Raw genomic sequence first — 115,343 nt, 5'->3', positions numbered from 1 at the left:
TTTATAACGCACTCCACTTGTCATTTGCTCAACAAAATCATCTGCGAATGGCCTATCGAGGCGTACATGGTAGGTTTTGCTGTGGGCAAAACTGGGGTGCATCAGTTTATGGGTCAGCTCACCATCGTTAGTTAACACCAGTAGGCCGCGGGAGTCCTTATCGAGTCTGCCGACGGGGTAGAGTCTTGGTGCTTTGGGAAGTAGGTGTATGAGGCTCGTTTCATCTTGCTCAAGCAGACGGCAATCCGTGCCCACAGCTTTGTTAAATACCCAATAGGCGAGCGTTTCGGCTTTAGTGATGGGTTTGCCATCAAACTCAATACGGTCGAGGCAGTTTAATGACTCGTCTAAACAGATGGGATCTGTGTGGCGGGCGATACCGCCATTGAGTGTGATGCGCCCGGCCTCAATCAAACGGCAGGCTTCACGGCGTGAGCCTATGCCACACTGGGCGAGGTATTTTGCTAAGCGCATGGATTACCCTAAAGTATTTGGCGTTCTTGGGCGCGATGATACAGTATTTTTGATAGGCGCCGCATTGCAAAGGCTAGGCTTAAACACCAAATGATACTCAAGTTAGTTTGGAGCCACATATTGGCTGAAACAGTACAAAAGTGTGTTTGGGGCACACAGGGAGGGAAATCCAATATTGTCCAATCTAATTGCAGGGTTAAACTCACTGCACTACAAAAGCTGATCAGGCTCAAATAGAACAGTGGCTTTGGGCAAATAAACCGAGGCACTATCCCCGCTATAATCACAAGGCTGTGTAAGATAAGGGTGCTTAATAGATAACTCGTTGAAACTATTCTGTGTATGCTCAAAAAATTAATGGGGAATATTCCCATCAAAATCACAGAGACTCCTACCCAAGCACCTGTAAGTGCTATGCATTGGCTGAACGTATCCAGTTTTAGTAAGTAGAGCCCGGTCATTGAAATGAGTATGCAGAGTCCTGCAGCCAATAAGCTTAAATTAAACACATAAGCGAGGGGTGAGTTGATATAGTTACCTAAAAAATCAGCTCGTATTTGTAAGACTTGAACTCCAATGTTTTGATATTCAGCATAAATAGCAATTAAAACTCCAGAAGCACTAATAAAGGCTGCGCCTACAATCAACCATGTAATAAGACGATGTAGATCGTAATAACTTGGTTCTTGGTGATAAAGAGGATTCATGGAGACTAAAAATATACTGACGGGATATGACCACATTGAATGCGGTAACTTGCCTGAATTGTTTAATGAAGGCAAGCGAGTTAATGCTTTTTCGCCAAAAGAGGGCTTTAAAATGACAAGGAACGCCTAGTGCGTCCCTTGTCATAAACGTTAGATTCTACTCATGCGACTCAAATATCATTTAGTGTCGTTTGCGGAAAATTACAATCGCAACAGCCACTACGGCTAAAATCATACAGTACCAAGCGTGTGATACCGCTGCTAATGGCGTGATGCTAAAGGTCGAAGCAATCAAGAGTGCCTGTGCACCATACGGGATCAAACCTTGGATAATACAGGCGAAAATATCGAGTATGCTGGCGGCACGTTTTGGACTCACGCCATGTTTCTCTGCTAAGTCTTTTGCAATATCACCCGTCACCACGATAGAAACCGTGTTGTTAGCCACACAAGAGTTAGTCACTGCGACTATACCTGCCATGCCTAGCTCAGCAGCGCGGCATGAAGCTTCACCTTGCGCCTTGGAGAAACGAGTGATCAGCTTTTCAATCTGTTTACTCACAAAGGCAAGACCACCTTGCTGCTGCATGAGTGCGGCTAAACCACCCACTAGCATAGACAGAATGAAAATCTCCTGCATATTGCTAAAGCCAGCATAAATATCTTTACCGAATTGGATCATGCCGTAATCCATAGTAAACAGGCCGGTTGCGCCCGCTAATAAGATACCTAAGGTCAAGACCACAAATACGTTCAGACCCGCCACAGCTAAGATCAAAATGGTCAGATAAGGAATGACCTTAATAAGATCGATATTCTGCGTTGCTAATTCTGCTTGGCCTTGTCCGGCAAATACAAAGGCGATTAAAGTTAGCAGTGATGCGGGGATAGCGAAAATCAAATTTTCACGAAATTTATCTTTCATATCACAGCCTTGGGTGCGCGTAGCTGCAATCGTGGTATCGGAAATAATCGACAAGTTGTCACCAAATAGGGCGCCAGACATCACGGCTCCCGCCATCAGTGCATAGTCGATTTGCGCTTGGTCGGCTACGCCTAGGGCGATGGGAGCGACAGCAGCGATTGTCCCCATAGAGGTTCCCATGGCCGTTGCGATAAAAGCGGCAATCACGAAGAAACCAGGTAGTAACAGGTTCGATGGGATTAACGATAAACCAAGAGCAACAGTAGCATCGACGCCGCCAGTGGCTTTAGCGACTGCAGCGAAGGCGCCTGCAAGTAAGTAAATTAAACACATAGCAATAATATTGCTGTGACCAATACCGCCAATAAAGGTATCAATCGATTGATTTAATTTCTGTTTTGATAAAATCAACGCCAGAATGATTGCAGGTAAAATAGCGATAACGCTGGGTAATTGATAGAAGGCAAAGTCGACACCTTGGCTTTGGAAATACACACCCGCGCCAATGAAAAGACCAAGGAAAACAAATAATGGCAACAGGGCAATAAAAGATGCCGGGCTGTGCTGTGTTGCTGTTGGATTGCTCAAATGTTATCTCTCTTTCGCTTAGGGTTTTTCCGCAGGATCCTTGGCAGTCAAACTCGCTTAAATTCAGTGTTGCCTCGGCATCGTATCCTAGCAACTTGAGGCAAAGCATATTTGATCCCTGATAACCTGTCAATTTAGACGTCTAGATGTTTTTACTTCCGTTGTGATCGCTAGGTTATTAATAGGTTGTATAAGATGAAACTTAGTCTTTATTTTAATTACTAATCAATGCTTTACTATTTTTTGTTCAGGTTGAGTTAGAGGGTTATATCTGATTGAGAGTGTATTTCAACTGAACGGAATAGCGTAAAATTTAAGCGGATGACTGGTGTGATGGAGTAAGCTGGCTATTTATCGCTCCATTTAGTGTGAGTTGTTGGTGGGTAAGCCAGCATAAATAACGTAAATGATGAGTGGCATTAATCAATAGGGCTCATTTGGGGACGTATTGACTTAGTTCGCTTGTGCAGCGTTGTGATAGCAATGATAAGTCAAATAACTTTAATAAAACCTTAATAAGCAATCTATTGTTTTTAAATGTAAAACAGTTTCAAGCATCTAAAATCCCCATAAAAACTAATGGCAACAATTTGTATTGAAGTAGAGACTTTAATAGAATCCGCACAAATTATGTTAATTACTCTTAGTGCTTTGTTTAAATTTAACTGGATGAAGCGTTTATTGCTGATCCCTCAAATCTTCCTACCACAGTGGGTATTATCATGATACGTCGCGCTAAGCCATTACTCGGAACGCTGGTGGAAATCGCTGCCGAGTCACTGCCAAATCAAAGCGGTGAGGTACAACTTAAAGATAAAGCATTGGAAGCGGCTATTAGCGCGGCTTTTTCGCGTGTGACCCATATTGGGCGGTTGCTGAGCTTCCATCAACAGGACAGCGAGTTAAATCAGTTAAATCGGCAGCCAGGAATATGGGTAACGTTAAGCCAAGATAGTTTACGAGTGCTCAAGTTGGCTAAGGGGCTGGGTAAGGCGAGCAACAACTTATTCAATTGTACCGTTGGCGGCGAAATGATGTCTCGCGGCGCTTTGCCTGCTTACCTTGGTATGCCATTGTTATTGCAAGGTGACTGGCAAGATATTGAAATAAAAGGTAATCAAGCGCGATTAGCTAGACCGCTAATTTTAACCTTAGATGGTATAGCTAAAGGTTATGCGGTTGATATGGCAGTGAGTGAGCTGCGTCGCGCTGGCGTGAGCGGAGGTTGGGTCAATGCGGGTGGCGATTTAAAAGTTTTTGGCAGTGCATCTTTAAATGTAGTGTGCCGCGGTCCATTAGGAGCGAGCCAAAAGCTCTGCGTTAGCAATATGGCGCTCGCTAGCTCAAGGGTCTCACAAACCTTAAGTCATGATTACCCTGCACTATTACTGCCAACTGGCAATGTTGCCGATACGAACGTCGATGATGAAAGCGAGCGTATTGTTAGTGTGAGAGCCTCTTTTGCTTGGCGCGCCGATGCGTTAACGAAAGTCGCAGGCTATCTTAATCCCGACTTGGCCGCTGAAAAAATTGCTCACTTGGGTGGTCAATTAGTCAGTTTTGATTGATGTATCTTTTGGCTGTTTTACAGCTTTTGCAGATGATTGAATTAGAAATTCAATCATTACTGTGAGTTAACATTAAACAGTTAGTACTGTTATTCGCACTTTAACGGGTGAATCGATACAACTTGGGTTCAGTATCGTTACCGTTATTTGCAACTTGCATACGGTTGTTGGCTTTTATTGTCTTCAAGCTTTTCTTGGTATTATTTCCATTAAAAAGAGTGCCAATATTGGGCACTCTTTTCGTTTCAATAGCTAATCGCTCACCATGTGTCGTTAGTCATTTATCTTAAGCGACTTTAAATCGCGCAACTTCTTTTTGTAGGTTGCTGCAAATGGCTTTAGTGTTGACGACTATTTGCTGCGTTTCTTGGATCACTAAGTTGCAGTATCTTGTTTTATCGGATAATTCGGTCAAGTTACGATTAATTTCTTCGGTCACATGGGTTTGCTCTTCGGTCGCAGTCGCCGTTTGAGTGGACATCTCACTGACCTTAGAGGTGGAGTTTAGAATTTCATCTAATGCATCTTGGGTTTGGCTGGCGAGGGTCACGGTTGATGTGGTCAAGCTAGCTCCCGATTCTATGCTTTTAACCGCATCATTTACTCCGCGTTGCAACTCTTCAATCATGCGCTGAATATCTTGGGTTGAGGTTTCGGTACGACTCGCCAGTGTACGTACTTCATCGGCGACTACGGCAAAGCCACGGCCCTGTTCGCCAGCACGTGCCGCTTCAATGGCCGCGTTAAGGGCAAGGAGGTTAGTTTGCTCAGCGATTGAGCGGATCACATCAAGCACTGAGGCAATATTGGCAGAATTGACTGAAAGTTTTTCAATAACTGTCACTGCATTTTTAACTGATTCAGACAGTTGCTGAATATGATTAACGGACTGGGCGAGGATATTCTTACCCTCTACTGTTTGGTCATTCACCTTAGTGATTTCGGTGGCAGTATGAAGAGCGTTACTGGCGACTTCTCTTACGGCTGCACTCATTTCATTTACTGCTGTGACAATAGTATCGACAAACTGCTCTTGTTCATGGCTGATGTTGATTGTGGTAGCTGACTTAGTTGCAAGGCTTTCAACGGTTTGGCTCACATCTTTAGTTTGACCAATAATCGAGATGACCATTTGCTGTAGCTGCTCTACAAATAAGTTAAATGCATGGGCGAGCTCGCCGATTTCATCCTGACGTGTGATAGGGATCCTTTGGGTTAAGTTACCGTCACCATCGACAATGTCATTGATCCTGCTAGTGATATCTTCAATTGCATTGACTATGATTTTAGGGCCGAAGTAGGCAATCAACAGCGCCACAATGGCGACTAAGCTCGCTATCGTTAAGGATATTTGGGTTTGGGTGGTTGCCTGTTCCGTTGCTTGTAAATCTAGCTCTTTTACTCTGTTATCGGCGGCTTCGCCCGCGGCATTGTAGATATCTCTTAATGCCTTAAATTCTTGCTTGGATTTGGTTTCGTGGAGTTGTTTCGCGCGTTCAAAATCATTACTTTTGACTGCATTAATGACCTCTGATGAGGCTTGATACCAGAGCGAAAACTGCGCCTCAAAGCCATTGGTTGATTGCAGTACTTGCAGGTGATCTGTAAGGATTTTTTTAAATTCTCCCATTCTGTCACGGGCTTGATCGACATTCTCTTGCCAGTTATCAATCTCACTCTTGCGATTATCGGCAGATAATTCTTCCCTGAGTAACACTTCTTCACTTAGCTGCGCTTGATAAAGGTCGCGATCTGCATTGAGAATTGCCGAAATTGCGGGATTAAATAACTGACTAAATTCCTGCATCTGTTTCACAGTAGCACGGCTTTGCATAGCGTCGGTGACAGCCATAACAATGAGGGCTGTCGCCATAATGGCAAACATCAGTGAAAACTTAACGCGAATACTGTTAAACATAGGACGATCTCCATTAATAACTTAATAAATAGCTTAGCCGTTATTTATAGAATTGCCTTTGCATGCAGCAGATTGCGATGGGATTTTGTACACATTGAAATAAGCGAAACCGCCTTGGTCACTATTACCAAGGCGTTGACGCATTACTTTGGATTATTCAGGACAAGCTAGGGTAGGGATGACTTTAGGCTTAGGTTTTATCTGCACTAGCATGACGCCAATAATGACCATAGAACCGCCAATATAATGATAAATGGCTAAGGTTTCATCTAGGATGATGGCCGCCAGTATCGCCGCAATAATAGGCATTAAATTAAAGAATACGCTGGTGCGATCGGCGCCGAGTTTGCTTATGCCATTGATCCAAGCCCACGGCGCTAAAAGTGAGGCAGCGATAGCAGCGTAAAGTATCAGTGGTGCTGATTGGGCACTGATCGCTATGCTGGGACTTGTAAACAGCAGTGGTGTCAGCATGAATACGGCTATGAGTCCTTGAATATAAACCGATTCCCAAGTCGGTAGTGGTAGTTGCCAGCGTTTCAGTAATACGCCATAGAGCGCATACACAAAGGCGCTAAAGAGCAACAGTAAATCACCTTGGGTCACGCCGATGGCAAGGTTCATCATATCGCCGTGACTGAGCATAAAAATCAATCCAAATAGCGAGATTAAGGTGCCACCAAAGGCTAACGGTGATAATTTTTGCTTGAGTAATGGCACGGCTAAAAACAGACTGATCATAGGCACGAGAGAGGTGATTAATGCCATATTTGTTGCCGTGGTGGTTGCCGCCGCAAAATAGGCCAGACTTTGGTTTAGTACCATACCTAACAAAGCCAAAGTAGCGAACTTAGGTAACAAAGGTAGTATCACTTGGCGTTTTTGCCAGACGCGACTTGCGACAAAGGGGGTTAACAATAACATAGCGAAAAACCAACGGTAAAATGCTATGGCTTCAGGATCGATAATCCCAAATGAGAGCTTGTTGACTATCGAATTGCCTGCCCAAATTAATACGGCCAACAGGGGAAACAAATACAGCATGGTCTTGCCTTTAGGTACTGGCTAAAGTGACTGGCCTTAGCTTATGGCTTATCACTTAAGCATCCAGATAATAGATTAGCGGCTATTATCCATGGTCGGTTATGATATAAATATCGCTTATCAGACAAGGTCAGTTCCTCTACGGACAAGCGTAATCTGGGTTAGCGATTTCGTTTGAGTTTTTGGACCACCATAGCTTTGAGGGCATCAAAATGCGCACGGTTTACCATCCGCTCACGGCAGAGCAAGAGCCTGCTGCAGATATCTTCTTCAACTATGAAGCTTTCCTGCCAAATACGGTAACGCCAAAACATCAACATGTTTGGGGGCAACTGCAGTTAATCAGCGGTGGAATTATGGAGTTACATGCTGCAGGGCAACGGTTTTTATCGCCGTCACAATATGCGATTTGGGTTCCTGCGGGGATAGAACATGAAAGTTACACTCGGCGCAGTATTCATTATTGCTCGATGAATATAGTTGCCGACCGGGCTGCGGCTTTTCCCATAGAGACTTGTCTTTTAGCCGTAACATCCATTGCCCAATCGATCGTTAACGATCTGCGGGAGCGGCAAGTCACTGTGGCAGAAACTGCGGCGGATAAGCGACTGGTTGAGGTTTTGCTCGATCAGCTGACCTTGGGTAAAGCTCTACCGCAATTTCTGCCCACCGTTTCAGATAAACTGTTACAGCCGTTGTTGTTGGCACTTGAAGCCGACCCTGCGAGTTCGAAAACCTTTAAATCTTGGGCGAGTGAATTACATACCACAGAGCGTACTTTAGCTCGTCGTTGCCAAGAAGTTCTGGGGATGAGTTTTACTGAGCTAAGACAAAGGCATAAGTTTATCTATTCCTTACAACTATTACGTCAGGGACTTGCAATCAAAGAGGTGGCATTGACGCTCGGCTATAACCAAACTTCGCCTTATATCGTGATGTTTAAAAAATATGCTCAGTGCTCACCTGAGCAGTATCGCCGCCGATTGTGATTGAGTGACTGATGGAGTAAGGCTTAATAAAGGCGAGATAATGAGATCCTATGTGAAAGTCGCGCTAGATGATGCACTAAATATATTGGGGGAAGCTGTGAGATAAGATAGGGTGCTAAAGTATTAACACCCTATTTTCGGCCTATTTAAAGAGAGGATTTAAGGTTTTTACAGAGTTAGATAAGTTAGTCGGAAGCCTTTTGGCGGTTCCGTTTATCTTGACGCTTCTCTTTTAAGGTTTTCATTGGCGGTTTTTTGTTTTTTTCTTTACTCATAGATATAAACTCCAAAGTGAAGGTTACTATCCGAACCCGCGCCGCAAATCGGTTTCGATAGTTGGGCTCAATTTTTTATTTCAGGCTTTAATTGAGACGGTTTATTTATAAAGAGTATAAAAATAAATTTAACGATTGAGGCGTCGTGCTAAACCTCTTAACCCCTTTGCTTTTTTACTCTAAAGCGCTGCCATGACTTATACGTAAATAGTTGCAAAGAGTCGTTAATTGCAGTGTTAAACTTATCTAAAGTGTCTCTTTAATAAATATCGCGGCCAGTTAATGACTTCAAAATAACATTCCCTCTTATTATATTATGTTGAAAATTCCGCTATAAGCCGCCGCTAATAGCGAGTTCAAAGCATGTTGCCACTGAATTGAACATGCTTTATTTTAAAATGCTTACAGCCTAATAATCATATCTTTAAAATTTTATGAAATGTTGTCAAGTAGCAATACTCAATAGCCATTTACAAAAAAGTATGCCAAATGATTTTTCTTATACAGACTTTTTAGGTTTTTTTTTCGTTAAACTGACATCTTTAATCATAAACAGAACTGGTTTGCCTAAAATGCTCACCTCTGCCAGTTCGCCCTTTGATAACCCAAGTAAGCTGACGCCTAAATCTGATATGACAGAGAAATGTCCTGCACTGGGTTTATGCCTTGGTGGATACACGAGTTCAATTTGGTACTCTTGCTGATCCTGCAGATTAACTAAGTGAACTTCCCGTCCCACAGTCACTTTATCACTCGTCGTATCATGCTTTAGCTGCTCAAGCTTACTAATCACGCCTGCCAAAGCCGTTGGGCGTAGAGAGGCATTAAAACTGTTTTGTAAATAATAGGTTTCAGTTTTTAGAATAAAATTCTGGAAAAGACCACTAAAAAAAGAATATGCCATTGCCGCCTCTGAAATAACAAAGTTAAAATATAAGCATAGAAATTAAAATGAGTATTACTCTGTGCTTATTTCACAAGAAGTTATAATTCTGCCGAGCGCGAGTGACGCTCGGCTTAGACTGGGAATTTGAGCGAGAGGCGGATTGAGCTTACTGAACTAGATGTGTTAGCTAACACATAGGAAAATAGTGATGAAAATGCAGTGCTAAACATAGTGTTACATCTCCAGTCAAAAGTTGATATTCGATTGATTATTTATTTTTTGTATATCGATTTAGTATATCGGTCTTGCCATTAACTAAATAAGTAATTGCTTGGCTGATACCATAGGTCAAGTAAAAATATAAAGCAAGCCTAACTAAGCTAATCTTGCTGAATATACTGATAACAGCAAAGCTGGATTTAACATGGTTTTAACTTCGTTACATTGGGGCTAGTCTTCGTCAATTTAATGCTAGCACTCGTAAAGTAAACTGAGCACTTGTTAATTTGGCGGAACTGAAAGCCAAATTAATTCAACCATTGAATGTTCTAGTGCATTGTCGCATTGTCGCATTGTCGCTAGATGCTATGGGCACTAACTGAATTAAGCCTTAATATAAGCTTCTAAAGTCAATATTTACTTAGGTTGTTAAGCCCGCACCTTTTAAAAGTATTTTGATACACATAGAGACGAGGAACAGACAGCTTACGCTTGTACACCAAATCAGCACTAACCAGCCGAGTCGATAGGCGAGGGATTTCGTTTGGGTCGTCATGTTGATCTCCTGCATATGTAAAGTCATCTAAAGTGAATCAGCGACCTAAGCCAAATTAGCTTAGGTCGCGTTTTGGGAACTCTCATCTAAGTCATGGCTAGTGATAACCTGCATCCTTGGTTACTTTGCCGCGGAACACGTAGTAGCTCCAAAAGGTATAAACCAAAATCAGCGGGATGATCATCAGGGCGCCGACGAGCATAAAGCTTAGGCTGCTGTCGGGGGCTGCTGCCTGCCAAAGGCTGATGTTGGGTGGAATAATGTGCGGCCAGATACTGATCCCTAAGCCACTAAATCCTAAGAAAATCAGCCCTAGAGTGAGTAGGAATGGCTGATAGTTATCATCACGATTTAGGGATTTTATCAAGGCCCAACCGCAGGCTAATACCAGTATTGGCACTGGGGCGAAGTAGAATAAATTCGGCAAGCTAAACCAGCGCAGGGCAATATTGGGTTGCACGAAGGGGGTCCATAAACTGACTAAACCTATGGTCATCAACAGGCATAAGGTCAGTGCTTTGCCGAGTTGTTGCATGGTCGTTTTAAGCTCGCCTTGGCATTTTTTCACCAGCCAAGTCGCGCCGAGCTGAGCATAGGCCAGCATAAGACCAAAACCGCAGAAAAGTGAGAAGGGCGTTAACCAATCGAAACTACTGCCGCTAAATTGTTGGTTACTCACCGAAATGCCAGAGATAAACGCCCCCAGTACTACGCCCTGTGAAAAGGTGGCCGTGATAGAACCGAACATAAACGCTTTATCCCAGAATGGTTTAGCTTCTGCGCCCGACTTAAATCTAAACTCAAATGCCACGCCGCGAAAAATCAATGCCAGCAGCATGATGAGCAGCGGTATGGTTAGCGCTTCGAGCACTATGGCATAGGCGAGGGGAAAGGCACCGAGCAGGCTGGCGCCGCCGAGCACTAACCAAGTTTCGTTTCCATCCCAAACGGGGGCGACGGTATTGACCATAATATCCCTGTCGTCCTCGTCGTGAATGAAGGGAAACAGTATGCCGATGCCGAGATCGAAGCCATCCATCACGATATACATTAAGGTGGCAAAAATGATGATCCCGAACCAAATCAAGGGTAGATCGAATTCCATGGTGAGCCCTTAAATATGTTTAAGATTGAATAAGTAAAACTAGATTCATTTACTTTAAAATTAATGGCTTGTTGCCGCGCTATCTGGCCCTTTGCGGATGAGTCGCATCATATAGCGATAACCCACGCCAAAGATGCCACAGTAACTGACGATGAAAATCCCTAGGCTGATACTCAAGTGGGTAACGCTGTGGGAAGACACGGCATCCTGAGTGCGCATCAACCCTTGGATCACCCAAGGTTGACGGCCAAGTTCGGTAGTGAACCAGCCTGCCAGTGTGGCGAGCAATCCGGCGGGGCCGAGCACCAATACAAATCGCAGAAAGTGTTTGTTGCTGTAGAGGCTGCCTTTGCGCCTGAGATAAGCGCTCCACAGTCCAGCAAAAATCATCAATAAGCCTAAGCCGACCATGAGCCTAAAACTCCAAAACACTAACAGCACATTGGGTCTGTCCTCGGCGGGATACTCAGTTAAAGCTGGCACTTGTTTGCTTAAATCATGCTTTAAGATCAGGCTCGCGAGCCCTGGGATTTCGAGACTGAAGTGGTTTTTCTCTGCGTCCATATCCGGAATCGCAAACAAAATAAGCGGTGTGGGTTTATCGCCCTCATTACGCCAATGGCCTTCCATCGCCGCGACTTTTACAGGTTGATATTCAAGGGTATTTAAGCCGTGAAAATCGCCAATCACAGCTTGCAGCGGCGCGACAATTAACGCCATCCACATCGCCATAGACAACATCTTGCGGATCGCGGGCGTGTCGTTACCTTTGAGTAAATGCCAAGCCGCCGATGCGCCCACAAAGAAAGCCGATGAAATAAAGGCCGCCACTGTCATATGGGCTAAACGATAGGGGAATGAAGAGTTAAACACTATCTGAAACCAATCCACTGGAATAACGCGATTGTTCACGATTTCAAAACCTTGGGGCGTCTGCATCCAGCTGTTTGAAGCTAAGATCCAGAAGGTCGAGATAATAGTGCCCGTGGCGACCATACAAGTGGCGAAGAAATGCAGGTTTTTGCCTACCTTCTGCTGACCAAATAGCATGACCCCCAGAAAACCCGCTTCGAGGAAGAATGCGGTGAGGACTTCATAGGTGAGTAGCGGCCCAGTTATGCTGCCCGCGAAGGCGGAAAAAGCACTCCAATGGGTACCAAATTGATAGGCCATCACTATGCCTGAGACCACGCCCATGCCAAAGTTTATGGCAAAAATCTTCGACCAAAATTGATAGAGTTGTTGGTAAACTTCATTCGCTGTTTTTAGCCATAAACCTTCTAATACTGCTAGATAGGTGGCGAGGCCGATAGTGATGGCAGGGAAAATAATGTGAAAAGAGATGGTAAAAGCAAATTGGATCCTAGCGAGTACTGTGGCATCAAAATCAAACATAATTTCCTCGAGCGATAGGCATTTCTCGTTACAAAGGCATTGTTCTAGTCGCGTGCACTGAGCCCTATACTGGCTCGACGGTGAAAGCTTGTGTGCTATTAGACCATGGGATATGCTGGCTATAACAGACACAGAATATCTTGACTTGGCTATAACAGATGACGAAGTACGAGCAGTTAGCGCAGGAATTAAAGACCCGAATAGCCCAAGGTGTCTGGCAGGCGGGGGACAAGTTGCCGTCGCTGCGCCAAACTGTGGCCGATTCGGGCTTGAGTCTGATGACAGTGCTCAATGCCTATCAGTTATTGGAAAGCCAAGGCGTGATCTCGGCGCAGGCTAAGTCTGGCTATTTAGTGGCGCCAAAGCCGGAATTAATCGCGCGGCAGGGAGAAGCCTTTCGTTATCCCGAGCGGCAAAAGCCGATTTATCTTTCCGATAGTGTGGATATTAATGAGTTTGTATTCAATGTGCTGCAGGCTTCAAAGCAGGCGGACATAGTGCCCTTTGGCTCAGGATTTCCCGATCCTAGTTTATTCCCGCAACAAGCACTGGCGCGATCTTTAGTTAAGGTGACTCGGCACATGTCACCTTCTTTTGCCGCCGATAATTTACCGCCAGGAAATGCGGGACTGCGTAAGGCGATCTCCCAACGTTATGCCAAATTAGGCATGAGCATTTCGCCCGACGAAATCATCATTACCTCGGGTGCCATGGAGGCGCTCAACTTGAGTTTAGCGACGCTGACTCAAGCGGGGGATTGGGTTGTCATTGAATCACCGACCTTTTATGGTGCGATGCAAGCGATTGAGCGGCTTAAGCTTAAGGCCATTGCGGTCGCGACCGATCCACAACAGGGGATTGATCTCGAGGCGCTGGCAGAAGTATTAAAAACCTATCCAGTGAAAGCCTGCTGGTTGATGAGCCAACATCAAAATCCCTTAGGTTGCAGCTTATCGGATGCTAAAAAACAGGCGCTTTATCAGTTACTAAACGAGCATAAGGTCAGTCTGATTGAGGATGATGTTTATCAAGAACTCTATGTCGACTCGAGCGCGCCAAGGCCAGTAAAAGCCTTCGATACAGAAGGACGGGTGTTGCACTGCGGCTCATTTTCTAAGTCTTTGATTGCTGGTTATCGTGTCGGCTGGGTGGCGGCGGGATGCCATGCACCGCAGTTACAACGTTTACAAGTCATGTCGACATTATCGACCAGTGCGCCGATGCAGCTCGCCATCGCCGATTTTATTCAGTCGGCGCAATATGAACGGCATTTGAAACAGTTACGTAAAAAGTTAGCCAGCCGTAAATTGGCCATGTATCAATTATTGTGCGCGCATCTGCCCGAATCTGTGGGGGTCAACTTCGCGCAGGGCGGCTATTTTCTCTGGTTAGCGTTGCCATCACACATGGACGCTACACAAATTTATTATCAGGCGATTGAGCGTGGGCTCAGTATTGCACCCGGAAATCTCTTTAGTAATCAGGTCGAATTCCGCCATTTTATGCGTTTGAATGCCTCATACGAGTGCTCACCAGAGATAGTCTCTGCGGTCGTGGTGCTGGCCGAACTTATCCGTAACTATTCGCGCCGAAGTTAAAGGCTGTGGTCAAAAAGTTTTAGACTTCTAGATGTCTATCTGTTAGCTTGTTGAGCATGCACAAATCTTGTGCAATTCTCAATGTCGATTGAATACTGGGCTGCTACGGATAAGGAAGGGAAAATGAAATTAGAGTCACTGGCATTACACCATGGTTATGAGTCAGAAGCGACCACGAAGGCGGCCGCAGTACCTATCTATCAAACGACCTCTTATACCTTCGATGATACCCAGCATGGTGCTGATTTATTTGACTTAAAAGTCGCTGGTAATATTTATACTCGGATAATGAATCCTACTACTAGCGTGCTAGAGCAACGTCTGGCTGCCATTGAAGGCGGCATAGGTGCGCTGGCCGTGGCATCGGGTATGGCGGCGATTACCTATGCGATTCAAGCCTTGACTCAAGTTGGCGATAACATCGTCAGTACCAGTCAGCTCTATGGCGGCACCTATAATCTGTTTGCCCATACGCTGCCGCGCCAAGGCGTTGAAGTGCGCATGGCGGCCTTCGATGATTTTGAAGGCCTCGATGAGCTGATCGATTATAAAACCAAGGCCTTGTTCTGTGAATCGATTGGTAATCCCGCGGGCAATATTGTCGATTTACAACGTTTAGCCGAGATTGCCCATAAGCATGGCGTGCCTTTAATTGTCGATAATACGGTCGCGACTCCAGTGTTATGTCGCCCCTTTGAGCATGGCGCCGATATCGTTATTCATTCTTTAACTAAATACATTGGTGGCCATGGCACGACGATCGGTGGCGTGATTATCGATTCTGGCAAGTTCGATTGGGTGGCGAATAAGGAAAGATTTGCCTTACTTAATCAAGCTGATCCTTCCTACCACGGCGTGGTTTACACAGAAGCCTTTGGTCCTGCTGCATTTATTGGTCGTTGCCGTGTGGTACCGCTGCGTAATACCGGCGCCGCACTGTCTCCGCACAGTGCATTTTTACTGTTGCAAGGCCTTGAAACCTTAAGCCTTCGAATGGAGCGCCATTGCTCGAATGCCTTGGCATTAGCGGAATATCTGGTGCTGCATCCGGCGGTCAGTTGGGTGAACTACGGCGCCTTGCCAAGCAGCCCTTATCAGGATAATTGCCACAAGATCACTGGCGGAAAAGCTTCTGGGATCATCAGCTTTGGGATTAAAGCGGCCACGCCTGAAGAGGGGAAAATTGCCGGCGGACGTTTTATCGATGCACTGCAGATGATCCTGCGTTTAGTGAACATTGGGGATGCTAAATCCTTGGCCTGCCACCCTGCGAGCACTACGCACAGACAGCTCGATGCCGATGAACTGGCAAGGGCGGGCGTGTCTGAGGATCTTATCCGTATCTCGGTTGGGATTGAGCATATCGACGACATCATTAACGATGTGGCGCAGGCGCTCGATAAGGCACTGGCGAGCAAATAGCTCGTATCGAATAGTCCATATTAAATAGCCGATACCTCATCGCTTTATTAAATCGTTAACAGTAAAAAGCCGCCATCGATTCAATTCGATAGCGGCTTTTTTAGTGCTTTAAAAACGATGTTAATCTTGCTGCAGTCGATTTCTCGCCTTCTGGTAGAAGTAAGAAACGGTCAGCAAAATAACCCCGATCAGCATAAAGGCAATCACCTTTTGCACTAGCTCGAAGGACGCCATATCCAGTAATAGCACCTTGAGCGTCGATAAGGTAAATAGCCCAGCAGCGAGGCGGATCATATCGGCATTTTGTGGTTTTAAGCTGATAAACATCAACACACTGCCATGGATAACCAATAAAATCGCGCTGAGTGGGGCGGCAATAATGTTATCGAAGCTATAACTCCACATGAAGTAACTTAAGGCGAGTAACAGATGCCAACCCCACTTAAGTCCTTGTAAAGGTAAGATGCGTCTATGCAAGCGTATTGCTGCACCGTGCTGCAAGATAAGCCTTGCTATGAGTGCCAGTGATAAAAACTCGATTAACACAAACGAGGCATTATCACGATTAAGCCCGAGTGTTAGCTCAAAATGGAACATGATGGGCAACAGGGCTAAGCCTAACGTTAGGCCATAGGCGAGATGATAGCTTTCCTTTATTGCGGCTTGGATTTCGGCGGCGAGGGGGAATTTTGCGCTATATGAGGTTTGGCCTACAGATGCCTGACTTACACCTCTTAGGCTTAAACCTCTTTGGATTAGCAATGCAAAATAACCACTTAAGGCTAATGCTGTCATGGCTATTCCTACTAGCTCAGAATGATTAAAACCATAAACGATCACGGCCAATACCAGTGCAAAGTAATAAGGGCTCAATTGCCATTGTAGTTGCAGCAAGGGGCGCCATGTCTCTGGTAACTGGCGGTAGCGGAGCAGGGTGAAGCTCATAAACAGGGCGCCAACGGCTAGCGCCGCGAGTCCTTGCCAAGCGTGAATAAGGCATAGCGAGGCTGTCATCAGAACCGCTAGCCAAGTGAGGATTTTGGCTTCTATGTTCAAACTCTTATGTTTAACAAAGTAGGCTAAACCTAGGCTCATAAAGGTGCTCAGCCAGAGTGCAATAGCGGTATATTCCCAATGGTTGCGGATGACTTTGGGCAGCAGAATAAGCGGCAGCAGCAAATAGCAGAAGGTTTGCATCGTATAAGCGGCTTTGGCAAATAAGGCATCTTTATAGTGGCGACGATACCAATAATGGGCCAAGAGTAGGGCGATAAATAACTCAAACCGTGCCAGTTTTGCTATAAGCGGCTGGGCACTAAAGCTAAAACTGCCTGTGAGCGTTATGCCTTCAACAACCTTAAACAGCAGCGGCAATAGTAAGAGCCAAGCAGCAAACTCGCTGATAACGAGTCTGTCCTTTGCGCTCAAATACAGCAGTAATAGGCTGACCAGTGGCAAGATAGCGAGGTAGTAATCGCTGCTCAAAAGGTAAGCCGCGAGGATAATTGTCGCCACATAAAAACCGCTTAATAGCTCTTTTAACACTTTGTTTAGCTGACTTTCTAGGGTCGAAAGTAACGTATGATGGAGTATTAATAGCCGAATCACTAAGACTAAGGCGGCGCAACTTAAAGCCAGTGCCAACAGTGGAAAGCCAAAAGCTGACAAGGGAGAAATTGGCGCCCCATCGATAAAGCTTGATTCTAAAAGGCTCATGCCCGTCAGTACACTAGACGCATTGAGCCCTAATCCCATCAGCAGCAATACATAGGCTTCGGCGCGAACGGAAATTAGTTCTTCTTTGGTGCCAATCCACAAGAGTAATAAGGCTTCGAGCAGTAATACTAATCCAAGGAAATCGTGGCTGAGTAAATACAGTGCGGCAAATCCCGCAAAACTCCCAGCAAAGACTAACAATAAGCCGTTGCGGGCTTTTTCTAGGTTGCCTGTGCGCTTCCAATAGAGGGCTGCGCAAATCAGTGCGTTGGCCGCAAAGATTTCCCCTGCGAACTCAGTAAATTGCGTTAACTCTAATAACACAAAGGCGAGCAATGCTATCGGTAGGGCGAGTATGCGATGGCTCAGTGCATTATGTTTTTCATCATGATGGGTAAACGGCTTGGTAAATAGTAGGCTGGTGATGCCGTAGAGATAAAAGGTTGCATTAATACTGATAAGCGCCAGCAGACTGATGCCGCCAAAATCCCTGAGTGGCAATTCAATGAAATGGCTAAAAGTTTCGATGCAGCCTATGTGCAACAGGGCGGTGATTTCCAGTAGCAGCGGCCACTTAAGTTTGCGACTCTGGGCAAGGGCGCCTGCACCAATAAGCAGTAAATAAGGCAGATACAATAGCGGCGCATAGCTTTGGGATAACAGCATCATAGGCGCGGTCGAGCCACCGACTAAGGCGATCACGGCGATCACTTTGGCATCTAAGCGCATCGACAGGCCATAACCCGCCAAAGTGATCAATAACAGTAAGATAAAACTCGCGCTATTGGGAATTAACTCAAAATACGGCCCAATAAAGTACGCGCAGAGGTAATTAAGTATGAGTCCGAGTCCGACAATACCTGAGCCAAAATCCGCCATACCCGCGCGTTTTTGGCGAATAAAAATCCCGCCCACTATGATAGCGTTCGCGCTGGCAAACCCGAGTAGCGCTTTGCCAAGTTCAGAAAACCAATGGTTGATTGAATATTGCAGTAAATAACCAAAGCCTAAGGTCAGGGTGATGATCCCTGCGACAGTCATTAAAAAGACAGGTCCTAATCCCTTAGCCTGATAATGATGATAGAAAGATTTGACTTGCTCGTTGACTGCCGCAAAGGGTGCCATGACGGCCGCGAGTCCTTGGGATAACAACTCATCAAATTGACTCGCCGCTTGCACACTTGCCTGCAATTTGACTTCATCACTCAGCTGTTGATTTTGTGCTTGAATAAGGTGTTCGGTTTTAGCGACTTGTTCCGTCGAGGTATTTTTCGTTTTTCTTTGCCAAGGGTCTTCTTGCCAAGATTCTGTTGGTATAGGGCCTTGCTGCCATGGGTTGGGTTCTGCTGGGGCTGGCTCTACGGGAGTGGACTCAAGGGTTGATATTTGTGCCGCATAGGTTAATGTAGGCGCGTTATCGGCGGCGGTGAGCACAGATGCAATCGATGAAGCACTCGCTGCCATATTCAGAGTGGTTTCAGCGGCGTCTTCAGCCGCAATTTGCTGACTTAAGGTCTCGAGCTTAGTGGAGAATTCTGCTAATTGACGACCGAGCGAAGATTGCTGCGATAAATGCAGCGATTGTAACTGTGCCAGCTCAGCTTTTAGTTGGGCAACGTCATCCTTTAACGGCATATCTCATTCCTAAGTGTTTAAGTGCTTAACTCATAAACCTTTGTCGGCAAGAAGTGTACTTGTATGTGTATTTTTCGGCTAGTTGTTGTTGATTTTTAGGAAATCTCCGACTGCTACTTTTCCAACATGTCATTGCTCAGCATAAAAAGATCCCTGTATAAAAAAGAGCCAAACATTGCTGGCTCTCATTTAACGTGTCAATTTCGATGAGGTTATTTTTTCTGTGCCTGCAGGATCACAAATTTACCGTTGGAGGCGACTGTGGTGCAGTTCTTAAATAAGCGCTGTAATTTTACATGGTAAGCCAGATGACGGTTGCCGACGATATGTAAGATCCCCCCCTCTTTTAAGCGGCGGCGGGCATCTAAAAACATCTGCCAGGCGATATGATCGGTAATGGCTTCACCTTGATGGAACGGCGGATTACACAGTACCAGATCCGGTTGGACTTCTTCTGGCAGATGCGTCATGCAATCGTCCCAATAAAAGTGGCCTTTGTCTGCAGGCAATTGATTACGTGCCCAGTTTGCCTTGGCTGATGCGACCGCCATTTCGGAATCATCGATAAAGTGGATATCAGCTTCAGGGAATAACTGGGCGGTGCGTAACCCCAGCACGCCATTGCCACAGCCGAGATCGACAATCGACTTAAAATCCCCTTTGGGCAGATTCTCTAGCATGATGCGTGCGCCAATATCGAGTTTGTTGGCGGCAAAGACATTACTTAAATTGCTGATCTCAAGTTGATATTCGGGTATGGCCCAAGTTACTTCTTTGGCTAATGGTCTTGGTTTACCATCACTGACACAGGTGATCACTCGCGTGTTTTTCCACGCTAAACTGGCGCTTGCGAGGCCTAAATGCTTAGCAAAGATGTCGAGTAAGGCACCATTAATCGATTTGGATTTGGCGGCCACTAATACACGAGTGCCTGCGGGTAACACTTGCGACAAGCGTCTTAGCTGGTGGGCAAAGTAGCTTAAGTTCTTAGGCAACTTCATCAATACTAAGGCTAAGTTTTCTGGCAAGGTATCGCGGCTGGTAAACCATTGCAGATTATCCATAGGCAACTGATTGCGGCCATGGTTTTGTTCTGTGCCTAAAAAGCTGGTTCTGGCATCGGTTTCAACACGCAGTGGCCAACATGGATTCAATTTAGATAAACCGCAGCTTAAAGCGCCGAAACTGTCGTTGATAATGGCGGTTGGCACGGCGGCTTGCTCTGACTCAATAAGGCTTTTGAGTAAGTGTTCATCGGCGGCATCCCAAGCTTGAAGATTAGATTCCTGCTGAGCCGGATACCGTAAGAGTTCGAGTTCAACACCCGCTACTGAAAATTGTGTTGTCATGTGCCACACTGCGCCAATAAATTTAAGGCGCAGATTATCGCAGATTTCATGGCGCAGTGCGACGGCTCGCATGGAGGACGTCAATGCAGCAAGGTAAGTTAGGGTTTGATACAGAGGGTGAGGCTCAAATTAAACCGCCCATCACCTTAGTGCGGGGTTATCTTAATGCTGAGCAGCAAGCGGCGCTAATGAAAGAAGCGCTGACCTATCCCTTAAGCCGCCCAGAAATCCAAGTCTTTGGTCAGTTTCACGCGATTCCTCGCCAGCAAGTGTGGTTTGGCGATTTGGGCTGCGACTATTTATATTCTGGACTGTTTATCCGCGCCTTACCTTGGCCTAAATATGCTCACAAGTTGAGGGATAAGTTAGTGCGGGATTATGGTTTGGAGAGCAATGGGGTATTAGTGAATCGCTACGCCGATGGTAAAGATTGTATGGGCGCCCACAGTGATGATGAACCTGAAATTGCTCAGGGGAGTCATATTGCTTCTATTACCTTAGGCGCCACGCGGGATTTTGTGCTTAAGCATAAGCACAGTCAAACCAAGTACAGTATAAGTTTGCACAGTGGCGATCTACTGATCATGCACTGGCCTATGCAAAGTGACTGGTTACACAGCTTACCTAAACGTTTGAAAGTAAAAGAGCCGCGTTGGAACTATACCTTTAGACAACTCATCGTTAATTTCCATGGTTAATTGCCTCCCGCTAACTACCTATGGTGAAGCACTGCGAAATATGGCTGGATATAAAGTGGTAGGGCATCAACAAATTGAAAGCGTGAATTTGATCTTTTCAATTTGAAGCAGTACTCTGCGGCAACTGGATTTTCCCATTCTGAGACTCGAATATGTCCAATACTCATGTGCAGGGCACTGTGGCTAACACTATTTCGCAGAAATTAACCGAATGCTTCTCGCCGACCCATTTAGAAGTGATTAACGAAAGTAATCGTCACCATGTACCACCGAATTCAGAAACCCACTTTAAAGTTGTGCTGGTGAGCGAGCAGTTTGATGGTTTACGCCTCTTAGCCCGTCATCGATTGGTTAACACTCACTTAGCCCATGAGCTAGCTAATGGCGTACATGCCTTGTCAATTCACACTTTCACTCAAAGTGAGTGGGATGCTAATGCGCAAGTGCCTAATACGCCAAATTGTCGCGGTTAATCACAAGTTGTCGCAGTTAATCAATAGGCTAATTAATCCGCTCTACAAAGTTAATTAGCTAAGAACCTAAGGCCACTCCTCATCGAGTGGCTTTTTGTTTTAGGTCAAACTAAGGCCATTTTCTGGTTTCCTTGCCCGAGTTTCTGGTTTCCCTATAGGCGTTTCTGTGTTAACAATATGTTCTATTTTAAGGGTTTGGGTGATGCGACTGCGGAGCTCTGTCCTGAGAGCATGTTCACGTCTGTTAGAACCATGGGCTCGTTTGATATCAGGGAGAGTATTAAAAATGCGTAAGTTTGGGAGTGTACTCGTCTTAATGCTGCTGATGGGGCTGAGCGGTTGTAATCCCGCAGCCAGTGACGCGCAAAACGTAGCCGTTTCCCATGCAGCAACGGATGATCCCCAAGCTATCCCCGCAATTGAATGGCGCCTTGCAACCTCTTGGCCCAAAAACTTCCCCGGTTTAGGTATGGCACCTGAGCGTTTTGCGCATTTAGTCGATGACATGTCTAACGGTCGGTTAAAAATTCAGGTTTATGGCGCGGGAGAATTGATGCCAGCGTTTGCCATCTTTGATGGCGTGAGTCAGGGAAAAATTCAAATGGCCCATGCCGCTTCTTATTACTGGAAAGGTAAGGCGCCCGCTGCGCAGTTTTTTTCATCGATTCCCTTTGGTATGACAGCGCAAGAAATGAACGGCTGGCTTCACTACGGCGGTGGCATGGCATTGTGGGAAGAAGTGTATCGCCCCTTTGGCATCATTCCCCTCGCGGGTGGCAATACTGGGATGCAAATGGGCGGCTGGTTTAATAAACCCATCAATACCATTGCTGACTTTAAGGGATTGAAGATCCGCATGCCGGGCTTGGGCGGCGAAGTCTTAAAGCGTGTTGGCGCTATACCTGTGAATATGGCGGGGCGTGAACTCTATGGTGCCCTGCAAACGGGCTCGATTGATGCGGCAGAGTGGGTGGGGCCATTGAACGACCTTGCTTTTGGTCTACATAAAGTGGCGAAGTACTACTATTACCCAGGTTGGCATGAGCCGGGTTCCAATATGGAATTTTTGATTAATAAAGCTGCCTTCGAGAGTTTACCTCAAGATTTACAAGCCATAGTCAGAGTCGCGGTGAGAGCGATTAACCAAGATATGCTCGATGAATACACGACCCGCAATGTGACGGCCCTTGAAACCTTAGTGAATGATGAAGGGGTAGTGCTTAAAGCATTTCCACCGAAAGTGTTGTTGGAACTTGAGAAAATCTCTAAGCAAGTGATTGAAGAACAAGCCAATCAAGATCCTTTGATGCGCAAAGTGTACGCCGCCTATCACGCCTACGAGCAAGGTGTACGCCAGTATCATAAAATATCTGAGGATGCTTACAGCCAGCAGCGTCAACACTAAATGCGGGGTGTTTTTAGCACTGACTGTCACATTAATCGCTGATTTATATGAGATGATTTCATCTTAAATTATCTTGTTATCGGCGTAATTCATTTGGTGTTATGCTTGCAAGCCATAAATAGACAGTTACAGTGGCGTTGATGTCGCCCTGAGAATTTGGAGATCCCTATGCCATTACTTGATAGTTTTACCGTCGATCATACTCGAATGAATGCCCCAGCGGTTCGTGTTGCTAAGCATATGAGCACGCCAAAGGGCGATGCGATTACGGTATTCGATCTACGTTTTTGCGCACCGAATAAAGATATTCTCAGTGAGCGTGGTATTCACACTCTGGAGCATTTATTCGCTGGCTTTATGCGTGACCATTTAAATGGTAGCAATGTTGAGATCATCGATATTTCGCCAATGGGATGTCGTACCGGCTTTTATATGAGTTTGATTGGAGAGCCGACTGAACGCCAAGTGGCCGATGCGTGGTTAGCTGCGATGGAAGATGTGCTGAAAGTGGTTGAGCAGTCTGAAATCCCTGAGCTGAACGAATACCAATGCGGTACGTATGAGATGCATTCGTTAGAGCAGGCACAAGATATCGCCCGTAATATTATTGCGGCTGGCGTGAGTGTGAATCGCAATGATGATTTGAAATTAAGCGACGAAATTCTAGGTAATCTGTAACGGTTTGCACTCTTACTTGTATAAGAGTGCTTAGCCAGTAAATTCAGTTTCCTGAAGTTAATGAGAGAAAGCGACGAGAGTCGCTTTTTTTTTCAAACAAATTCAGCTATTTTACAAGTTAATAACAAAAACACCGTACGCTAACAAAATTTTTGGGAGCTTGGTATGCCTAGTCGTTACTTCACTGTATCACTTTGTGCAATTTCTGTATCTCTTGCCTGTTCTAGCACAACGTTCGCCGATGATCTTCACAGTCAAATGCTTGAATTGAACAAGCTCAATGACACATTTCATTCAACGTCTAATCGTTTAGCGTTAGGTCAATTGACGGCTTTGACGGTTTTGCCTGCGGATCTGAGTGGAAATCCCGCGAGCATCAGCATGCGCAGTGCGACTCAAGGTATTGCGGTATTACAAGATAGAGTGTATTTCTCACCTGCGCCTTATTCTGCACCGCAATTACAACTCTTACCTAATCTGCTGCAACAACAGAGTGTTACTGCCGCCCCGATGGCAAATATGGCTGTCGGTGGGCAAGGTGCGTTTGGGGTGGTGAGTTATCAAACCTTACCTGTTGCTGAGCAGACCGAGAATAGTAAGGCGACTCTCGAGGGCAATACCGATTCAGACTACAGTGTCGATATGAATTGGGGAGTGAAGCAAAAAGAGTATGGCATGATACTCGCGGTTAATTATGCAGATAATAGCGGCGCAGATCACTTGCTCAATGGTCAAGACACAGACCACCAAACGACAGACATCTTATTTAAAATTAACGCCGCGAGTTTACTCGGCGCCAGAAGTCCACAGGTGACTGAGTTTACTTACCAGTTTCTCGATGATGATAGTTATCGCTCTCAGCTTGGGTTAACACAGGCCGATTGGCAACAAGATCCTATGAGTTTGTATTCGGCCACTGCGGCGGATAAACATCAGGGGCGACATCATAAGTACCAACTGTCTCACCAAGTTACGCTCAATGGTGGGCATAAGGTCACCACAGACTTTTACTACCAGTCTTATTCGCAGCAATTAAACCAACTCAATCAATTTGATGGGCAAATGCTCGATGCCCAGAGTCTTGCTGCGTTGGCCGCATTTGAACGTCAGCCGACAGTCGATGGCGTCGAACTGGCTTCTTTACAGCAAGACAATGATTTCAGCTCCTTTGGGGCACAAACTGAATCGGTGAATCAGTATGGTGCCCATCAAATTATCTATAGCGCCCGTTATCATACGGATAAAGCCGAGATGCACCTTGGCGATCAGCAGAGTCTATGGCAGCAGGACTTGAGTGTAGTGAGTGAAGCTCCCAATGCGCTGTTGGCTTATACCGATGATGCGACGGCATTCACTTCGGCCATCGACTCCTTGTTTAATTGGGACGGATTGCAGCTAAAGCTCGCGCTTGCCTATGAAAAAGTGGATGTTAATCGCAAGGTCAATTTAGCTTATGCCGGACTCGAAGCGGCAGATTTTTCCGACAGCGATTGGATGCCACAACTTGGCGTTTTATATCATGCTGGAGATTGGCGCTTTAGTACGGATATTCGACGCTCATGGACCGCCGCGAGTGCGGGTAATATTGAGCAAGAGGCGCAAGTGTCACTGCAATATCAAGTCAGCGCCCAATATGCCAGCGAGCGTTTTAGTGCAGACATCAAAACCTATGTCCAAGATTTTGATAATCTGCATGTCAATTGCGATGCGTATACCCAATGTGCCGACAGTCGATTGTGGGTTCAAGGCAATGTCGTGGATGTGCTGACCAAAGGGGTTGAGCTGAATCTTGGCTATCAGTGGGAACTGGGCAGCGTGCAGTTACCTTTAGCCTTGAATTATCAGTATTCAAATGCCGAGTATCAAACAAATAGCTGCAATGAAATCCAAGGCTGCGTCGTGGCTGGCGATAGGGTGGCTTGGTTACCTGAGCAGCAATTGCATTTTAGTGCTGGAATGAAATATGCCGAATATGAATTGAATGCAAATGTCTTTTATCAATCCGAGCGGGAAATGGGCCAATTTGGTGCTGAATTACAACCTATCGCAGTACAATGGCGGGTAGATTTAGCGGCGAATTATCATTTTGATCGCCACCATGAGATTTATTTTAGGGTAGAAAATCTCTTAGATGAGTCATTAGTTACGACAGCATCAAATAGCGGAATTCGATCGGAAAATGGACGTATTAGCTATTTAGGTTATCAATGGCGCTTTTAAATTGAGTTTTATTTTGTTTGAATTTAAATCAATTGAAACAAATAAGATCGATTTCGGCTGCGTTTAGTGGACGTTTCGACTTTTTGCTAAATTAAATCTTTAATTATTAATGCTATAGTACCCAGTGGCCGTAATATTCTCTCTTTCTGATCAGTCACTAGGTCGGAAGGTGAACGCCGTAGCGCATGATTTTTTTCAATCCGTATTTTAGGTTTGAAATCACCTATAATTTTCGTGGCGATGCCAAGTCAATTGGGGTAAAATGCGCGCGACCAGCGTGATTGCGATCGCATTTCTGTGATAAATCTGCGCTAGCTCAATGCAGTAGGTTTTGTTTAAAACCTAAGTATTTAGCAGGAACGCGGCGCATTGTCTTTCCTTCAAACGTAGTGCTTGTGGATATGATTACAATTAAGAAAGGATTGGAACTGCCTATAGCAGGCGGACCAGAGCAAGTTATCCATAATGGCCCAGCCATTAAACATGTAGCTACTTTGGGTGAAGAGTATATTGGCTTACGTCCAACGATGAAGATCAAAGTGGGCGATAAAGTACAAAAAGGCCAAGTTCTTTTTGAAGATAAGAAGAATTTAGGCGTTAAATATACGGCTTTAGCCAGTGGTACTATATTAGACATTAACCGGGGCGCCCAGCGTGTTCTGCAGTCTGTTGTCATTGAAGTGGAAGGAAACGACAGCGTTGCCTTTGCTAAATATGATGCCACTGCACTCGATACGCTCGACTCGCAGTTAGTCCGTGACAATCTGATTGAATCAGGTTTATGGACTGCTTTGCGTACTCGTCCTTTTAGCAAAGTTCCTGCTGTAGACTCTTCTGCTGCTGGTATTTTTGTAACCGCAATAGATACTCAACCTCTTGCCGCTGATCCCGTTGTGGTGATCCGTGAGCATAAAGAAGATTTTGCTAATGGTCTTAAGGTCTTAGCAAGACTTACTGACGGTAAAGTTTACCTTTGTAAAGCGCCTGGCGCTGATATTCCTGCCGCAAACGCCCAAGTTGAAGAATTTGCCGGTGTGCACCCTGCAGGATTAGTCGGTACTCACATTCACTTCTTATTGTCTGCCTCTGCAAAACGTACCGTTTGGCATATTGGTTACCAAGATGTAATAGCAATTGGTCAGCTATTTACGACGGGTGAACTCAATACCGAACGTGTTATTGCGATCGCAGGCCCTAAAGCGGCTAAGCCAAGACTCGTACGCACTGTTGTGGGCGCGAGCATGACTGAATTAACCGCAGGTGAAGCCTTAGATGGCAATGTTCGTCTGATTTCAGGCTCTGTTCTGAATGGTCGTACAGCCGTTGGCCCACAAGGGTATTTAGGTCGTTACCATGTTCAAGTAAGTCTGTTAGAAGAAGGTACAGAGAAAGAATTTTTAGGCTGGGTATTACCAGGCTCAGACAAATATTCTATCACTCGTGCATTCTTAGGACATCTTGCTCCTTCTCGTCTGTTCAGCATGACGACCAGTACAGGTGGTTCAGACCGCGCTATGGTGCCAATTGGTAACTATGAGCGTGTAATGCCATTGGACATTCTTCCTACTATGTTGTTGCGTGACTTGATTTCAGGTGACTTTGACGGTGCAGCTACTTTAGGCGCGTTAGAGTTAGATGAAGAAGATCTCGCACTGTGTACGTTCGTATGTCCAGGCAAGTATGACTACGGTTCATATCTGCGTGACTGTCTAGATACGATCGAGAGGGAAGGCTAATGAGCTTGAAAGATTTTTTCGAACGTATTGAACCCGACTTTGAAAAAGGCGGTAAATACGAAAAGTTTTATGCCCTATTCGAAGCGGCATACACAATTTTTTATACCCCAGGTAAAGTGAACAAGGGCAAAACCCACGTTCGCGATAACCTCGACCTAAAACGTATGATGATTACGGTTTGGGCTTGTGCTTTCCCAGCGATGTTCGTGGGTATGTACAACGTAGGTTTACAAGCTCAATTAGCTTTAGTGGCTGGTTTTGCTACCCCTGACGTATGGCAAGTGAGCTTGTTCAGCATGTTCGGTACCGAACTGACGGCAAACTCTGGCTGGCCTGCGCTAATGTGGTATGGCGCCTGTTTCTTCCTACCTATCTACGCGGTGACCTTCGCCGTCGGTGGTATCTGGGAAGTGCTGTTTGCCTCTATCCGCGGTCATGAAGTCAACGAAGGTTTCTTCGTTACCTCTATCCTGTTCGCTTTAACGCTGCCAGCAACTATCCCATTATGGATGGTGGCGCTGGGTATCACCTTCGGTGTGGTCGTGGCGAAAGAAGTGTTCGGTGGTACAGGGCGTAACTTCTTAAACCCAGCACTAGCGGGTCGTGCCTTCTTGTTCTTCGCTTATCCGTTGAATATGTCAGGTGATACCTCATGGGTTGTGGCTGACGGTTACTCAGGTGCAACTGCACTGAGCCAAGCGGCGTCTGGCACTTTAGATTACGCAATTAACCAAAACTGGTGGGATGCATTCTTCGGTTTCATTCCAGGTTCAGTGGGTGAAGTGTCTACATTAGCGATTCTGTTAGGTGGTTTGGTCATCATCTACACGCGTATCGCTTCATGGCGCATCGTTGGCGGTGTAATGGTGGGCATGATTGCCATTTCTACGCTGCTTAACGTTGTCGGTAGCGACACTAATCTAATGTTTGCAATGCCTTGGTACTGGCACTTAGTGTTAGGTGGTTTTGCGTTTGGCATGATGTTTATGGCGACAGACCCAGTGTCAGCGTCATTCACTAACCAAGCTAAATGGGCATACGGTATCTTGATCGGTGCAATGGCTGTGTTTATCCGCGTGATTAACCCTGCATTCCCTGAAGGCATGATGTTGGCAATTTTGTTTGCTAACTTGTTCGCGCCATTGTTCGACCACTTCGTGGTTCAGGCAAATATCAAGCGGAGGATTGCCCGTGGCTAGTAATAAAGATTCGTTCGGCAGAACCTTATTTATCGTCGTTGGCCTGTGTCTAATTTGTGCGATATTTGTGTCTACTGCAGCAGTGTTACTGAGACCGACTCAAGCAGAAAATAAACTGCTTGATAAGCAAAAGTACATTCTGGAAGCCGCTGGTCTTATCGATACTAAAGCGGGCAAAGTGACCAAAGCGCAAATTCTGGATACATACGGCAAACACATCGAAGCTAAACTGGTCGATTTGAAAACGGGTGCTTGGGTTGAGGGTGTTGATGCTGACACTTATGATCAACGTAAAGCTTCTCGTGATGTGAAAACCTCATTTGTACCTGAGAATGACATCGCTTCAGTGAAACGTGTTGCTGATAAGGCTGTGGTTTATCTTGTTCGTGACGGCCAAGGTAAATTAACCAGTGTCATTCTGCCAATCCATGGTTATGGCCTATGGTCTACTATGTATGCCTTCCTTGCTATGGATGCTGACCTAAACACAGTGCAAAGCTTAGTCTACTACGAGCACGGCGAAACGCCGGGCTTAGGTGGTGAAGTGCAAAATGCTCAGTGGAAAGCGAAATGGCATGGCAAAAAGTTATTTGATGAGCAAGGTAAACTCGCTATCAGCGTAACGAAAAACCCAACTGTTGCGAGCACTGAGTACGGTGTAGATGCATTATCTGGCGCAACCTTAACGAGTAACGGTGTACAACATTCACTGACATTCTGGTTGGGTAAAGAAGGTTTTGCGAGTTTCATTGAAAAAGCACGCAATGGAGGTCTCAACTAATGTCTGACGCTAAAGAACTGAAACAGGTTCTGACCGGACCTATAGTCAACAACAACCCGATTGCTTTACAAGTACTTGGTGTATGTAGTGCATTAGCGGTAACGAGCAAGCTCGAAACTGCACTGGTAATGGCGTTGGCGTTAACTGCGGTAACTGCGTTTTCGAACCTGTTTATCTCAATGATCCGTAATCATATTCCAAGCAGTGTGCGTATTATCGTACAGATGACCATTATTGCCTCTTTGGTAATCGTGGTTGACCAATTGCTGCAGGCTTATGCTTATCAGATCTCTAAGCAGCTGTCGGTATTCGTCGGTCTGATTATTACGAACTGTATCGTAATGGGTCGTGCCGAAGCCTACGCGATGAAAACACCGCCAATGATGAGCTTTATGGATGGTATCGGTAACGGTTTAGGTTACGGTGCGATTCTGTTAGCTGTTGGCTTCGTACGTGAACTGTTTGGTAACGGTTCTCTGTTCGGTGTTGAAATCCTGCACAAGATCTCTGATGGCGGCTGGTACCAACCAAACGGTCTGCTACTACTGCCTCCGAGTGCGTTCTTCCTGATCGGTGTTTTGATTTGGATTATTCGTACCTATAAGCCAGAGCAAGTTGAAGCAAAAGGGTAAGTGCGATGGAACATTATATTAGCCTGTTAATTCGCTCTGTTTTCATTGAAAACATGGCACTGGCCTTCTTCCTAGGTATGTGTACTTTCTTGGCTGTGTCTAAGAAAGTCACTACAGCCATGGGCCTAGGGATTGCGGTAGTTGTAGTGTTAACTATCTCTGTCCCTGCAAACCAAGTTATCTATCAAGGGCTGCTAGCTCCTGGTGCACTTGCTTGGGCTGGCGCACCTGAAGCTGACTTAAGCTTCTTGAAATTCATTACCTTTATCGGTGTGATTGCGGCTTTGGTTCAAATTCTGGAAATGGCACTGGACAAGTACTTTCCACCTTTGTACAACGCATTAGGTATTTTCTTACCTTTGATCACAGTGAACTGCGCGATTTTCGGTGCGGTATCATTCATGGTTGAGCGTGACTACAAGCTAGGCGAGAGTGTGGTGTTTGGTTTCGGCTCAGGAGTGGGTTGGGCATTAGCTATCGTATTGATGGCCGGTATCCGTGAGAAGCTGAAGTATGCCGACGTGCCTAACGGCCTACGTGGTTTAGGGATTACCTTTATCACCGCTGGTTTGATGGCCTTAGGTTTCATGTCGTTTTCAGGTGTGTCTCTGTAAGAGACACATAACGGCTTCTTGAATTGGACCTTCTAAGGATAAGTTAATGGATATTCTTGGTATTTTTAAATCTACTCCGCTCGAGGTTTACCTCGGTGTGAGTATGTTTACTGCTATCGTCCTCATCTTGGTATTAGTGATTTTATTCGCTAAGTCTAAGTTAGTGGCTAGTGGTGACATCACGATCGGCATTAATGACGATCCTGAAAAAGCGATTACAACCGGTGCGGGCGGTAAGTTGTTAGGCGTTTTGGCTAACAGCGGTATCTTCGTATCGAGTGCGTGTGGTGGCGGTGGCTCATGTGGCCAATGTCGCGTGGTGATTAAGTCTGGCGGCGGCGATATTCTGCCAACGGAACTTGACCACATCAGCAAAGGTGATGCCCGTAAAGGTTGTCGTCTTTCTTGTCAGGTTAACGTTAAGAACGATATGGAAATCGAGCTTGACGAAGAAATCTTCGGTATCAAGAAATGGGAATGTGAAGTTATCTCTAACGATAACAAAGCCACTTTCATTAAAGAACTGAAGCTGCAAATTCCTGATGGCGAGTCTGTACCATTCCGTGCTGGCGGTTATATTCAAATCGAAGCACCTGCTCATCATATTAAATATGCAGATTTTGATGTACCTGCACAATACCGTGGCGACTGGGAACACTTCGGTTTCTTCAATCTTGAATCTAAGGTTGATGAAGAAACTATCCGTGCATACTCAATGGCTAACTACCCAGAAGAGTTCGGTATTATTATGCTGAACGTGCGTATTGCTACGCCTCCACCACGTAACTTGACTCTGCCTTGCGGTAAGATGTCATCTTACATTTGGAGCTTAAAAGCTGGCGATAAAGTGACAATTTCTGGCCCATTCGGTGAATTCTTCGCGAAAGATACCGATGCAGAAATGGTGTTTATCGGCGGTGGTGCGGGTATGGCGCCAATGCGTTCACATATCTTCGACCAACTGAAGCGTCTTCAGTCTAAACGTAAGATGAGCTTCTGGTACGGTGCACGTTCTAAGCGTGAAATGTTCTACGTAGAAGATTTCGACGGCCTAGCGGCTGAGAATGATAACTTCGTATGGCATGTGGCACTTTCAGATCCTCAACCAGAGGACAACTGGGATGGTTACACAGGTTTTATTCATAACGTATTGTATGAAAACTATCTGAAAAACCATGATGCTCCAGAAGATTGTGAGTTCTACATGTGTGGACCTCCAATGATGAACGCCGCCGTCATTGGTATGTTGAAAAATCTTGGTGTCGAAGACGAAAACATCCTGTTGGATGACTTCGGCGGCTAATGTTCATTAGTCCTAGATAGAAAAGTTGCAGATGTTGAGGTTAACCTTTCATCTGCAACTTTTGCATTTAAGGGCCCAAATAAGAGTAGTAGGTCACTATGTTTCAGACCTTAAAGATCAATACCTCAGCGTTAAAGTATTCATTTAACTGGCTAGTCCTCGTGGGACTGGCCTTTTTTGTTTCAGCCTGTTCTAAGCAAAACGAAGTCATTTCGTTGGCCGGCAGCACTATGGGCACGACTTATCACATTAAAGTCGTTCCGAATGAGCAGATGCCGACGGCGCAGTTACTTCAAGCGGAGATTGATTTAGCCCTTGAGCTAGTCAATGACCAGATGTCGACGTATCGGCCTAATTCAGAATTATCCCGTTTCAACCAATTGCCATTGGAGCAAAGTGTTGAAGTCTCACCGGATACCATAAAAGTGGTGCAAGAGGGAATACGTTTATATCAAGTGACGGATAAGGCACTTGATATTACCTTAGGTCCTTTAGTTAATCTGTGGGGTTTTGGACCTGATAAGCGTCCAACGAAAGTTCCGACACAGGCTGATATTGATGCGGCTAAAGCCAAAACAGGGATTAGTGAACTTTCCATTGAAGGCAACCGTCTAAGTAAGCACAACACCCATTTATATGTAGATTTATCATCAATCGCGAAGGGATTTGGGGTTGATAAGATCGCTTCCATTCTTGATAAATACCACGCGACAGGGTATTTAGTTGAAATCGGTGGCGAACTGAGTATCAAAGGTGCCAAAGGTGATGGAAGCTCTTGGCGTGTTGCTATAGAGCAACCGACCAATGATGGCTCTGAAGCCGTACAGCAGGTTATTGCACCTGGTACTATGGCGATGGCGACCTCTGGTGACTATCGTAATTATTATGAAGAAGACGGCCAACGTTTTACGCATATAATCGATCCGCGTACTGGTTTGCCGATAAATCATAAGTTAGCATCCGTGACTGTATTGCATCAAAATTGTATGACGGCCGACGGTTTTGCGACGGCCATGATGGTTTTGGGCACAGAAGCATCATTGGAGCTTGCCAAGAAGGAACACTTGGCGATAATGCTAATCGAAAAGCAAGGCGACGGATTTAAGGTCTATTACAGCGACGCCTTCAAGCCTTTCCTTATTTAGTTTTTGGAGTAAACCATGACCTCTTTTATTGCGGCATTTGTGATCTTGTTAGTCTTCTTTTTGCTCATGTCGATTGGTTATCTCATCAAGCGCAAAGCCGTTGAAGGAAGTTGTGGCGGTTTAGGTGTTCTAGGGATTGAGAAAGCGTGTGATTGTGATGACCCTTGTGACAAACGTAAACGTCGTATGGCCGCTGAAGAAGCGCGTCGTGAGAAGTTAACGAAAGACCGCATTATCTAAATAGTCTTGATTCGATCATAGCCTTCAATTTAGGGGGCTATTTTTTTGCCTCGTATTTTCTTACACGGGTTAATCATTTGAGATTTATCCTTGGGATTAGAGTGGGATAGCAAGTTAATCTAAGCAGGAATGAGAATGCTTTTCATCATTAAGTAGGTGAAATATAAAGATAATTTGAGTTGGTCGATAAATTGTACTAGGCTAGAAGCTTGATTTAGATCAATCTTTTCACGCTTACCAAGGATAGTAACTTATGAAAGGTCATCCTAAAGTGGTTGGGCAACTGAATCGGGTGCTTACCTGTGAGTTGACCGCCATCAATCAATATTTCCTCCATGCCCGCATGTTTAAACATTGGGGCTTAGAGAAGTTAAACCACGTCGAATACAAAAAATCCATCCAAGATATGAAGCACGCCGATAAGCTCATCGAGCGAGTGCTGTTTTTGGAAGGTCTGCCTAATCTGCAACAACTCGAAAAACTTCGCATTGGTGAACATAGCCAAGAGATGCTCGACTGCGATCTGGCCATGGTGCAAGAGCAGCTTACATTGCTGCGTGATGCGATCAGCTTGTGTGAAGCCGAACAGGACTATGTGAGCCGCGATCTGCTGGAAGATATTCTCGAAGACGAAGAAGAGCACTTAGATTGGCTCGAGTCGCAGCAAGAGCTCATTACGCTAACCGGTATTCAAAATTATCTACAATCGCAAATTAGCGACCAATAGGAGCAAGATATGAAAGGCGATAAAGACGTTATCGATGCGTTAAATCGACTCCTAACGGGAGAACTCTCGGCAATGGATCAGTATTTTGTCCATGCCCATATGTACGAAGATTGGGGCCTGAATGAACTCTATGAGCGTATCGCCCATGAGTCAGATGATGAGAAAGCCCATGCAGCCAAATTAGTGCAGCGCATTTTATTCCTCGAAGGTACACCCAATGTTGCCGCCCGTGAGGCATTGAACATAGGTAAAGATGTAGAAGAGATGCTACGTAATGATCTTGCCTATGAATACAAGGTCGCGGACGATTTGCGCAAAGTGATTGCACTGTGTGAGCAGAAGCAAGATTACCAGACCCGCGAAATCCTCGAAGTATTACTCGACGATACAGAGTCTGACCATATGTATTGGCTCGAAAAACAACTTGGGCTTATTGACCGTGTTGGATTGCAAAACTACCTGCAAACTAAGATGTGAGCCTTAGATTGTTAGGTTGAGTAAATACCTAGGCCACTGAGTGTAATGGCCTAGGAAACTCAGTTATTAAGCATGTCTGTTGTTCCTCACACTTGTCTTGTTCTCTTTTCCAGCGCTAGGCCACATCTTATTGGCCCCAAATCTATCAGGAACACTTGATTACTGTTTTTATATACAGTATTTTGGCGTTGGAGGAATTCAACGTGCGAAAAATTATTCATATTGATATGGACTGCTATTTTGCTGCTGTGGAAATGCGCGACTTTCCTGAGTACCGCGGCAAGCCTTTAGCCGTGGGGGGGAGTAGCGACCGTCGCGGTGTTATCAGTACTTGTAGTTACGAGGCACGTAAATTCGGTGTTCGTTCAGCAATGGCAACGGCTTATGCCTTTAAGTTGTGCCCTGAGCTGATTTTAGTACCAGGCCGGATGCAGGTTTACAAAGAAGTGTCGCTACAAATTCGTGAAATATTTTCTCGCTATACCCAATTAATTGAGCCGCTTTCCTTAGATGAAGCTTATTTGGATGTGAGTGAGTGCCAACAATATAAGGGCTCTGCGACCTTGATTGCCCAAGCGATTCGTCGCGATATCTTAGCCGAAACGGGTTTAACCGCATCGGCGGGTATCGCGCCAGTAAAATTTTTAGCTAAGGTCGCCTCGGATCTGAATAAGCCAAACGGCCAATATGTCATTACGCCAGAGACGCTTTCTGAGTTTGTTAAGACCTTATCGCTGCGTAAAATTCCCGGTGTTGGTAAAGTCACCGCCGAAAAGCTCTCTTCGCTCGGGCTCAATACCTGTGGTGATGTGCAAGCTTATTCTAAACCTGAGCTCTTAGCGCGATTCGGTAAGTTTGGTGGCGTGTTGATTGAGCGTTCCCAAGGCATAGATGAACGGGGTATTTCTGCCGACAGAGAGCGCAAATCAGTGGGGGTTGAAACCACGTTAGCAAAGGATATTTATAGCTTAGAGCAGTGCCAGCAGGTGATGCCGAGTTTGATCCAAGAACTGTCGTTGCGTTTAAGTCGCAGTGCTAAGGAACGCAAAATACATAAACAGGTGGTCAAACTTAAGTTTAACGATTTCAAGCAGACTACAATTGAGCACCGGAGCGATGAAGTCTCGATTGTAATGTTCTATGAGCTACTCGCACTGGCTATGGAAAGGCAAGAAGGCCGCGGCATTCGTCTATTGGGGATTTCAGTTGGCCTTACTGATTCTACTCTTGTCGTCGCCACAAGCTTAAACGGCCTGACCCAGCTGGATTTAGCACTCTAGTGGGTGGAGCACAATAGCCTATATTGGCTCAATAAGCCTCGGGTGGATTTGCCAGCATAAAATCAATTAACAGTCTGACCCGTAAGGGCAGGTTGTCCCGATCGCGATACATCAAGTAGGCGGTGCGCGGAATACCTTGCCACTCGGGCAGTATTTGAATGAGTTTGCCACTTCGTATCTGTTCACTCGCCATGCTGATGGGTATGAGTCCAATCCCAAGCCCCGCCACCACGGCCTGACAGGCAATCGCCATATCATCGACGGCTAGTTTGATATTCCCCCTTGGTTCAAACTCGACATTTTGCCCTGTGCTATTGTGCTGTAAACACCACGTTTTTGTGGGCTTGGCGATGATAACCGGATGCTGATCCAGCGCTTCAATCGATTGCAGCGCATGCCACTGCGTTGCCGATGTGCTGGCGCAAAGTACAAAGCTAATCGTGGTAAGTGGCCTTGCAATCCAATCGGGATCTTTAGGTTCGCCCACTCGAAAGGCGATATCGATGGCGTTTTCACTGACATCGATATTCATGTTCGACAGACTTAAATCGATATCAATATTGGGATAATGCCGTTGGAAGGCGTTGAGTGATTCACCTAGCCAGCGATAGGTTGTATTGATGGGCGCCGAGATCCGCAATTTACCAACCGCTTGATGTTTATCCGCATGCAACTCACCAGATACCTGGTTTAACTCGATAAACAGCGGGCCGCAGCGTTCGAGATACTGCTGACCTGTGGCGGTAAGGTTGACTCTATGGGCGTCTCTGTGCAGTAAACGCAGACCTAAGGATTGTTCTAACAGATTGATTCGACGGCTTAAGGTTGAAGGTGGAATGCCTAAGTGTTGCGCCGCGAGCTTAAAACTCCCTTGCTGTGCCACCACCCAAAATAAGCGCATATCGTCTAAGGAATAATTAAGTTTCATATTTGGAATTTAAGCTCTCAATCTTGTGCGTTTTAATAATATATGAAACTTATAAACTAAGCTCAATCCCAATTACCTCCCTAGAGGACGATATGAAATCCCATACACCTTACATGACATTCGTTTGTCTACTGATTTGCGTTTTTAGCTGGGGCAGTGTGTTTCCTATTGCTAAGCGAGTGCTGGAGGAGATGTCAGGAGAGTCCCTCGTCTTCTGGCGTTTTACCATTGCGGCTGTGACTCTAGCGTTATATATCGTTTTTACTCGTCAGGCTTGGCCTAAATTGAGTTTGGCGCAATACGCTGTCATAGCGCTAGTAGGCGTGATTGGTGTGGGCGGCTTAAATCTGGCGTTATTTAATGGCCTGCAGCACACCTCTGCCGCCAATGGCGCCTTGATTATGGCGCTCAGTCCGCTGGTGACTTCAATCGTCAACGCGCTATTACAGCGTGAATGGCTCAGCAGACAACAAGTGTTCAGCTTAGTGGGCGGTTTGGCGGGCGTACTGCTAGTGATCACAAACGGTAGTGTGCAGCAGTTGCTCAACTTTAGTTTTAACCAAGGTGATGTGATGATTGCCGCCGGCATGTTGGCGTGGAGTGGTTATACCATTTGTTCGCAACGGGTCGGCTATTGGTTGCCTGTGTTGCCATTTACCTTGCTGAGTATGATAGCTGCCAGTGTGTCCATGTCCGTGGTTGGGCTTGGCCGAGGTGAGTTTCACCCTTGGCTGGAGTTGATGGAACTGTCGGCAACGGCTTTTTCTAGCGTACTCTACATAGGTTTGTTCGCCACTGTGCTCGGTTATCTGTTTTGGATTAACGGTGTTAAGGCGCTTGGCCCCGCTAAGGCATCGATCTTTTTTAATCTCGTGCCCGTTTTTGCAGCATTAACGGCGTTAGCCATGGGGCAGGCGGTGACGGAAATTCAGTTGGTAGGGATGCTGATAGTGATCCTTGCGTTGATGTTACCTATGTTAGTCAACCTACGCGCGGCAAGAGGCTTAGTGGTTAAGCGCTGCTAATCTGTGCTAGCTTTGCTGTTTAAATATAAGGGAGCACCTGAATTCAGATAATCACTGCGACAGGTTTATGCTCCCTTATTCGTTTGAGGGGACCTTTCAAACATCACTGATTTACAAAAGGTAACTTATATAAAAGCTTTCACTCTCAACAAATTACAGTTTAAAGCGGCTGACCAGCGCAGTGAGATTACTCGCCATTGACGAGAGTTGTACGCTTGCTGCGTAGATTTCATCAGTGGTTCGTAGACTCTCCTCCGACTGTTCGGCAATGTGTTGAATATTTTGATGACTCTCGTTGGCCATAGTGGTTTGCGCTTTAGCTGCTAGGGCGATTTGATTATTCATCTCACTAATTTGGCTGACCATTTCTGCAATATGCGCTAAGGCTTCACCGGCATTACTGGCGGCTTCTACGCTTGAGATAGCCTTTTCATTACCGATATTAATCGCTGCCACAGCGCTTTGAGTGCCATTTTGCACATTGGCGATCATTAATTTAATTTCTTCGGTGGATTGGTGAGTCTTAGAGGCAAGGGATCGCACTTCATCGGCAACCACTGCAAAGCCGCGTCCTTGTTCGCCCGCGCGCGCCGCTTCAATTGCGGCGTTAAGGGCTAATAGATTCGTCTGTTCGGCAATGGCTTGAATCACCTCGAGCACGCGGCCGATATGTTGGCCTTCCTGTTCGAGTTTATTGATCTGCATTTCTGCCGTGCCCACATCTCCCGCAAGTTCACGAATCACATTGATGGTTTTTTTCACTCTTGCCTGACCGTCGGCGGTAAATACGTCGGCTTGTTTAGCGGCATCGGCGGCATGACTGGCACTGACTGATACTTCTTGCACTGATGCGGCAATATGATCGCTGGCATCGGCGATTCTGTGGGTTGCAGCTTGTTGATCCATCAAGGTATGTTTTGCTGATGCGCTGGTTTTGGCTAGACCTTCGGCAGCGGTGTTGAGCTCTGATGTAGATTGTTTAAATTGCGAGATAATGCCATGTAAGTTATCGAGAAAATGATTGAATGCCTTGGCAAGATCACCAAGCTCGTCCTTAGAGGTTAAGTGGACTCGTTCGGTCAAATCGCCATCACCATCGGTAATGTCGTGGATTTTTGCGAGTAAAACCGCCAGCGGTTTGCTGATGAGTTTAGGCAGTGCAACGATAAAGAGTATACAGATCAAGAGACTGATGGCTAAGGCAATTAACTGCATCTGTTGTCCATGATTGGCATCATCATCTACTTGGGCTATCGCTGCGGTAGTATTACTATTTAAATCATTGATTAAATGATTAATGTTCTGGTGTAGTTGCTCGAATTGCGTTGCTGCTTGACCGAAACTAAGATCAATCGCCGTCGTTCTACCGTTACGGCCATTTTGGGTGCGTTGATTACTGATTTCTGTGGTTGTCGCTCGCCAAGTATCGAAACTGTGATTCAATTCATTGAGCTTATCTTTAGCGAGGGGACTTGTGGTCACATCGGCAAACTTATCAATATGTTCTTTAACCAGAGAGATACTATTAGTGTGCTGCTTTAAAAGGTCGTTGTAAGAGTCTGTGCCCACGTTAACAAACATCAGGCTGCGCTCGGCCACTTGAGCTTGATAAAGCTCTTTATCGGCCTGTAGGAGTTCAGATTGGCTAGGTAAGTATTCAAGCGCGAGTGTATTCGCGCTGTGATTTAAGGCTTTGAGTCCTAAAATACCAGTTGAAGAGGCGAAGATGACTACGCCAGCGAGTAGCAGACTCGGATAAGTCAGTTTCTGATTAACGGATAGATCTTTATACCATTCCATAGTCACGCCCTCCTTGATTGATGCACTGAAAAGGTGAGAGCCGCAATAACCTCTGTGGTAAGAGGATGCAGCCCATCACTGGCGTTCTCTGGTAATTAGAGTCCAAATTGATCTAGGTTGATCCCAATCGTGATAGCACCAATTGCAGCATCGCCATCCATCACTGGAATAGAAATTTGTACTAGATAGGCTTGGGAGCTCTCGTCAAATTTGACCGGACCTATGTGTTTATCGCCTTTGCCATTGGCGAATGATTTTTGCCATTTATCCTCATCACCCTGCCAATAATCTGAAGTTTTACTGATCATGGCGACGTTCGCGCCTTGATTGTCCATGAGGAAAATTTCTTGGTAGTAAGGTTTGCTGGCTTCGAAGGTCGTGAGAAACTTGGCCGCTTCGTTGTTCATCAGGGATGACATAAAGTCATCAATACCTGCGGTGGCAATCCATTTTTCATCTAATGTTTTGATTGAATCTAAGCTTTTGCCTTGGGCATTTTGCGCTTTAACGGCATTCACCAGTACCACTTCTCTGCCTAATGGCATCAGTGAATCGGCTAGGTCTATAACGGCTTTGGGGACTTCTTCGGCGAAACTGAGGTTACTGCTGAGCAGTAGTGCAGCGGCTGACAAGATTTTACCAAATTTCATGATCTCTATTCCTTAAGGTCACAGTATTGAAGGGGAAAGCGGTTATCTCTAAAAGCGCGATAAGCAAAAATACGTTAGGGTCAGACAGAACAACTATAGTAGAAAATTCAAGTTATTCAGTTCTTTCATAAAAATTTTATCGATAGCATTTCTACACAAATAGAATCCGCGGTAAAAAATAAGGCCACATCTGACTTGAGCAGATATGGCCTTGAATTGAGTGAGCTAGGGTAAGGTTAGAACATTAAGCCTTGACTGGAATGCGCTCGAGTACGGCTAATAATAATGTCCAATATTGGCCGACTGTGGTGATGTTTACCATTTCGTCTGGACCGTGTGGATAGCGAATGGTGGGGCCAATCGAGACCATGTCCATGTCTGGATAGGGTTTCTTGAATAGACCACACTCGAGACCCGCATGGATCACCATGATCACTGGCTCTTTGTGGTAAATATCTTGATAGGTTTCGCGCACTATCGCCATTACAGGTGAGCTGTTATCTGGCTTCCAGCCTGGGTAAGCACCGCTTAAATCGATATCGGCTCCGGCTAAGTTGGTCAGCGCAGTTAACATGCCTTCGACTTGAGTACGGCCAGAATCGATCAGCGAGCGGATAAGGCACAGGATAGTGACTTCTTCATCGTTAGTGCTGATAACGCCAACGTTGAGCGAGGTTTCAGTCACACCTTCGACTTCATCACTCATGCGGATCACGCCGTTCGGGCACACATGCAGCAAATCGATCAGGGTATTTTGGCTGTTTTCGCTCATCACACGTTTTGGTGTTGGGATAGTGTTTAACACTAAACGCATATCGGGATCGGCAATGGCGAGTTCGGTGCGGATAAGCGCTTCAAACTCAGCGACTTTTTCGTTTAAGGCGCTGACGTTTTCTTCTGGCAACATAAAGCTGATGTTGGCTTCCCGTGGAATCGCATTACGCAGTGAACCGCCGCTAAATTGGGTCAACTCCAACGCTAAATCATCTGCGTTTTCAAAGAGGAAACGCGCCAATAGCTTGTTGGCATTGCCACGACCTAAGTGAATGTTCACCCCAGAGTGACCCCCTTTTAAGCCAGATAAGTGCAGGCTAAAGGCTGAGTAACTTTGCTCAGAGGCTTGCCACACCATAGGCAGGGTGATTTGAGCATCGACACCGCCGGCGCAGCCCATGTAGATTTCACCTTCTTGCTCTGAGTCGGTATTGATCAGAATGTCAGCGTCTAACATGCCCGCCTGTAAACCAAAAGCACCTGTCATGCCCGCTTCTTCATCTATCGTCAGCAGCACTTCTAATGGGCCGTGCTTGATATCATCAGAGCCTAAAATGGCTAAAGCCGATGCCATGCCAATACCGTTATCTGAACCTAAGGTTGTGCCCTTGGCTTTAACCCAATCGCCATCGACATAAGCTTCGATAGGATCTTTAGTAAAATCATGCACTTTATTGGCATTTTTTTGTGGCACCATATCGATATGGGCTTGAATAACCACGATTTTACGATCTTCCATACCCGGCGTCGCAGGCTTACGGATGATCACGTTGCCAACGGCATCCTCAACGACGGCAAGTTGTTTGCTTTTAGCCCACGCTTGAATGTGCTGGCTTAAGGCTTGCTCATGCTTAGATGGATGGGGAATCGCGCAAATTTGTTCGAACCATTGCCATAATGGCTGCGGGTATAACTGACTTAAGGCTGTCACTTGAGTGTCCCTCATAAGGTCTTGTGAGTATAGGGCAAATTTGTGGCCATTCTACCACATTCTGTGCAGCCAAATAATCTCAGCGTCACAGGCTTTTGGTGAGCTGGCAGCCAAAGTTTCCAGTTCGATTTTTTCTGGGAGTGTCGGTAGCACTTTTAGATTGGTAATTAAGCGATAGAGCGGGAATAATGCAGGCACAATAATGAAAAAGGATGGGTCATGTTTCAAGTTAACTTCGTTGATGTAAAAGCAGAAAATGCCATTTTTGATGGTGAAGGCTGGGATGCGGTTGTGGTGGTGACGCCCGATCTGGATTCTATCGGTTTTGATGAGATAGGTTTATTGGCTCAGCACGGTGCCCACGTGGATAAGCGCGTGGGTAAGAGCCCGATATTACTGTTTGCCCCAGGGCTTGCGGGAGGGCGTTTGATCATTGCCCCTGTCACCCAAGTGAATGACGAGTATGTGGACGTGCGAGTCTATGCCAATGCTGCAAGGGCGGCGATTGCCATTGCAAAAGACGCAGGTGCAAAACGTCCATTGTTATATGTAGTGCCATCGAAGGACTCACGTTTTAGTTTTGCCTCTGAAGTCGCAGCATTAGCCTGCGGTCAAGAACTGTGGCAAACCTTAGAGCTGCGTGAAGCGACTGGCTTAACGCCTGCATTTGAGGCCATAGGGTTATTATCTTCATCAACCCATAACAGCAATTTGCTCAATGCCTTAGAAGCGGGCCGCGTATTAGCGCGGGATTTGTGTGGTACTGAACCTGAGCGCATGTCGGCTAAAGCCTTTGCGGACTATTGTTTGCAATCCTTAGCGGGCAGCGTGATCAAAACCGCAGTGGTAGAAGACAGAGATATTTTAGAGCGTGATTATCCGCTACTCAGCGCCGTGGCGCGTTCTTCTTTTGCTGTCGGTCGTCATCAGCCTCGCGTGGTGAAACTAGAGTATCTGCCAGAGGGTCAAGTGACTCGCACTTTCCTGTTTGCGGGTAAGGGCGTGATTTACGATACCGGCGGCGCCGATCTGAAAGTCGGCGGCGCTATGGCGGGTATGAGTCGTGATAAAGGCGGCGCTTCTGCCGTGGCGGGTTTATTTAAAACTCTGTCAATGCTCAAGCCTAAAGGTATTCGAGTGATTGCCGAGTTAGGTTTAGTGCGTAACAGCATAGGCAGCGAAGCCTTCGTGACCGATGAAATTATTACGAGCCATGCGGGTGTGCGAGTGCGGATTGGTAATACGGATGCCGAAGGGCGCTTAGTGCTGGCGGATTTACTGAGCCATTTACGTATCAAAGCCGTGTCGGCGGTGAAGCCTGAGATGTTTTCGGTAGCAACACTCACAGGTCATGTCGTGCGTTGTTATGGCAGCTATCCCGCGGCGGTGGAAAACTCTGTGGCGAGTTCACAGCAATGCGCTGTCACTTTACAGCAGCAGGCGACTCAATGGGGTGAGCCCTTTGAAGTGTCTACATTACGCCCTGAAGACTTCGCTAAGATCCGCGATGTGTCAGGCGCTGCTGAAATATTATCTTCCAATAATGCGCCATCATCGATTACCGCCCGTGGACATCAGTATCCCGCGGCATTTTTACTGAAAGCGTCGGGGCTATTTGATCATGGGGTTAATGCCCCTATTCCCTTGGCTTACACACACTTAGATATTGCAGGCAGTGCAACAGAAGGTGATCCGCTCTACGGCAAACCTACAGCGAGTCCGCTGGTGGGCTTGTATCAATATCTGATCAATCGCTAACGGGTAGGGCGTGTTGACGTTTCAGGGTTATTTTTGCAGCGAGTTGGCTGGCTTTTATGCAAGGTAAAGCCCGTGCGGTGTAGTTATTCTACATAAACGGGCGATAACGCAGCAGAAATGCCAGCCAAACGCTGCCCGAAGGGTTCGTCTGGCAAGCTCTTGCTCTTTGTCACTCGTCATTTGAGTAGAATAACTACACGTCACTCCTCGTTTCGCGATCACGAGCTTGCCAGAGCGAACAAAATTTAATCTCGAAACGTCAACACGCCCTAGTAACAAAAAGAAATAATTCTGTAATATCTTATTTATTAGATATTTACAGGGTTATTTCTGTTTTTCTGTGAAGCAGGTCGCCATTAACCTCACTATAAATGTGTAATTTAATTACATTAAAAAGCCTTAATCAAAAAAAATACAAATAAAGGTTGTAATAAAACTACAAATCCATATAATTGCTTTCGTGGATTAGGCACTATGCCTTTCCTCTCTAGTCTATCCAGGATGGATATTTTTCTCCAAGGACCTGAGTGACAAGTCGTCTCAACGGATATGAGAATCTCTAGTTCCAAGGAACCGAGCCAAGCTTCACTAGAGTACTTAATCACAACTAATTTAGGAGTATTGACTATGTCTTATACAGGCAACAACCATATTTATTGGCAAAACACTTGGTTTAACACTGATGTTTTGCGTGGCGGTTTATTCGCCATGAGCTTTAAGGCCTAACCCTCCTTAAAGTTTAAGTTTCCATCATCCATCAACCTTTGTATCGCCTTTTTTGGCGTGTTTAGACTCAAGTAGCATATTGATGTTTTTGCATGAATATGCCAGGTTTTTCCCGCTAGCGCGGTAATGTACTTCCCCGAAAGGGACGCTTGAAATATGTCTTTGCCTGCTCATTGAGCAGGCTTTTTTTTGTCTTTTTTTCGCTTAAGCGTTTAACGGTTTTGCCTGATGGTAATGAGCGTAAACGGTTCGTGTTAGAAGTGATGCGGTATGGACAACAAATGGATATGGGGTTCAATATACAAGCTATCGGCCTATCGCTTGTGAAACTTGTTACTCAGGGACTGTTTATGGACACTAAGCTGTTTTTTCAAAATGGTAAGTTAACACTGGATATCAACCCCAGTGAGATGCGAATGTCGCATTGGGTTTATGCGCCAGTGTTAATCAATACTGAAACGGCGGAAGTGCTTTTTGATTTATCTGGGAAGGGCTGGGATTTTCGGTCTGCAGAAGAAAGTGGTGATGACATCATTTTAAAGCTTGCCCGTTATCCTGATGCGAACAACGTATTCAGGCTCGTTCTGAATATATCAAAAGACCGAGCAAGCCTTAACGGTAATATTTTTTCAATTAATGATGTGTGTAAGGTATTAGAGGATATTGCCTAACAAGTGATATATGGATGTCTTAATTTTTATATATAAATCATAGCTTTTAATCTGCAAAGATATATGTGGCAAACCCTACCCAACTTAATAGTAAAAGCGTTATGGCAATCCAAGTCGCGGTGGTGAACTGACGTTGAGATTCGAATAACTCGTCTGAATCCTCTAGTTCATCAGTGTCATTAACTGTGCGAGATTTTGCTCTCAACTGTTGTTTACGTGCTTTATCCCGTTCGCGAGCTTTGGCTTTTTGCAGCTTTTTATATTCAGCTATACCTTTTTCAATCCCTTGGGCAATGAGTTTAGTTTGCTCTTTGGTTTGGCCCGGCTTTTGGGTGGCTTTGGCTGCGACCAGTGCTTCTTGTTGAGTTTCTGTCGAGATAGTGGGTTTCATCTTGGCTCTGCCTGAATTAATGCGGCTGTGGCTAAAAGGTGATAGCTAAAGTGTAAACGCAGCGATTATACCCACATTAGACCTCAAAAACGTAAGATGAATATCTTCTTTCCATTAAAAAATCAGTGGATGTCCACCCTGTGGGGCGGGGATATATACGGGCTCGTAGTCCCATACTTCCCTAATGGTATCAACCGACAGTGCATCGGATGGCTTGCCTTCACTGACTATTCGCCCTTGTTTTAACACAATTAATTGATCGCTATAGCGCGCTGCTTGGTTTAAGTCATGCAGTACCACTATTACAGTGTAGCCTTGTTGGTGAGCTAAGTTTTGGGCTAATTCAAGTACTCTGTGCTGCTGGGCAAGATCCAACGCCGATGTTGGTTCATCCAGTAATAGTACGGGTGGAAACGGCGATTGCCTGAGTTGAGTTAAGACTCTGGCGAGTTGGACTCGCTGTTTCTCGCCGCCTGAGAGGGTTGGATAGCTGCGCTTAGCCAGATGGGTTAAGCCCACTTGCGCCAGTTGCTCGGCAACTAACGCATCTCCTTCTATCTTACTGATGGTTAAGGGATATAAGCCCATTGCTACGACTTCTGACACAGTGAAGGGAAAGGTGAGACTGGCGTGTTGCGGCAGTACAGCTAAGGATTTTGCCAGCTCGCTCCTAGGCCAATCCGCCAGTTGGCTATGGCCTAGCCGTATACTTTGCCTTGGTGTGCTGATTTCTTGGCAAAGGGCTTTAAGCAGGGTGGATTTACCCGCACCATTTGGGCCGAGTAGGGCTGTTACTGCACCCGATTGAAACTGTACATTAATATCACTGAGCACGGTTTTTGGACCGATGTTGACATCGAGCTGACAAATGCTGAGCTGGGTGCGATCAAATTGCGCCTTGGCTGAATAAGTTGTCGATTGTGATGGTTGATTTGCAAAGGATGTTGCAGCCATAAAAACTCGCTTAGATTAGCTTACTGCGCTGTTGCAGTAGTAAAAAGATGAAGAAAGGCGCACCGATGAGCGCGGTGACGAGTCCAACGGGTAACTCGGCAGGCGGTAAAAAAGCGCGCGCGCCGATATCGGCCAATGCCAATAGGGCTGCACCTAAAAGTGCGCTGATGGGCAGCAGTTGGCGATGATCTGGGCCTAACATCATGCGCACTAAATGCGGCACGACGAGGCCGATAAAGCCGATAATTCCTGTTGCAGCTACACTTACGCCAACCCCTAAGGCGCAAAGCAAAATAAGCCTAAGTTTGAGCCTATCGACATCTATCCCTAAGTGGCGTGCTTCGGATTCGCCAAGCAGCAAGGCATTAAGTGCCGCCGCATCTTGGTGGAATCGCCAACTCAGTAGCGCTAAGGTCACAAGACACAGACTGACATATAGCCACTGCGCACCTGCAATCGATCCCATTTGCCATAGGGTTAAGTCACGTAGCGCCATGTCGTTGGCAAGATATGTGAGAACACCTATTCCTGCGCCTGCCAGCGCAGCTATGGCAACACCCGACAAAAGTAATAATACGACCGATGTACCTGTTGGGCTGCTGGCGAGTCGGTAGACGATAAGGGTGGTCACTAATCCCGATGCAAACGCACTGATGGGGATCATCAACGGATTCGCGTTGGGTAACAGCACGATACAGATGGCTGCGCCAAGTGCTGCGCCGGATGACACTCCGATAATACCGGGATCCGCTAAGGGATTGCGAAAAAGCCCCTGCATTACCGCGCCGCACTGTGCGAGCGTAGCGCCTACTGCTAACGCCAGTAATGTCCGTGGTAAGCGCACATTGTTGATTACTAGTTGCTCGTGGGGCGCAATATTGCCGATATTTTGCTGGGTAGCCCAATTGAACACTGCATTTAGGGCGTCGACAAAGCTGATGCTAACAGGGCCAGTGCTGACCGAGAGTAAGCCGCTTAGGGCTAACAGTGTGACTAGACTCGGCCAGAGCCAGCGGTTGAGGAACATCTCAAATATCCTTTCTATTTTTATCTGGGGTTAATTAGTGCTAACTGTACTCATCGCTGCGTTTGTGAATGGTTTTGCTTGAGCAATGTGCTGGCGAGCGTATCCGCGGCGCTTATGGCACTGATGCCTAAACCACCGAGAAGGGCTTGCGGTGCTAGTGTTTGAATATGGCCGTTTTCACCTGCTGGGGTATGGGCGAGTAGTGGCATCTCTTTCAACAGTTCTTGAGCAATTTGTGCATTAGTTTGATCTGTGGGTTTATCGCTACGCTTTGACAGCAAAATAATGTCGGGCTGCAAGGACAGAATCCCTTCTTGAGACATGCTTTTGTAGCCATCAAACTCGGCGATATTTTGTGCGCCAGACAGCTCGATAATAGTATCTGCGGCTGTGCCTTTACCGCCAACCCGAGCACCGCGGCCTTCTTGTAACAGCATGAAGAGAATTTTTGGCTGAGAGCCCGCATCGCGCACTTGTTGTTTTTTACCCGCTAAGCTTTGCAGTTGTTGATGTAAATCTTGTTTTAATTTAACCGCATGTTCTTGGCGATTGAGTAAGTGACCTAAGGTATCCACATTGTTCATCAGTTGTGGTTCATCATTTGTTGCGGGTAATTGCACGACTTGGATATTCGCTTGTTTTAATACCTTTAGTGTGGTTTCAGGTCCCATCACATCTGAACCGACAACCAGCGTAGGGGAGAGGGCAATAATGCCTTCGGCGGAGAGCATTCTGTGATAACCAAGCTTAGCCACATGGCTCAAACTTTCAGGCACATAGCTGGTGGAGTCGATGGCAACTAGTTCATTGCCTGCGTCGAGGGCGAGCACGAGCTCTGTGACTCCTGTACCCGCACTCACGAGTCTTATCTCTGGCTCGGCACTCAGTTCAGCGCTAAAAACGCTTGAGGATAGTAAGGCCGTAAGTGCTGATGTGAAAAACATCAATTTTTTTAATGTCTTATATGTGCGCTTATGTTGATAACGCTGAACTCTGGAACCTTTTTTTACTGGTATTTTAGTTGCTTGAAACAACATGGTTAAACTCCTAATACAACTTGTTCGTGACAGGCTTAGATGCCGTTTTTTGATATCAGACTTTTGCTTTCTCATTTAAATGGCTGGTTCGGATACGCTAATGCTCCATCAAAATTTGTGTCTGACTGATGGACTGCGTCTGCAACAGTGCAAGCAGTTGCATCAAAGGTTCCACTGGCGCGGCTTTGTCGGCGGCAATGACAACCGTCGCCTTCGGCATAGTCTGAAAATGTGCAGTAAATTCAGTGGTAAAAGTGGCTAAGTCATCAAACTCTTTGCCATCAATAGCCCAATAAGGCGCTGTTGCCATGATATTGATGGCAATTGTTTGTTTGTTGTCGATTGCCGTGATGGCCGAGCTTGGGCTTTGTGGCACATCTACCGGCAAACTCAATAATTGGCTATTTGCCGTCAGCAGTAAAAACACCAGCACGATAAAAATAATGTCGATTAACGCGGTTAAATCTAGGCTCGGAAGTTGCTCAGGCGAAGCAATGCCAGCCTGCGATAAGAATGGTTTCTCTGCACTTATCATGTCTGTGGCTCAATTTGAGAATGGGGCTTGGATGCCAATTTTTGCTCGACGCTGGTTTTACTGACTCGGGTGAATGCTTGGTAATGATTGGCATCAATTGAAATATCTTCGATACCCGCTAACCAGAGATTGAGTTGATTGAGCACATGCCCAGCGCGCAGGCATTGGCCTTGAGCCCAGATCCCAAAAAGATGGGCGGCGGTAATGGCGGGCACGGCGATCATGAGTCCGGCAGCTGTGGTGTTCATCGCAAGGCCCAGTCCAGCACTGAGTTGTGCTGGCGTGACAGGGCCTTGTGATTGCCCGAGTTGGGCAAACATTTCGATGAGTCCTAATACTGTGCCGAGCAAACCGAGTAGTGGACTAATGATGCTAATCACTTGTAAAACCTTGAGTCCGGCTTGCAAGTCGCGTTGTTGCTTATTGAGCCACAGACTGAGTAATTCTTCCCTTAGCACTTTTGGCTGGTGGACTTGTTTGAGTAACAAGGTCGCGCCACGGGCGAGTAAATCTTGCTGTGCGCTGGTTTGCGCTAGCAGCGCGCTGACGTTTTCAGTGGTCGCCGCTGAGCTTGATTGACGCAATGCTTTTACCCAGGCCTGTTTTTTGGGCCAGATTGATAGCAAAGTTTGATGCAAAAACAAGGCGCTACGTTCAAGGCAGATCATCAAAGCTAAAAAAGCACATAACAACAAGGGCCAAGTCAGCACGCCAAGCTGAGTCTGTAGGGTTGAAAAATCAGTTACGGGCATTAAGCCTCTCCAATCTATTGAAAAAGTAGTTTTATATGTAAGTTAGTAAAACAAAAATCAGGCTAGTTGTGCGGTGGCTAACTTTCCACGAGCTAATTCTCCACGAGCTAACTTTTCAGTGGCAACATTGGGCCTGTTAGTTGAGCGCGAAGCGAATAGGCACTCTGACCTTATAATGACTCGCTAGCCTTTGCGCTGGCGCCGCAAATTGCCAGTTTTCAACTGCATCTAACGCGGCTTGATCTAACAGACTGAACCCTGAGCTTTTTACTAACGTCAGTGCCAGTTGCTCACCAAGTTCGTTAAACATCACTTCTATGGTTGCGGTGCCTTCTAGCCCTTTTTTACGCGCTATCTTTGGATAAGTCGGTTGCGGTGGTGCTGCAGCGAACAGCGGTTTGGCTAATTCCACTATGTTAGTTTGGGCACTGTCAGTTGTTACACTTGCCACATTTGGGGTCGCTTTTGCATCAACTTCGGCTGCGTTAGCGATTAAATCCATTTGTGCAGTTTGGGGTTCTGTTTGTTGTTCAACTTGTTCGAGTCGCTTATGTGCTAAAACGCTTGGATTTAAAGCACTTGGTTCTAAAGCGTTCGTCACTAAAGGGTCCTTATTCGGATGATTGTTAGCCGTGGGTTTTGTTGCTGAAGATTTTTTGGCGAGTTGGCTATCAATTCGTTGATCAGCTTTAGTTTTCGGGATAACCGCCTTATCGACAGATTCTGCTGTTGATACTTTTTGCGCTGTACTGTTTTTTTGCACTGTACTGTTCACTGTTGCTACTTTGGCGTCTGTTTGCTTGATGGGCTCTGCACTCGTGTTGCTTGTAGCGCTAGTCGCGGTAGAAAAATTAAGGGTGACAGTATTCGCGCTGGGAGTGAGTGATGCTTGGTTTACGCTCGATGATTGGGCGCTTGGCTGCATAGTCATAGCGGGTTGGGAGGCGATAACACCCGTCTGGATGGCAACCGTTAACGCGCCAAAGGCAAGATATCGTTTTGGTGTCACAGCAACCTCTTTTTCCAATGAAAGCCATTTTCCTAATTAAGATATCTCAATATAAACAAGATCGCAAATGATAATGATTTGCATTTGATCTATTTTATTATCTCAGGTAGAGTGCCTGCAATAGCTCGAATGAGCGCTTAAAAAAGCAGCTAAACCGACAATTTATCCTACTTTATGGGTACTGATTGCCTTGGGCTCGATCTGGAAGGGGTTCAATCTCGAAAGAGCCAAATCTGGAACAGACTCAATCTCGAAAGGATTGGCGTCTGGAAGAGAGTCTAGGCTCAGTAATAAATTGTACGGAAACAGCTGAATATCACTTGAGGATGAAGAGATGAAAAAAAAGCCGTTAGTGATCGCCATGGCGATAGCACTGAGTGGTACGGCCCTAAGTTTTACGTTAGCGGCAGAGGAAAGTGTTAAGCCCGTTGTTCAACAGGATGCGAATAAAAAACTGGTCACGACTGAATTTGATGAAGTATTGGTGAGTGCAACACGCATCAGTGAAAAAGCCTCCGAAACCAGCCGTAGCGTGGCAGTGGTGGATGAAGAGCAACTTACGGTCGCCCAAGCATCATCAGTTGCCAATGCCCTTAAAAATGAGGCGAATATTACGTTGACTAATGGCCCAAGAGCTTCATCTCAAGGGGTTGAAATCCGTGGTTTAAGTGGCGATCGTGTGTTGCAAACAATTGACGGCGCAAGACAAAATACCAGCTCTGGTCACAGAGGTACCTACTTTATGGACCCTGAGTTGCTCAAATCCATCGAAGTGCTGCGCGGCCCTGCCAGTAGCTTGTGGGGCAGTGGTGCCCTCGGTGGTGTCGTAGCGCAGAATACTAAGTCGGCACAAGATTTTTTAGCGCCAGATGAGACCTTTGGTGGCTATTTCAAACAAGGTTATGAGACCAATGGCTCCCGCACTAAAACCAGTGGCGCTATCTATGGTCAACAAGACAGCATCGATTGGTTACTCAATGGTTCCTATTACGATTCAAACAATATAAAAACTGGTAATGACGAAACTCTAAACAACAGTGCATCCCAAGGCAGCAGTGGTTTAGCTAAATTCGGTTGGCAAGCCGACGAGGCATCACGGTTAGAGTTATCTGCAAGAGCCAGCAAAAACAATGAATTAGTACCGAGCAATCCTTCTGCTGCTGTGAGTAGTTCAGTGCTTTTGGTGCGTCGCAAAACTGACGATCAAAACCTCACCCTAAACTACAGTCTCAATCCTGCTAATAACCCGTATCTGGATACTAAGATGCAAGTGTATTGGAACAGTACCGACTACGATGAAGACCGTATTACGAAAGGTCAGCAAGACAGTACTGAGTTCCGCACTGTGGGGATTAACCTTAATAACAGTTCGCGTTTAGGCAATACTCTGTTGACCTACGGGGTCGATGGTTTTCGCGATACCATAGAAACGACGCGTGATGATTCGGGCCAAGTGGGCCAGCGTCCAGAGAATATCGATGGCGAAACCACAGTATGGGGCGCTTTTACGCGGGCAGATATTGAGTTGACTAAGACGTTAAATCTTGATGCGGGTCTGCGTTATGACAGCTTTAAAAATGACAGCCATAATCTCAACTTATCCTCAAATGACAATGAGTTATCACCATCGCTTGGCTTGGTGTGGCAGACTCAGCCTTGGTTGACCTTAAGTGCCCGTTACGATCAAGCCTTCCGCGCACCTACGGTAGAGGAAATGTTCTCCAGCGGCACCCATTATTGTATCCCGCCAATCCCCGGATTTTTACCCCAAGGTTTATGTAACACCTTCGCGGTGAATTCGGATCTAAAAGCAGAGACTGCGCGCAATAAAGAAATCAAAGCGGACTTACGTTTCAGTGAGTTAGCGGGTGATGATGAACTGGCGCTAACGTTTAACGTTTTCCGTAACGATGTGGACGATTTTATCGTGCAGCAAGTGTCTAATCCTTGGCGTGGCATTCCTGGATTCGAGCAAACGACCTCATGGAATAACGTTGAAGATGCACGTTTAACAGGTTTTGAAATTAGCGGTCGTTACCGTATTGGCCAAACTCGCTTAGCGATGAATTACGGCCAAACCCATGGCGAAGATCGTCAAACGGGCGATGATATAGAAGATATACCCGCCAATAAGTTCAATGTCGATTTATCCCAAGGCATTATGGAAGGCGACATGAAACTCGGCACTCGCGTCACTTATGTGGCGACTCAGTCGAATACGCCTGACGGCTTTAAAGTGGCGAAATACGACGATTACACCCTATGGGATGTGTATGTAGCGTGGGAGCCGACTATGGGCGCGATGGCGGGTGTGAGAGTGGATTTCGCAATCGAAAATATCGGTGATGAGAAGTATCAACAAGCGTGGCAAACCTTGTATCAACCGGGTCGTAATATGAAGTTATCGGCGCGCTATATGTTCTAAGCCACTCAATAGTCACTACCGCTGGAGACAGTAAAATGAAGATGACACTCGATACCGAGCTCAATGTCGCGCCAGATTTAAACTCTGAGCAACGTCAGCTAAGTGAGCAACAGGCGCAATTGCGACAACGATTTGAACAACAAGCTGATTTAATGCCAGCACAGCTCGCCAGTGAATTAGGCATTGCCGAGCTTGAAGTGGTTGCAGCGCTGCCGCCCGAACAAGTGGTGTTTGTTCCGTTAACTCAGCTCGATACCTTACTGCAAGCCTTACCCAAATGGGGAAAGTTAACCACTATTGTGATGTTATCTGGCAGCGTATTTGAATTTAAAGGGGATTTCCCCGAGGGAAAATACGCCCACGGTTATTACAACCTCTACAGCAAGGGCGACGGTTTACATGGTCATCTCAAATTAGATGCCATGCGCGGCATCGCTTTGATCAGCAGACCTTTTAGAGGCAACGAGAGCTATTCGATTAACTTTTTCGGCAGTGAAGGTGAGGTGGTGTTCAAAGTGTATTTAGGCCGTGATAAACAAAGAGCACTGTTTCCTGAGCAAGTTCGCCAATTTAAAGCGCTCGCGACTGCCTTTGCCTCGGTGCAATTACACCTCTGAATTGCAGCATTAACAAAAGTATTAAGGAAAACAGTAAATGAAGTCTGAAATTACCGAACAAGAACAGCGTTTAAGAGACAAACTCTTACCCGAAATTGAAGCCTTTAAACAGCAGCGCGAAACTCTGCAACTGGCCACCATTGGTACAGATGGCCAGCCGAATGCGAGTTATGCGCCCTTCGCACTGGCTGACGATGGTTTTTATATTTTGGTGAGTGACTTAGCCCGTCACGGTCATAATTTAAAGCACTCATCTAAGGTCTCTGTGATGTTAGTTGAAGACGAAACTGCGGCCAAATCGGTTTTTGCCCGCAAGCGTTTAACCTTCGATGCGATTGCCGAGGCAGTGCCCCGCGATACGCCCGCCTTCAGTAAAGGTGTTGGTGTGTTGTCGGCCCGTTTTGGCGAAATGTCCGATAACCTTGCGGCATTAACCGATTTTAACTTATACAAGCTCGCGCCTCATCAAGGTCTTTACGTGAAAGGTTTTGGCCAAGCATTTAGCCTTAGCGGCGCAGAGTTGTTAGATGTGGATTGGAAACGCGATGGCCACCACGGCACGCCAAAAACGCCGGAAAACAAGCAAGTCGCTTAAGCCGCGCTAAGCTATTGCAATAAAACAAACCCGCACTCGCTGCGGGTTTGTTTTATGCTTTTCTTTTGAGTAAAACCACACAGCCCTTGAATTCCACTGCAAGAGGTAGCATCTCACTTATATGCTTTAAGTAATGCTGCGCGGTTAACGGCTGCAGATGATCCCATTCATGCTGATGTTATATTTGAATTGCCTTACCTACCTCAAGGATGCCACCCGTGACCGAGCCGACACACGAACTCGCCAAATCATCTGAACCCATTAAAGCGGGGGCTGAGCCATTGCCCGAAAAGTTAATTCCAGTCACGCTCGCATCAAGCGCTGATACATCAAAGGTTAAACGGACCTCGGCGCAGCAAAGATCGATATTGCCTTGGATTATGGGGTTTCTTAAACCCTACAAACTGAAAGTTGTCGCGGCGATTATCTGCTTGATGATAGGGTCACTCGCTTGGCTATCATTAGGCCAAGGTGTGCGCTTGATGGTCGATGAAGGCTTTGTAAGGGATAATGCGCAGCGACTGAATGAAATCATACTGTTAGTGCTCGGGATTACCGCCGTCAGTGGCACAGCGGTGTTTTGCCGCTTCTATTTGATGACTTGGCTTGGTGAGCGGGTCAGCGCCGATATTCGTCTCACTGTTTACAATCAACTGCTTAAACTTTCTCCCGCCTTTTACGCTAAGGTGCGCACCGGTGAAGTGATCTCCCGTTTTACCGCCGATTCTACTTTGTTACAAACTGTGGTGGGTTCAAGTCTTTCCATGGCGCTGCGCTCTAGCGTAACTGTTCTTGGTGGTTTAGTCATGATGGGTATCACTAGCGTTAAGATGACATTGCTGGTGTTGTTGGCGGTGCCCTTAGTGTTAGGGCCGGTGATCTTTTTTGGTCGCAAAGTACGTGTGTTAGCACGGGAAAGCCAAGATAGGGTTGCTGATCTCGGCGCTTATGTTGATGAAACGCTTCATGAAATTCATACGGTACAAGCCTATGGGCATGAAGATAAAGACCGTAGCTTGTTCAATAGCCGCGTCGAAGATGTCATGTCTGCGGCCAGTGGCCGGATCCGTTACCGTGCCTTATTGATCTCAACCGTGATGTTTTTAAGTATCGCCGCAATTGCTATGGTGACTTGGGTCGGTGCCCACGATGTGATGGCGGGTAAGATGACGGGCGGTGAGTTATCTGCCTTTATGTTTTACGCTGTGATGGTCGCGGGCGCAGTAGCGACGATTAGCGAAGTGATAGGCGAAATTCAGCGGGCTTCTGGCGCCGCCGAACGTTTAATCGAACTGGCTGAAACACAAGTGGATATTCCCGTTGCAACTCATCCTGTGAGTTTACCCGCCAAGGTCAGTGGCGAGTTAATGATTGAAGGGCTCAATTTTGCCTATCCAGAGCATGATGCCTTAGTGCTAAAACAGCTCAATATGACCATTGCTGCGGGTGAGCGGGTCGCCTTAGTGGGGCCAAGTGGCGCAGGTAAAAGTACCTTGTTCCAGTTATTGCAACGCTTTTATGTGCCTAGCGCTGGCAGTATTCGACTGGAAGGTATTGATATTGCCAATCTTCTGCCACAGGAGTTGCGGTCGCAGTTTGCTCTAGTGCCGCAGGACTCGGTGATTTTTGCGACTAGTGTACTTGAAAACGTGCGTTATGGTCGAGTCGATGCCACCGAGCAAGAAGTGATAGATGCCTGTATTGCGGCCCGTGTCCACGAGTTTATTAGCGAGTTTACTGAAGGTTATCAAACCTATTTAGGCGAGCGTGGTGTGCGGCTTTCTGGTGGACAAAAACAACGTATTGCCATTGCGCGGGCGATTTTAGCCGACAGACCGATATTGTTACTCGATGAAGCAACCAGCGCCTTAGATGCGGTAAGCGAGCAGAAAGTGAAGCAAGCGTTGGACGTATTGATGGCGGATAAAACGACGTTGATTATTGCTCACCGTCTATCGACGGTAATTAATGCTGATAGGATTTTTGTGTTTGATAAGGGCGAGATTGTCGCCTGCGGTCGCCACCAAGAGTTGATGCAATCTAATGCGTTATATCGTGAATTTGCCAGTCTGCAATTGTTAACCGAAGAGGCCAATGCCAGCGCCTTGAATGAGACCATTTAGGTAAAATAAAACCCAGTTGCTAGCTGAAACGTTTAGTCTAGCTCACTGGGTCTTTTATTGTGTTTTTGTTTCTTAGCTTTGCCTTTAAATGCGGTTTTTAAGCTTTATCTTTTAGCTCGCGGCGCAGAATTTTGCCGACGGTACTTTTAGGTAATTGCGCCATAAATTCAATCACTTTTGGCAATTTATAGGCGGTTAACTGCTCGCGGCAATAGGTTAGAATGGCCTCTTTAGCCTGTTGATGATCTTGGCTATCATCCTTTAGCACGATAAAGGCTTTAACCGCTTCGCCCGAGTGTTCATCTTTTACTCCCACCACGGCGCATTCGATCACATTAGGGTGGCTCGCTAGGACGTTTTCCACTTCGTTGGGATAGACATTAAAACCTGAGACTATGATCATATCTTTTTTACGATCAACTATTTGGTGGAAACCTTCCGCTGTTGCTATGGCAATATCCCCAGTTTTGAAGAAGCCATCTTGAGTCATAGCATTGGCGGTTTCCTGCGGATTATTCCAATATCCCCGCATGACTTGTGGGCCGCGTGCGGCTAATTCTCCGGCCGTACCTAAGGGCACTTCAATGTCGTTTTCATCTAAGAGTTTAACCTCAGTGCCAATCACAGGTTTACCAATAGTGCCTAGTTTTTGATAACCGGGTGCATTGAGTGAAATCACCGGCGAAGTTTCAGATAGCCCATAACCTTCACTGATCATGTTGCCTGTCGTCTGTTGCCAAATGTTGGCCGCCGCGGCTGTCAGTGCTGTGCCGCCCGAGATGGTGATTTTTAAATGGCTAAAATCGAGTGCTTTAAACTCGGGTTGATGGCATAGGGCGACAAACAGAGTATTGAGTCCTGCAAATCCAGTGAAGGGATATTTGGCGAGTGTCTTAATTAAGCCGCTAATATCCCGTGGATTTGGAATTAATACCGAGCAGCCGCCACACTCGAAATACAGCACTAAGTTCACCATAAACGCATAAATATGGTAAATCGGTAGCGGTGCAACGAAGATATCTTCCCCTTCGGTGATCACGCTCGCGATGCGGGATTTTACCTGCGCCGCATTAGCGAGCATATTGCTGTGGGTCAACATGGCACCTTTAGATAATCCAGTGGTGCCGCCCGTATATTGCAACGCCGAGAGGTCGTCGAGATTTGAGATAAATCGGCTAAAGGGGAGTTCTGTGCCTTGTTTTAAAATTTGGCAAAACTCCACATTCTTCAGGCCTGTCTTAGGCTGTACGTGCGGATCGATCAAATCTAAAGGGTGGGTTGAAATGACGTATTCTATTTTGGTGCTGTCGATGACTTTGGCTAAGGTCGGTAATAGATCGGATAACACCACGATCGCTTTGGCACCAGAATCATTGAACTGATGGATGAGCTCACGTTCGGTATATAGGGGATTAGTGTTAACTAAGATAAGCCCAGCCCTGATTGCGCCGTAGGCAGCGATGACAAATTGAGTGATATTAGGCAACTGAATGGCGATGCGATCGCCCGGTTTGAGTGTGGTCTTATTTTGTAAATAGGCGGCAAAGTAACGAGAATCGCGTTCTATCTCGTTAAAACTGCTGGTTTTACCGAGACAGGCATAGGCGGGTTTATCACCGTAACGCAGGCTGGTTTTCTCGATCAGATCGACCAGTGATGAGTAGTTTAGTTTGAGTTGAGAGTCTTGATCGTATGCCATGCTGAACTACCTCAAAGATGATGTTTATTAGTTGTTATTATTTTGGAGTTAAACAGGTGTTTAGATTAGAGGGTGTTAGCACTAGAGGTCAATGCTTATCGCGAAAAACATCTTTATACCAATAACGGTATCTTTATGTAACAAATAGTATTTTTACTCTAAAGCTGAGTGCTTAACGATAGCTTAGTTATCTTAGAATCTTAGTTATCTAATGAACCACAAAACCTAAATAAGAGTTGAAGGAAAGACAATTTAAAATTTGTAACCGTTATGTTTCTAAGGATTAAGATTGAATGTGCTCAATTTACTTTGTCTATGCGCCGTTTAACGGGGGAATTTTCAGCTTTGTAGGTGTTTAAGGTTTTATTCCGATGTATGAGACGTTAAAGATCTTGTTGTCTTTGGGGATGAATTCCTGCCTTTAACCGGCGCTTGAGTTGATTCCTCAAGCGCCGGTTGGGTAGTTAATCTGATGATGACCAATGTTACGGTAACTCATATTAAGCGCTAAAAGCTTAGTGCTAAGGACTGAAGAATCCGGTTTCTTGGCTTACTTGTTGTGTTGGCTGTTTAACATCCGTCACCGAGAATTGGATCATTTTGCGCCCCGAGGGGATAGCATCCTTATCGGCTAATACAGTGACGGGATAGTCGACTTGTTCACCCGCTGCCAAGGTAATAATAGGATCGGCAATCAAGCTAAAGGGCATTTCACTGTCGACGGCGAGTTGATATTGCTTAGTATCTTGTGTCTTGTTGCGGATCTTCAGCTGATAGGTATTTTCAACTTTATTATCCGAGGTTTCACGGTACAAGCTTTGACGATCACGGATCACGTTAAGCTGGATCTCGCTGCGGCTATTTAAGTCTAACCCTATGACGATAAACATGATAATGACCGCTGCACCGTAGCCTAAGAAACGCGGCGAGCGCCAATAGGAGTAATTCACTCCCTTAAGATCATTTTCACTCATATAGCCGATAAGATTCTGCTTGTAATCGAACTTCAACATAGTCTCATTACAGGCATCGACACAGGCGCCGCAGTTAATGCACTCATATTGCAAACCGTTACGAATATCTATCCCTGTTGGGCACACTTCGACACATAAATTACAGTCAACACAGTCACCTAAAGTATGGTCATCTTGATTGTTCTCTTGTTTACGTTTGCGAGGGCCACGGGCTTCACCGCGCTGTGCATCATAGGTCACGGTTTTAGTGTTGGCATCGAACATCACAGCTTGGAAACGTGAATAGGGGCAGCAATGTAAGCACATTTGCTCGCGCATCCAGCCCGCATTGAGATAAGTACAAATGGCGAAAAACCACACCCAGCTTGTCACCCAGAAGCTGGCATTACCCGTCAAGATGTCCACATAAAGTTCGCGGGCGGGAATAAAATAACCGATAAAACCACAGCCAGTGAGCAGAGCTGTTAGACCCCAAAGTAAGTGCTTTGCACTTCTTTTACCGATTTTACTGCTAGTCCAAGGGGCTTTGTCGAGCTGCTTACGTTTATTACTGCTGCCTTCGATGCGCGTTTCTATCCACACATAGATAAAGGTCCACGCCGTTTGTGGGCAAAGGTAACCGCACCAAACACGGCCCCAAAATACAGTAATGAAAAACAGACCGAAGGCGGCGGCGATAAAAATCCATGCCAGCAAGGTAAAGTCCTGTGGCCAGAGCGTGATACCAAAGAAAAAAAACTGTTGTTGGCTGATATCTAACAGTATTGCTTGGCGGCCATCAATAGAGATAAACGGCAGGGCGAAAAACATCACGATCAATAGGCTATTCATCATGGTTCGCAGGCGCTGAAAATCACCTTTTTGCTCACGAAAATGGATATTGCCAGAGGGGAGACGACTTTTTGCTGCGGTTTCAGTAGAGAGGTTTTTAACCGGAATGTGTAGCTCTACTGAGGCAGGTTTCGCGCCCACACTCTTATTTACACTTGGAGAATTTGGGGTAACTTCACTCTTGGGCATAAAGGGTCCTAACGGCTTAAATAAGATTCGCCTCCCTATAGCAAGCACTAGGCCAAGTTTTAATTAGCTCAACATCATGATATTTATAATTATTTTGTGATTGGAACTAGATGAAGAACACGATATATCACACATTGGCGATATATCGCGTTTTTAGTGTGCTCGTTTTGAATTAGATTTCACTCGATTGACGCTGGATCCCCAGTTTTTTCATTCGCGATCTCAGTGTACTTGCGGGCACACCGAGGACATTCGCTGCGCCGAGTGGGCCGGATATGCGCCAGTTTAAGCGCTTAAGGGTTTGTTCTATATGCAGCGCTTCCGCTTCCGCTAAGGTTTGCCCTTGGGTTTGAGCTAAGGGATTATTGCTCGGCATCGCATGGATCTGCAGAATATCTCCTTGGGATAGAATGGCTTCGCGTTCGAGGATATTTTGCAGTTCGCGCACATTGCCGGGCCAAGTATAAGCCATGAGTTTTTGTAGCCCTTTTTGGCTCACTCCACGGATTTTTTTACCTAGCTTACGATTCAAGTTGTGCAGAATATGGCTGACGAGTTCGGGAATATCTTCGATTCTTGCGCGCAGTGGTGGTACTTGAATAGGGAATACATTCAAACGGTAATAGAGATCCATCCTAAATAATCCCTGTTCGACTCGCTTGAGTAAATCGTGGTGACTGGCGGCGACTAAGCGAATATCCACTTGAATGGTTTCACTGCCACCGAGACGTTCGAAGGATTGTTCTTGGATGACTCGTAGTAGTTTTGATTGGGCTTCTAAACTGAGTTCAGCGACTTCGTCGAGGAACAGTGTGCCTTGATGAGCAAGTTCGAAGCGACCTTTACGGCGGCTTGTGGCGCCAGTAAATGCCCCCTTCTCATGACCAAAGAGTTCACTTTCTAGTAAAGATGCCGAAAACGCGGCACAGTTGACACTGATCATGGGTTTATCTTTGCGGCGACTGAGCTGATGTAAGTTACGGGCAACGAGTTCTTTTCCTGTACCATTTTCACCACAAATGAGCACAGTACTGTCGGTATTGGCCACCATGTGCAATTGTTGGATCATATGGCGGATCACTGTACTGGCTCCCGAAATATCCACATCACCCGTTTTATCTGCCAACTCTGCCTGTAGATAATGATTTTCAGAGGCGAGTCGCTCCGACAGTGCTTGTACTTGGGCTAGGGCTTGGCGTAATGACTGCTCTGTTTGTTTTTGAATACTAATGTCGCGAAATATCGCGACTACGCCAATCAGTTGATTGTCACGGTAAACAGGGGTGGAACTGTAATGAACGGGGAAGCTACTGCCATCTTTACGCCAAAATACATCGTGGGTGATTTCTCGGGTGATCCCATCCTTTAAGGTGTTGTAAATTGGACAATCCTCTTGGGGATAATGACTGCCATCTGCATGGCTGTGATGATGGCAGTTATGGATGTTTTTACCGAGTAGCTCTTCATTCTTCCAACCCGTCATGCGTTCGGCTGCCGGATTGATAAACACCGCATTACCGCTTAAATCAAATCCATAAATACCTTCGCCGACAGCGTTGAGCAGTAACTGGTTTTCCGGTAAGAAATGCTTATCTATCGATTTTTCATTATTGACTGAAATCTTATTGGTCATCTGTCTTACTCTGGTTTTGGCGGTATTTTCTGAGTATACCTTAAGTACTGTGACGCGATATATCGTGTTTTTGATTATGCCCTTTAAGCATTTTTCCTTTGGTGATTTTTCTGCTCACACTTTTTGTCGTTCGAGTACATTTTACTTGGTGCCATACTCTAAAAAATATTTTCATCTAAGAAATTGATATAAAAGATAAATGACTAATATTCATTCAAAAGTCTGATTTAATATTGGATATTGTTTAGTTTATGTTATAAAAATGTTTGTGTAATGTGATTTTGTGTTGGCCGTGGTAGCAAGGTTTAGGGACGAGAATCGCACAAAGCAGGTCAGGTATTCTAAAAATAATAAGCAGTTGGGATGAATATGATGACCTCAAAGAAGCAGAAGTTTGGATTAAGTGCAGTGAGTCTGGCGATTACTCTAGCCTTGTCTGGTAGTTTAATCAGTCCGCAGGCAATAGCAGAAGAAGATGAGACGGCTGTTAAAAATGAGAACGTTGAAAAAATTGCAGTTGTAGGGTCCCGTGCTGCGCCACGCTCAATCGGCGATTCCCCCGTTCCTATTGATATTATTAGTAGTGACGACCTTAAAAAGAATGGTTCGACTGACATGATTGATATGTTAGTGACTTCGGTGCCATCGTTTAACTCACGCGCTCAACCCATTAGTGATGCAGCAACCTTAGTTCGTCCCGTTAATTTACGGGGTTTGCCATCAGACAGTACGCTAGTGCTAGTTAACGGTAAGCGTCGTCACCGTGCATCTGTGATTGCGTTCCAAGGTGGTGGTATTAACGATGGCGCTCAAGGTCCTGATATTTCGGTTATTCCTGGCTCGGCATTGAAGCAAGTCGAAGTGTTGCGCGACGGTGCTGCTGCGCAGTATGGATCGGATGCGATTGCCGGAGTCATGAACTTTGTTTTAAAAGATAATTCCGAGGGTGGTTCCATCACTGTGACCCAAGGAGAATATTACGAGGGTGATGGTGCTACGACTACGGTAGAAGGTGATGTTGGTTTACCTGTGACTGAAAATGGCTTCGTTAATTTAAGCTTCCAGTATAAAAATGCTGACTCCACTAGCCGTAGTGTGCAGCGTCCTGATGCGGCTAACTTAGCCGAGCAGGGTAATACCGCGATTAATGACCCCGCACAAGTGTGGGGTAATCCTGAGATTAATGATGACTATTCAGTGTTCATCAACTCAGGCTTAGACATTAATGCCAACATGCACGCCTATGCCTTTGGTAATCTGTCTTCCCGTGATGCCGTGGGGGGCTTCTATTATCGTTATCCACAAAATCGTAGCAACGTGTATTCCAATGATGGTGGCCAGAATTTACTTGTGGGCGCTGTAAATGGTGATCCATCAACATGTGGACTCGTACCTATCCCTAAAAATGCTGATGGAAGTGACGGCAACGTACTCGACACAGATGCATACAAGGCGATGGTTGCCGACCCAAATTGCTTTGCTATGAACCAGATATTTCCAGGTGGCTATACGCCACAGTTCACCGGCACCATTGAAGATATGTCCTTCTTCGCAGGTGTAAAAGGCGATATCGGTGAATGGAATTATGATTTCAGTGCTGGTACTGGGGCGAACAAAGCCAGTTTTGGTCTTAAAAATTCGTTGAATCCATCACTGGGATTAGATACCCCGACCGATTTTGATACGGGGGCTTATGAGCAAGTTGAAACTACCGTTAACCTCGATTTCTCGCGCTTCATAACCTTAGGAGGCATTGAAGACATTAGTTTTGCTTCTGGTTTTGAATGGCGAAATGAGTCGTTTGAGATTTCTCAAGGTGATGAAGCCTCGTGGATTGCTGGCCCTTATGCTAGCCAAGGTTTCAACATTGGTGCGCATGGTTTTAAAGGCTTTGGCCCAGAATCTGCGGGTAAAAACTCACGTCATAACATAGGTATTTATACTGATTTAGAAGCTTATTTAAGTGATGACTGGTTACTCGGTTTAGCACTGCGCTACGAAGACTTTTCAACCTTTGGTGATACGTTAAATTACAAATTGACGTTGCAGTATTCTGCAACGGATGAATTGTCGTTCCGCGCCTCACACAGCACCGGCTTTCGTGCTCCAACGGTTGGCCAAGAAAACGTGGTGAATACCCAGACATCGATCATCGATGGTGAACTGATCCAGACCTTTATTGCGCCACCAACCGATCCGCTTGCGGCATTTTACGGTGGTGAAGTATTAAAGCCTGAAGAGTCGATTAGTTATGCGATTGGAGCTGTATATGAGTATGAAAGCTTCTTCTTAACGGTCGATTACTACAATATTGCCGTTGAGGGCCGTATTGCGCAGTCGAGTAAGATTGATGTTGAGGCTACAGATTATGATGCCTTACGTGCCGCAGGGGTTGAGTTTCCTGAGTTAATCCAAGGCGTGAGCTATTACACCAATGACTTTGATACTACGACTCAAGGTATCGACATCGTCGCCTCCTATGATGCAGAAATCCTGGCGGGTAATGCTAAATTCAGTCTTGCCTATGGTTGGACCGATACCAGCGTTGATAAGTTTGATCTTAAAACGACCGATGCGGGTAAAGTTCGCCGTTTAGAAGATGGTATTCCTGCGCACCGTGCCACCTTAACTTGGGCACAGTCTTGGGACAAGTTAACCCTGTCACTGCGTGGTAACTATTTTGGTGAGTACTATGCGACTCACGCTGATGATACCTCTGACTGGGGATCTGAAATGGCTGATGCTGCAGTGACCGTCGATCTTGAAATGAGCTATCAATTACTTGATGGCTTAACCCTGGCGGTGGGGGCTAATAATCTATTTGATCAAGAAGCGCAAAAGCTGAAAGAAGGGACCTTGGGTGAACTCGGTGGCGTTTATTATGAAAGTGGGCCATTCGATTACAACGGCGGTTTCTACTATGGTCGAGTGAATTACCGTTTTTAATGAGTAAGCCAATTTATAGAAGCGATTTCTAACCCACCTTTCAAGAAATTTGGCTTTTATAAATAGAAGTGAAGTAAGCAAAAAGGCTGCAATGCAGCCTTTTTTATTCGTATTTGACTCGTCCTAAATATGGTTTAGTGCTTAGTTACGATTCGTTTGCGCGGCAACTAAACCATTTAACACATCACTCATACTGAGTTTTGACGGCAAGAGAATTCCATTGGGGGCGCTTGGACCATAAATTTTATTGTAGGGCGTGCCGGGCACTCCTTCATGGCGCATATAGGTTTCAATCGTTTTATTCGCCTCACTCCAGTTACCTTGCATCAGAATGATATTGTCGGCCATCAAGGCATTTACAATTTGCTCCCTGTGGGTGACTTCCGCTTTATTCATTTGGCAGATGGTGCACCAATCAGAGGTAATATCGACAAAGACGGTATAGCCTTGGGCAACCAGAGGCGCGATTTTCTCTGGGGCTAAGGTGTGCCATTGTAGTTTTTGATAGGCTTGGTAATCCTCGCTTTTGTGCACAAATCCAATAATAGCACTGAGTCCTAAGGCGAAAAATCCCAGCACAAAAATCACCGTCAGCGGTATGGTTTTACCTTTTTGTCTTTGCCAAAGCAGTAATAAGATCGCACCTATTAATAGGCAAAGAATAAAAATACTGATCAGCGTTATAGTGTTCATAAAATGTCCTGATTGAGAATCGCCTTTGTGGTGATTGCGATGAAGGCTTAGGTATTAAGGTTTGGCTATAAAGACTTAGGTTAACGCTAATCTTAGCGGTTAACGGCTTAAATCAGTGTGAATTTATGGGATTATCGCGTTTTGGGTTCTCTTAAATGACTGTTCATTTATTGAAAATGGATTTATTAGCGTTAACGCCTTGATGACGCGATGTTAGAATGGCAAGCAAGTTTAAGGCCCTGCAGTGGGCTTTTTTATTCGGCGAAAGGTGTCATCAATGAGTTGGAGTACTTGGTTAGGTTTATTGGCTATTTGTTGTTTGGGGGCTATGTCGCCGGGCCCAAGTTTGACTATGGTAGTACGTCATACTTTAGGTGGTGGGCGGGGAAAGGGGATCGTCTGTGCTTGGGCACACTCGATAGGGATTGGGATCTATGCGCTGGTGACGTTACTGGGCTTAGCCGTAGTGCTTAAAAAGGCGCCCTTAGTCTTTAATGGCATTGCGATTCTCGGTGCCTTATACCTTGCTTGGATGGGAGTTCAAGCGCTGCGTTCCAATGGCGGTATGCAAGCTAAATTGGCTGCAGGGGAGGCGACAGATACCTTAACCGCAGCCCGTGATGGTATTGCTATTTCTTTATTCAACCCTAAGATAATGCTATTTTTTCTTGCGTTATTCAGCCAATTTGTGATGGTCGCCGACAGCATGACGGCTAAAGCATTAATTGTTTTTACACCGTTAGTAGTCGATGGTCTTTGGTACACTTTGATAGCCTTATTGCTATCCCACTCGAGTGTGTTGCCTAAGTTGAGAGAAAAAGCGGGGTTAATTGATAAGTTGTCCGGCGTAGTATTGATATTGCTGGCGATTCGTGTGGTGTACACGCTTTAGTTATCTATCTAAAATTATTGGTTTTAAATAACAAACACGCCATCAATCGATGGCGTGTTTGTTGATGGCTATGCATTTAAATCAAGGCGTGATTAGCCTTTAAACATTTGCACAGAATTATCAGCTTCTTCTGCCACACTTTCTTGGATAATGGGTGGATTGGCAATGTGGTCGTCTAAGTTGTCACTCAGCATTTCTTTGAATTCACTGCTAAACCATTCTAATGCGCTCTCTTTTTCTGCACCGAGATCCGCTGATTTAATTGCGGCTTCGAAGGCATTAAAACGTGCTGCGGCAAAACGGAGTGCTGTGCCAACTTTACCTACATCTGCTTCTTGTTGGCTTAGCTGATTGGCTAAGGCAATAAACTGATCGGCAAGTTCGTAAATGGTGGTGCTGCTCGTGTCGGTCATGGCGTTCACTCTAAAAAAGTAACAGATTAAAGTTCGATTCTAACTTAATTGGTGTAAGAAGGAATCGTCAGGCATTAACTATTGGGATCTGTGTCGGTAATGACGACTCCTGTGTGGGAGTCATAATTAATCGACAGTTTATCGTTTGTTCGATACAAATAAGTGCACTGGCCAGGATCGGTATAACTGGCTTTATAGTCGGTTTCAGTCGCATCAATATTCAAGCGCGAGACACTCGGCTGGGCATTTTGAAATAATACTTCCCATACCGATATACAGTCTTCGACATTATCGAGTGCCGGAGAGGCCTCATTGCCATGGATATAGTGTTGTGCTGGCCAACCGAAGGCGTTGAAATCTATTTGTTCGGATTGTGCCGTACCAAATACGGGTAAATCCTCTTTTGGACCTGAGCCCACTTTTACAGCCCATACTGAACGTGCCAGATTGATGGCTGATTTAAAGCCTCCGCCTGCCGCTTTAACGGTTGCAATTTGCGCATCTTGTTGCACATTGATAAATTTTGGCAGGGCCACTACGGCTAAAATACCGAGCACTATGATGACCACCACAAGTTCAATTAAGGTGAAACCCGTTTGATGTCTTTGAATTGATTTATCAGAATGTTGGATCATCATTACGTATCAGAGTGTGCGAGAATGGGCGCACTATATCACTTAATTTCGAATGTTTTAAATTGAAAGTCTTAACGTGAGACCTAGCAGGTTTAGTGGTATTACTTATCGGCAAGTAAGGTCTGCAAACTTGCCATACTACTACAGGACTTTTAAGCTAACCCGATTATAGAATTGAGGAAGTAAAATAGTGACTCAGGCGACATGGCAAACATTTATCGATGAGCAAAGAGCTTTGCCTTATTTTCAGCAACTAAGCGCATTTGTTGATAATGAACGCAGGGCTGGGAAAGTGGTTTATCCCCCCGAAGTTGATGTTTTCAATGCTTTTAGTATGACGCCCCTTGAACAAGTCAGAGTGGTTTTGATTGGCCAAGATCCCTATCACGGCCCAGATCAAGCCCATGGTTTATGTTTTTCGGTTAAACGCGGGATAAAACCACCGCCATCTTTAGCCAATATGTACAAAGAATTAGCGACGGATATTGAAGGTTTTGTTGTGCCATCCCATGGTGATTTATCCGCATGGGCGGAGCAGGGGATATTGATGCTCAATACTGTGCTGACTGTTGAGCAAGGCAAGGCGCATTCCCATGCCAAAGCCGGGTGGGAAGTCTTTACGACTGCGGTGCTGGAATTATTAAATCGGCAGACTCAGCCGACTATTTTCGTGCTTTGGGGCAGTCATGCCATTAAAAAGGGTCAAGTCGTTAACGCACCGCAACATCAAGTGCTCACAGGACCACATCCTTCACCTTTATCGGCTTATCGCGGTTTTTTTGGTTGTGGGCATTTCTCTCAAGTGAATCAATTATTGCTTGAGCGAGGCGAAACGCCGATCCTTTGGCAGGTTTGATTTTAGGATTGTGGTTAAAGCAATAAAAAAGGTCTTACTGAGTAAGACCTTTATTTTTGGGGCGAAACTATATTAGTTAGCAATCAGTGGTTTCTGTCGACCGAAATCTTAGCTAGCGTTACTAAGGCTTGCTTATAGTCGCTATCGGGTAAAGCAGATAACGCCGCGATCGCTTTCTCTGATTCTTCAATTGCTTTTTGTTGGGTGTAGTTTAACGCGCCGCAATGGTGCAGTGCTGCTACGATTTTATCTATGGCCTGAGTACCATCACCTTGCTCAATTGCTTGACGTATGAGCTGTTTCTCTTCGTCTGTGCCATGGGCAATGGCATAGATGAGTGGCAGAGTCGGTTTACCTTCGGCAAGGTCATCGCCAATATTCTTACCTAGCTCGTCACTGTCGGCGGTATAGTCGAGTAAGTCGTCGGTAAGCTGAAAGGCGGTGCCGAGATACTTACCATAGTTGCCTAAGGCGGTTTCTTGCTCGGGCGTTGCACCTGCTAGCACGCCCGCGAGTAGCGTCGCGGCTTCAAATAACTTGGCTGTTTTGCAATAAATGACCCGCATATAGCTTTCTTCAGTGGTGTCAGGGTCATTGCAATTCATCAGCTGTAAGACTTCCCCCTCGGCCAACACGTTAGTCGTATCAGCTAACACTCTGAGCACTTTCATGTTGTCAAGTTCGGTCATCATCTGGAATGAGCGGGTATAAAGGAAATCCCCGACTAGCACACTGGCACTATTGCCAAACAGTGCATTGGCGGTTTCTCGTCCGCGGCGTAACGTCGATTCATCAACGACATCATCATGGAGCAATGAGGCTGTATGGATAAACTCAATAATCGCCGCTAGCTTAAGATGTGCTTCGCCTTCGTAGCTCACTGCACGTGCGGCTAAAACCGACAGCAGAGGACGAAGACGTTTACCACCACCATTAATAATGTAAAAACCTAATTGATTAATTAGGGCGACATCTGATTCAAGCTGTTTATATATCAGCTGATTGACTGCTTGCATATCAGTGTCAGCCAGTTGACGAATAGCGTTTAAATCCATAATAGACTCTGGTTGTGGGGTCATTACGTACCCGGCCCCTGTTTAGGCTCACGTGTTATAATGAAATGAATTTTACCTAAAATTCTGACATATGACAGCACTAGCTCAACTAATGTGAGAGTTAATCCGGTCTTTTTTTATTCTTTCCTAATTAGGGCTTGCCAGAGTTGGATTCTTCGCGTAAACTCCGCGCCCATTGTCAATAAAGTTTTTGTAGCACCCTGCCTCATCCAAGAATGAGCCCGCGTGTTAGGAATTGGAGTAAAATAGCTATGTACGCTGTTTTTCAAAGTGGTGGTAAACAACACCGTGTAGCTGAAGGCCACACAGTACGTTTAGAAAAGTTAGAAGTTGCAACTGGCGAAACTATCGAGTTCGATCAAGTTCTTTTGATCGCTGATGGCGAAACAGTGCATGTTGGTGCTCCTTTAGTAGCTGGCGGTAAAGTCGTTGCTGAAGTTGTAAGTCACGGTCGTGGCGATAAAGTTACTATCGTTAAGTTCCGTCGTCGTAAGCACCACGACAAGAAAATGGGCCACCGTCAGTGGTTCACTGAAGTTAAAATTACTGCTATCAACGCATAATAGGAGTCTAACTCATGGCACATAAAAAAGCTGGCGGTTCTACTCGTAACGGCCGCGATTCAGAAAGTAAACGTCTAGGTGTTAAGCGCTTTGGCGGTGAATCAGTTCTAGCTGGTAACATTATTGTTCGTCAACGTGGTACTAAATTCCACGCTGGTGTAAACGTAGGTATTGGTCGTGACCATACTCTGTTTGCTCTGACTGACGGTAAAGTTAAATTCGAAGTTAAAGGCGCTAATAACCGTAAGTTTATTAGCATCGAAGCTTAACTTTCGAACCTAGCTTATACTGTTAAAGCCCCGCCATTGGTGGGGCTTTCTGTTTTTTGTGCTTCTATTTACGCCGTGTAGATGCTTGAGTTGGTAAATGATTACCAAGAATGAGCATTGACAGGTAAGATTGGGAGCAAAGTATCTCGAGTTTTTTGGCGACCAATGAAGTTAGACGGTATAATTGCTTCATTCAGTGGTGCCAGGAGTAAGTATGAAGTTTGTCGATGAGGCAGTAATTAGGGTCGAAGCAGGCGACGGCGGTAGCGGTTGTGTTAGCTTTAGGCGCGAAAAGTATGTACCTGATGGTGGTCCTGATGGTGGTGATGGTGGCGACGGTGGCAGTGTTTTTCTGCAGGCTGACGAAAACTTCAACACTTTGATCGAGTTCCGTTTTGAACGTTTTCACATGGCTGAACGTGGCGAAAATGGTCGTGGCCGTGATTGTACTGGTCATAGCGGTAAAGATTTGATCTTAAAAGTTCCTGTTGGTACTCGCGCGGTCGATCATGATACTGAAGAAGTCCTTGGGGATTTAACAACCCACGGTCAAAAGCTATTGGTTGCCAAAGGTGGTTTCCATGGTTTAGGTAACACCCGTTTTAAGAGCAGTACTAACCGTGCCCCACGTCAAAAGACGTTAGGCACACCCGGTGAAGTTCGTAGCCTTAAATTAGAGTTGTTACTGCTGGCTGACGTTGGTTTGCTTGGCATGCCTAACGCGGGTAAGTCGACATTCATTCGTGCGGTTTCCCGTGCAACGCCGAAAGTGGCTGATTATCCGTTTACAACACTGGTGCCTAACTTAGGTGTGGTTAATCCACGTCCTGGACAAAGCTTTGTGATTGCGGATATTCCTGGTCTCATCGAAGGTGCTGCCGATGGTGCGGGTTTAGGTATTCGCTTCTTAAAGCATCTTGAGCGTTGTCGTATTCTGCTGCACATCATAGATATTGAGCCGATTGACGGAACCGATCCGGTTGAGTCTGCGCGCGCTATCGTAGGTGAGCTTGAGAAATACTCTCCAAAGTTGGCGAGTAAGCCACGTTGGTTAGTCTTTAACAAAACCGATCTGCTGCTTGAAGAAGAGCTGCAAGAGAAGGTTGATCGTATCGTTAAAGAAATGGGTTGGGAAGGCGATGTTTATACTATCTCCGCCTATAACCGCGACGGTACCAGTGAGTTGGCATTAAAACTCCTCGATTATATTGCGAGTCTTCCACCTGAAGACAATGAAGTCGACCCAGATAGTGAAGTTGAGTTCAAGTGGGATAATTATCATCAAGCAAACCTTGATTCATTGAATGAAGATTATGTTGATGAAGATGATGACGACGACTTTGATGATGACGACTACGACGTAGAAGTTATTTACCAAAGATAATAGTAATCTTTGAGTTTTGAGAGTTCTGTGTACGCTGATACTCAAAATGATATTACTCGGCAAGTTGTGCGTGCTGCACAATTGCTACTGGCCTACGGCGCGGAATCTGATTTAGTTGAAGAAATCAGCCAGCGTCTAGGTCAGGCTTTAGGTCTTGCCAGCGTAGAACTCTCTATTTCCTCTAATTCCCTCGTGTTAACCAGTTTGGTTCATGGTCGCTGTATCACAACTACTCGTCGTATTCGTGAGCATGGCATTAACATGACAGTCGTCTGTGAATTACAACGTATCTGTTTACTCGCTGAAAAAGGGTTGTATGGCCCAAATGAAGTGCGTAAACGCTTGGCGCGGATTGAACCTAAAACCTATCCTCCTAGCTTAGTGGTATTCATGATTGGCCTGTCGTGCGCTAGCTTCTGTCATTTATTTAATGGCGATCTCACTGCCTGCGTGATTACTTTTTTTGCCGCGGCAGTGGGTATGTCGGTACGTTTAGCAATTGCTAAGCGGCATTTTAATTTATTAGTCAATTTTGCCATCACAGCTTTCGTCACCAGTATGCTGGCTCAAACGGGTTATTTGTTTGAGTTAAGTGAAACTCCTAAGGCTGCTATGGCCGCGAGTGTGCTGATGTTAGTGCCGGGTTTTCCGATGATTAATGCGATTTCCGACATGGTAAAAGGGCACATGAATGTCGGTATATCCCGCTGGGGTCATGCTACTTTGCTGACTGTTTCTTCAGTGATAGGGATTACAATTGCGATGCAGATCGGCGGAATTTTCCTATGATGGAATTATTGATAGCTCTTTTGCACGATGCTTTTTTCTCAGCAATTCCCGCCGTAGGATTTGCTATGGTATTTAATGTTCCTAAACGATTTCTTCCTTACTGCGCTTTAGCGGGAGCCATTGGCCACAGTTCCCGTACTTTAATGTTACAGTTTGGTCTGCCAATCGAGTGGGCAACCTTCGCCGCCGCGGCATTAGTAGGGATTATTACCATAGGGTTTGGTAAGCGCCACTTAGCGCCACCTTTAATGTATGCTGTCGCCGCAATTATTCCTATGATCCCAGGCACTTATGCATTTAATACTGTGATTGCCTTAGTGCAATTAACCGCTCAATCTCAAGTCAGTCCTGAACTGACGGGGCAAGTGATTAGTAATGGCCTCAAAACCGTCTTTATTCTAGGGGCGTTAGCCGTGGGTTTGGCCATGCCGAGTTTGCTGTATTTCAGGACCCGCCCCGTCATTCAATAATTCTATTTCCATAAAACAGGAGTGAGCATGCGCATTGCTATGATAGCCGCGATGGCAAACAATCGAGTCATCGGAAAAGATAATAAAATGCCATGGCATCTTCCAGAAGATCTACGTCACTTTAAAGCGATGACCCTAGGCAAGCCTGTTGTGATGGGACGTAAGACCTTTGAGTCAATCGGTAGGCCCCTTCCTGGTCGACATAACATAGTGATTTCACGCCAAACGGATCTTGTGATTGAGGGCGTGACCTGTGTGACCTCATTTGATGCAGCCAAACAAGCTGCTGGTGAATGTGAAGAGTTAGTGGTTATAGGTGGTGGCCAGCTTTATGCCGAGTTATTGCCCTGCGCCGATATCTTATATTTGACGCAAATCAATCTTGAGGTGGAAGGCGATACATTTTTCCCCCACTGGGACGATGGGACTTGGAAGGAAACTGAATCTTTGGCGAGTATAAATGCGGCTGGTTTGGAATATCGCTTTATCAATTTGGTAAAAAAATGTTAAATTGCAGCTTCTGTTGTGTACCCTGTGTGTATGGGGCGTCAGTTTATCTAACGTATTGCATCATATCGGACATTTAGTTTTCACGGAAAGAGATAGCCTATTTCGTTATCCTAGATTTCGAACGAGAGCTAAAGCCAAGAGGTCAATATCATTTAGACAATAGATGCAGCCCATACAGAATTGATAATAAAACTATAAGAAAGTATTAAGGAGTATCGGATGCGTCTTATGCCTGTGGCCTTGGCTGCGTTGATTGGATTTAGTTCTATTGCTGTACCAACCTCTGCCGTTGCGGGGGAAGATCCACTCGTAGCGAGTCTTTGTGATTATGTAAAAGCTAATGACAAAAACCGCTTACGTAAAAAGTTAAAAGAAAGCCGCGTTAAGTTACGTCAGATTTACAGTGGTATCAGTTGCGATGGTGCAAGTCTATTGCGCACCGCTTACGGTGCGAGTGCGAACGATACCGGTGAGTTTGTGGCTAAGCGTTTGTCGGCGACTGAATTGAGTGTTGCTGAAGCTGATGGGATGACTATCCAAGCTTGGGCTGAAGCAAACGGTCATGGTGCTAGCCCAATTACCGCTGCAGTGAAAGAGCGCCTTGGCGCTGCTGCGGGCGGTGAAGAAGATTAATGCGGATTTGAACTTAGCGGCACTTTAGCTCTATTTGCTGCTAAGTTATATTAAGCGTCTAATATCAAGTATCTAGCATTAAGCTAGATAAAAATGCCAAACTTAAGTTTGGCATTTTTTATGGCCTTAATTTGTGCAAAGGCCGGACAGTTCGAGTCGTCAGTAAGATAGGCAAGTGAATTCGTCTCAAAAGAAAGGGCCGCTAAGCGACCCTAGGTTTTAGTGGTGATAAACATTAGACTCTAAATTCACCGACCGAAGCTTGGAGTTCTTCGGCTAATTTGGCGACTTGATGGCTAGACTGAGCCGTTTGATCTGCACCGATAGCGGTTTCTTCTGAAATTGCTGCAATATGCTCTAGTTTTTCAGAAACTTGCTGGCTTACTAAATTCTGTTCCTGCGCAGCATGGGCGATATGGGTGCCAGAATCATAGGCCTTATGCACAGATTGGCTGATGGTCTCGAGGGCAATGTTGGCTTGCTCCGTTTTTTCAACACAGGCGTTGGCTTGAGCACGCCCCATATCCATGGCGGCAACGGCTTGCTCTGCACCTTGCTGCAACACTTCGATCATCTGTTGGATCTCTCGGGTCGACACTTGAGTGCGTGAGGCTAAACTACGCACTTCATCGGCAACTACCGCAAAACCACGACCTTGTTCACCCGCACGGGCGGCTTCAATAGCGGCGTTAAGGGCGAGTAGGTTAGTCTGTTCTGCAATACCACGGATCACATCCAAAATTGAGCCAATAGAGGCGCTGTCCGACTGCACTTTATTAATCACAACACCCGCTTTGGCCACTTCATCGGCTAAAGCCAAAATAGTCAGTTTGTTCTCTTGTGCAATGGCACGCATGTGCTGAGTTTCTTGATCAGCCTGTTTGATTTGCTCAAGGGCTTGATTGGCACTTAAAGACACCTGCTGAGCACTAGAGCTAAGTTCAGTTGTCGCAGTAGCCACTTGGTCAACTTGGCTTTTTTGTTCTTGTATGCCTGAGGTGGTTTGCGCTGTGATTGCTGATGTTTGTTCGGCTGCCGCGGCAAGTTGATTTGACCTATCTAGAATACCTATGATTAAACTGCGTAAGCTATCGACGAGACGATTACAGTTTTTTGCTAGTTCGGCAAATTCATCGTGTCCAGAATCATCTAGTTTATGGGTAAGGTTGCCTGAGGCTAAGACGTTAAGGGCATTGTTCACTTGGCTGAGTGAGCGTTTTAACGGATTCACCACAGCAAAACTCACAATCACTGCGACAACGATTGCTATTAACACGACAATCATGGTTTGTATGCTGGCAGAGTCAATTTTGGCTATGGTGTCATTGCTCATGTTTGCGGCAACAAGTTCGATGTTATCGCTGACATCATTCATGTTGGAATTGATGACTTTCACATCATTTTCAATAATGCCAAGTTTTATCACAGCTTCTTTGGCGTGTGAGAGCTGACTCGATTTTAGCTGCAACATAGATTGCGGACCGGTGACGAGCGCTAATACTTTTTCAATATCTTTAGTGACCGAGCTTAAGGTATCCGCTTCGACAATACCTTGACCGTGACGATTCACATATTCAAGTTTGTTCTTGGTTTCGCTGATAATGTAGTCAAGTTCCTTTGAGATCAGTTCGTGCTTACTGTCTTCGTCATTCGTTACTAAATCTGCAATAGTAGTGATGATATTTCCGAGACTAGTATCAATAGCGCTGGCTGATGCAGCAAGACTCTGCTCATCGGGATTCTGACTGCTTTCTAAATCAACAATATCGAGCAGTTCTGATGAGGCATCATCGGCGGCATTTTCGAGCTTTTTCTTTAGTTCAACTAGCTGTTCTTGCTTGCTCAATGAGGCCTCACGTTCGGCGATCATGGCAATACTATTTCGCTCAAAGGTGGCAAAGCTGCCGCTTAATTGGGCAATTAAAGAAGATAGATTCTGCTGGCTCTTGACTAACTGAGTGAGGGTGGCAATTTCGTTTTTGAACTGAGTCCCGTGGTCTTCAAACACTTTACGAATATTCGGGATATTTGCCGATCTAGGGGTGTTATAGGCAATGAGGATTTGTCTTTGTTGCTCACTCAATGCTTCACTAAGGTGGTTTGTCGATTTCAGCGCGGGCAAGCTTAATTCTTGCATCATAGCAGAGCTGGCTTTTAGGCTATTGTTGGTTAAATAAGATGTAAATCCTAGCAACACGAGTAAAAGTGTGACAATACCAAATCCGCCAATCACTCTGGTGGCTACATTAAATTTCATAGGATACTCCGATTTTTATTATATTTTTCCAAATGAAAACAGGGTGATATTCAGGGTTAGGCGGCTCAGTCTGTTATCGACTTTAAGCTGTTTTAGTTTAACTCTTTTTTAACTTTTTTTGCGTAATTTTTTGGTCTTTTTCAAGATGCCATAAGGTTAAGTGCTCACCCCAGCAACAGCCTGTATCTAAAGCCTTTAATTTAGTATCGTCGACTTTGCCCATCAGCGCAGCCCAATGGCCAAATACTAAGGTATGACTCTGGCGCAGCGGCGAAGCAAACTCAAACCAAGGTTTGAGTTGTGGATTAGTACAGTTTTCAGGAGGTTGTTTGCAATCAAAATCAAGTCGGCCATCGACATAAAGATAGCGCATGCGTGTTAATGCATTGATGCAATAACGTAAGCGCTCTATGCCAATTGCACTTGGATCCCATTGCTCGGCGGTATCTGAATACATTTGGCTTATTAATGTCTCAAGATAATCATCGTGCTTGAGGGCGCGACTGACGAGTGCGGATTCTTCTCTTAATACCTCCAGCGACCACTGAGGTGGTACACCAGCATGACTCATAATGAGTTGGTGTTCAGGTAATTCACGCATAAGAGGTTGTTGTCTCAGCCAGTCAATTGAGGCTGAGATATCGGGGGATTCTAGAATTTCAGTGAGATTATCGCTGGGTTTAGCGCGCTTGAGCTTACCGTGTAATGCCATTAGATGGAGATCGTGGTTACCTAAAACCGTTTTAGCGGAATCACCTAAGGAGCGAAAAAAACGTAGCGTAGCTAAGGAGTCAGGTCCACGTGCAACAAGATCACCTACAGCCCAGAGTTCATCGCGGGAAGGATTAAAATCGACCTTAGCTAGTAATTTTTGTAACTCAGCGAAACAGCCTTGAATATCACCAACAAAATAATGCGCCACAGTACCCCTTTTCTAACGATATTAATGTAGTAAGCCTGGGGTCGCTAAACGGAAGGGACGGATTGTCGCCTGGAAACGCTCACCCGATTCGCTGACCATACCATAAGTGCCGTGCATTATGCCAAGTGGCGTATCGAGCACAGTACCACTGGTGTATTGATAGGCAGTATTCGGCGCAATGGTTGGCGTTTCACCGACAACACCGGCACCTTGGACTTCACTGGTGTTGCCATTGGCATCAGTGATTATCCAGTGACGAGTTTCAAGTTTAGCCGCTTGCTCACCTAAATTGATGATAGTGATGGTGTAACTGAAGAGGTACTTTTCATCCTCGGGCGAGGACTGCTGCTCTATATACTCAGTTTTGACTTCGACCCGAATGGAGGTGTCCAATGCGCTCATTCTTGTTCCTAGGCTCTGGTATAAGGGCACCTAAGTGCCCAGACATATTTATGCTTTCTTATCGCAAACCATGTTAGCCATAGCAACATATTGCTGCACGCTAATCTGTTCTGGGCGTTGACTTGAGTCAATCCCTAACTGCTCGAACTCATCGTCAGATAACATGTGCTTTAAGTTATTACGCAGAGTCTTACGACGCATGTTGAATGCGGTAGTACAAAGGTGGCGTAGTATGGTCACATCTTTACAAGGGAACGGCTTTACGGCGTATGGCAATAAGCGTACGACTGCTGAGTCTACTTTAGGCGCAGGGGTAAAGCTGTGGGGCGGCACTTCGAGAACCGGAACCACTTGGCAGAAGTATTGTGCCATGACCGTTAAACGGCCATAAGCTTTACAGCCTGGGCTTGCCGATAGACGCAGGACTACTTCTTTTTGTAGCATAAAGTGCATGGTTTCAATCTGTTCGGCAAATTCGAACAGGTGGAACATCAGCGGCGTTGAAATGTTGTAAGGTAAGTTACCAAACACTTTCATCTTTTTGCCTGGCACACTCAGTTGGCCAAAATCAAACTGCAGTGCATCACCTTGGTGAATAGTCAGTTTATCTTTAAGGACTGGGTGATGATGTAAGCGTTCAACTAGATCGCGGTCGAGTTCGACGACAGTCAGATTATCCACAGCATCGGCTACAGGTTCAGTTAAGGCACCAAGGCCAGGGCCGATTTCGACCATCACATGGTGATTATCGGGTGCAATTGCACCCACAATGCGGTCAATCACATTGCCGTCGGTAAGGAAGTTTTGTCCGAAACGCTTTCTGGCCGTGTGGCCTAAATGTACTTTGTTGCTCATTAATAATGTAATCGTTTAGTTCTTTGAGGATAACTCAATGGCTTTATTCAGAGCACAGACAAAACTGCCAATATCGGCCTTGCCTGTACCCGCGAGATCGAGCGCCGTACCGTGGTCAACCGAGGTACGAATATAAGGTAAACCTAAGGTGATGTTTACCGATTTGCCAAATCCTTGTGACTTGAGAACGGGAAGTCCTTGGTCATGGTACATGGCCAAGACGACATCGGCGTCCTGTAAATATTTAGGTTGGAACAGAGTATCGGCCGGTAATGGGCCGACAATATTCATTTGGAACTCTTCACGCAACTCGTTGAGTGCAGGAATAATCACGTCGATTTCTTCACGCCCTAAATGGCCGTCTTCACCAGCGTGTGGATTGAGACCACAGACATAAATTTTCGGTGAAACTATGCCAAATTTACTGATGAGATCGGCATGTAGAATCTTGATAATATGCTGTAAGCGTTGGCGTGTTATGGCTTTTGCAACATAGGCCAGAGGAATATGGGTGGTCACGAGTGCCACTTGCAAACCCGGCGTTGCCAGCATCATCACTACATCGGGGCAATTTGCTTGATGGGCAAAAAACTCAGTATGGCCACTAAAGGAAATACCTGCTTGATTGATAATGCCTTTATGCACTGGGCCTGTCACGACAGCATCAAACTCGCCGCTCATGTTTTTTTCGCCCGCATAACGCAAGGTTTCAACTACATAAGTGCTGTTTTGCTCATCGAGCTGACCGCAAATCGATTCGCTCACTAATTTAAAGGGCGCTATGGTTAATGTGCCAGCTTCTTGTGGCTTAGGAGCTTGATTTGGCTGGTAAGGGCGGAAAGTCACTTGCAAACCGAGTCGTTTCGCACGGCTCGCAAGTAATTCTGGATCCGCACAAACGACTAACTCAGCAGGCCAAGCCTGCTGAGCGAGTTGTACGACTAAATCGGGGCCAATACCTGCGGGTTCGCCTGGGGTAACGGCAATACGTTTAGTGCTCAATTAGAATTAACCTCGATTGGTCTCTGGCTGGAAGATTTCAATGTATGCGTCTGAACGCATTTCGTCTAGCCAGTTTTGCAGTTCTTCGTTAAATTTGCGACGGAAGATCAACTGGTGCGCACGGTTGCTATTGAACTGATCCGTGGCGTCGGTTTTTCTGCGTTCTTCTAATTGAGTGATATGCCAACCGTGAGTCGTACGGAATGGCTCACTAATTTGGTCGTTTTTCAAACTATTGAGCGTTTGAGCAAACTCAGGTACGTAAATGCTTGGTTCTGCCCAACCTAATTCACCACCTTTTGTGGCCGAACCAGGATCTTCTGAGTACTGACGCGCTAGGTCTTCAAACTTAGCTTCACCTGAGCGGATTTGCTTCAGGAATTGCTCAAGCATGGCTTTAGCGCGGTCTTCTGACAGGATCGGCGATGGCTTGAGCAAAATGTGGCGCGCTCTAACTTCTTCGATTTCTTTGGTTTGTAGGCCGCGAGCATCCATGATCTTAATAATATGGAAACCTGCACCACTCTTAATCGGGCCGATAATGTCACCCATTTTCGCACCGTTAATCACTTCGGCGAACAGAGTTGGCATTTCGTTGATGTTCATATAATCCCAAATACCGCCTTCGAGTGCCTTAGGACCTGAAGAAGAAGCGATAGCGGTACGACGGAAATCCTCACCACTCTTCAAACGTTCTAATACGATATTGGCGCGTTTGCTTGATGCTTCGAGTTGTTCACTGGTGGGGTTATTAGGCACGTCAATCAGGATATGGCCAATTTGGTATTCCACATCTTTCATCCCTTGTTCTTGGATGAGTTTGACTAGGCTAGTAATTTCCTGTGGTGATACTTGAATGCGGCGTTGTACTTGAATACGTTGAATTTCACCTAGAGTGATTTCTTCGCGCAATTGTTCGCGGTATTGGCTGAAACTTAAACCTTCGCTTTCAATTTTTTGTTGCATCTGCGCGACAGACATTTTTTGTTCGCGCGCGATGTTTTCAATCGCTTGGTCTAGTTGTAAGTCACCAATATTCAGCCCTATACGACTAGCCATTTGCAATTGTAGGCGAGTTAAGATTAAACGCTCAATCACCTGAGTGCGCAGGGCACTGTCAGAAGGTAACGATTGGTTTGCTGCTTTGGCATTCGCTTTAACAGTGTCAATCATGTTAGTGATTTCACTTTCGAGCACTATGCCGTCGTTAATTTGGACTGCAACGCGGTCTAGCGGCTGGGGTGCGGCCAATGTAGGTTGGCTGATCGCGAGTGCAAATAAAGCAAAAATCAGATGTTTACTGGGTTTCATCCACAAAATCCTTGGCACGTTCTAAGGTCAGGTTCGACGGCTTAATTGAAATAACTTTACCATTTATATCGAAATTACAGTGAGTTGCCCTAATGTAATTTTTTGGCGACGCATTTGAGTGCAAGGTTAGACCTTAAGATCCGTTTTTATTCGCTTTAGCAAAAGGTGAACGGTAAAGCACTCATTAATTTGTTTGGACTCTTAGTCCTTGTTGAGGTTCAGCAATCTATCACAATTCTTTGCTAATTCCTCAGATAAAGCGGTTTTCTGTAGTTAAACAGGCCGTCATTGAGCATATCGGATATGCCTAATGGTCCAGAACCACCGAGTCCCTTAATGATTAAGTTCAGGTAGATACCACTATCAAACTGTTCGCGAGGATCAATTGTGGCAGAACCTATATTGTCGTCATAGTTGGTTTTAATGCGGTAATGATAACTAAGTCTTACTGCGTAACAGCATGATTCGTACTGGATACCTGTGTAAGTTTCAATACTGCGACTTTCGTTAAGGTCATAATACCAATTACCAACAAAGTAGAGGTCGTCACTGATTGGCCAAGCGCCACGAACGCCCGCTTGGGAGATATTCACTGTATCATTGGTATTTGAGTTCAATAAATCTGGGACATAGCGATAGCTAAATTGCAGCAATTTATTCGCTTCAGGTCTGAAATCTAAGGTGACTTCGGATTTTTTATTGTCACTGGTGTTGGTATCGTACTGAATCGCAGCCCCCATATACCAATCATGGGACAAGCGGGTATCTAACTCTGCAGCAAGTACTGAAGTTGATTGATTAGACTCAAAAATACTGTCTTCGTAACCGACTTTACTGTCTTGCAGATAAAAAATTTGTCCTAGGCTGAATTTAGTGGCTTCTTGGTTGTGACTATCAAACAGGCGTGTAGTAACACCTAGAGTGACTTGATTTGCATCGGAAATCCTATCCAGACCCGAGAAGCGACGATCACGGAATAGACCAAAGTAGTCGTCCTGTAATTGAGCCGTATCATAAATGCCTATGTTGCGTTGATCTTCGTAGCCGACATAAAGATATTGAAATTGTGGCTCGAGCGTTTGGCGGTAGTTTTGATCGAAAAGCTCAGTAAAACGTTCGAAGTTGATTTGACCATTAATTCGTACCTGCGGGATGGTGCGATTCACTGTGTCGTCTAGTTCTTCACTTGGATTGTTATTTTGCTGCCAATAATTGGTCTGCATCAGCTTAACTTGGCTGGTGAGCGAGCCTGAAGGTCCATGTATTGGCAGAGTTACGCTCGGTGACATGTGCAAACGAGTTGCCGTATTAACATTGTTGTCCTGATGGGCAAAATTCGTTAGCTCCGAATTGAAACCAAAATCTAAATTGTTCCAAAAATCAGCAGCGCGATAGTTAAAGTTAACCTGAGGCATGACTTGATATGGTTTTTCATCCTCACCCAGTACTTTAATATCTTGTACTCGGGTGCTTAGATCCCAGTTACTTTCGAAGTAGCTGATTTCACCTATGCGTGATAACTGGTTATCGGTTGCACGGTTAACATCTGACTTTAAGTCATTGAAATAATTGTTATCTGATACATCGGTAAAATTCGCTAATACGCGCCAATTTTTGTCGATCGCCCCTTGATGCTGCCAGTTATATAAGTAGCGATTCGGGCTACCATCGATCAATTTGTCATTGCCTAGATATTCTAAATTGACTCGGCCATTTTGGGCCTCACCCGCCAGATAACCAAACTCTGTTTTAGTGAATAAACCACGGTTTGACATATAGCTAGGTGTAAATGTTAAATCGTACTCTGGGGCAATATTCCAATAATAGGGTGCGGAAATTTCGACACCATCAGTAGTGCTAGTGCTAAAACTAGGGTAGAGAAAGCCAGATTTACGTTTGTCTGAAACGGGGACTGTCATGTAGGGAATATAGAATACAGGTACACCGCCAATTCTTAGTTTGGCATTCCAAATTTCGCCCCATTCTTCTTCACTGTTGATCTTGATCTTTTCGGCCTCGAGTAGCCAAGACACATTGTCAGGAGGGCAAGTAGTGAAGTTGGTATTCGTTAAAATTAAATTGTTATTGATAGTAATTTGCAGTTTTTCGGCATCACCGTGAACTTGTTGGCCATGGATCCAATATTGTGCGCCTTTAAGGGTGGCACGGTTTGTCCGCATTTGAGCTTGTAAGGATTCGGCTGTAACGGTGAAGTTACTGTCTTGAAAGACTAAATTACCATTGGCATCAAACTGTTCAGTAGCTTGATCTAAAATCGCCTCATCGGCTGCTATGTGCCTATCGCCTTGGCTAAAAACCACATCGCCACGGAAAATCGCCTGCTTCCCCATTTCGGCATTGGTGTTATCAGACGCAATACGTATTTTGTTGAGTTCAGCCGCATTCATCCCTTGGGTTTGAGATACGATACGGGGTACTGGCGGTTCGATTAAGCATTGGGATGCCGAAGCGGTTAGAGAGTCGTCTGCCAGGACTAATTGCGGTAACAGGCTCAGGGCCAGAAGGTATCGGATCTGCATCTTTAGGTCAGTAATTATGATTTCTTATTCTGGACAAGTATGGATGGGGAAAGTTGCAATTGACAAACGCAACATCGCTTAATAAATCTCTCAATTTCTTAGCTGTTTCCAAATTCTATGCCAGCTATAATAAAGCAATTTTTCTTTAAGAGCCATGAAATGACTTTATCCGATCCGAGATTTCTTTCCCTTAATCAGTGGCTGAATGCTTATTTTTCCTGTGAGGTGATGCCTGTGTTGATTTCCGGAGACGCAAGTTTTAGGCGTTACTTTCGGATTTCGATGCCTGATGCTACCTTTATCGCCGCCGATTCACCGCCTCAGTTAGTGCCTATCGCCCCCTTTATTGCCCTGTCGAATGCTTATTCAGCCGTGGGACTGACAGTTCCAAAAGTAATCCACGCCGATGCCGATTTGGGTTTTATGTTGATGAGTGATTTGGGCGATACCCAACTCTTATCTGTATTGACGGTACAAAATGTGGAACGGTTTTACCGTCAGGCGCTCGATTTATTACCGCAAGTGGCCGCTGTGATTGAGTGTAAGAATTTTGATAGCGGTTTAGTACAGGCATTACCTAACTACGATGAAGCCTTTGTGCGCCGTGAATTACACATTTTTACTGAGTGGCTGTTAGGAACACATCTTAATTTGTCTTTGGACGCGGCAGAGTTGCAACTGCTGAATGATACTTTTGATCGCCTCGTCGGCAATGCGCTATCTCAACCTAGTGTGGGAATGCATAGGGATTTCCATAGCCGTAATCTTATGCTGCAAGCGGACAAGCTGTGCGTGATTGATTTTCAGGATGCTGTCGTTGGTCCTGTGACTTACGATGCGGTATCACTACTACGCGATTGTTATATTCGTTGGCCACAGCCGTTAGTTGCAGACTTGATGCGGTATCATTATCAGCAAGCATTAGCGCTTGGTTTTATTCCCGCACAGACTCCTTTTGAGCAATATCAAACTTGGTTTGATCTCATGGGCTTACAGCGTCACATTAAGGCGGTAGGGATTTTTGCACGGTTAAACTATCGCGATAGTAAACCTGCGTATATGGCGGATATTCCACTGACATTAACGTATATTGTCGACATCTCGCTGCAGTATCCCGAACTCGTGCCATTTGCACACTGGTTAACTCGTCGTGTGTTACCTGCGTTTACTGTGAGTCAGTCTTCATCTGAGGTTAAGCAATGAAAGCCATGATCTTGGCCGCTGGACGAGGGGAAAGGTTACGGCCGTTAACGGATAGTTTGCCTAAACCTATGGTGCCAGTGTTAGGTAAGCCACTGATTGTTTATCATATTGAAAAACTTGCCGCGATAGGCATAGTCGATATCGTCATCAACCATGCTTGGCTAGGGCATAAGTTAGTCGAAGCACTGGGCGATGGTAGCGCTTTTGGGGTGCGCATTCGGTATAGCGCTGAAGAGAGCGCGTTAGAAACCGGCGGCGGCATTAAACGCGCTTTGCCTTTATTGTGTGAGGACGGAAGCGACGAACCTTTTTTAGTGATTAATGGTGATGTGTTTATTGATGCTTTACCGCCAATCACGCAACTGGCTGCGGATAGGCTCGCTCACTTATGGTTAGTGCCTAATCCTGAGCAGCATCCAAATGGCGATTTTGCTTTGAATGGTCATCAAGTGCATGAGCGTGGCGATGTTAAGTACACGTTTTCGGGCATGGGCATTTATCACCCTGCGCTATTTCATGACACGCCGCAGGGCGCCTTTGCACTGGGGCCGTTGCTCCGATCGCAAATGGCTCAAGGCAGAGTTAGTGGTGCCTTGTTTAATGGATTTTGGTGTGATGTCGGTACCATTGAACGATTGCAAGCGCTTGAACTAAGGTTACAAAGTAACAAGTAAATTTCGGTGCTGGCATATCCATAGGATTAAGCTAGTGCATCAAATACATAATAGAAATCAGGAAATAAGATGCGGCTTTGGGGTAAGTTTTTTGGATTTGTCATTGGCTTTATGTTCGGCCGTATTTTTGGTGCACTGCTAGGTTTGTGGCTCGGTCATCTTTACGATAAGCGTGCGGCATCGGGCGTGGGTTTTCGACAGATTCTAGGGCAGGCTAAGAATCGCCAAGCCATTTTCTTTAATACCACATTTGCAGTAATGGGGCATGTGGCGAAAGCATCAGGACATGTTACCGAAACCGATATTCGCATTGCGACCTTATTAATGGATCAAATGCGTTTAACGGGGGAAGCCCGTAAAGAAGCGCAACAGGCATTTCGTGAGGGTAAATCGGCGGATTTTGATTTGCGCAGCAGCTTACAAGCTTTCCGTGTTATTACGATGGGACGCAAAGAGTTAGTGCAGATGTTCATCGAAATCCAGATCCAAACGGCACTGTCTGATGGTGAATTGGATCCCGCTGAGCACGCTATCTTGATGACGATTGCTCAAGAGTTAGGTTATGGTCGAGCGCAGTTAGATGAATTACTTAAACGCTGGCAGGCGGAGTTTCGTTTCCATCAAACATCGAGTGGCAATAAAACATCGATTACTGATGCCTACAGTTTACTTGGCATTACGAACGAAGCTAGCGACCAAGAAGTTAAGCGGGCTTACCGTAAATTGATGAATGAACATCATCCCGATAAGTTAGTGGCGAAAGGGTTGCCACCGGAAATGATGGAGCTAGCTAATCGTAAGGCTCAGGATATTCAAGCAGCCTATGACAGAGTCAAGTCTGAGCGCGGTATGCGTTAGCCTTGATTAAATTGGTTTTTGTAAAAGATAAGGAATTCATTATGAAAAACACTTACCGTTTGTTGCTGTTGGCGAGTTTGTTACCTGTGGCTATGTCTACGCAGGCCGAGGTATTTATCGCTCCTTTTGGTGGTTATAGTCTGGGGGGCGGTCAATTTGATGTGAATCAATATGAGGTCAACACTGATCAAACGGGTGATAAGGCCGATGTGAAAGTCGAGGAGTCGAGTCATTACGGTTTGATGGTGGGTATTGGCACCAATGATCCCGGTAATATTTATCTTTTATATAGTCATCAAGCCTCTGAACTGAAAAGTGGCGGCTTGTTTACGCCAGACTTTCTTACCTCGTTAGATTTAGATTACATCCACTTGGGTGGCACTTTATATTTTCCCCGTGGCGATATCCAGCCCTATGTCACCGCCAGCGCGGGGATCACCCGTATGCTGCCTAGCGGTTGGTCGAGCGAAACGCGTTTCTCCATGGGAATTGGTGGCGGGGTAGAGTATCAAGTGACGCCACACTTTGGCCTGTTTGCGGATATTCGGGGTTATGCGACTTTTATCAACAGTGACACTTCGCTGTTTTGCAATGAAGATGAATGCCTATGGCACATTACGTCGGATGTGATGTGGCAGGCTCAGGCTAACCTTGGGCTCAAAGTCAGTTTTTAGATCTAACGCATCGTCTTAAAAGGAGATTTAGTGGCATGAAAATAGTCGTACTTGATGGTGAAACCTTAAATCCTGGCGATCTCAGCTGGCAATCCTTAAATGAATTAGGCGAGTTTGCGTGTTTTCCCCGCACAAGTGGCGCTGATATTGTCGCGCGAGCCCAAGGTGCTGAAGTCATTCTCACCAATAAAACGCCGTTGACTGCAAAGACGCTAGCACAACTTCCTAGTCTCAAATACATAGGCGTATTGGCCACGGGCACGAACGTTGTCGATATCGCGGCAGCTAAAGCGCAAGGTATAGTGGTCACTAATGTGCCCGCTTATGCGCCTGATGCCGTTGCGCAAATGGTGTTTGCCCATATTCTGCATCACACCCAAGCCGTGGCCGCCCATCATCAAGCTGTGGTCGACGGCCGGTGGGTGAACTGCCAAGATTTTTGTTTTACTTTAATGCCGTTGCAATCTTTAAAAGGCAAGACTTTAGGCTTAATAGGTTATGGCGATATCGGTCAGCAGGTGGGAACACTAGCCCTCGCATTCGGGATGAAAGTGCTTGTCAATACTCGCTCAGTTATCAAGGATTTACCCCAAGGCGTGACGTGGGCGCAACGTGATACTGTGCTTAGCGAATCAGATATTATTTCGCTCCATTGTCCGCTTACTCCAGAAACTGAGCAATTTATCAATCAACAAACCCTCGCCTTGATGAAGCCTAATGCGTTGCTGATTAATACGGCGCGCGGTGGATTAATTGATGAAGCCGCGCTTGCAGCAGTGCTTTTGCAAAACCGCTTATTTGCAGGTGTTGATGTGTTATCGACCGAGCCGCCTACTGCAGATAATCCCTTACTGCATGCGCCTAATATCAGCATCAGCCCCCATAATGCGTGGGCGACGAAGGAAGCAAGGCAAAGTCTACTCAATATCGCAGTGGCGAATTTGAACGGTTATTTGAAGGGGGAAGTGATTAACTGCGTGAACAAGTAAAGCGGTATGCGTCTTTCTCTCTTTTCATCATGTCGACGTTGAGAGAGAAAGACGTAAATTGTTATTTATTATTGAGTTTTTCTTCTACGTATCCACCACACACCCAATAAGCCTGTGAGGGCTAATACGCCAAATACGACGGGCTTTTTCAGCTTGTGGTACAGGGCGTTCCATTCTGCCATTTCATTCGCCTGCGCTCGTTTTACTGCACCGTCAAAATCGGGCGCTTCACATTGCAAACCAAAGTTCTCGGCCCAAGGCACAAAGGGGCCGTTGGCGACGTATTTTTTGTAGTAACGCAGGGCAAGCTCTTGATCTCGATACAATACCCAACCTGTGGCTTGGCAGAGTAGCGCTGCATAGGCTTGGCTGTTGTGGGGCACATGATCCGATGCCTTGTTGGCTAGTTCCGCCGCCGTGTAGCGATAATGGAAGCGTTTATCGGGGATTGCTTGGCTGGCACTGATCCGCAGCTGTTCTTTCTCAGCCAGTTTGCTCGGCTCATTCCAATCACTTAGATCGAACACACCTTGGTAGATAGTGTAATCCGGGGCTAATTCAAACCCTAAGAGTTCCATGCCTTGGTGGCGGGCAAGTTCGGCAACAGCCCAATAGGCTTTTGCGCTATCAATGCCTTTTGTTTTTTTCGCTGCATTCAGCTCTGTGCCGTAGGCAAGGGCGCTGGCATTCAGTTTAGGATTAGGGAAGTAAACCGGCGCTTCAGCTATCGCGCCTTCGCGTAATAGCCTGCGACCTAACAAGTAGCGCAAGCGGTTGTTAATTGGCTCAATATTATCGTACCAGTCGCTGTCTTTAGGGTATTCAAAGGCGATAAATGGCACATGTTCGTCGATAAATAACTTAAGTTCAGCCGTGGTGAGCACGCGCTCCGCCACATAGGCGATGTCTTGCCAGTACTCATCACCGCTGGCGAGTAAGTGATTGAGCGCATCGACATATTCGCCACGCTCTAGTGACAACACTCCTTGCTCGGCACGAATACGACAGTAAGTGGCTGTATCTTCATCGGCATTAATGGCTTGTTGCTGAGTTTCTTTAGCGTCAACAGTGGCCGAGATCTTATTGAGTTGCTCAGGGAAGTGACGCGCTGCCTGAGCATAGGCCTTGGCCGCTTCTGCTTGATCGCCCTTTTGTAGCATTAATTTTGCGTTGAGCCACCAAGTGAGGCCGCTCGGTTTCGCTAGCGTTAATAGGCGCTCAGCACTGGCATAATCCCCTAACTGGTAATAAATCGCCGCTAATTTATCGCCATGGTTGAGCTGTAAGCCATCGGTTGGAAATACTTTAAGGAGCTCAGCAACCTTTAATCCCATTTCTGAAAGCTGGCCATTGTAGGCGAATTCATTAGTGCTGCTTTGCCAATAGGCAATCAATAACTGCTGCACGCTCGCCTGTTGCAGTAGCGGCTTAAGTTCAGCAATCTCTTTACCCATCAAAGTGCGGCTTAACATCAATAAGGAATCATAACCGCCGCTATCGCCCTGTACCGATTGGGTGGCATAGAGCTCAATAGCTTTATTCAGTGCATCAGGGGTGAGAGTCATTTGCAGCTCTGACTCAGTTTCACCTGTACCTTGATTGGTCAATTGCGGGAGCGGCTGACCTTGGTGTAACAGGATATAGGCTTGCTCACCTAAGCTCGCTAAACTCAAACGCAGGGGATCGGCGGCGCCTTGTGCGACTTCGGTTTGTAATTGTGTTAGGTAAGCATTGGCACGATTAAAATGTTCAGGATCAGCCGAAGTCTTGCTTAAGATAAGCTCAATACGCGACAGCGAATAGAGTGCCCACAGGCTACGAGATGCGCGTTCACTTTGTGGTAATTTAATGATTTTGATGAAATAGTTACTCGCCCTCTCATAATCTTTTGCTTCAAACGCTACGGCACCTAAGGTGTACCAAGTTAGCGCTTGTGGTAGATCTTTGTCTAACTTAGCGGCCATTTGCTCGGCTTCAATGGGGCCCGTTGCATCCCGCAAAGTGTTCACTAAGGCTAAATGGGTGTCACTTAACTCGCTGTTTTCAAAGGCGCGAGTTTGTGAAAGATAACGGCTATGCACTTCATCCCAGAGATATTCCTGTGCAGCTGGTGCATCTTGATACTGCCAAGGTAAAGGCTTGGCGAGGGCTGTGAGCTGTTGGCTAAAGGAGGTTTGCGGTAAATAACTGAGATTGCTCTGCCTATCCTGAGTGAGTTGCAAAGGAAAATCGGGGCCGCAGGCCAATAGCATAGGGGAAAATAAGCTTAAACAAATGAGCGTGGTCTTTTTAAGCATAAAAGCCCGATTGGGTGTTGCCATGGTAAACGATAGTTTTGGCTTATGGCGCATAAATTCCCTGTAAATATAATGACTCACAACGTGCCCAGCCTATCACTTTTTGGCCGCCAGGGTTGAGCATGTGTGTTTGAATGTCTCTGTTTGATTGCGGCATAGGCATGATTGCAGTGCGTGAAACTGTTTTGGTTTGTGTCAACGCTGCTGTATTCTCAGCTCGCCATTGCCACGTTAACAACCCATCTTTTTGTATTACGCTATAGCCATTTTGCGCATCATACCCGCTGCAAGCTTGTCCCGCTAGCGACAAAATAGGAGGAATTTCACCTGCAATATTACCGTGATTCATTAAGCTCAGTTGAAATAGCTGTGGCCTGTGGATTTCCAGATTTTTTGGCTTATTTTCAGCGGCTAATGTCGTTTGGGTTGTGGCCTTGTTATCGCTTGAGATCACTAATTCAATCTTGGCGGCAAGTTCACCTTGCTGTGCAACGGCGATTAAGGTGTTGAGTGGCCAAACTCTTTTATCCCCTTCCAGCGGCAGCCGAAACCAGATAATGCCTCTGAGTTTGGCATCTTTTTGAGTGTGTAGTTTTTGCACAAAGGCTTGCAATACTAGAGGATCGGCCATCAGTTCCTGTACTACATTGGCTGATTGGAGTTGATCGCGCAGCGGTGTTTCACTTTCAACTTTATAACCTGAAGCAGTACTGATGACCGCCGAACCATAGGCGGGGAGCGCAATAAGGTAAGGCACAGTGTTGATATTTGAGAGTTGCTGCACCCACTGCCAACCTTGAGTCGCATCGAATAGTCCGAGGCGTGGATCGCTTACGCTGTGAATTTGTAGCACGAGTTCATCAATACTGGTGAGTAACACGGGAAAATCGGCGCTACTGAGCCAAGCGGGCAGTGCAGTAATGCTGAGTTTGAGTTCTGTGGGTAACTGCGCTTTAAGCTTTTTAAGAAAATCCCGATAGGCTGGCAGTTTACTGTTGGCACTGTCGTGGTCGATTTCAACACCTGTGATGTGCGTGCCTTTTGCCTGCCAATTTGCTAGTACTTTTTTGATTTTATTAATAACTTGTTCATCATTTAAATGCACGAACTGACCATCTAAGCGAATCACGGCAATTTTTGGCCTAGGATCTGCCTGCAACCAAGCATGATTGACCGCAACTTCAAACCAAATGTCCGCGCCATTGAGTTTTGGATGCGCTTGCAGCGCTAAAATACGTAATCCTTGGAATGCACCTTGGCTTTGCACTAATGCCGTTTGATTGGCGGGGCGCCATTGGCGCTGCCAGATATAGACTTCCTGCGAAAGTGGCGCTCGAAGCGTTGTTGCTTCTGTAGCGGCTTTTACTGCGACACTGGTATTTGGGCTAGCCGTGATTTCATTGGGGTTTGATGCCGGCTGGCAGGCGCTTACAAATACTGAAGTACACAACAAAGCGCATAATAGCCACTGATTTTTCTTAATTTTTTTAACCAAATTTCCCATGCTACTGCTATGAATTCCATTTTGAATGAGGCATTACTATGCCTGAAAAATGCCGCTTGTACATTGTGGTCAAAGATCCTGCATTAAACATCAAATCTTAAACTTCAATCATCTGATATCACATCTTAAGCTTGGTTTTCTTGTAAGGTAAAAATCAGAATTCAGGATCGACTTGAAAGCGTATCTGTTCACGGGTGACGGGATGTTGAAGCATCAATAAATCGGCATGCAGATGCAGGCGATTGGCGCGAGTACCATAAAGATCATCACCCACAATGGGCGTATTTAGCCCTTCTGAGTGGGCGCAGTGAACTCTGAGTTGATGGGTTCGGCCCGTTTTTGGGGATAGATATACGCGGGCTGTACGTGCCATTTCATCGATATGGCTCAATTCCCAATAGGTTTGGGCCGCTTTGCCAAATTCATGGCAAACGAGTTGCCTCGGTCTATCGTCTAAATCGCCACGCAGGGGTAAAGAGATTTGTCCCGCTGCCGGCTTATCAGGGATCCCTGCTAAAAGTGCCACATAACGCTTAGTCACTGTGCGCTGGATAAACTGTTTTTGCAGCTGTTTATGGGCGTCTTTTGTCAATGCGATCACCATTAATCCCGAGGTCGACATATCGAGCCTGTGGACGATAAGCGGCCCAGTGGCATTGGGAAACGTTTGCCGCATGCGCGAATACACTGAGTCTTCAATCTCTTTGCCGGGTACGGATAAAAACTCGGCGGGTTTATTCACAATCGCCATAGTCTCGTCTTGGTAGAGGATGCTTAAGATTTTGCCTTCGGCGGGGTTCGTCAGCAGCGGATTATCATCGACAACAAGCCCTTCGAGCATATGCCCCAAGATAGGCTGGCATTTGCGCAGACAGGCGGGATAGAACTGTTTGTGTTGGCGAATTTCCGATTTTGGCGGCGCGCCCCACCAAAACTCGGCAATCGCCAATGGTTTAAGACCATGTTTAAAGGCGTAATGTAATAATTTGGGCGCGGCGCATTCACCCGAGCCTGCGGGCGGAGTCAACTCAACCGTGCCGTTAAATATGCCGTTAAGGCTCTTTTCTGCGCCTTGAATATTCAAAAAACGATACTGCTCAAACAGCTTTTGCTGCAGCGCGGCCGAGAGCCGTTTACGCTGTTGTCTTAACGCGTCGCGTCTATCTGTCAGTTGAGTTAACGCTTGGCTGACGGCATGGATACGTTCATCCCAATAGCGTTTAATGTCTCTTAACTGATTCTTTTCATTGATACTTTCTTGGCTAAGCTTAGCTTCGATTGCAGCGTTTTCACCTAAAGTCTCATCAGTCGGATTGGCAGCCCATTGCACTGCGAGTTGATTGCGCTGCGCCTTGCGGGATTGGCGACCATCGATCATCACTTGCCTGTGGGCGGCAAGCTTGGCTTGTGCTTGAGCTTGCTCAGCGTTGAGTTCGCTCGATAGCCGAGGAATATCGGGGTGATTTTCTACTGCAAGTAGCTGCTCGTTAATTTGGTTGATTTGCAGATTTTCGGCGTGGAAAAAATTGTCCTTAGCCAGCATATCAAACACAGGTGGAACGAAGCGTGGCCAATGGTTTTGCTCGGCTAACTTGCCCGAAAATGCCGATAAATAGCCCACTTTCCCCTGCGGATCTTGCACTAAAAGCACACCAAACATCTTGCCAATGGCGCCAGTTAACTCCCCCGTGAGGCCAAAGTTATGTTGCCAATCGTTTTGAGTCTCAAGGTGGCGTTGTAATTCGTTGGCAGCGATCACGCACAATGGATGCGGTTCGTAATAGAAAGGAAAGGTAAAACGCTGCGGCAGGGCATAGGCATCAATGGCTTGCGTGAAAGAGGTAAAGCAAGAAGGCTGAAGATGCATATGGGTTCTACTGTTGGTTTTACTTATCAGGGTTAATTATCGGAGTTAATTATCTGGGTTAATTATCTGGGTTAAGCCACAACTTAGGATTTACCTAAATGCAAGCCGAGGGCTGGCAAGAAAGGGCGCTAGTTTACTCCGCCTATTGGGGACGGTCACTTTTTATTGGTACGGATTTTAGATACGGCTCTGTGTTGAAAAAGGGAAATGGCAGTAAAGCGCATTTCCCTTTGATGTGTCGCTTGTGCTTAAAGCCAATGTTAAACGGCTAAACCCGCTTAAAAGATGACCTTCACTTTACTGGCGCTATCGAGTGCTTTGCTGATTGCGCTGTCGATATCGCTATCACGGGCAAGCGCGACCCCTAAACGGCGGCGACCATCGATATCGGGTTTGGCGAATAATCTGAGCTGAGTATTAACCGCTTCTAATGCCGCACCAATCCCTTGATAGCGGATATTGCTTGAGGTGCCTTCGGCCAAAATCACCGCCGAGGCACTTGGACCATGCTGATGGATATTGGGAATAGGCAGGCCGAGAATCGCTCTAACATGTAGGGCAAATTCCGATAAATCTTGGCTGATGAGTGTCACAAGTCCAGTGTCGTGTGGCCTTGGTGAGACCTCAGAGAAATAGACTTCATGGCCCTTAACAAATAGCTCTACGCCAAATAGTCCATAACCGCCAAGGGCTTCGACCACTTTACTCGCAATCGCTTGGGATTTTGCCAACACTTCATCGGACATGGCTTGTGGCTGCCATGACTCGCGGTAATCGCCATCTTCTTGTCTATGGCCAATGGGCGCACAAAAGTGAATGCCGTTGACTGCGCTTATGGTTAACAGAGTGATTTCATAATCGAAGGGAATAAAGCCTTCGACTATCACGCGCCCACCACCAGCGCGTCCGCCTTCTTGGGCATATTGCCACGCTTTATGGCTTAGGGCGATATCGCGAATAACGCTCTGGCCTTTGCCCGATGAGCTCATGACCGGCTTAACCACACAAGGCACTCCAATTTCGCGAATGGCTTGATTAAATTCGGTTTCGGTATCACAGAAAAAGTAGGGTGAAGTCGGTAAACCTAAGGTTTCGGCGGCGAGGCGGCGAATACCTTCTCTGTCCATCGTGAGTTTAGTTGCGCGGGCAGTGGGGATAATATTCACGCCTTCGGCTTCCATTTCCACTAAGGTTTGGGTGGCGATGGCTTCAATCTCTGGGATGACTAAGTGTGGTTTTTCTAATTCGATGATTGCACGCAGCGCTTTAGCATCGAGCATATTGATCACATGGGATCGATGGGCGACTTGCATGGCAGGGGCGTTGGCGTAACGGTCAACACCAATTACTTCAACGCCTAAGCGTTGCAGTTCAATGGCGACTTCTTTGCCAAGTTCACCGCAGCCGAGCAACATGGCGCGTCGTGCGCCCTCTGTGTAGGGAGTGCCTATCATGTGTGGGTACCTTTGAGATTGTAGGGATGATGGGTTTTATGCTTGCGTTCTATGCCGCAATGATGTGGTTAGTTTAGCCTGAACAGGCTTTAGGATCATGGAGTAAATTGACAAGTGTGTCCCGGATCACTGGGGGCAAAAACGAAACAGCATATCTTTGGTTAATGTTGAGGTTGAGAGCAAAGTCAAATGTTAATGTCATGTTGGTGGCATGTTCGGGGGCCATCCACTAATCTTTGGGATGGAATAGATATTATTAATACAAGGAGATGCGGATGTTCTTAGATTACTTTGCGTTAGGTATTTTGTTTTTTGTCATCATTATCATGTTTTATGGTGTCATAGCCATTCATGATATCCCCTATGAAATAGCCAAAAAACGTAATCATCCCCAGCAAGATGCATTGCATATCGCCGGGTGGGTGAGTCTATTCACCCTACATGCTATTTGGCCATTTTTATGGATCTGGGCGACTTTATACCGTGAAGATCGCGGTTGGGGGTTCAATACTGTAATGAAGCGAGAATTAGTTTTAGAGGAGGATGTGAATTCATTGCGCGAGACGGTCAGAGGGCTTCAGACTCGGCTTGAACAGTTAGAGCAAATAACTCCCATGAATATAGCGCCTGCTGTGGATGCGATAAAAAAAGAAAAAGTTGAGGTATAACATGGATTTATTACTCATACTCACCTATGCGGCCGTGTGTATTGCTATCTTTAAAGTCTTTAAAATTCCGATGAATAAATGGACTGTTCCCACCGCAGTGCTGGGTGGGGTATTCATTATTGGTACCTTATTGCTGGTGATGAATTACAACCATCCTTATTCTCGTTTTGCCCGTGAATATTTTGTCACTATCCCGATCACACCCGCAGTAAAAGGCTTAGTGACTTCGGTGGAAGTGCAGCCTAATATACCTGTTAAACAAGGGGATGTGTTATTTCGTCTCGATCCTATTCCCTTCGAGGCCGTTGTTAAACGTAAACGCGCAGCTTTGATGGAAGCTGAGCTCCAAGTGCCACAACTTGCCGCGGCGTGGGAGTCGGCTAAGGCTAATGTAGAGCGCGCTAGGGCCGATAAAGACCGTAATAAATCTGCCTTCGAGCGTTATGAGTTAGGCCGCAAGAAAGGGGGCGCGAATTCGCCTTTTACTGAACTGGAACTCGATAATAGGCGTCAATTGTACTTAGCCTCAGAGGCACAACTGACCGTCGCGAATGCTGAAGAACTGCGTGTCAGGCTGGCCTATGAATCTAATATTGATGGTGTCAATACTAAAGTAGCTGGCTTGCAAGCTGATTTAGCCAGTGCACTCTACGATTTAGAACAGACAGTCGTGCGGGCACCTGCTGATGGTGTGGTGACGCAAATGGCACTTCGTGCGGGAGCGATGGCTGTGCCTTTACCATTACGTCCCGTAATGAGCTTTATTCCCGACGAGCAGCGCTACTTTGCGGGGGCATTCTGGCAAAACTCGTTAATGCGTTTGCAGGAAGGTGATGAAGCTGAAGTGATATTGGATGCCGCTCCAGGACAAATCTTTAAGGGGAAAGTGGCGAAAATATTACCCGCTATGGCTGAAGGTGAAGTTCAAATGGGCGGCGCGCTGCAGTCATCGGCTCGTTTATTTCAAAATGGTCGCGTTATTGTGCTGATTGATATCGAAGATGATGCTATCCGTACGCAATTTCCTGCGGGTGTTTCTGGGCAGGTTGCAATTTATACTGAACATTTTCATCATGTCGCTGTGATGCGTAAAGTATTGCTGAGGATGCAAGGTTGGTTGAATTACTTGTTTTTTGATGGACATTAACCCTTAATCGGTTAACTTTTGTCTGTTGTATCAAGTCCAGTTCGCTGGACTTTTTTGTGACACATTTTTGGGTGAATAAAAAGGAATTTGAAAGCATGCAAGATATTCACGATTTAACCTCAGTGCTGCGCTCCAATACGCCAATTGTAGTGATTGAAACCTATGAAGAATATCGCGTGGTTGAGCTGCTTAAGCGGGTCGCCAGTGTGCTCTATCAACCGGTGTTTACATGGAGCATCACCCAAGGCCTAGCACGGGTCGATAAGCCCTTGGCGGCGCAAAAGTTTAATAGCGAACCCACAGATCTGCTCGGGCAAATTAAATCAACCTCGCAGCAGGGAATTTATGTGCTGTGCGACTTCCATCCCTTTGTGATTGATGCACCTAAGAATGTCCGTTTGCTTAAAGAAATCGCCCTGGAGTATGAGACGCTGCAGCACACCTTAGTGCTGGTGAGCCACGCTTTTGAAATCCCGCCTGAAATCAAACGTTATTGCGCATATTTTCACTTAACTTTGCCAAGTACAGTGCAATTGCAAAATCTGATTTATCTTGAAGTTGATAAAATTCGTCACCAAGGTACGCCGCTACAGGTCGATGATGATGCTGTGGTCAAATTAGCCGATAATCTGCGGGGCGTGACTTTAGACGATGCCCGTCGTCTCGTACGCAAAGCCATAGTCAATGACGGTGCTATTACCTTGTCAGATATCGACGCCATCAATAAAGCCAAGTTTCAGCTACTCGATCTTAATGGTGTGCTGCAATTTGAATACGACACCAGTGATTTTTCACAGGTCGCAGGACTACATAATCTTAAAAAATGGCTCAAGCAGCGCTCGCCCATAGTGGCTGTCAGCGCCCTTGACCAAGGCGGCCAGCCGACTCCAGTTCAGCACGTCAAAGCGCTCGATGCGCCCAAGGGGATTTTACTGCTGGGCGTTCAGGGCAGTGGTAAGAGCCTCGCGGCTAAGGCGGTTGCGGGCGTTTGGCAACGACCTTTGCTTAGGCTCGATATGGCAGCCTTATATAACAAATACATAGGCGAAACCGAGAAGAACCTGCGTAACGCACTGGATCTGGCTGACATGATGTCGCCCTGTGTGCTTTGGATAGATGAAATTGAAAAAGGCTTAAGCGGGAGTAGCAGTGATGAGGGAACATCGACGCGGATACTCGGCACCTTACTCACTTGGATGGCGGAGCGTAAATCTGAAGTGTTTGTGGTGGCTACCGCTAATGATATTCAAGCTCTGCCGCCAGAGTTGATGCGAAAGGGCAGGATGGATGAAATCTTTTTTGTCGATTTACCCGACGAAGCTATACGCAAAGCCATCTTCTTAATCCACTGTAAGCGCCGTGGAATCGATGTAGCGAGCTTAGATCTCGCCCAGTTATCGGCGCGTAGCCAAGGATTTTCCGGCGCCGAAATCGAACAAGCAGTTATTGCTGCCATGTATACCGCAAGAAGTGTCGAGTGCAGTGTCGACCAAGTGTTATTACTTGAAGAACTTAGTAAGACACGGCCTTTATCTGTGGTCATGAGCGATAAAATCAATGCGCTACGACAATGGGCTGCAGGCCGAACCGTGAATGCCCATGAGTAAGATTTTTGCTTGGTTCCATGAGTGCTAACTAGCATTTTTAAACGCTATATTGGCTTAGTTATTTTCGAGATTCCTAAGGTACTGTTATGAATGATGAGTCGTTTTACTGGATATTAGTGATACAAGGATAAGAGATTGAAAAGTATATATGAACTGATTGATATCGAAGACTCTGGCATAAAAGTAGTCAATGAAATGGTTGCTGGTGCTGAGCATTGTGTAGAGATACTGCCGCCTTCAAAGGATCGGGTTGAAGTACTTGAATCACTTCAGGTATCGACTCGTTCGGTATTAGGGGCAATTGCCTACGAAACCGGTGGGATTTTGATCGACAATGGATGGATTCGTTTTTTCGGCTCTGGACATGAAAGATTGTCTAGAAACCTTACTGATTGGAATAGAAGTGCACATTATCTTTTAGTGGCGAATGACGTAGTTGGTGGATTTTTTGCTATCAACGGCGGCGGTTTAGGCGCAGATGTTGGGAATATATACTATTGGTCGCCAGACTCAATTCATTGGGAAGGGTTAGAAATCGGGTTCGCAGATTTTTTTCAATGGTCAGCTACAAAGAGAATCAATGAGTTTTATGCGAGTTTAGGTAAAGAGCGCTTTCAAAAAACCTATTCACAGATAGCTACAGATAAATGCCTGAGCTTTTATCCATTTTTATGGGCGAAAGAAGGTTCTATTGAAATAAGCAGCGTGAAAGTGGTGTCAGTTGATGAAATGTATAGGCTGAAATTGGAATTATTAACCTCGGTTAGTTAATTCGTTTACCCGCTGATTTTATGAGTACTTCTGCAATAATTATTTGTTATAAACATCTAATATATTGATTGTTAGATGTAAATCTGCTTATCAGCTCTATTGATTCAACATGGATGGGCTGTATATGCCATCCATGATTAATCACTTTTTCGGAGGGGACAGCGCCAAGATCTAGCTGACGTTTTGGCGGTATCTTGGGCTTTCTCGTTACCGCTTGCATCAAAAATCAAAGCTGTCGCTATCACCAAAAGTTGTCGCGGCAATGCCTAATGAGTGCTTTAGTGTTTGGCGTGACAATATCTCTCTAAATGGTTTGAATCTTAGCGGTATCCGCTCCCTGTGGTACCGCTATTCCTATCATGATGACATTAGATATCAAAGGCGAGACTGCCCGGAGTCAGGAATGGCCAACTTAGACGCGTCGGTGAACTCTCACCCTGCGCACCAAAGAAGTAAGCTGTTCTTGGGGTGGCGTAAACTACACTGCCTTTTTGCAACCCGAGTTCCTGCAGATTATGGTGGGTGAATTTGGCTTCCCACAGCTCTTCGCTATGCCAGCCGTGTGGGGCTAATTCCAATCTAACTTCGGCGCCGATTGGGGTCATAGCGACAATATTGAACGGCAAATTGGCCTGACTATTGGGCTTATTTGACAGCGCTAATTCGTGACTGCGTACATAGAGAACACCATCTTGCTGCAGTGTTTGCTGTTCTGGAGGTGTTAAAAATGCTTGACCATTTTCCCAACGTTTTTGTTGCCAACTGGCTTCAAAGACATTGACGTTACCAAGAAAATCAAACACAAAGCGACTATTGGGGTGCGAGTATAGCTCAGCAGGTGTATTAATCTGCTCTATATGACCATTGCTCATCACTACCACTCTATCTGAGAGCTCAAGCGCCTCATCCTGATCGTGGGTCACAAACACGCTGGTGAATTTCAATTCATCATGCAGGCTGCGTAGCCAGCGGCGTAGTTCTTTACGCACTTTAGCATCTAAGGCGCCAAAGGGTTCATCCAGTAGCAAGACTTCTGGCTGGGTCGCCAGTGCGCGGGCCAATGCTATTCGCTGTTTTTGTCCTCCCGAGAGTTGTTCAGGATAGCGCTGTGCGAGGTGGCCTAGTTGTACTGTTTCTAGCAGCTGTGTCACTCGCTTATGAATTTCTGCCGCCGAAGGTCTTTGTTTTTTCGGCATGACTTCGAGTCCAAAGGCGACGTTATCGGCGACCGTCATATGGCGAAACAGCGCGTAGTTTTGAAACACAAAACCTACGCGTCTTTCACGCACATGCACTTGAGTGACATCTCGGTTGCCGAATTGAATTTGGCCGCTATCGGCTCCTTCAAGACCAGCAATAATCCGCAGCAGTGTGGTTTTGCCTGAACCTGATGGTCCCAGCAGACCAATCATTTCCCCTTCTTGAATATCGAGATTAAGTGGGGAAAGCGCCTGAAATTGGCCAAATTTCTTGGAAATATTAGTAAGACGAATACTCATAGTTGGCTCTGCTCTTTATTGTCATTGGCGGTTAAACTGCGTTGTTGCCGCCATTCCACTACGGCTTTTAACATTAGGGTAAATAGGGCGATCAGGGCCAGTAATGACGCGCTCGCGAAGGCGGCTTCGGCCTGATAATCTTCATACAATAATTGCACATGTAAAGGTAAGGTATTGGTTTCGCCGCGAATGTTGCCAGACACGACAGCAACGGCACCAAATTCTCCTACGGCTCTGGCATTGGTGAGGATCACACCGTAAATCAGTGCCCATTTGATGTTGGGCAGGGTCACGCGGCGAAAGAGTTGCCACCATGACGCTCCGAGGATCACTGCAGCTTCTTCTTCCGATGCGCCCTGTTGTTGCATCAATGGGATCAGTTCTCTGGCTACAAAGGGGCAAGTGACAAAAATGGTCACTAATAGTATTCCCGGCCAAGCAAACATGATCTGCAGATCGTGCTCATATAGCCATTCGCCCAGCCAGCCACTGTTGCCATAGAGCAGCAAATAGAGCAAACCTGCGACGACAGGGGAGACCGCAAATGGAATATCAATTAGCGTGATCAGTAACTTGCGACCGGGGAATTCAAAACGAGTCACGCTCCAAGCCAGCATGATTCCGAACACTAAATTGATCGGTACTGTGAGTGCTGCCACCATCAGCGTTAAACCAATCGCATGCAGCGAATCCGGTTGAGTTAGGTGCCCAATATAACGCTCCCAACCTCCGACAAACGCTTGCTGAAAAATACTCACCAACGGCAATAGCAACAATAGCAAGCCTAAGAGCACGGCGAGGGTAATAAGGCTCCATTTGATCAGGGGCGCTTCACCGACTCTTAAGGGTTTAAATGAGTTCATATTCGCTCCTTATCGTCCATGAATGCGGCGCAGATAACGCGCCTGCCACAGGTTTATCAGCAGTAATAGCAGTAACGAGGTCATCAGAACCACTGAGGCAATGGCGCTGGCACCTGCAAAATCAAATTCTTGTAGGCGGACAAAGATCATTAACGAAGTGATTTCACTGATATAAGGCATATTGCCAGCGATAAAGATCACTGCACCAAACTCACCCAGACTGCGGGTAAAAGACAGTGCCGTTCCAATCATTAATGCTGGCCAAAGGGAGGGCAAAATAACCCGCCAGAATACCGAACGATCCGAGGCGCCAAGCGTCATTCCCGCTTCTTCTTCCTCGTGGGATAACTCTTCGAGAACGGGTTGTACCGTACGAACCACAAAGGGAATACTGGTGAAAATCATCGCGACCACTATGCCTAGCGGGGTGTAGGCAACTTTTATGCCCCATTCAGCTAATAGACTACCGATTTGGCCGTTTTCCGCATAAAGGGTGGCTAAGGTGATACCGGCAACGGCGGTCGGCAAGGCAAAGGGTAAATCTACCAAGGCATCTAAAATGCGTTTGCCGGGAAATTCATAACGCACGAGTACCCATGCGAGTAATAATCCGAAAAGGCAGTTAAATAATGATGCCGCGAGCGCCGATAGTATGGTGACTCGGTAACTGGCAACCACTCTGGGATCGGCAATCACACCCCAGTATTCGGACCAGCTCATTGAACTGGTCTGCATAATTAAGCCTGTGGTCGGCAATAATAGGATTAGGCTGACAAACAGTAGGGACACACCTAAGCTGATGGTAAAACCGGGAAGAACCCGTTTATGGCGTAAACGCCCGTTATTAAAAATCACAGAATAATCACCCGATCAGGTTAATTGCGTTAAACCAATACTATTTATACGGTTCGCTCGTTGTTGGCTCAAGCCATTTGTTGGATTCAATCTTTACGGCTAACACAGATTGATAAATGCCAATTAGCGATAAACCCGAGACTTTGCTCGGGTTCAATGTTGATATCTTACTACATTAAGGACGATATCAGCGCTTTAATAGCTCATCGAGTTTTGCACCGTTAGCAAACTGCGTTTTCATGGCATTATCCCAACCACCGATGATTTGCTCAACAGTCAGCAGGTCAACGGTAGGGAACTGCTTAGCAAACTCAGCTTTTACCTTTTCGTTGTGTACACGATAGCTGAATCCTGCCAGTAGACGTTGTGCTTCTTCGCTGTAGAGATAATTCAAATACTCAGTTGCGAGTTCCTGTGTACCGTTACGCTTAGCATTTTTCTCAACTACAGCGACGGGGAACTCTGCCAGAATCGAGGTTTTTGGTACAACTACTTGGTAATCGTCCGTACCATACTGCTGGCGGATATTGTTCACTTCCGATTCAAAGGTAATTAATACATCACCGATCCCACGTTCAACAAAGGAGGTGGTCGCACCGCGGCCGCCAGTATCAAATACTGCGACATTACCGAGGAATTTTTTCAGGAATTGATCCAGTTTAGCCTGATTATCCTTACCATAGTTTTTCTGAGCATAACCTAATGCGGCTAAATAAGTGTAGCGAGCATTACCAGAGGTTTTTGGGTTAGGAAAGACCAGTTTAACGTCATCTCTCGCTAAATCGCCCCAGTCGCTGATCTGCTTTGGGTTACCTTTGCGTACCAAAAATGCAATGGTGGAATAGTAAGGTGAACTGGCGTTAGGCAGTAATTGTTGCCAATTTTCTGGGATCAATTTACCGCGATCGTGCAGAACTTGTACGTCTGTCACTTGATTAAACGTCACCACATCTGCGGGTAATCCCTGCAGAATAGAGCGTGCCTGTGCAGATGATCCTGCATGGGATTGTTTAATTTCGACGGTTTTACCTGTTTTCTCTTCCCAATGTTTGGCAAAAACGGGGTTGTAGGCATTGAATAATTCCCGTGCGATATCATAAGAGGAATTAAGCAGGGTTTGATCTGCGGCAGTCACATTGAGTGAGGTTCCCAGAATGAGGGTTCCTAGCAGGGCCTTTATCAATTTTACGGACATTTTTAACTCCTTAATCTGGCAATTTTGTCAGCGTTATGACACCTAGAGTAATAGAATTAATTGTTTATAAAAAGCCAGTTGAATAGAACTTTTTTGAATAACTATGAGCGATTTATTTTATGTTATAAGCAGTATTCACCGTGTTTGTCAGTGGTAACCGACTTAGAATAGGCTATCGCTTAGTTGTTTTTATCAAGTAAAGGATAATCCTAGTGTCTGACTTTCCGACAATTGAAGCCTGCATCGGGCAAACTCCGCTGGTTCGCTTGCAGCGGCTTAACTGTGGTACTTCCACTGTACTATTAAAATTGGAAGGCAATAACCCCGCGGGTTCAGTAAAAGATCGTCCTGCACTCAATATGATTATTCAGGCCGAACTTCGCCAAGAAATAAGCCCTGGTGATACGCTTATTGAGGCAACGAGTGGCAATACTGGGATTGCGCTGGCGATGGCGGCGGCAATCAAAGGATACAAGATGATCCTGATTATGCCGAATAATTCGACTCAGGAGCGTAAGGATGCGATGCAAGCCTATGGCGCAGAGCTCATGCTAGTGGATAACATGGAGACTGCGCGGGATTTGGCGCTGCAGTTACAAAGCGAAGGCAAAGGTAAGGTGCTGGATCAATTTAATAACCAAGATAACGCTAATGCCCATTTCCTCACGACAGGCCCTGAGATCTGGCAACAGAGTCTAGGCAAAATTACCCACTTTGTGTCAAGTATGGGGACGACAGGTACCATAATGGGTGTGTCAAAATACCTTAAAAGTTGTAATCCCGACATCACTATCGTCGGCCTTCAACCCGCCGATGGCAGTGCTATTCCAGGGATTCGGCGTTGGCCGCAGGCATATTTGCCTGGGATTTTTGATGCTTCTTGGGTTGATTTAGTTATGGATATTGAAGAGCAAGATGCAAAAGCCATGGCGAGAACTTTAGCGCGAGAGGAAGGGATTTGTGCAGGAGTCAGTTCGGGCGGTGCCGTGTTTGCTGCGCTGGAGATTGCTAAACAATATCCGGGTTCTGTGGTCGTGGCGATTGTCTGTGATAGGGGCGATCGTTACCTTTCGTCAGGGCTTTTTTCCTGAGTCCTAGATTTTTACTTTAAGCATATTGAGCGATATGAATGTTTGATGGGTGAAAATGGGCGAGATACGCCCATTTTTACCCTTTAAAACGTGATCATTTTTTCGGTGGGAATTGCGCCAAAATTCGGTTGACGGCTTTGGCGGTATCTTGGGCTTTCTCGTTACCGCCTGTATCGAAATCATAGCTGTCGCTGCCACGCCAAATAAGAGCTTTGGTCTTAGGATCGACAATATCTATCTGAATGGTTTGAATTTTAGCGGTATCACTCCCCAGCGGCACGCCAACACTGGTGCCTATGCCAATCCCGCCCGAATTTCCGAATGTGCCTGTGCCTAATCCAATGGATAGCCCTGAATCTTTGGGCTTATCTTGGGTGAGTAAGGCGTAGGCGACGTTAAAGTCCGGCGACGCTGTATTTTCTACAAACCCTTTTTGAGTCAATTGGTTGTTAATTTCTACTTGAATACGCTGGGCGCTTAACGGGTCATCCGTCGGCTGTGGTGTTAACTGGGTAAAGCTGCGTAGTGCGGTGAAGTCGTAATTGAGATCATAATCGTTTTTCGGTTTACTGCTGCAAGCGCTTAATAAGGCAACAGCGACGAGCAGACTGGCAAAGTGACGGTATCCCATGATAGTGCTCCAAGTTGTACAAACTCTGTTCAATGTGCCTTGATTAAGGTTGTTTCTGCAAGTACTTTAGATAAGTGTGTTGTATTTGAATCGCTTTGAATGCAATCCAACGGTATCTTTTTTAGCGCGGGTCGTTTTGAGTATGGTTCATTTTTAGATAGGAATAGCGGCAGGTTATGGAACAGTTAGCCTTTTTTGATATCCCGAGTCCTTGTATCGGTGTGTGTGTTACCGATGCGCGTGGTTACTGTAATGGTTGCCTGCGAAGCCGTGACGAAAGATTCAATTGGTTAACGTTTTCAGATGCGCAAAAGTATGATGTCATTCGCCTGTGTACTCAACGTAAACGTCGTCGCCAGTTAGCGATGATGAAAGCAAGGCAAGCACAAATAGAGCAAGAAAGGGCAGCGTTAAACCCACAGTTGAATTTTGAGCCTGAGCCCGAAGCCGATCTGGATTTTGGTGGCTTCGAGCTAGACTAATAGGTTGAATACTTTGTTAAATAGTCTTATTTAACTGACTTATTTAATTGACTTGTAGAATTAGCGCGTTAGATGAATAACAGACCCGCAGTCGTTTAATCCCAATCCCTATTACAGCTTACGCTTCTTCGGCCAGATTAAACTAAATCGAGTATGTTGTGCATCACTGGTAACACTCACATTCCCTTGATGTCGTTGCATAATCCGTTTGATGATCGCAAGGCCTAAACCATGTCCTTTATTGCCATTCTGTACCGATTGGCTGCGATAAAAAGGCTCGAACACTTTGGGTAAATCTACCGCGGGGATAGGTTCGCCGTCGTTACTCACACTTAAATTGACCCTGTGCTGCGTTTGCTTAACCTCAATAATGATTTCAGTGCGGGCAAAGCGTTGTGCATTGGTCAGTAAATTCTGTAGCGCCCGTTCGATTAATGCGGGTTCTCCGAATAAGGGCAGTTTTTCGACTTCGGCTTTGAGCGTTATAGGCGTTGGACTTAAGGTTTCTAGGCGCTTAATACTTTGATTGATGAGATTAATTAAATCGTACTCATCCAACTGGATACCTTCTCGCTGTGACTCTAAGCTGGCGTAGGTCAGCAGTTCTTGAAGTAAGTCTTCCATTTCTTTGATGTCGAGCTGCATTTCATCGAGAAAGTCTTGTCGCTTCTGTTCGTCCGAATCTGGCTGACAATACATAGGCATAAGTGCAAGAGCAAATTTGAGCCTCGCCAGTGGCGTGCGGATCTCATGGGATACCGCATTAGAGAGGTGTTTCTGGTTCTCAATCAAGGCGCTGATATGTCGCGCCATTTCGTTAAACGTATTGGCTAAGGGCTTAACTTGGGAGCGATTTGACAGGGTAATCCGCGTGTCCCATTTGGCTTCGCCAAATTCTTTGGTGGCCTTACGCAGTATGCTCAAATCCCGTGAAAGCGGGCCGACCCAAATTAGCGCAACGAGGGCGAGCGATAAATAAAAGAACAGGGTGAACAGGCTGCGAAGGTTGGCTCTGGGATCTATGTCCAGCGGCCCCGCCATTAAGACTTGATCGTCTACTCGAATAAATTGCAGCAAGCTATCATCATTGGCCGTGGTGGTGAACACCTTGCTTGTGCTTAACGCTTGATTATCTGCCAGTGCGACTTGATCTGCATTGAGTAATTGCAGTGGCATCACAGGGTTCGCTGGGATCGCCTCCAGATACCGTTGGCGGGCATCGGGAGGTAATTCCGCTAATAATTGCGCCAATGCCACTAACGGCGCATCGAGGGCATTATTGTCATCAACATTCTTCTGCCACAGGCTGTCGAGTGTCCAGCCAATCCCAAGCACGCTGAGACTGAGTAGCAGATATAAACTGATAAAGAGACGTTTCACTGTATTTGTGCTTAGTTATTCCAAGCTTCAGGAGCAAAGAGATAACCTTGTCCCCAAACGGTTTTAATTCTGAAAGGTGTCTCAATATTATCGTTGAGTTTTTTACGTAATCTAGAGATCCGCACGTCAATTTTTCGATCTTTACCATCGAAATCAATATTGAGTAACAACTGATAAATATACTGACGGCTGAGCACTTGGCCCGCTTGCGAGGCCAGTAACCATAGCAATTCGAATTCATGGCTGGTGAGATCAATTTCAGTTTCATTAAGACGAATCGCATGGGTATGCGGGTCGATACTCAATTTACCGAAGGTTAGACAGTGTGATTCTGCCTGTGGAGGCTGATTCTGACGGCGAAGTAAGTTGTTGATCCGCGCAACTAACAGAGCAGGATCGACGGGCTTGACCACGTAGTCATCGGCACCGAGTTCTAGTCCTTTGATTTGATCTTCGCTTGAGCCAAGTGCGCTCATCAATAGGATTGGACCTGCGAAATAATCGGGCAGTTTCTCACACAGAGTGAGACCATCCATGCCCGGTAGCATAATGTCTAACAGTATGATATCTGGCTTGTAATTGATTAATCGTGTTAGCACTGTATCGCCACGGCGTTCAACTTCAACATGCATACCATGGGATTTTAGGTAATCTACAATCAAGTTTGCTAGGCGAACGTCGTCTTCAACCAATAATACTCTGTGGTTCGATTGTGGGCTTGTCATTAAAATAAACTCCAAGGGTTGCGGTAACGTCTGCGAACCTGAGGTTGTGATGCAGAAGTGATTTTAAGTTTGGCACCAGCCAAAGTTTGGTTACTGTCTTTACTCACCATGACAAATTGAATATCCGTCATAGTGTGGATTTTCATGCTTAACGTATGGGTTGAAACTGAATCACTGCACCATTTGGGATAGGCGGCGTTGTCGGACAAGATACAGATAAGCTCATCTTTAGCGAGTTCCCACTGTAGTTCTATATAGACGTCACAGGCCTCAGTTTCTGAACTTGTGATGCAAATTTCGGGTGTGAGTTTGAGTGCCGAGTCGCGAGTTTTGGCTTGTGCTGAACTTTGGCCCATCAAGCCGAGGCTTAGACCTATAAAGCAAAGCAAGCTTAACTGAGGCAGTGTCACTAACGTTAGAACCTATAGGCAGCGCCGATAAAGTAGGTGCTGCTATAGTCTTGGTCTAACAAGGGACTGGCGGCAATCTCATCGGCAATTAGAGTGTAACGAACTGCCAACAGTAGATCCCAATTGTCAGTTAATATGTAACGGGCCGTCATTTCCGCACCTTTATCCCAACCTGATTTTGCTTGATATTTTTCGCTCCAATAGGCGTTTTCACTGGGTCTAACGCTGTAATAATAATCCACTACGGCTTGGCTCTTCCAATCAAATACCAGCGCAAACTCAAAAATGAAACGATCGTAATCCCAGCCATAGGTCCATTTTATTTGTGCTTCTGAACCTTGATGCACATTAAACATATCATGAGTGTACGCCAATCTAATAATACCGAGCCGCGTATAGATGAATGCTTCGGCACCGCCAAGTAAGGTGAAGTTCCGAGTCTCTAAGGAATTAAACTCAGGCTCGGGCTCAGTCGACAAAGCCATACTATTTATGGCTTTGGCTTCAACTTGAGTGCCACGATTCAAAAAGATATTTGATGGGTCCCATTGATAGAAGTAGGCTCTATCTAAGCTATAACTTGTTACTAAGTTAATTGTAAAGCTTTCTTGCTCGGCTAAGGTATAACCTAAATTACCATTGTCGAAGAACCAGTGTTCGCCGTAATAGGCCACTGTTGGAATAAAGAACAATGGAATATCGTCAAAATCCCTGAGTGGATTGCTTTTTTGTCCCCAGCCTATGGCGATGCCTAGATCCCAGTTGTTCATCTCAATACATTGATTTTCTGGTGCACAGGCTTCTTTCGCCATTCCGATTGCAGGCAAAATACTTAAACTTGTAATGAGGACAAAAAGAATACGATACATGATTTAACGATTAAGGGCTGAGGTTAACAATACAGGAAAACAGATTAGCATTTTATGCTCAATTCAACAGTGGTTTCATTCACGGAGATGCAAAATGATACAGCTATCAATTAAATAATAAATTTATGGATTGCACAATATGTTGATAGTCATGCTAAAAGCTTATCTTGGCAGCTTTCGTACGGTTAATTGTGGATGTTAAATTTTGTGTTTTATAAGTTTCGAGTGTAACTGAAATGATGTTAATTATGATGTAAAAGCTGTGTTGCTTGGAAATAATAATGCCATTCGCAAGTGTGAATGGCACAGACTGAAGCCGAATAACCTACTTTGCGGTAATAACACAGAGATTAGAATGAAGATTAATTGACCTCAGTAACTGACTTGTAGCCCATTTCTGTCAATTGATCGTTTACACAATCAAGCACATATTGTTTTAGCTCAGCATTTTCGACTTGATCTTCAGAGGCCATCTGCTGGCACACTTCTTTCAGCTGAGCGAGATCGGCTGCTGGTGCAGGCGGTAAAGAGGAGTCGTCAGCAAAGGAAGTGAAACTTACTAATGCCAATAGAGTAAAAACAGCTGATAACTTATTCATTTTATTTCCTTTAGTTATGTATTGCCAACCACAGATTAAGAAGCATTCTCTTAATACCACTGTGCCAACATCAGCAATTTATCACTGCTATTCTGTTTTAGATATAAATAATTTTCACCTTTCTTGATTAAGGTTTTTTACCTTGTTTTCCCTTGATTCGCTTCAAGTAAATGGGCTGGCTGAGTGTACTTTATTTGCTCTAGTTTGATTCATTCTTAGCAGCCTTTTGGCTGCTTTAGATAGGTTCACAACCCTCCCTCTGAACTCATGTGTGCTAAGTTGGCTCTTCTGAACTTGTGCTTGAAATTAATCGATGAAACTCTGCAGATAAACTTATGTGCTTAACTTATGCGCTTAATTGTGTGTACTGTAGAACTTAGATTTCTTTCAAAAGTGCTGCTTACATCACTTTAAGGACTTATTTGCGATAAAGTGCATTATTATCACTGTTTATGGTCGATTTTTAATGAAGGTTTACTCGCCGCTGTTAACTGAATTATGCGGTAGTTATAAGAAGTTATATAAAATGAGATATGACGCATGTTGTAGGCCGTTTTTTTCTAGAATATTGAATTAAAAAGAATTAATTTTTATGTGTTTTATAGTTTAAATTTTATTTTACGGTTTATTATTTTAACTTTATGTTTTTATTATTTATTTTTATGTGTTCGTTTGTTTTTGATGATTACATTGCTAAGATTGTAGCTATCCTCTAGAATGCGCCGCTCTCGCAGGTGCGCGTGCATAAGATTAATGGCAAATGCTATTGATTTTTATTGAATTATTGATTTTTCTCTAGGGGAACTCTGTGTCTACAAAACTGGCTAATCCAGCGCCATTAGGTTTAATGGGCTTTGGTATGACAACAATTTTGTTAAACATTCATAATGCGGGATATTTCCCTATTGATTCTATGATCTTAGCCATGGGGATTTTTTACGGCGGCATTGGTCAAGTGATTGTGGGGATTATGTGTTTCATGCGCGGCGATACTTTCGGTACGACGGCATTTACCTCATACGGTTTGTTTTGGTTAACGCTAGTGGGCCTCATTTTAATGCCTAATGCTGGCATTGCGGCGAGTCCAACGTATTTTATGGGCTGGTATTTAACGCTTTGGGGCATATTCACGGCATTTATGTTTGTGGGTTCTTTGCGTTATCCAAGAGCCAAACAGTTTGTGTTTGCTTCTTTAACTATCTTATTTTTCCTGCTGGCGGCGCGTGATTTTACGGGTAGCGCCTTGATTGGCACTATTGCGGGCTTTGAAGGGATACTTTGCGGTGCGAGTGCGATTTATTTTGCGATGGCGCAGGTGCTTAATAATGAGTATGGCCGTACGATTTTACCGGTTGGTGAATTGAAAAAGTAACGATTCGGCAATGCAGAGTTGTAAAAAAGGCTGATGAAGATCAGCCTTTTTTATGGATGTTTTTAGCTGTATTACATTTTAGTTTTAATATAGGCCACAGCTGCTTCATCTAAGCTACGGAGAGAAACATAACTCGTGCCTGCTTTGTGGGTGATCAAGAAGCCTTTTTCAGTTTCTTTAATCCGGTAAATGTCGGTCCATAAAATTTGGCTGGTCACAGACATGGATTGAGTGTGAATCCCTTGCTCATCAATGGTGAGTGTGACCTCATTGCTGGCCGCTTTACTCATCATCTGACGCATCAACCACCATGCTTTGTAATACTTCACATTGAGCGCTTCGATAACACCTAACCCAACAAAAAAGTAAGCTAAATAAAGGCTAATATCGGTGAAAATAAGCGCGATACCTATCAGGGTTAATCCAATGGCTTTGTAGTAAGGTTTGAGCGTGGGATCTGGTACCACTGATTGCGTATAGCATTCATCGAAATGGGCTTTATCTAAAATATACGTTGTGGAATATGAATAGGGCGTTGGCATCATGTCATCTAATTGAGGTGGCACTTAATGCGGGCTAGTGTAGCGATTACAGTGATGAAAGTAACTAACCTTGCTATTGCAAGCATGAATGAGCACTTTGGTGTTTTCAAATTCGACGTTCAAACCCGCTCGTTAATACAGGTCAAGATATGAGTTGGACAGAAATACGGCAACGGCTATATTAGTCTTGCCGTAAGCATTGTTCGATTTTCGTGATTTGACACAAGGAGTGCAAACATCATGGCCTTAGTCCCCAAAGATTTTGTAAATTACAAATCAACGCCGGTTTTCAACCATGACAACGTCCCTAAAATGTTGCTTCATATGCACAATACTAAGGCTGGCGTGTATGGGCAGATCCAAGTGTTAACGGGCAGCTTAAAGTTTTATGGCTATACGGGTAGCAGGGGCGAATTAGATAAAGAAGTTATTATTCGCGCAGGTGAAACCGCCATTTCACATCCTGAATATTGGCATAAAGTGGAGCTAATGACCGAAGATACTCAGTTTAGACTCCACTTTTATGCCCATAAGGATTCGGCCATAGTGGCGCAGCAACAATCCGAGCGAAGCGAATAGTGTCTAGCACCTAGCACCTAACACTCAGTCCAATTCGCGCGGTTAGCAGCTGCTGGCAACTTCTCGCTAATAACCGATTTACGCTAATAGCAAATGGCACTAATAGCGATTTCGTTCCGTTGGAATATCAGTTAAATACTCCACAAATTCCACTTCAAAGCCATGGGCATCGAAGAAGTAAATATTGCGTCGATAGGGATCTTCCATGCCATCTTTGGCAATAGGGAAACCTGCTTGGGTCAGTCTTGCTATCACAGCATCTAAGTTGTCGGTCACAAAGGCAAAATGCGCCAGTCCAATTTGATGACCAGCCAAATCGCGGTTTTCACCTTCACCATTGTCACTAAAAGCAATGTATTGATAATCATCGCCAAAATGAATCCAATTACGGGGTTTGCCGTACCAAGTGCCTTTATCGCCACCGCGAACACGCCAATGGGGAAAAGCCGCTTGATAAAAGCGCAGTGCTGCGGGGATGTCGTCTACCACTAAATTGATATGCTCTAAATGAATCATAATGCGTTCCTTGTAATGATTTTAGTCTGTTGCTGGTGGTTAAAATCTCAAGCCGCTTACATACCGTAACAGTATTCCTGCTGCTTTGGGTACGCTTGATTGGCATGTTGTTCACGAATGGGGGCTAATGCTTGGGCGTATTGATGCAGCATATATAAGCTGTATTGCACTCTTTCCCTAAGCGCGATATCGCGGGCACTCTCAGGGATGGCATTGAGTACATGGCTGACATTGCGGATGATTAAGTGATCGGGTATGGGCACTAATTTATTGTTTTTAAGGGCATTCATCTTCACTTCAACGATAGGGTAAGTACCGCTAATACCATCCGATATTGAGACTAATAAGGCGGGTTTATGGGCGGTTTCTTCGCGAGTACACATCAACAAAAAGTTCTTCAGTAATGGTGATGCCATGCCGCCCCATTCTGGGGTGATCAGCACTAGCGCATCGGCTTCATCGACTCTGTGCTCTATTTCGGGCCAGTGTTCACCTTTGTTGTCTTCTTCTCCGTCCCAAAATGGCAGATTAAACAGGCATAGTTCTAAGTGATGTATCGTGTCGTAACCCATGCTGTGGGGAGATGAGAAACTGCTTTCGGCGATATAACGACCGACTTTAGCACTTTGTGAATCGGGTCTTTGGCTGGTGCTGATGATGAGTAATTTCATTAAGTAAACCTATTTGTTTATAAATTATTTATAAGGTAATTGCTTTACTTAATCTTGTAAAGGATAAAGTAAATAAAAAAGTTTATTTAATCTGTTAAAGCAGCGGAGATTGGGAGATAATGCTTCGGCTGAAATCGGGGAGGCTCAATGAAAACCACTGATAAGATTATTCAATTACTCAAGTTGCATGGCCCGCTTACCGCTAAAACCTTATCGGAGGAATTGGCGTTAACGACTATGGGGGTGCGTCAACATCTGCAAGCTTTGGAAGATATGGGTGATGTGGATATTGAGGATCGAGTTGAAGGCCGCGGTCGCCCAACACGTTACTGGGGATTGACTGAACAAAGCCGTACTCACTTTGCCGATCGCCATGAGGAATTGACGGTACAGCTGATTGACTCGGTAAAAATGATCTTTGGCGACCAAGGCTTGGATAAGCTTATCGGTCACAGGGAGCAAAGTGCGTTAGTCCAATATCGTGCGGCAATGGAAGGTGCTACTGATATTCCGACACGTTTGGCCATACTTGCGAAATTACGCTCGAACGAAGGTTATATGGCGACCATAGAACACATCGATGGTGTGTATTTTTTACTAGAAAATCATTGTCCTATCTGCGCCGCAGCGACTAAGTGTTTGAACTTTTGCCGCTCAGAGTTGCAACTTTTCCAGCAGTTATTCGCTGATATTGCCGTGGTGTGCCGCGAAGAACATATCATCGAAGGTGCTCGCCGCTGTGCATATAAGATTGAGGCAATTAAAGTTGCGACGATAACCTAGTAGTGTACTTAAGTTGCTCGTTTGAGGCGTTTTATCTGTGGGATAAAACGTTACTGAACGCTAACACTATATATTAAGCATTCGTTCTGGGCTTAAACCTCGGAGCTTAGGGCTTATCAGGTTCGTGATAGGCCAATAAGGTTTCGAAACGAGGATGCCCTTTAAGTTGTGAGAAATCAGCTTCATCCAACGCTAGCTCTTTGAAGGATGCGCTGTTATGGATAGCGCGTTCCAAATCAGAAATTGCTCTATCTTCAACACCTAAACACGCAAAGGCGCAGGCTCTTTGATAAAAAGCATGGGCGTTAGTTGGGTCAACTTCCAAAACACGATTACATAGGCTTTGTGCCCAATTAAATTCGCGCATTTCCATTGCGGCATCGGCCTTGTAGGTTAGCGCTTCTAAGTCTCCAGGTCGAATCGTGAGGATTTCATCGTAGACTTCAATTTTTTGTTCGGGAGTCTGGGCACTTTGGGCACGTAGCCACAGATTATGAATTTCATTAATCACTTCTATTTCACGATTATTATCCGTGATAGTACGACTCTTATGCTTGAGTTCTTGCTCGAGTAATTTGAACTTTTCTTCGTATTGTTCGGCAATACTCTGCAGCTGATTCGCGGCCAGTTTGGCGGTATGTGTCTTGATTTCCCGTAGGGATTGCCAGCCGATAAAGGCAACTAAAGAGGCGACGCCGGCGATCATATAAAAGAAGTAAGTGACAGTGACATTGGCGTAATTCATCGACTTGTCGGCAACGGCCAGTTCGCGATCTGTGATATCTATGGTGAGGCGCCGCTCAAGATCCTGTTGATCGTATCTGAGGGATTTGAGTTCATCGAAGACGTAGCGCTCTATCAGCGGTTTATCATGGATAATGGAATGGACCCATCCACTTTAAATCGGCCTCGCAATGGGCCACGATGTAGTCGCTAAAACTCATCAGAAAGAGGACGGGTCCACCTATGAAGATTACTACAATCGGTTTAGATATCGCAAAGTCTGTTTTTCATGCTGTTGGCGTCGATAAAGCGGGCAAGTTAATCAAAAAGAAAATGCTTAGACGCAAAGACTTGCTGCCCTTTGTCGCGAAAATTGAGCCTTGCCTTATCGTTATG

Annotated in this window: 106 protein-coding genes and 1 pseudogene (1 of these 107 running past the window's edge); 52 read left to right on the top strand and 55 right to left on the bottom strand. The window is 45.7% G+C overall.

All coding sequences use genetic code 11. From position 1 onward, the window contains the following. The 3 genes from L5L98_RS13750 to L5L98_RS13740 form a co-directional block, all read right to left on the bottom strand. Positions 1-474 carry the 5' portion of a 23S rRNA pseudouridine(2604) synthase RluF gene (locus L5L98_RS13750; RefSeq protein WP_263141714.1) on the bottom strand. 237 nt of this gene lie to the left of the window's left edge, so only the first 474 of its 711 coding nucleotides appear in the window; the start codon lies at positions 472-474; its stop codon lies beyond the left edge, outside the window. A gap of 8 nt (positions 475-482) precedes the next feature. Then, on the bottom strand, positions 483-1,181 hold the full coding sequence (locus tag L5L98_RS13745; protein ID WP_263265190.1) for a hypothetical protein: 699 nt from the start codon (positions 1,179-1,181) through the stop codon (positions 483-485). A gap of 181 nt (positions 1,182-1,362) precedes the next feature. Further along, positions 1,363-2,694, bottom strand: a complete 1,332-nt coding sequence (locus L5L98_RS13740) for a Na+/H+ antiporter NhaC family protein (RefSeq protein ID WP_263141709.1) — start codon at positions 2,692-2,694, stop codon at positions 1,363-1,365. Positions 2,695-3,416: 722 nt separating this feature from the next. Between L5L98_RS13740 and L5L98_RS13735 the strand changes: the two genes are divergently transcribed. Beyond that, positions 3,417-4,262: an FAD:protein FMN transferase gene (locus tag L5L98_RS13735; protein WP_263141706.1), complete on the top strand. Its 846-nt coding sequence runs from the start codon at positions 3,417-3,419 to the stop codon at positions 4,260-4,262. Positions 4,263-4,548: 286 nt separating this feature from the next. Here L5L98_RS13735 and L5L98_RS13730 read toward each other — a convergent pair whose 3' ends face one another. Further along, positions 4,549-6,180, bottom strand: a complete 1,632-nt coding sequence (locus L5L98_RS13730) for a methyl-accepting chemotaxis protein (RefSeq protein ID WP_173496925.1) — start codon at positions 6,178-6,180, stop codon at positions 4,549-4,551. Positions 6,181-6,333: 153 nt separating this feature from the next. Then, positions 6,334-7,224: a DMT family transporter gene (locus L5L98_RS13725; protein WP_113939865.1), complete on the bottom strand. Its 891-nt coding sequence runs from the start codon at positions 7,222-7,224 to the stop codon at positions 6,334-6,336. Positions 7,225-7,436: 212 nt separating this feature from the next. Between L5L98_RS13725 and L5L98_RS13720 the strand changes: the two genes are divergently transcribed. Next, on the top strand, positions 7,437-8,213 hold the full coding sequence (locus L5L98_RS13720; RefSeq protein ID WP_263141701.1) for an AraC family transcriptional regulator: 777 nt from the start codon (positions 7,437-7,439) through the stop codon (positions 8,211-8,213). Between the two features lie 774 nt (positions 8,214-8,987). On the opposite strand, the gene L5L98_RS13715 is transcribed toward L5L98_RS13720, so the two are convergent. The 4 genes from L5L98_RS13715 to L5L98_RS13700 form a co-directional block, all read right to left on the bottom strand. Continuing rightward, complete coding sequence (locus L5L98_RS13715) at positions 8,988-9,392, bottom strand: GreA/GreB family elongation factor (RefSeq protein WP_263141699.1); 405 nt, start codon at positions 9,390-9,392, stop codon at positions 8,988-8,990. 622 nt (positions 9,393-10,014) lie between these two features. After that, the gene (locus L5L98_RS13710; RefSeq protein WP_105250029.1) at positions 10,015-10,149 is read right to left on the bottom strand and encodes a DUF2474 domain-containing protein; all 135 of its coding nucleotides are present in this window, start codon (positions 10,147-10,149) and stop codon (positions 10,015-10,017) included. A gap of 97 nt (positions 10,150-10,246) precedes the next feature. After that, positions 10,247-11,254 carry a cytochrome d ubiquinol oxidase subunit II gene (gene cydB / locus L5L98_RS13705; protein ID WP_263141695.1) on the bottom strand — a complete coding sequence of 336 codons (1,008 nt, stop codon included), beginning with the start codon at positions 11,252-11,254 and terminating at the stop codon, positions 10,247-10,249. A gap of 60 nt (positions 11,255-11,314) precedes the next feature. Further along, positions 11,315-12,649, bottom strand: coding sequence for a cytochrome ubiquinol oxidase subunit I (locus L5L98_RS13700; protein ID WP_263141694.1), 1,335 nt, complete (start codon positions 12,647-12,649; stop codon positions 11,315-11,317). A gap of 158 nt (positions 12,650-12,807) precedes the next feature. Here L5L98_RS13700 and L5L98_RS13695 point away from each other — a divergent pair, with 158 nt between their 5' ends. Both L5L98_RS13695 and L5L98_RS13690 read left to right on the top strand, forming a co-directional pair. Continuing rightward, entirely contained in the window at positions 12,808-14,247 is a 1,440-nt protein-coding gene (locus L5L98_RS13695) for a PLP-dependent aminotransferase family protein (RefSeq protein WP_263141691.1), read from the top strand. Positions 14,248-14,370: 123 nt separating this feature from the next. Then, the gene (locus L5L98_RS13690; RefSeq protein WP_263141688.1) at positions 14,371-15,669 is read left to right on the top strand and encodes an O-acetylhomoserine aminocarboxypropyltransferase/cysteine synthase family protein; all 1,299 of its coding nucleotides are present in this window, start codon (positions 14,371-14,373) and stop codon (positions 15,667-15,669) included. 120 nt (positions 15,670-15,789) lie between these two features. Here the strand turns inward: L5L98_RS13690 and L5L98_RS13685 are convergent, their stop codons facing one another. Together L5L98_RS13685 and L5L98_RS13680 are read right to left on the bottom strand one after the other, a co-directional pair. Next, positions 15,790-19,020, bottom strand: a complete 3,231-nt coding sequence (locus L5L98_RS13685; protein WP_263141686.1) for a DUF2339 domain-containing protein — start codon at positions 19,018-19,020, stop codon at positions 15,790-15,792. Positions 19,021-19,232: 212 nt separating this feature from the next. Further along, entirely contained in the window at positions 19,233-20,369 is a 1,137-nt protein-coding gene (locus tag L5L98_RS13680) for a methyltransferase (RefSeq protein ID WP_263141786.1), read from the bottom strand. Positions 20,370-20,452: 83 nt separating this feature from the next. On the opposite strand from L5L98_RS13680, the gene L5L98_RS13675 reads away from it, so the two are divergent. The 16 genes from L5L98_RS13675 (at position 20,453) to dinB (ending at position 35,977) form a co-directional block, all read left to right on the top strand. Further along, positions 20,453-21,067 (top strand): alpha-ketoglutarate-dependent dioxygenase AlkB family protein, encoded by a 615-nt coding sequence (locus L5L98_RS13675; RefSeq protein ID WP_263141684.1) that lies wholly within the window; start codon positions 20,453-20,455, stop codon positions 21,065-21,067. Positions 21,068-21,219: 152 nt separating this feature from the next. After that, a complete protein-coding gene (locus tag L5L98_RS13670; RefSeq protein WP_263141681.1) occupies positions 21,220-21,540 on the top strand; it encodes a BolA family protein in 321 nt (106 codons plus the stop codon). Between the two features lie 286 nt (positions 21,541-21,826). Further along, positions 21,827-22,945: a TRAP transporter substrate-binding protein gene (locus tag L5L98_RS13665; protein WP_263141679.1), complete on the top strand. Its 1,119-nt coding sequence runs from the start codon at positions 21,827-21,829 to the stop codon at positions 22,943-22,945. Between the two features lie 168 nt (positions 22,946-23,113). Next, the gene (luxS, locus tag L5L98_RS13660; RefSeq protein WP_006080460.1) at positions 23,114-23,623 is read left to right on the top strand and encodes an S-ribosylhomocysteine lyase; all 510 of its coding nucleotides are present in this window, start codon (positions 23,114-23,116) and stop codon (positions 23,621-23,623) included. A gap of 165 nt (positions 23,624-23,788) precedes the next feature. Next, entirely contained in the window at positions 23,789-25,843 is a 2,055-nt protein-coding gene (locus L5L98_RS13655) for a TonB-dependent receptor domain-containing protein (RefSeq protein WP_263141675.1), read from the top strand. 401 nt (positions 25,844-26,244) lie between these two features. Beyond that, entirely contained in the window at positions 26,245-27,579 is a 1,335-nt protein-coding gene (locus L5L98_RS13650) for a Na(+)-translocating NADH-quinone reductase subunit A (protein WP_028761568.1), read from the top strand. Beyond that, the gene (locus L5L98_RS13645; RefSeq protein WP_263141673.1) at positions 27,579-28,778 is read left to right on the top strand and encodes an NADH:ubiquinone reductase (Na(+)-transporting) subunit B; all 1,200 of its coding nucleotides are present in this window, start codon (positions 27,579-27,581) and stop codon (positions 28,776-28,778) included. Before L5L98_RS13650 ends, L5L98_RS13645 begins: the two co-directional genes overlap by 1 nt. After that, positions 28,771-29,559 (top strand): Na(+)-translocating NADH-quinone reductase subunit C, encoded by a 789-nt coding sequence (locus tag L5L98_RS13640; RefSeq protein ID WP_028761566.1) that lies wholly within the window; start codon positions 28,771-28,773, stop codon positions 29,557-29,559. The genes L5L98_RS13645 and L5L98_RS13640 overlap by 8 nt, the downstream gene beginning before the upstream one ends. Next, positions 29,559-30,191, top strand: coding sequence for an NADH:ubiquinone reductase (Na(+)-transporting) subunit D (locus tag L5L98_RS13635; RefSeq protein ID WP_006080467.1), 633 nt, complete (start codon positions 29,559-29,561; stop codon positions 30,189-30,191). Before L5L98_RS13640 ends, L5L98_RS13635 begins: the two co-directional genes overlap by 1 nt. Positions 30,192-30,196: 5 nt before the next feature. Next, complete coding sequence (gene nqrE / locus L5L98_RS13630; RefSeq protein ID WP_006080469.1) at positions 30,197-30,805, top strand: NADH:ubiquinone reductase (Na(+)-transporting) subunit E; 609 nt, start codon at positions 30,197-30,199, stop codon at positions 30,803-30,805. Between the two features lie 46 nt (positions 30,806-30,851). Then, complete coding sequence (gene nqrF / locus L5L98_RS13625; RefSeq protein WP_028761565.1) at positions 30,852-32,108, top strand: NADH:ubiquinone reductase (Na(+)-transporting) subunit F; 1,257 nt, start codon at positions 30,852-30,854, stop codon at positions 32,106-32,108. A gap of 98 nt (positions 32,109-32,206) precedes the next feature. Then, a complete protein-coding gene (locus L5L98_RS13620) occupies positions 32,207-33,253 on the top strand; it encodes an FAD:protein FMN transferase (RefSeq protein WP_105250020.1) in 1,047 nt (348 codons plus the stop codon). Between the two features lie 15 nt (positions 33,254-33,268). Further along, on the top strand, positions 33,269-33,493 hold the full coding sequence (nqrM, locus tag L5L98_RS13615; protein WP_105250019.1) for a (Na+)-NQR maturation NqrM: 225 nt from the start codon (positions 33,269-33,271) through the stop codon (positions 33,491-33,493). Positions 33,494-33,746: 253 nt separating this feature from the next. Further along, positions 33,747-34,220: a bacterioferritin gene (gene bfr / locus L5L98_RS13610; protein WP_006080475.1), complete on the top strand. Its 474-nt coding sequence runs from the start codon at positions 33,747-33,749 to the stop codon at positions 34,218-34,220. A 9-nt stretch (positions 34,221-34,229) separates the two neighbouring features. Continuing rightward, on the top strand, positions 34,230-34,697 hold the full coding sequence (gene bfr, locus L5L98_RS13605; protein WP_011918791.1) for a bacterioferritin: 468 nt from the start codon (positions 34,230-34,232) through the stop codon (positions 34,695-34,697). Positions 34,698-34,900: 203 nt separating this feature from the next. After that, complete coding sequence (gene dinB / locus L5L98_RS13600; RefSeq protein WP_263141652.1) at positions 34,901-35,977, top strand: DNA polymerase IV; 1,077 nt, start codon at positions 34,901-34,903, stop codon at positions 35,975-35,977. A gap of 28 nt (positions 35,978-36,005) precedes the next feature. Here the strand turns inward: dinB and L5L98_RS13595 are convergent, their stop codons facing one another. Next, complete coding sequence (locus L5L98_RS13595; RefSeq protein ID WP_263141650.1) at positions 36,006-36,905, bottom strand: LysR family transcriptional regulator; 900 nt, start codon at positions 36,903-36,905, stop codon at positions 36,006-36,008. Between the two features lie 92 nt (positions 36,906-36,997). On the opposite strand from L5L98_RS13595, the gene L5L98_RS13590 reads away from it, so the two are divergent. Next, positions 36,998-37,930 (top strand): DMT family transporter, encoded by a 933-nt coding sequence (locus tag L5L98_RS13590; protein WP_263141649.1) that lies wholly within the window; start codon positions 36,998-37,000, stop codon positions 37,928-37,930. 153 nt (positions 37,931-38,083) lie between these two features. Here L5L98_RS13590 and L5L98_RS13585 read toward each other — a convergent pair whose 3' ends face one another. From L5L98_RS13585 to L5L98_RS13570, 4 genes are all read right to left on the bottom strand, one after another. Then, positions 38,084-39,730, bottom strand: coding sequence for a methyl-accepting chemotaxis protein (locus tag L5L98_RS13585; RefSeq protein WP_263141647.1), 1,647 nt, complete (start codon positions 39,728-39,730; stop codon positions 38,084-38,086). A 95-nt stretch (positions 39,731-39,825) separates the two neighbouring features. Continuing rightward, a complete protein-coding gene (locus tag L5L98_RS13580) occupies positions 39,826-40,380 on the bottom strand; it encodes a cache domain-containing protein (RefSeq protein ID WP_028761558.1) in 555 nt (184 codons plus the stop codon). 244 nt (positions 40,381-40,624) lie between these two features. Next, a complete protein-coding gene (locus L5L98_RS13575) occupies positions 40,625-42,085 on the bottom strand; it encodes an aminoacyl-histidine dipeptidase (protein WP_263141644.1) in 1,461 nt (486 codons plus the stop codon). Positions 42,086-42,136: 51 nt separating this feature from the next. Then, a complete protein-coding gene (locus L5L98_RS13570) occupies positions 42,137-42,313 on the bottom strand; it encodes a hypothetical protein (RefSeq protein ID WP_173496936.1) in 177 nt (58 codons plus the stop codon). Between L5L98_RS13570 and L5L98_RS13565 the strand changes: the two genes are divergently transcribed. Together L5L98_RS13565 and L5L98_RS13560 are read left to right on the top strand one after the other, a co-directional pair. Continuing rightward, positions 42,305-43,843, top strand: a complete 1,539-nt coding sequence (locus L5L98_RS13565; RefSeq protein ID WP_263141643.1) for a leucyl aminopeptidase family protein — start codon at positions 42,305-42,307, stop codon at positions 43,841-43,843. The two genes, L5L98_RS13570 and L5L98_RS13565, sit on opposite strands and share 9 nt — an antisense overlap. A gap of 875 nt (positions 43,844-44,718) precedes the next feature. After that, a complete protein-coding gene (locus L5L98_RS13560) occupies positions 44,719-45,240 on the top strand; it encodes a hypothetical protein (protein ID WP_263141641.1) in 522 nt (173 codons plus the stop codon). A 46-nt stretch (positions 45,241-45,286) separates the two neighbouring features. Here L5L98_RS13560 and L5L98_RS13555 read toward each other — a convergent pair whose 3' ends face one another. From L5L98_RS13555 to L5L98_RS13525, 7 genes are all read right to left on the bottom strand, one after another. Then, entirely contained in the window at positions 45,287-45,631 is a 345-nt protein-coding gene (locus L5L98_RS13555) for a DUF2956 domain-containing protein (protein WP_113939881.1), read from the bottom strand. A 114-nt stretch (positions 45,632-45,745) separates the two neighbouring features. Then, positions 45,746-46,585 (bottom strand): heme ABC transporter ATP-binding protein, encoded by an 840-nt coding sequence (locus tag L5L98_RS13550; RefSeq protein ID WP_263141638.1) that lies wholly within the window; start codon positions 46,583-46,585, stop codon positions 45,746-45,748. A gap of 10 nt (positions 46,586-46,595) precedes the next feature. Next, positions 46,596-47,612, bottom strand: a complete 1,017-nt coding sequence (locus L5L98_RS13545; protein WP_028761552.1) for a FecCD family ABC transporter permease — start codon at positions 47,610-47,612, stop codon at positions 46,596-46,598. Between the two features lie 50 nt (positions 47,613-47,662). Then, complete coding sequence (locus L5L98_RS13540; protein ID WP_411569211.1) at positions 47,663-48,556, bottom strand: ABC transporter substrate-binding protein; 894 nt, start codon at positions 48,554-48,556, stop codon at positions 47,663-47,665. A gap of 190 nt (positions 48,557-48,746) precedes the next feature. Next, positions 48,747-49,184 (bottom strand): ExbD/TolR family protein, encoded by a 438-nt coding sequence (locus tag L5L98_RS13535; protein ID WP_263141636.1) that lies wholly within the window; start codon positions 49,182-49,184, stop codon positions 48,747-48,749. Continuing rightward, on the bottom strand, positions 49,181-49,936 hold the full coding sequence (locus L5L98_RS13530) for a MotA/TolQ/ExbB proton channel family protein (RefSeq protein ID WP_263141634.1): 756 nt from the start codon (positions 49,934-49,936) through the stop codon (positions 49,181-49,183). Before L5L98_RS13530 ends, L5L98_RS13535 begins: the two co-directional genes overlap by 4 nt. A gap of 136 nt (positions 49,937-50,072) precedes the next feature. Beyond that, positions 50,073-50,945, bottom strand: coding sequence for an energy transducer TonB (locus L5L98_RS13525; RefSeq protein ID WP_212600388.1), 873 nt, complete (start codon positions 50,943-50,945; stop codon positions 50,073-50,075). A gap of 334 nt (positions 50,946-51,279) precedes the next feature. On the opposite strand from L5L98_RS13525, the gene L5L98_RS13520 reads away from it, so the two are divergent. The 4 genes from L5L98_RS13520 to L5L98_RS13505 all read left to right on the top strand — a co-directional run bounded on the left by L5L98_RS13520 (position 51,280) and on the right by L5L98_RS13505 (position 56,705). Next, a complete protein-coding gene (locus L5L98_RS13520; protein WP_263141633.1) occupies positions 51,280-53,370 on the top strand; it encodes a TonB-dependent hemoglobin/transferrin/lactoferrin family receptor in 2,091 nt (696 codons plus the stop codon). Between the two features lie 35 nt (positions 53,371-53,405). Next, positions 53,406-53,987, top strand: a complete 582-nt coding sequence (gene hutX / locus L5L98_RS13515; protein ID WP_263141631.1) for a heme utilization cystosolic carrier protein HutX — start codon at positions 53,406-53,408, stop codon at positions 53,985-53,987. A 37-nt stretch (positions 53,988-54,024) separates the two neighbouring features. Continuing rightward, on the top strand, positions 54,025-54,582 hold the full coding sequence (gene hutZ / locus L5L98_RS13510) for a heme utilization protein HutZ (protein ID WP_131523856.1): 558 nt from the start codon (positions 54,025-54,027) through the stop codon (positions 54,580-54,582). A gap of 218 nt (positions 54,583-54,800) precedes the next feature. Beyond that, positions 54,801-56,705 (top strand): ABC transporter transmembrane domain-containing protein, encoded by a 1,905-nt coding sequence (locus L5L98_RS13505; protein ID WP_263141630.1) that lies wholly within the window; start codon positions 54,801-54,803, stop codon positions 56,703-56,705. A gap of 97 nt (positions 56,706-56,802) precedes the next feature. On the opposite strand, the gene L5L98_RS13500 is transcribed toward L5L98_RS13505, so the two are convergent. The 3 genes from L5L98_RS13500 to L5L98_RS13490 form a co-directional block, all read right to left on the bottom strand. Then, complete coding sequence (locus tag L5L98_RS13500) at positions 56,803-58,404, bottom strand: AMP-binding protein (RefSeq protein ID WP_263141629.1); 1,602 nt, start codon at positions 58,402-58,404, stop codon at positions 56,803-56,805. A 521-nt stretch (positions 58,405-58,925) separates the two neighbouring features. After that, positions 58,926-60,398: a cytochrome c oxidase accessory protein CcoG gene (gene ccoG / locus L5L98_RS13495; protein WP_263141619.1), complete on the bottom strand. Its 1,473-nt coding sequence runs from the start codon at positions 60,396-60,398 to the stop codon at positions 58,926-58,928. A 172-nt stretch (positions 60,399-60,570) separates the two neighbouring features. After that, positions 60,571-62,031 carry a sigma-54 interaction domain-containing protein gene (locus L5L98_RS13490; RefSeq protein ID WP_105250005.1) on the bottom strand — a complete coding sequence of 487 codons (1,461 nt, stop codon included), beginning with the start codon at positions 62,029-62,031 and terminating at the stop codon, positions 60,571-60,573. Positions 62,032-62,400: 369 nt separating this feature from the next. Between L5L98_RS13490 and L5L98_RS13485 the strand changes: the two genes are divergently transcribed. Further along, positions 62,401-64,977 (top strand): TonB-dependent receptor plug domain-containing protein, encoded by a 2,577-nt coding sequence (locus L5L98_RS13485; protein ID WP_263141784.1) that lies wholly within the window; start codon positions 62,401-62,403, stop codon positions 64,975-64,977. Positions 64,978-65,118: 141 nt separating this feature from the next. On the opposite strand, the gene L5L98_RS13480 is transcribed toward L5L98_RS13485, so the two are convergent. Then, positions 65,119-65,670: a thioredoxin family protein gene (locus L5L98_RS13480; RefSeq protein ID WP_263141616.1), complete on the bottom strand. Its 552-nt coding sequence runs from the start codon at positions 65,668-65,670 to the stop codon at positions 65,119-65,121. 277 nt (positions 65,671-65,947) lie between these two features. Here L5L98_RS13480 and L5L98_RS13475 point away from each other — a divergent pair, with 277 nt between their 5' ends. After that, on the top strand, positions 65,948-66,562 hold the full coding sequence (locus L5L98_RS13475) for a LysE family translocator (protein ID WP_105250002.1): 615 nt from the start codon (positions 65,948-65,950) through the stop codon (positions 66,560-66,562). 92 nt (positions 66,563-66,654) lie between these two features. Here the strand turns inward: L5L98_RS13475 and L5L98_RS13470 are convergent, their stop codons facing one another. After that, complete coding sequence (locus tag L5L98_RS13470) at positions 66,655-66,975, bottom strand: DUF3144 domain-containing protein (RefSeq protein WP_105250001.1); 321 nt, start codon at positions 66,973-66,975, stop codon at positions 66,655-66,657. Positions 66,976-67,049: 74 nt separating this feature from the next. Then, on the bottom strand, positions 67,050-67,613 hold the full coding sequence (locus tag L5L98_RS13465) for a Tfp pilus assembly protein FimT/FimU (protein ID WP_028761538.1): 564 nt from the start codon (positions 67,611-67,613) through the stop codon (positions 67,050-67,052). Between the two features lie 187 nt (positions 67,614-67,800). Between L5L98_RS13465 and ung the strand changes: the two genes are divergently transcribed. Continuing rightward, complete coding sequence (ung, locus tag L5L98_RS13460) at positions 67,801-68,466, top strand: uracil-DNA glycosylase (RefSeq protein ID WP_263141609.1); 666 nt, start codon at positions 67,801-67,803, stop codon at positions 68,464-68,466. 83 nt (positions 68,467-68,549) lie between these two features. Here ung and ispB read toward each other — a convergent pair whose 3' ends face one another. Next, positions 68,550-69,521: an octaprenyl diphosphate synthase gene (gene ispB, locus L5L98_RS13455; protein WP_049821790.1), complete on the bottom strand. Its 972-nt coding sequence runs from the start codon at positions 69,519-69,521 to the stop codon at positions 68,550-68,552. A gap of 272 nt (positions 69,522-69,793) precedes the next feature. Here ispB and rplU point away from each other — a divergent pair, with 272 nt between their 5' ends. The 7 genes from rplU to L5L98_RS13420 all read left to right on the top strand — a co-directional run bounded on the left by rplU (position 69,794) and on the right by L5L98_RS13420 (position 74,160). Next, the gene (gene rplU / locus L5L98_RS13450) at positions 69,794-70,105 is read left to right on the top strand and encodes a 50S ribosomal protein L21 (RefSeq protein WP_006080526.1); all 312 of its coding nucleotides are present in this window, start codon (positions 69,794-69,796) and stop codon (positions 70,103-70,105) included. A gap of 14 nt (positions 70,106-70,119) precedes the next feature. Then, positions 70,120-70,374, top strand: a complete 255-nt coding sequence (gene rpmA / locus L5L98_RS13445) for a 50S ribosomal protein L27 (RefSeq protein WP_006080527.1) — start codon at positions 70,120-70,122, stop codon at positions 70,372-70,374. Between the two features lie 214 nt (positions 70,375-70,588). Further along, entirely contained in the window at positions 70,589-71,758 is a 1,170-nt protein-coding gene (gene cgtA, locus L5L98_RS13440) for an Obg family GTPase CgtA (protein ID WP_105250000.1), read from the top strand. 27 nt (positions 71,759-71,785) lie between these two features. Beyond that, a complete protein-coding gene (locus tag L5L98_RS13435) occupies positions 71,786-72,547 on the top strand; it encodes a threonine/serine exporter family protein (RefSeq protein ID WP_113939893.1) in 762 nt (253 codons plus the stop codon). Next, complete coding sequence (locus tag L5L98_RS13430; protein WP_028761533.1) at positions 72,544-73,017, top strand: threonine/serine exporter family protein; 474 nt, start codon at positions 72,544-72,546, stop codon at positions 73,015-73,017. Before L5L98_RS13435 ends, L5L98_RS13430 begins: the two co-directional genes overlap by 4 nt. A gap of 27 nt (positions 73,018-73,044) precedes the next feature. Continuing rightward, the gene (folA, locus tag L5L98_RS13425; protein ID WP_028761532.1) at positions 73,045-73,527 is read left to right on the top strand and encodes a type 3 dihydrofolate reductase; all 483 of its coding nucleotides are present in this window, start codon (positions 73,045-73,047) and stop codon (positions 73,525-73,527) included. A gap of 219 nt (positions 73,528-73,746) precedes the next feature. Further along, entirely contained in the window at positions 73,747-74,160 is a 414-nt protein-coding gene (locus L5L98_RS13420) for a DUF3718 domain-containing protein (protein ID WP_263141592.1), read from the top strand. A gap of 235 nt (positions 74,161-74,395) precedes the next feature. Here L5L98_RS13420 and L5L98_RS13415 read toward each other — a convergent pair whose 3' ends face one another. From L5L98_RS13415 to lptD, 7 genes are all read right to left on the bottom strand, one after another. Continuing rightward, complete coding sequence (locus L5L98_RS13415; protein ID WP_263141589.1) at positions 74,396-76,417, bottom strand: methyl-accepting chemotaxis protein; 2,022 nt, start codon at positions 76,415-76,417, stop codon at positions 74,396-74,398. Positions 76,418-76,514: 97 nt separating this feature from the next. Continuing rightward, complete coding sequence (locus L5L98_RS13410; RefSeq protein ID WP_113939897.1) at positions 76,515-77,339, bottom strand: symmetrical bis(5'-nucleosyl)-tetraphosphatase; 825 nt, start codon at positions 77,337-77,339, stop codon at positions 76,515-76,517. Between the two features lie 21 nt (positions 77,340-77,360). Continuing rightward, positions 77,361-77,741 (bottom strand): Co2+/Mg2+ efflux protein ApaG, encoded by a 381-nt coding sequence (gene apaG, locus L5L98_RS13405; protein ID WP_028761528.1) that lies wholly within the window; start codon positions 77,739-77,741, stop codon positions 77,361-77,363. 48 nt (positions 77,742-77,789) lie between these two features. Then, the gene (gene rsmA, locus L5L98_RS13400) at positions 77,790-78,596 is read right to left on the bottom strand and encodes a 16S rRNA (adenine(1518)-N(6)/adenine(1519)-N(6))-dimethyltransferase RsmA (protein ID WP_263141583.1); all 807 of its coding nucleotides are present in this window, start codon (positions 78,594-78,596) and stop codon (positions 77,790-77,792) included. A gap of 15 nt (positions 78,597-78,611) precedes the next feature. Next, positions 78,612-79,598, bottom strand: coding sequence for a 4-hydroxythreonine-4-phosphate dehydrogenase PdxA (gene pdxA / locus L5L98_RS13395; protein WP_105249994.1), 987 nt, complete (start codon positions 79,596-79,598; stop codon positions 78,612-78,614). A 6-nt stretch (positions 79,599-79,604) separates the two neighbouring features. After that, entirely contained in the window at positions 79,605-80,909 is a 1,305-nt protein-coding gene (surA, locus tag L5L98_RS13390) for a peptidylprolyl isomerase SurA (protein WP_105249993.1), read from the bottom strand. Positions 80,910-81,151: 242 nt separating this feature from the next. Beyond that, positions 81,152-83,449 (bottom strand): LPS assembly protein LptD, encoded by a 2,298-nt coding sequence (gene lptD / locus L5L98_RS13385; protein WP_263141577.1) that lies wholly within the window; start codon positions 83,447-83,449, stop codon positions 81,152-81,154. 117 nt (positions 83,450-83,566) lie between these two features. Here lptD and L5L98_RS13380 point away from each other — a divergent pair, with 117 nt between their 5' ends. The 5 genes from L5L98_RS13380 (at position 83,567) to L5L98_RS13360 (ending at position 87,847) form a co-directional block, all read left to right on the top strand. Continuing rightward, on the top strand, positions 83,567-84,652 hold the full coding sequence (locus L5L98_RS13380; RefSeq protein ID WP_263141575.1) for an aminoglycoside phosphotransferase family protein: 1,086 nt from the start codon (positions 83,567-83,569) through the stop codon (positions 84,650-84,652). Beyond that, a complete protein-coding gene (gene murU / locus L5L98_RS13375; protein WP_263141572.1) occupies positions 84,649-85,326 on the top strand; it encodes an N-acetylmuramate alpha-1-phosphate uridylyltransferase MurU in 678 nt (225 codons plus the stop codon). The genes L5L98_RS13380 and murU overlap by 4 nt, the downstream gene beginning before the upstream one ends. A gap of 69 nt (positions 85,327-85,395) precedes the next feature. Continuing rightward, positions 85,396-86,184 carry a co-chaperone DjlA gene (djlA, locus tag L5L98_RS13370; RefSeq protein WP_113939902.1) on the top strand — a complete coding sequence of 263 codons (789 nt, stop codon included), beginning with the start codon at positions 85,396-85,398 and terminating at the stop codon, positions 86,182-86,184. 41 nt (positions 86,185-86,225) lie between these two features. Further along, a complete protein-coding gene (locus tag L5L98_RS13365) occupies positions 86,226-86,858 on the top strand; it encodes an outer membrane beta-barrel protein (RefSeq protein WP_028761520.1) in 633 nt (210 codons plus the stop codon). A 35-nt stretch (positions 86,859-86,893) separates the two neighbouring features. After that, complete coding sequence (locus L5L98_RS13360) at positions 86,894-87,847, top strand: D-2-hydroxyacid dehydrogenase (RefSeq protein ID WP_263141567.1); 954 nt, start codon at positions 86,894-86,896, stop codon at positions 87,845-87,847. A gap of 68 nt (positions 87,848-87,915) precedes the next feature. Here L5L98_RS13360 and L5L98_RS13355 read toward each other — a convergent pair whose 3' ends face one another. The 4 genes from L5L98_RS13355 to purT all read right to left on the bottom strand — a co-directional run bounded on the left by L5L98_RS13355 (position 87,916) and on the right by purT (position 94,969). Beyond that, positions 87,916-90,198: a hypothetical protein gene (locus L5L98_RS13355; RefSeq protein ID WP_263141565.1), complete on the bottom strand. Its 2,283-nt coding sequence runs from the start codon at positions 90,196-90,198 to the stop codon at positions 87,916-87,918. Continuing rightward, the gene (locus L5L98_RS13350; RefSeq protein ID WP_263141562.1) at positions 90,188-91,648 is read right to left on the bottom strand and encodes a DUF3142 domain-containing protein; all 1,461 of its coding nucleotides are present in this window, start codon (positions 91,646-91,648) and stop codon (positions 90,188-90,190) included. The genes L5L98_RS13355 and L5L98_RS13350 overlap by 11 nt, the downstream gene beginning before the upstream one ends. A gap of 154 nt (positions 91,649-91,802) precedes the next feature. Next, a complete protein-coding gene (locus L5L98_RS13345) occupies positions 91,803-93,515 on the bottom strand; it encodes an RluA family pseudouridine synthase (protein WP_263141559.1) in 1,713 nt (570 codons plus the stop codon). A 278-nt stretch (positions 93,516-93,793) separates the two neighbouring features. Next, positions 93,794-94,969 (bottom strand): formate-dependent phosphoribosylglycinamide formyltransferase, encoded by a 1,176-nt coding sequence (purT, locus tag L5L98_RS13340; protein WP_263141556.1) that lies wholly within the window; start codon positions 94,967-94,969, stop codon positions 93,794-93,796. A gap of 275 nt (positions 94,970-95,244) precedes the next feature. On the opposite strand from purT, the gene L5L98_RS13335 reads away from it, so the two are divergent. The 4 genes from L5L98_RS13335 (at position 95,245) to L5L98_RS13320 (ending at position 99,162) form a co-directional block, all read left to right on the top strand. Further along, a complete protein-coding gene (locus L5L98_RS13335) occupies positions 95,245-95,637 on the top strand; it encodes a DUF3302 domain-containing protein (protein ID WP_263141553.1) in 393 nt (130 codons plus the stop codon). A gap of 1 nt (position 95,638) precedes the next feature. Then, a complete protein-coding gene (locus L5L98_RS13330) occupies positions 95,639-96,784 on the top strand; it encodes an HlyD family secretion protein (protein ID WP_263141549.1) in 1,146 nt (381 codons plus the stop codon). 95 nt (positions 96,785-96,879) lie between these two features. Beyond that, positions 96,880-98,391 (top strand): AAA family ATPase, encoded by a 1,512-nt coding sequence (locus L5L98_RS13325; RefSeq protein WP_263141546.1) that lies wholly within the window; start codon positions 96,880-96,882, stop codon positions 98,389-98,391. 135 nt (positions 98,392-98,526) lie between these two features. Beyond that, the gene (locus L5L98_RS13320) at positions 98,527-99,162 is read left to right on the top strand and encodes a DUF2625 domain-containing protein (RefSeq protein WP_263141545.1); all 636 of its coding nucleotides are present in this window, start codon (positions 98,527-98,529) and stop codon (positions 99,160-99,162) included. Between the two features lie 368 nt (positions 99,163-99,530). On the opposite strand, the gene L5L98_RS13315 is transcribed toward L5L98_RS13320, so the two are convergent. From L5L98_RS13315 to cysP, 4 genes are all read right to left on the bottom strand, one after another. After that, the gene (locus L5L98_RS13315) at positions 99,531-100,661 is read right to left on the bottom strand and encodes a sulfate/molybdate ABC transporter ATP-binding protein (protein WP_131523841.1); all 1,131 of its coding nucleotides are present in this window, start codon (positions 100,659-100,661) and stop codon (positions 99,531-99,533) included. Beyond that, positions 100,658-101,524: a sulfate ABC transporter permease subunit CysW gene (gene cysW / locus L5L98_RS13310; RefSeq protein ID WP_028759251.1), complete on the bottom strand. Its 867-nt coding sequence runs from the start codon at positions 101,522-101,524 to the stop codon at positions 100,658-100,660. The genes L5L98_RS13315 and cysW overlap by 4 nt, the downstream gene beginning before the upstream one ends. A gap of 9 nt (positions 101,525-101,533) precedes the next feature. Continuing rightward, on the bottom strand, positions 101,534-102,379 hold the full coding sequence (gene cysT / locus L5L98_RS13305) for a sulfate/thiosulfate ABC transporter permease CysT (protein ID WP_105249982.1): 846 nt from the start codon (positions 102,377-102,379) through the stop codon (positions 101,534-101,536). 187 nt (positions 102,380-102,566) lie between these two features. After that, the gene (cysP, locus tag L5L98_RS13300; RefSeq protein WP_028759253.1) at positions 102,567-103,574 is read right to left on the bottom strand and encodes a thiosulfate ABC transporter substrate-binding protein CysP; all 1,008 of its coding nucleotides are present in this window, start codon (positions 103,572-103,574) and stop codon (positions 102,567-102,569) included. A gap of 212 nt (positions 103,575-103,786) precedes the next feature. On the opposite strand from cysP, the gene cysM reads away from it, so the two are divergent. Then, on the top strand, positions 103,787-104,665 hold the full coding sequence (gene cysM, locus L5L98_RS13295; protein WP_105249981.1) for a cysteine synthase CysM: 879 nt from the start codon (positions 103,787-103,789) through the stop codon (positions 104,663-104,665). Positions 104,666-104,759: 94 nt separating this feature from the next. On the opposite strand, the gene L5L98_RS13290 is transcribed toward cysM, so the two are convergent. Next, a complete protein-coding gene (locus tag L5L98_RS13290) occupies positions 104,760-105,296 on the bottom strand; it encodes a DUF4136 domain-containing protein (protein WP_168825041.1) in 537 nt (178 codons plus the stop codon). 176 nt (positions 105,297-105,472) lie between these two features. Between L5L98_RS13290 and L5L98_RS13285 the strand changes: the two genes are divergently transcribed. Continuing rightward, positions 105,473-105,778 (top strand): DUF1289 domain-containing protein, encoded by a 306-nt coding sequence (locus L5L98_RS13285; RefSeq protein ID WP_028759256.1) that lies wholly within the window; start codon positions 105,473-105,475, stop codon positions 105,776-105,778. 111 nt (positions 105,779-105,889) lie between these two features. Here L5L98_RS13285 and L5L98_RS13280 read toward each other — a convergent pair whose 3' ends face one another. The 5 genes from L5L98_RS13280 to L5L98_RS13260 all read right to left on the bottom strand — a co-directional run bounded on the left by L5L98_RS13280 (position 105,890) and on the right by L5L98_RS13260 (position 109,761). Then, positions 105,890-107,158 (bottom strand): ATP-binding protein, encoded by a 1,269-nt coding sequence (locus L5L98_RS13280; protein ID WP_168825043.1) that lies wholly within the window; start codon positions 107,156-107,158, stop codon positions 105,890-105,892. 11 nt (positions 107,159-107,169) lie between these two features. Beyond that, positions 107,170-107,883, bottom strand: coding sequence for a response regulator (locus L5L98_RS13275; RefSeq protein WP_006080570.1), 714 nt, complete (start codon positions 107,881-107,883; stop codon positions 107,170-107,172). Then, positions 107,883-108,293 carry a DUF3019 domain-containing protein gene (locus tag L5L98_RS13270; RefSeq protein WP_028759258.1) on the bottom strand — a complete coding sequence of 137 codons (411 nt, stop codon included), beginning with the start codon at positions 108,291-108,293 and terminating at the stop codon, positions 107,883-107,885. Before L5L98_RS13270 ends, L5L98_RS13275 begins: the two co-directional genes overlap by 1 nt. Before the next feature lie 5 nt (positions 108,294-108,298). After that, on the bottom strand, positions 108,299-109,162 hold the full coding sequence (locus L5L98_RS13265) for a MipA/OmpV family protein (protein ID WP_028759259.1): 864 nt from the start codon (positions 109,160-109,162) through the stop codon (positions 108,299-108,301). A 362-nt stretch (positions 109,163-109,524) separates the two neighbouring features. Then, complete coding sequence (locus tag L5L98_RS13260; RefSeq protein WP_028759260.1) at positions 109,525-109,761, bottom strand: hypothetical protein; 237 nt, start codon at positions 109,759-109,761, stop codon at positions 109,525-109,527. Positions 109,762-110,569: 808 nt separating this feature from the next. On the opposite strand from L5L98_RS13260, the gene L5L98_RS13255 reads away from it, so the two are divergent. Then, a complete protein-coding gene (locus tag L5L98_RS13255; protein WP_113939919.1) occupies positions 110,570-111,133 on the top strand; it encodes an acetate uptake transporter in 564 nt (187 codons plus the stop codon). Positions 111,134-111,204: 71 nt separating this feature from the next. On the opposite strand, the gene L5L98_RS13250 is transcribed toward L5L98_RS13255, so the two are convergent. Next, positions 111,205-111,675, bottom strand: coding sequence for a YcxB family protein (locus L5L98_RS13250; protein ID WP_263141781.1), 471 nt, complete (start codon positions 111,673-111,675; stop codon positions 111,205-111,207). 240 nt (positions 111,676-111,915) lie between these two features. Between L5L98_RS13250 and L5L98_RS13245 the strand changes: the two genes are divergently transcribed. Then, positions 111,916-112,254, top strand: coding sequence for a DUF1971 domain-containing protein (locus L5L98_RS13245; protein WP_219235161.1), 339 nt, complete (start codon positions 111,916-111,918; stop codon positions 112,252-112,254). A gap of 99 nt (positions 112,255-112,353) precedes the next feature. On the opposite strand, the gene L5L98_RS13240 is transcribed toward L5L98_RS13245, so the two are convergent. Then, positions 112,354-112,770, bottom strand: a complete 417-nt coding sequence (locus tag L5L98_RS13240; protein ID WP_028759264.1) for a VOC family protein — start codon at positions 112,768-112,770, stop codon at positions 112,354-112,356. Positions 112,771-112,826: 56 nt separating this feature from the next. After that, positions 112,827-113,441 (bottom strand): NADPH-dependent FMN reductase, encoded by a 615-nt coding sequence (locus tag L5L98_RS13235; RefSeq protein WP_263141525.1) that lies wholly within the window; start codon positions 113,439-113,441, stop codon positions 112,827-112,829. A gap of 147 nt (positions 113,442-113,588) precedes the next feature. Between L5L98_RS13235 and L5L98_RS13230 the strand changes: the two genes are divergently transcribed. Then, on the top strand, positions 113,589-114,224 hold the full coding sequence (locus tag L5L98_RS13230; RefSeq protein ID WP_263141523.1) for a helix-turn-helix transcriptional regulator: 636 nt from the start codon (positions 113,589-113,591) through the stop codon (positions 114,222-114,224). Positions 114,225-114,330: 106 nt separating this feature from the next. Here L5L98_RS13230 and L5L98_RS13225 read toward each other — a convergent pair whose 3' ends face one another. After that, positions 114,331-114,969, bottom strand: coding sequence for a TPR end-of-group domain-containing protein (locus L5L98_RS13225; RefSeq protein WP_263141521.1), 639 nt, complete (start codon positions 114,967-114,969; stop codon positions 114,331-114,333). Between the two features lie 221 nt (positions 114,970-115,190). On the opposite strand from L5L98_RS13225, the pseudogene L5L98_RS13220 reads away from it, so the two are divergent. Then, positions 115,191-115,343 (top strand): annotated as a pseudogene (locus L5L98_RS13220) (IS110 family transposase); the annotation flags it as partial.

The organism is Shewanella sp. SM23 (genome assembly GCF_025654295.1).
GTDB classification, from domain to species: Bacteria; Pseudomonadota; Gammaproteobacteria; order Enterobacterales; family Shewanellaceae; genus Shewanella; species Shewanella oncorhynchi.
The sequence above is the reverse complement of the archived record's forward strand: the minus strand, read 5'-3'. Positions and strand labels throughout refer to the sequence as shown.

Coding starts and splice junctions, on each gene's coding strand:
- L5L98_RS13715 (WP_263141699.1), bottom strand. CDS start 9,392: ATGGCATATTCTTTTTTTAGTGGTCTTTTCCAGAATTTTATTCTAAAA.
- L5L98_RS13260 (WP_028759260.1), bottom strand. CDS start 109,761: ATGAATAAGTTATCAGCTGTTTTTACTCTATTGGCATTAGTAAGTTTC.
- L5L98_RS13490 (WP_105250005.1), bottom strand. CDS start 62,031: ATGACCAATAAGATTTCAGTCAATAATGAAAAATCGATAGATAAGCAT.
- L5L98_RS13330 (WP_263141549.1), top strand. CDS start 95,639: ATGGATTTATTACTCATACTCACCTATGCGGCCGTGTGTATTGCTATC.
- L5L98_RS13350 (WP_263141562.1), bottom strand. CDS start 91,648: ATGGGAAATTTGGTTAAAAAAATTAAGAAAAATCAGTGGCTATTATGC.
- L5L98_RS13225 (WP_263141521.1), bottom strand. CDS start 114,969: ATGAATTACGCCAATGTCACTGTCACTTACTTCTTTTATATGATCGCC.
- L5L98_RS13730 (WP_173496925.1), bottom strand. CDS start 6,180: ATGTTTAACAGTATTCGCGTTAAGTTTTCACTGATGTTTGCCATTATG.
- L5L98_RS13465 (WP_028761538.1), bottom strand. CDS start 67,613: ATGATGATCCAACATTCTGATAAATCAATTCAAAGACATCAAACGGGT.
- L5L98_RS13745 (WP_263265190.1), bottom strand. CDS start 1,181: ATGAATCCTCTTTATCACCAAGAACCAAGTTATTACGATCTACATCGT.
- L5L98_RS13355 (WP_263141565.1), bottom strand. CDS start 90,198: ATGCGCCATAAGCCAAAACTATCGTTTACCATGGCAACACCCAATCGG.
- ispB (WP_049821790.1), bottom strand. CDS start 69,521: ATGGATTTAAACGCTATTCGTCAACTGGCTGACACTGATATGCAAGCA.
- nqrM (WP_105250019.1), top strand. CDS start 33,269: ATGACCTCTTTTATTGCGGCATTTGTGATCTTGTTAGTCTTCTTTTTG.
- L5L98_RS13345 (WP_263141559.1), bottom strand. CDS start 93,515: ATGCATCTTCAGCCTTCTTGCTTTACCTCTTTCACGCAAGCCATTGAT.
- apaG (WP_028761528.1), bottom strand. CDS start 77,741: ATGAGCGCATTGGACACCTCCATTCGGGTCGAAGTCAAAACTGAGTAT.
- L5L98_RS13565 (WP_263141643.1), top strand. CDS start 42,305: ATGTTTCAAGTTAACTTCGTTGATGTAAAAGCAGAAAATGCCATTTTT.
- hutZ (WP_131523856.1), top strand. CDS start 54,025: ATGAAGTCTGAAATTACCGAACAAGAACAGCGTTTAAGAGACAAACTC.
- L5L98_RS13275 (WP_006080570.1), bottom strand. CDS start 107,883: ATGACAAGCCCACAATCGAACCACAGAGTATTATTGGTTGAAGACGAC.
- L5L98_RS13335 (WP_263141553.1), top strand. CDS start 95,245: ATGTTCTTAGATTACTTTGCGTTAGGTATTTTGTTTTTTGTCATCATT.
- cysW (WP_028759251.1), bottom strand. CDS start 101,524: ATGAACTCATTTAAACCCTTAAGAGTCGGTGAAGCGCCCCTGATCAAA.
- L5L98_RS13650 (WP_028761568.1), top strand. CDS start 26,245: ATGATTACAATTAAGAAAGGATTGGAACTGCCTATAGCAGGCGGACCA.
- L5L98_RS13665 (WP_263141679.1), top strand. CDS start 21,827: ATGCGTAAGTTTGGGAGTGTACTCGTCTTAATGCTGCTGATGGGGCTG.
- ccoG (WP_263141619.1), bottom strand. CDS start 60,398: ATGCCCAAGAGTGAAGTTACCCCAAATTCTCCAAGTGTAAATAAGAGT.
- L5L98_RS13325 (WP_263141546.1), top strand. CDS start 96,880: ATGCAAGATATTCACGATTTAACCTCAGTGCTGCGCTCCAATACGCCA.
- L5L98_RS13245 (WP_219235161.1), top strand. CDS start 111,916: ATGGCCTTAGTCCCCAAAGATTTTGTAAATTACAAATCAACGCCGGTT.
- bfr (WP_011918791.1), top strand. CDS start 34,230: ATGAAAGGCGATAAAGACGTTATCGATGCGTTAAATCGACTCCTAACG.
- L5L98_RS13585 (WP_263141647.1), bottom strand. CDS start 39,730: ATGGAATGGTATAAAGATCTATCCGTTAATCAGAAACTGACTTATCCG.
- surA (WP_105249993.1), bottom strand. CDS start 80,909: ATGAAACCCAGTAAACATCTGATTTTTGCTTTATTTGCACTCGCGATC.
- L5L98_RS13290 (WP_168825041.1), bottom strand. CDS start 105,296: ATGGGATACCGTCACTTTGCCAGTCTGCTCGTCGCTGTTGCCTTATTA.
- L5L98_RS13620 (WP_105250020.1), top strand. CDS start 32,207: ATGTTTCAGACCTTAAAGATCAATACCTCAGCGTTAAAGTATTCATTT.
- L5L98_RS13470 (WP_105250001.1), bottom strand. CDS start 66,975: ATGACCGACACGAGCAGCACCACCATTTACGAACTTGCCGATCAGTTT.
- L5L98_RS13250 (WP_263141781.1), bottom strand. CDS start 111,675: ATGCCAACGCCCTATTCATATTCCACAACGTATATTTTAGATAAAGCC.
- L5L98_RS13690 (WP_263141688.1), top strand. CDS start 14,371: ATGAAATTAGAGTCACTGGCATTACACCATGGTTATGAGTCAGAAGCG.
- L5L98_RS13365 (WP_028761520.1), top strand. CDS start 86,226: ATGAAAAACACTTACCGTTTGTTGCTGTTGGCGAGTTTGTTACCTGTG.
- L5L98_RS13500 (WP_263141629.1), bottom strand. CDS start 58,404: ATGGCATACGATCAAGACTCTCAACTCAAACTAAACTACTCATCACTG.
- L5L98_RS13265 (WP_028759259.1), bottom strand. CDS start 109,162: ATGTATCGTATTCTTTTTGTCCTCATTACAAGTTTAAGTATTTTGCCT.
- L5L98_RS13725 (WP_113939865.1), bottom strand. CDS start 7,224: ATGCTGTATTTGTTTCCCCTGTTGGCCGTATTAATTTGGGCAGGCAAT.
- L5L98_RS13315 (WP_131523841.1), bottom strand. CDS start 100,661: ATGAGTATTCGTCTTACTAATATTTCCAAGAAATTTGGCCAATTTCAG.
- L5L98_RS13475 (WP_105250002.1), top strand. CDS start 65,948: ATGAGTTGGAGTACTTGGTTAGGTTTATTGGCTATTTGTTGTTTGGGG.
- L5L98_RS13655 (WP_263141675.1), top strand. CDS start 23,789: ATGCCTAGTCGTTACTTCACTGTATCACTTTGTGCAATTTCTGTATCT.
- L5L98_RS13720 (WP_263141701.1), top strand. CDS start 7,437: ATGCGCACGGTTTACCATCCGCTCACGGCAGAGCAAGAGCCTGCTGCA.
- L5L98_RS13555 (WP_113939881.1), bottom strand. CDS start 45,631: ATGAAACCCACTATCTCGACAGAAACTCAACAAGAAGCACTGGTCGCA.
- lptD (WP_263141577.1), bottom strand. CDS start 83,449: ATGCAGATCCGATACCTTCTGGCCCTGAGCCTGTTACCGCAATTAGTC.
- L5L98_RS13240 (WP_028759264.1), bottom strand. CDS start 112,770: ATGATTCATTTAGAGCATATCAATTTAGTGGTAGACGACATCCCCGCA.
- L5L98_RS13480 (WP_263141616.1), bottom strand. CDS start 65,670: ATGAACACTATAACGCTGATCAGTATTTTTATTCTTTGCCTATTAATA.
- L5L98_RS13635 (WP_006080467.1), top strand. CDS start 29,559: ATGTCTGACGCTAAAGAACTGAAACAGGTTCTGACCGGACCTATAGTC.
- murU (WP_263141572.1), top strand. CDS start 84,649: ATGAAAGCCATGATCTTGGCCGCTGGACGAGGGGAAAGGTTACGGCCG.
- L5L98_RS13520 (WP_263141633.1), top strand. CDS start 51,280: ATGAAAAAAAAGCCGTTAGTGATCGCCATGGCGATAGCACTGAGTGGT.
- L5L98_RS13535 (WP_263141636.1), bottom strand. CDS start 49,184: ATGATAAGTGCAGAGAAACCATTCTTATCGCAGGCTGGCATTGCTTCG.
- cysP (WP_028759253.1), bottom strand. CDS start 103,574: ATGTCCGTAAAATTGATAAAGGCCCTGCTAGGAACCCTCATTCTGGGA.
- L5L98_RS13230 (WP_263141523.1), top strand. CDS start 113,589: ATGAAAACCACTGATAAGATTATTCAATTACTCAAGTTGCATGGCCCG.
- L5L98_RS13540 (WP_411569211.1), bottom strand. CDS start 48,556: ATGTTTTTCACATCAGCACTTACGGCCTTACTATCCTCAAGCGTTTTT.
- L5L98_RS13285 (WP_028759256.1), top strand. CDS start 105,473: ATGGAACAGTTAGCCTTTTTTGATATCCCGAGTCCTTGTATCGGTGTG.
- cydB (WP_263141695.1), bottom strand. CDS start 11,254: ATGGAATTCGATCTACCCTTGATTTGGTTCGGGATCATCATTTTTGCC.
- L5L98_RS13485 (WP_263141784.1), top strand. CDS start 62,401: ATGATGACCTCAAAGAAGCAGAAGTTTGGATTAAGTGCAGTGAGTCTG.
- djlA (WP_113939902.1), top strand. CDS start 85,396: ATGCGGCTTTGGGGTAAGTTTTTTGGATTTGTCATTGGCTTTATGTTC.
- L5L98_RS13680 (WP_263141786.1), bottom strand. CDS start 20,369: ATGACAACACAATTTTCAGTAGCGGGTGTTGAACTCGAACTCTTACGG.
- L5L98_RS13420 (WP_263141592.1), top strand. CDS start 73,747: ATGCGTCTTATGCCTGTGGCCTTGGCTGCGTTGATTGGATTTAGTTCT.
- rsmA (WP_263141583.1), bottom strand. CDS start 78,596: ATGAGCAACAAAGTACATTTAGGCCACACGGCCAGAAAGCGTTTCGGA.
- nqrF (WP_028761565.1), top strand. CDS start 30,852: ATGGATATTCTTGGTATTTTTAAATCTACTCCGCTCGAGGTTTACCTC.
- luxS (WP_006080460.1), top strand. CDS start 23,114: ATGCCATTACTTGATAGTTTTACCGTCGATCATACTCGAATGAATGCC.
- L5L98_RS13380 (WP_263141575.1), top strand. CDS start 83,567: ATGCCAGCTATAATAAAGCAATTTTTCTTTAAGAGCCATGAAATGACT.
- L5L98_RS13735 (WP_263141706.1), top strand. CDS start 3,417: ATGATACGTCGCGCTAAGCCATTACTCGGAACGCTGGTGGAAATCGCT.
- bfr (WP_006080475.1), top strand. CDS start 33,747: ATGAAAGGTCATCCTAAAGTGGTTGGGCAACTGAATCGGGTGCTTACC.
- L5L98_RS13360 (WP_263141567.1), top strand. CDS start 86,894: ATGAAAATAGTCGTACTTGATGGTGAAACCTTAAATCCTGGCGATCTC.
- hutX (WP_263141631.1), top strand. CDS start 53,406: ATGAAGATGACACTCGATACCGAGCTCAATGTCGCGCCAGATTTAAAC.
- L5L98_RS13545 (WP_028761552.1), bottom strand. CDS start 47,612: ATGTTCCTCAACCGCTGGCTCTGGCCGAGTCTAGTCACACTGTTAGCC.
- L5L98_RS13685 (WP_263141686.1), bottom strand. CDS start 19,020: ATGCCGTTAAAGGATGACGTTGCCCAACTAAAAGCTGAGCTGGCACAG.
- L5L98_RS13695 (WP_263141691.1), top strand. CDS start 12,808: ATGACGAAGTACGAGCAGTTAGCGCAGGAATTAAAGACCCGAATAGCC.
- L5L98_RS13710 (WP_105250029.1), bottom strand. CDS start 10,149: ATGACGACCCAAACGAAATCCCTCGCCTATCGACTCGGCTGGTTAGTG.
- folA (WP_028761532.1), top strand. CDS start 73,045: ATGCGCATTGCTATGATAGCCGCGATGGCAAACAATCGAGTCATCGGA.
- L5L98_RS13670 (WP_263141681.1), top strand. CDS start 21,220: ATGTCCAATACTCATGTGCAGGGCACTGTGGCTAACACTATTTCGCAG.
- L5L98_RS13550 (WP_263141638.1), bottom strand. CDS start 46,585: ATGGCTGCAACATCCTTTGCAAATCAACCATCACAATCGACAACTTAT.
- rplU (WP_006080526.1), top strand. CDS start 69,794: ATGTACGCTGTTTTTCAAAGTGGTGGTAAACAACACCGTGTAGCTGAA.
- nqrE (WP_006080469.1), top strand. CDS start 30,197: ATGGAACATTATATTAGCCTGTTAATTCGCTCTGTTTTCATTGAAAAC.
- L5L98_RS13530 (WP_263141634.1), bottom strand. CDS start 49,936: ATGCCCGTAACTGATTTTTCAACCCTACAGACTCAGCTTGGCGTGCTG.
- L5L98_RS13430 (WP_028761533.1), top strand. CDS start 72,544: ATGATGGAATTATTGATAGCTCTTTTGCACGATGCTTTTTTCTCAGCA.
- L5L98_RS13700 (WP_263141694.1), bottom strand. CDS start 12,649: ATGTTTGATTTTGATGCCACAGTACTCGCTAGGATCCAATTTGCTTTT.
- purT (WP_263141556.1), bottom strand. CDS start 94,969: ATGATAGGCACTCCCTACACAGAGGGCGCACGACGCGCCATGTTGCTC.
- L5L98_RS13235 (WP_263141525.1), bottom strand. CDS start 113,441: ATGAAATTACTCATCATCAGCACCAGCCAAAGACCCGATTCACAAAGT.
- L5L98_RS13580 (WP_028761558.1), bottom strand. CDS start 40,380: ATGAAATTTGGTAAAATCTTGTCAGCCGCTGCACTACTGCTCAGCAGT.
- L5L98_RS13675 (WP_263141684.1), top strand. CDS start 20,453: ATGCAGCAAGGTAAGTTAGGGTTTGATACAGAGGGTGAGGCTCAAATT.
- L5L98_RS13595 (WP_263141650.1), bottom strand. CDS start 36,905: ATGAAACTTAATTATTCCTTAGACGATATGCGCTTATTTTGGGTGGTG.
- L5L98_RS13415 (WP_263141589.1), bottom strand. CDS start 76,417: ATGAAATTTAATGTAGCCACCAGAGTGATTGGCGGATTTGGTATTGTC.
- L5L98_RS13645 (WP_263141673.1), top strand. CDS start 27,579: ATGAGCTTGAAAGATTTTTTCGAACGTATTGAACCCGACTTTGAAAAA.
- rpmA (WP_006080527.1), top strand. CDS start 70,120: ATGGCACATAAAAAAGCTGGCGGTTCTACTCGTAACGGCCGCGATTCA.
- L5L98_RS13590 (WP_263141649.1), top strand. CDS start 36,998: ATGAAATCCCATACACCTTACATGACATTCGTTTGTCTACTGATTTGC.
- cgtA (WP_105250000.1), top strand. CDS start 70,589: ATGAAGTTTGTCGATGAGGCAGTAATTAGGGTCGAAGCAGGCGACGGC.